The organism is Shewanella sp. MF05956, assembly GCF_059758055.1.
The window spans coordinates 1-115,343 of the sequence record NZ_JCAYNV010000014.1; the positions used below are offsets into that span (position 1 = coordinate 1).

Genomic DNA, 115,343 nt, shown 5'->3' on the forward strand with positions numbered 1-115,343 from the left:
ACATTTTTTGCCAAATCAATCGCAATAGTGGTAACTTTCATGGTGGACGCTCCTTAAGTAACTGTATGGTTCAACATCAGTTTGGCGCATTGACGCCGTATTAGGGAGCGTCCATCTCATCACCCACAACCGCAGTGATGTCTTCAAAGTCTAAATGGAATTGTGCGTAGATAGCACTGGTTTTCTCATTAATGAACTTATAAGCACCTGTGTCTTCAACCATGTTGTCTGCTAAAGAACCGTTCATTGCATAAGTGGTACCGGCTAGCATTTGCTGTACTAATGCGTAAGTTGCTTCAGCATCTTGCAATTGGTTTGCATCATACACATTGTAAGTGAGTAAATCGTTTTGACCGGCAATGCCTGTTTGGTCGAACGAGTTGCTCATGTTAATGGTTTTAAAGCTGTCGGCGATAATTGGATTATCAATCCAGGTAGGGCTGTATAAGCCATCTGCATTTTTAGCTTTTTTATAAGCATCTTTTAACGTGTCGCCGTTTGGTTTTAAATCAAAACGGTTTGAGCTGTAGTCGCGGTCGGTAAAACGCACACCGGCTTTAACTGCAGTGACGAAATCAACACCAATATCATTGATTTTAAAGTCGAAGCGTAGTGCTTGTTCTTCGTTGTCAGTGTCCAGCGTTTTATGGAAAAACTCACGGAATACAAGGTTGTCTGGGTTAGTTAACATGCCAGTGTCTTCAAACATATACGATGGAATACCATCGCCGCTGGTTGAACTACCTGTGCTGGTGTGTGTAACAAGATTTAGGGTTGGATCGGTGCGTTCAATTGGACGTAAGTTAAATTCTGATGCTGTTTGACGTTCTTCAGATTTTGAAATGGCATATTCAGCAAACAATTCGATATTGTCTGTGACGTTCCACTCTGCACCAATGGCATGTGAAGTTGTTTCGTTGGTGGTAAAATCACTCCAGGTTTTTGGAATGGTGAGTACCCCGGTTAAGTCATAGTTGTGAAGCTGGCCATTGCTGTCGTAGTAAGAGTCGCTTCTTGGTGAAACTGAACCGCCTACATCTAGAATAGAATACGCAGCCTGACCGCCATCTAATTCAGTTGCGTTCATGTCAACGTAGATATTTAAATCTTCGTTTGTTGGTGCCCACTGAAGTGATAAACCATAAGCGGTACGTTCGCGCTCTTCAATTTTTTGTTCAACTGTGCTTTCTGTTCTGCGCAGATACTTACCATTTGGTCCGCCTGACACATCAACAATACCGTCACCGTTGATATCGATATCGTCTTGTAAATCAACTTTGTTGAAGTATTCGTCGCGACGCAATTCACGGTCTTGGTAAGAAATGTTGGCAGAAGCACCGAAGATACCGTTTTCGCCTAAATCCCAGTTATCACCAATGGCCGCGGTAAAGTTGGGCGCTACGTTTTCTGTTTTGTCAGCATATTCACCGTCAAGGGTGATGGCGACAAGTGGCTCAGAAAGTTCAAGTGGACGTACAGTTTGCATGTTAACTGTACCGCCAAGTGCACCTTCGATCATTTCTGGTGTTGGCGACTTAATGACTTCAACCGTTTTCAAGAAGCTTGAAGGGAAGTCATCTAGGCTAATCCCGCCACGGCCAGGGCCAGCAGTAGAACGGCCATTTAATAGAATAAGGTTTTCTGATACGCCGCGAATAGTGACCGACTCACCCACACCAAAATCAGATTCGATTGATACACCGGTGATACGTTGCAGGGCTTCTGCAATGTTGTTGTCGGGTAATTTACCAATATCTTCTGCAACGATAGCATCAACGATACGGGCATCAGTACGTTTAAGTAAGTTGGCTGCTTTTAAGCTACCGAAAATACCGCGTACTGCAATGACTTCAATTTCACTTGTGTCTACTTCTGCTGCGACTTGTTCTGCATCAGCGGCAAATGCTGCTGGCATAGTTAAGATTGCTGTTAGTGTTGCGCCGAATATTGTTATGTTATTGGCTTTATTTTTTGAGCTACTAAACATCGCGCTTATTTTATTAAGCTTCATAATTCCCCCCAAAGAACTAATTATATGGTATTACCAGTTGGCTTACCAATTGTCGTTGTTTTAATCAACAGCAACATTTATATAACACGTTACCAATAATTGCAATCTACTTTACCAAAATAATAACTTTGTCATACCAAGGTTTGTGTTCCGCTTTAAACTGCATGATAGTGAGCCACAATAGGCTTTGTGCGACTATATCATTAGATTTAACTGCGTATTTATTTGTAAAGGAAATACAGAATCTTGTATCTGTACTAATGATATTAAGGTAATTAAATCTGGTCACATGGATTTAACTCAATGTTACATTTGGTAATGTGTGTTTTAATTATTGGTAATACCAATTTGGTTTTTGACTGAATATGGGCGTTGTGAGGGCTAAGATGCTCTTACTATTTGTGACGGTTTGTTTTAATTATTTTGAGTTTGGCTTAAGCAGTGTTGCACCGTGATTAAAATAGAGTTGTAGGTTAAATAAAATGCGCTAAATTTCTATAATGTCATCAATATTGTCTCTTTGAGGCGTTATCGCACGTTAACACACACAAACAGCAGCATTAATGGGTCAATAATCGATGAGTCGTATTACGGGGTAAAAACGCTTTTACGAAAAAGGTAAGGGTTATTGCGGCTTGCCAAAGACGTGGTCTTGTTTCGATTCTAACCACAATGGGTATTGCGCCATGACTTTAGTGAACATTTTGCTTTGTAAATAATGGTCCAGCCATCGGCGTAACTGTGGGTAGGGTGCTTGCAGATACCATTGGCGCTCTACTCGGGCAAACTGACGAATAAACGGCATTAATGCTAGGTCGAGCAGACTTGGGTTGTCTGACAGTAAATATTGATGTTGAGTTAAACGTGACTCGAGATTGCCAAGATATTGCTCGCATGCTTGTCTGTCTTGAGTGAGCGTGGGTTCGTGATATCGCTTTGAGCAACGGTATTGTTCAAGCAGTCCTTTAAACTCAGTGTCAAACTGAGTAATGATCGCTAACATTTCTGGTAATGCTGTAGTCGATTGGCTGTGCAGATAATGATCAGGATCGGTTTGCGAAAAAGCCCATAGCATGATGGCGAGGCTCTCATCAATAACATGGCATTGATCCATTAACGCGTTATCTGTGATCACTAACACGGGTACCGTTGCTTTAGGCGATGCGGCCATTAACTCTGCTGGTTTGTCGCTTAACACCAGGTCTCGTATATGCACTTGTTGACCCGATGCGTAAATCGCCAACCTTGCCCGCATTGCGTAGGGGCAGTTTCGTAATGAGTAGAGCACAGGTAATGTCATCGGCAGTGTCATGGTGTGTTCTCTTATGGTTGGCATAAACTTAACATCGACGCACGCGTTTTTAGTGTATTAACTCTTGGTAAACCAAATCTTATAAATCCATTTTGTAACCCACATCTTGTATGTAATGGTCACTTATTAATGCAGAATGGTATAAATGAATGCTACACCAATACCTGACGAGTGTTGGCTATGTAATGATGGATTTGCTGTTCTGTTTTAGTGTCGATCATTTTTTCTGGTCCGCGATCTTCAGGGCATGGCATCCGTGGGGTGGTGCCAAACAGTCTGCAAATCAGCGGCCGCTGTTCATACACTTCGCAGCCATTAGGGCCTAAATGAACACAGTTCCATTCTGCTAACGCGGCATCATGCTCGGCATCGGTTTTAACCGGTAACCTTGCCATTTCAGCTGATGATGTGGTGACAGGCCCACAGCAATCGTGACAACCGGGTTTGCATGCAAAAGACGGAATGCGTTCACGGAGTAGATCGACTATTTCTATGTCATTTCTCATAGGGTGACTTCTTTTCAATACGTTGTTGTTTATCGTTTGTGCCTTGTGCTCTTAGATTGGGTATAAAAGCACTCGCGCCATTGTTATTGACTCAGTGCATTGATGCTATCGTTACGACGGTTATCGATACGACTTTTATCATTACAACTGAGCCAATGAGTATGGTCAGTTTTATAAACCTTGTTGGTATTGCGCGTTCGTCGACACTGTGACCAATTGATTAAGTTCTATTTTGGCTTCGGAAACACCTTTCAATACATTTTCAAAATGGTTAACCAATTGCACTTTGTCAATTTCAGCTTTCGAGCCAGAACCAATATTGGTTAAGTCGATAAAGAACTCGTCAAACAAGTGAGATAAGTCTTCAACCGCTTCAATGTTTAAGAACTGCTCGTGGTTATAAATACTCGGATAACCCCCTTTTTGCTTATCTACTGCAAACGAGATCCCTTTGACGTTAGTAATCGTGGTGGCTTTTTCACACTTAAGCATGCAGCCATCTTCGATACTGGGCTTATTACAACCCACCGTTTGTTGGAAAAAGCATTGGCGGCTGGTCATCATCAAAATGGGATGATAGATGCTGTAAAGCAGTTTAAAGTTTGCTGGTCTGGCGATGTTTCTAATTTGATTGCGATTAATCTCATTAGAAATAAACGCGCCAGCGCAATTTAACTGCTCTTGCAGTGTGAGTAAGGCATAAGAGTTTGTAGTATTTAAAAACGGCCCAGCAATCCATTCAATCCCCATTTCATAAGCTTTAAATGCCACACCGGTATTATTACTGACAATACGTGCAGGTTTTACCGCTTCTAACAGTCGTACCGATTCTGCATAGTCTTTACCAATCAATACGGCTGGAAACCACGGGATGAGTCTTGGATTACGCAAAAATATGTCGATGTATTTATTGTCGTTTTTCTTAAAGCTTTCTGGCAGCTTAAAGTAAATATCGGCATCGGTGACATCGCATAAGTTAATGTCTTTCTCGTCACTGATCAGCAATGATAGCGTCGGTGTTTCGGTCACTTTTGGGTGTTTAACTAACTTTGGTAGCGTGACTGCGCCAATGTATTCACGTTGAGTGAGTTGCAATAATAATTGGTTTTTAAGCTGCGTAAGCTGGCTAAAGGGCAATGTTAAATCGGTATCGAGGTTATCAAAATTAAACGGCTGTAGCAGATAACCCGTGCCTTTTAAGCTCTTAAAGCGTTTTTCAATTGCAGCTTGATCGATTTGTGATTCTGTTGCCGTGGTTAACGTGGTGTCCGATTCGAGCACAAAATGCTGTTCTGGGGTGGTAACCGTGATCGATAACGTTTGGCCCGCTTTACCCGCAAACGCAAGGGTTAACGGTGGTTTAGCGATGCTTAAGTGGTTAATCTTTTCAGCAACTAATTCAACAATGGCATCTTTAGCGGTTGATAATGTGTGTTGTGCTTCCTGGATTTGCACCACAGAAATGGCATTGCTGACGTCGTTGGCATGTTTAAAGCTGTTATCGCGTGGGTTGTCGATAAACATGTCTTTGGTGAGATTACCTTTTAAAAATGAGTTGGTAAAATCGCGGTTAAACACTTTATATAGGTTTGAGTCGTCGGCTAATAACTTGCCTGTGTCGACAAATTGATCAATCTGCTTACGCCAGCTGTCTACCACGGTGTGGACGTATTGCGCGCCTTTAATTCGGCCTTCAATTTTTAACGAATCTACGCCAGCATCGACCAATTCTGGTAAATCGAAATAGGCTGAGTTGTCTTTTAAATTTAGCGGAAACTTATTGCCCGCAGCGGTGATTTCGTATTCGTCACGACATGCCTGGCTGCAACGCCCGCGGTTACCTGAGTTACCGACACTCACTGAGCTTGAATAACACTGACCTGAGAAGGCAATACACAAGGCGCCATGGACAAACACTTCGGTAAGTACATCGTGATCATGGGCGAGGGTGGTTAAGCTTTTAATTTCACCGAGGTTTAACTCGCGCGATAAATTGACTCGAGTAGCGCCAATTTTAGCCAAGAAACCAATTTGACCTTCATTGTGGGTGGTCAGCTGGGTAGAGGCGTGAATGGCTAACGATGGGAAATGCTTACTGACTAAGTTAAACAAGCCTAAGTCTTGCACGATGATGCCATCGATACCGGTATTAACCAGTTGATTAAGCAATTTTACCAAGGTAGGCACTTCGTTTTCCAGAATAACGATATTCATGGTTAAGAAGACTTCACATTGGTATTGATGAGCCAGTGCTATCACACCAATCAAGTCATCGAACGACAAATTAGCCGCTCGGTTACGGGCGTTGAAGGTATCTAAGCCACAATATACGGCATTAGCGCCGGCTATGATTGCTGCTTTGATTGCATCGACGTCTCCACCGGGTGCCAGTAATTCGATTTTTCTCTTCATGATAGGTTCGCTACTTTTAGTTAATTATTGTTTTACGTTGTTATTTGGCGTGCTATCCACTTAATTACGACTTACACACTTAATTACGACTTACATACTGATGTTAAGTGTTCAAGCGGGTCTATTAGCATTTACGATTGTAACAGCCATAGCGTGATAGCACAGTGTCTTAAATAGACTGGCTGTTAAATAGTTCGATAAACACAAAACACCACAAATATAAAATGGTTTATACCATTCCGCACTAATAAGTGACCACTCAGAATGCGTCCAGCGGTTTTTGATTAAGGCGTCGCTATGTAGTAATGGTTGTTCCCTTTCAAATAGCGAGAACGCAGAGCAAGAGCCGCTGGGGCATTCCTTTCAGGCGAGTGTTAAAAGGGCTTACACTGCGTTGCATGACTTCGAAAGAGAACCACTATTCATTCAGTCATTCGCCTTGTTTAAGCCCTTTTAAATTCTCGCTGAGAGATCACTTACTAACGCGGAATGGTATTAGATAGAAAAGGCCTCCGTTTATGGTGTGTCACCACATAAACGAAAGCCTTTGAGGTGTGCGAGTGAGTGTTTCACTTGCACACATAACAACTACTTTTTAGCTATTGATTCAGCCTGGCTTGCAAGATATTCATCGAAAGTACCTTGGAAGTTAATTAACTTTTTATCTTTTACATCAATGATCCGCGTTGCAAGTGATGACACAAACTCACGGTCATGACTAACAAATATCAAAGTGCCTTCAAATAATTTCAACGCTTGATTTAATGCTTCAATCGCTTCCATGTCCATGTGGTTAGTGGGTTCGTCCATGACCAACACGTTAATGTCCATCATCATTAACTTACCGAATAACAAGCGGTTTTTCTCACCACCTGAACAGTTACGCACTTTTTTGTTGGCGTCATCTTCGGTAAATAATAAACGACCTAGCATGCCACGGACCATTAAGTCGTTATGCTTAGGAGTACGCCACAACGACATCCAATCAAATAAAGTCATGTCATTGTCAAAGTCGGCACTGCTGTCTTGCGGGCAATAACCAATGGCCGCATTTTCTGACCATTTGATTCGACCATGATTATGTTGAAGTTCGTTCACCAAACAACGTAATAGGGTTGTTTTACCCACGCCGTTTTCACCGATAATCGCCAGTTTAGAACCGGCTTCTAGAATGAGGTCGCCGTGTTCAAATAACACTTCTTCAAATCCATGGCCTAACTCCTCAAGCACGAGGGCCTGGCGATGTAATTTTTTCGATTCAGTAAAGCGAATTGATGGGGTAATACGGCTAGACGATTTAACATCATCAAGCTTAATTTTATCCATTTTCTTTGCGCGTGAACTGGCTTGTTTCGCTTTAGAGGCGTTAGCACCAAAGCGGTTAACGAAGTCTTGTAGTTCGTCAATTTCAGCACTTTTCTTAGCGTTACCTGCTAATAGCTGCTCACGAATAAGGCTTGACTGCTCTAGGAAGTATTCGTAGTTACCTGGGTAAATACGTAATTCGCCGTAGTCGATGTCGGCCATATGAGTACACACAGAGTTCAGGAAGTGTCTGTCGTGCGAAATGATGATCATGGTGCACTTACGTTTGTTTAGCTCTTCGGCTAACCAACTAATTGTATGAATGTCCAGGTTGTTGGTTGGTTCGTCGAGTAACAAGATATCTGGGTTGGCGAATAAGGCTTGTGCTAATAACACACGCAATTTCCAACCGGGCGCCACTTGCTGCATTAACCCGTAGTGAAATGATTCATCGATACCGGCTTCAAGTAAGATTTCACCGGCACGACTTTCTGCGGTGTAACCGTCCATTTCAGCAAATTCGCTTTCAAGATCGCCAACACGCATGCCGTCTTCATCAGTCATTTCTGCTTTAGCATAAATACTGTCGCGTTCTTGTTTCACTTTCCAAAGTCTTACGTCACCCATGATCACAGCATCAACGACGCTGAATTTTTCAAAGGCGAACTGGTCTTGGCTCAATGTACCGACTTTTAAACCTGGAGTGATGGATACGTTACCTGAGGTGGGGGCTAACGCGCCACTGAGGATCTTCATGAATGTGGATTTGCCACAGCCATTTGCGCCAATTAAGCCGTAACGATTGCCATGGCCAAATTGCGCCGAAATGTTTTCAAACAACGGCTCTGGGCCAAACTGCATAGTAATATTAGCGGTAGAAATCAAAACAAGTTTCCATAGAGTGGTACAGCATTGTTATCGACAAGCGGCTAGGGCGTAGCATTGTGAGAATAAGACTGATAGGACGTAATATATAAGGTCGCGGATTATACAGGGAAGTGGTCAATTGTCGATTTATTATCGTGTTATTGTTTCGTGCTAATACAACGCGAATACTCAGTTGTTACGTTGCTAGAATACCTTGTGCTTACTTTGCTAGAATTCTTTGTGCTTACTTTGTAAATAATGCGGTAAAGACTTAGACAGCGTGGTCAGTCAAATAAGATTGGCCAAATCAGGCCGATTGACGTCATCCATAGCGGTTGCAAATAGGGTTTTATCCAGCATCTGGCCAGAATACTCGAATAAACAAGACCACGGAATCACCCGTTATTTGCAGCTCTGTAACGGTATTATCGCTACAAGTGAACGACCTATATCTCATGTAAGTCAGTTTTCGCTGATTTTGGGACGACTTTTAGATCACTTGGGGATGACGTTGGGCTGAGTTAAACAACCCGTTTCCGCGAGTTATTGTGGTTTTAAAGAGGATGCTCACCTGAATGTAAATACACATAAAGTGCATAAACAACAGCTTCAGCGCGTTTTGATGATAATTAAATACGAAACCTGTCGCAGAATACTATATTGGATATGGTTGTTAACAATCAGTGATAAAGGTGTTAGTTTAATGTAACTTGATTAGGTGAATTGCTATGCAATTAGGCCTAAGTTGTTTTATGGCCGTTTTGACAATTGCGATTCAGTTGCTGTGATGGTTTTATCGGCTTGGATTGATCATTTGTGTGTACTTGATCACAAGAAACAACTTTAAATAAGCCTCAGCTAAATTAATCATCATTTTTTTAGGTAATTGATTATAATCATCTAAAATAAAAACCTTAAACATTGTAATGTTAACTGAGTGCCGTAAAAAATCGATTCAGATTTGCTTAGGTTTGTAGTTTTGTTGCGACTTACCGTGACTGTTCTACCCTTAAAGGCCGCCACAAAAAGATGTCATACGACTTACTATTTGGGTTTTTCGTGATCCTAGGCTTTGCAGTGTCAATCTCATAGTAACAATCTCATATAAATTTAAAGCGCGACTGTTTGTCTCTTTATGGTTATGGAATGATTTAATGATAATAAAAACATGGAATATTACTATTACAGCCGTATTTTTTGCGCTGTGCCTACTGTTTTTTTATCCTATCGCATTTGCCGTTGAAAGCGTTTCTGCTAGAACCGATTTTGCTAAAAATGATTCTGCTCAAAATGATTTTGCTAAAAATGACTCTGATAATAATGATCCTGCAAATAGTGTTTCAACGAATAGCATTCTTGCTGAAAGCGCTCCAGCTTCTAGTGCTGCAAAGCTCAACGTTCCAGTCATCCCTGCGACTCATTTATTAACCCCGCAAGAATTACAGTGGTTAGCTCAACATCAGCCCATTACCGTGGGAGTCGATGGCTACTTTCCTCCCTATAGTTTTATCAATGAACACGGCCAATCGGTCGGTATGGCCGTAGATACCTTAACCCTAATAGGCAAAAAACTCGGAATTACGTTTGTTGTAGATGGTGAACATCGGTGGGAAAACATCGTTAATAATCTGTATAAAAGCCAAATTGATATGGTATTAACCATGGTTAATACACCCGATCGCTCAGCAGAGTTTAGTTTTACGACACCTATCATCTTTAAATCGTTGGTGATTATTACTAAAAAAAGCAAAATTTCGATACTGAATCGCGGAGATATAGCCGGTAAAACGCTGGCATTAGTTAACGGGTATCATTATTCCGATAAAGTCAGAGCTGAGTTTCCTTCTGTGACGCCGTATTATGTTGATACCATGCGTGAAGCGTTAGAGGCGGTACAAGCAGGCCATGCGGATGCTGCGATTAGCTTTTTAGCTGCGGCCAATTATTTTCAGCTTAAATACAATTTTGCAGATTTAAAAGTAGCTGCATTTTACGAAAAAAATCAAGCTAATGAATCAATTGCTGTTAGAAATGATTTACCGTTACTCACCAGCATTATGCAAAAAGGCATTGACTCGTTAACGGCTCCCGAAATAAAAGCCATCAATGAAGCATGGGGCGCCAATATTAGTTTACCAAAAGATTATCAAGAGTTTATCGAATTAGCCGTGGTGGCGGGTGCGCTTATTTTGCTGCTCATGATTTGGGTTATGCAAACAAGGCTCAATAACCGTGCGCTATTGTTAGCCAATAATAAAGTAGAAGCAGCCAATAGCGAATTAAAGCAGATTAAAGATAATCTACAAAGCTTAGTGTCAGAGCGAACTTTACAACTGACCCACAGCGAGAACCGCTATCGAGGTTTGGTTGAGTCATTAGAAGATGAGTATATTTTTTATCAGCATGATACCAATGGTTTTGTTCATTATGTTAGCCCGTCGGTGACTCATATTCTGGGCCATACGATTAGCGGTTTTGGTGATTATTATTTTAAATTTTTAACCGACAACCCAAAAAACAAAGCAATTTCGGGTTATATAAAGCGGATTTTAAGCGGTGAACACTTACCGCCATTTGATATGGAATTGTTTGATGTCGACGGCAATCCCCACAGCTTTGAAGTGTTAGAACGCCCAATGTATGATGAAGACGGGCAGTGCATTGGTTGTGAAGGCATTGCCCATGATGTGACTGCACGCAAACAGCAACAAGATGACCTGTATCAGCTGTCGCACTTTGATGACTTAACGGGTTTGGCGAATCGTTACTATTTTAAATTGCTCCTAGAAGATGAAATTCAGCTGTGCCATAAAACGAGCCAACCTTTAGCATTATTATTTTTAGATTTAACCCGCTTTAAAGTGATTAACGATAACTTTGGTCATAGTGCAGGCGACCATATTCTCAAGCAAGCCGCAGATAGAATTATAAAGAGCCTTAAAGGCAAGTACGTTGTGTCACGTTTTGGTGGCGACAAATTTTGTATCTCTTTGCCCAATACTAGCGCTGCAACGGCTAATATCATTTCCCTGGATTTAATCGATACCTTTAAGCTTCATTTTGAATTTTTAGAGCAAACCATTATTTTAGGTTGCCGAGTGGGGATCAGTGTTTTTCCTAACGATGGCAACGATGCGGAAGCCATATTGAGTCAGGCGGATTCAGCATTATATGAGGCTAAAAAGACCCCATTTTGTGTCGCATTTTGTAATAAAGAACAGGCTATGTTTAATAAAAAACGCCTTTTAATAGAACAAAGCTTACGTCAAGCGTTATTGGTTTCGACGCTGCAACATTCGCAATTATTTATGGTGTATCAGCCTTTAATTGAATTGTCTGGATATCAATTATCGGGCTTTGAAGCGTTAATTCGCTGGGAACACCCTGAATTAGGCGTTATTTCACCTGCTGAATTTATTCCCGTTGCCGAAGATACTGGGTTAATTTTCGAACTCAGCCGCTGGGTGCTGAGCACCGTATGTGAGCAGTTAGTGATATGGAATAAGCAAGGGTTTGATTTTAAGCGTGTATCAGTAAATTTGTCCGCGCTAGACTTAATGAATACCTTGTTGGCTGAGGAGTTATTAGCGCTTATTGAAAAGCATGGCGCGCAGCCGAGTTGGTTTAAGTTTGAAATTACTGAAACAGCCTTAATGGCAATACCTGAACAATCAATTGATATTTTACAACAATTACGAGCGGCAAACGTACATGTGGCAATTGATGATTTTGGTACGGGATATTCGTCTTTAGCGTACCTTAAATCTTTGCCGGCGACGACGTTAAAAATCGATCAATCATTTATACGCAACCTCATGGATTCAGCTGAAGATCAAGCTGTGGTGAAGGCGGTGATTAGCATGGCACATTCTTTAGACAAAATTGTCACGGCAGAGGGCGTAGAATTGCAAGAGCAAGTTGATTATTTGGTCAAGCATGGTTGCGATATTGCTCAAGGGTATTTTTTCTACCGGCCATTAAGTGTTACTGAAGTCAGCATACGTTTTATTGATTCTGATGAGCAGACGTTGAGTTAGTTTAATTACAATTGGGTTGATAGCTTACCCGTATTTCACAACATAACTCAAAATCATCAGATTTAGTCGCAGTATTAGCGACTTTGTTGATACTATATGCATAAATGCCGAATTGGCAGGCAAGACAGAATTGGAAATACCCATGGTAGAAGAACAACAAAACAATCCATTACATGGACTTAAGCTTGAGACATTAATTACCGAGCTGGTTGAATGTTACGATTGGAAAATTTTATACGCAGCGTTAAAACTTGAATGCTTCCACTTGAATCCGTCTATTGAAGGTTGCCTTAAGTTTTTAAAGAAAACCGAATGGGCGAGAGAAAAAGTTGAGCACTTTTATCTGTACCGTTACAAGCGTATGCCTAAAGCCGTGGGTGCACAGTTTGACCTTAAACCGCGTGAACGTGGTTTTGCTCCAGGCATTATGCCGCGTAAACCAATGGAATTGACCTTTGAGTCTATCGCAAGAATGCATGAGCTAGCCGCAGAAAACTTTGAAACTAACCGCAATGCTAATGGACCACGAGGTTCAGGTAGGCCGCAAGGTAATAGAAAGAATTCTGGTTATGATAACCGCGCCGGCGCAGGTCAATCATCGAATTCATACCGTCGTGATGGTGATAGTTCATCTAAACCAAGCCGAGCAGTATCGTCCGATCCCAGTAATCCTTGGGGTAAGTAATCGTCAAGCCTCGAGAAGATAACGTTTCAGTTATAGCCTCAGTTACAAAAAAGCCCTGAATTATCAGGGCTTTTTTGTTTTTAGATATATGTAATCCCCATCTGCTTACACTGCGATGCATGACTTCGAAAGATAACCACTATTCATTCAGTCATTCGCCTTGTTTAGGCCCTTTTACACTCTTGCTGAGTCGCGGAATGCTATCATTTACTTCAACGTTTTCATCTATCATATTGAGTGTTCGTTTCTTGGTTAATTAACCCACCGAAACAACCTTTTATTGCTCTTATCCTCTTAAAACGGATGGGTTTTTCGTGTTGAACCTAAACTATCTTTTTAGCGTATGATAAATTTGAAATAGTGATATTACGGTGTAAGCTAATATTGCATTGGTGAAACTAACTATTAGAGGGATCTCATTTTGAAAGACACGTCTAAATCAATACCCCAAGAAGCGTTTGATTGGTATGACTCCTATGCGCATTGCGGCATGGGTAGACGTACGTTTATCGCTAAGCTTGGTTCGTTAGTGGCGCTTGGTTATTCAATGAGTGTATTAACGTCCGCTTTACTGCCCAATTATGCGTTAGCAGAACAGGTATCGTTTAATGATGACGATATAAAAGCGACTTATGTGCAATTTGATTCACCGTTAGGTCACGGCAAAGGGCGAGGTTACCTGGTCGAGCCTACCAATGTTCAACTTACCAACAAAGAAGGCTTGTTGCCTGTTGTCTTGGTGGTGCATGAAAATCGTGGTTTAAACCCCTACATTGAAGACGTCGCCAGGCGCTTAGCCAAAGCTGGGTATATCGCGTTGGCCCCCGATGCTTTATTCCCATTAGGTGGCTATCCTGGTAATGACGATGAGGGCCGGCAAATGCAGAGCACACTCGACAGAACTAAAATTGAACAAGATTTTGTTGCGGCAGCAGAGTTTTTAAAAGCCAATCCTCGCAGTAATGGCAAATTAGGCGCGGTTGGTTTTTGTTTTGGTGGGTATATCGTTAATTATCTTGCTGCAGTTAAACCTGATTTATTGCAAGCCGGCGTGCCTTTTTACGGTACACCCGCAGCCAAAGCATTAAGAGCCGAAATCAAAGCACCGTTATTGATTCAGTTAGCAGAACTTGATGAGCGTGTAAATGCCACCTGGGCAGAATACGAGCAAGACTTAGTGGCAGCTAAAGTGCCTTACACCATGCACATGTACGACAAAGCCAATCATGGTTTTCATAATGACTCAACAGCACGCTTTGATGAAGCGAATGCTGAGCTTGCGTGGAAAAGAACATTAGCTTTCTTTGAAAAACATATCCAATAAGATTCGCGAATTAAAGGGCAATTTTGCTCTTTAACGTGAGTTTATTAAGTTAAATATATCCTGACACAGGGGTTACGATGACTTTATATTTATCTAATGGACACTTATGCTAACGACTATAATCATATAGTATGGTTAAAGGTAAAGCATAATAAGAAAACAAAGGAAGTGACACATTGACCTTTTTTACCATTAGCTTGATACATAATGTCTGAGCAAAATCGAATTGAAATAGAGTTAAGTCAAGTCATCGCTCGTTATGGTGTCCCTTCGATTTTACTAGCAGATGATAGTTTAACTCAGCAATTTGTGATTAAAGCGGTATTACAAAACGTTGGGCTCGGTGTAGATTGCGTTGATGACGGTAAAAAAGCACTTTCCCAAATTAAACACAAACACTATGACATTGTCTTAATGGACATTCAAATGCCTATACTTGATGGCATTTCTGCAACCCAACAAATTAGACAATTCAGCTCATTTGACGTGTTACCCATTATTGCCCTAACGGGCGATACAGAGCTTAATGCTCTCTCATCTGATAAAACGGCGTTGTTTAATGCGTTTTTACAAAAACCGGTAGATAGTCATCTGCTTATCGACACCATTATCTCGTTTTGGGTACCGCAACAAGACGCTTCATCAATACATCATCAGCAAACCGCACTAGCAAGTGATAATAAACACCTTGTCAATTCAATCGCACAACTTGCACTACATCCGTCATTTGACCTGAGTGGCGGTGTGTATGAATGGGTGGGCGATGCAGCGTACTTACGCGTGTTAAGTGCATTTTTACGAGTATACAAGCCTTATGTTTCTTCACTCGACTTAGCAGGCTATCAAGGGTTGTCACAAGTTGAACTACATCGGTTTTTTCATAAACTTAACAGTGCCGCTGCAAACATAGGTGCTATCGATTTAATGAACGCTATTGAGCAATTTCAGCAAAATAGCGATGCTAGTATTCATCAGGTTAACAACGAATTAAGGCGAGTCATTGACATGCTTATGCCATTAGATTCGATTAACAAAAAATAAACATTCTTTTCATGGTACATCGATTTTATTTCATTGTATTATACTAAAAAATTGTCATATATAACAAAAATGCACGTTATTATAAATGGAGTTTATTGAATGCCAGAAGAGCAGTTACCGGATTTGAAAACAAGCACCAACAACCAACCACCAAAATTAATTGTGGTGGGCGTCGGCGCGAGTGCCGGTGGACTTGAGGCTTTACAATCGCTTCTGTCAAATATGCCAACCGATAGTGGAATGGCCTTGGTTGTAGCGCAACATTTGTCTCCCTCTTATAAGAGTATGATGACAGAGCTGCTCGAAAAAGAATCGACGATTTCAGTGGTAACGGCAATCGATAATGCACCAATAGAATCCAATAAAGTGTACATTTGCCCACCTAATTCAAACATTGAAATTACTGCAAACGACCGAATTAAGTTATTAAGTTATCCCGATGTGAGGCATACGCCACGCCCATCTGTTGATATGTTATTTGAGTCGATTGCCGAGCATAAAAAAGATTTTGCCATTGGTGTTGTGTTATCGGGAACCGGAACCGACGGCAGTCGAGGTATACGCGCCATTAAAGGTGAAAATGGCTTTGGTATTGTGCAAGACCCTCATGATGCTAAGTATGATGGTATGCCCAACTCTGCGATTAATTCTGGTCATGTAGACCTTATTTTGCAAGCGACTGAAATTGGTCATGAACTGAAAAATATTATTCATTTCCCGAGAAATACAGGCATTGATAATGACGGCACCATGCCGCGAGAAACCTATCAGGGCATTATTAAGCAATTAAAAGCTCGGCGTAATGTCGATTTTTCGCTTTATAAAGAAAATACTATTTTACGTAGAATTGAACGTCGTATGACGTCATTAAAAATTCATCATTCAGCTGACTATTTGGCGCACCTGCAAGATAATAAAGAAGAAATCAATTACTTGTTTAACGACATGTTAATTGGCGTCACGTCTTTTTTCAGAGACCCACGTGCGTTTGATAATTTACAACGTGAATTAGCTAATTACATTCAAAACAAATCCAATAAGTCGTTACGGTTTTGGTGTGTTGCTTGCTCAACGGGTGAAGAACCTTATACGCTGGCCATTATTTTAAGTGAGATCCTCGGTGACAAGATTGATGATTATAAGATTCAAATTTTTGCCACTGATATTGATCAAAATTCGATTAATTTTGCTCGCTTAGGGGTTTATCCTGAAACTGCGTTAAATTTCATACCTCGCACAATTAAAAACAAATATTTTCTGCTCAATAGCGAACAATATGAATTGATTAAGCCTATTAAATCGAAAGTCATATTTTCGGTTCATGACGTTAACAACGATCCACCATTTTTGCGTCTTGATTTGATTACTTGTCGAAACTTGATGATTTACTTTACCGTTGAGCTCCAACGTCAAATATTGCCAATGTTCCATTATGCACTCAACCCGAAAGGGTTATTGATGCTTGGGCAGTCTGAATCTATTGGTGTGTTTCAAGAACAATATCGACCGCTATCTAAAACTGGTAAGATTTATGAAACTCTGTTTGTTGGTAAGCAACTACCGCCAGAGCGTAAAACGTCTCGAGGTATTAGTTTAACAACCAATAATATGAAAGAGCTAAAGCCGGTACTAAGCTCGCAACATAATCGCAATAAAGTTGATGCAGAACTGACAAACATTATTGCTGATACGTTGCGTGAATTCGTGTTACCTAACGCTATTTTATTAAATGAGAACCAAGATATCATCTTCACCCAAGGTGATAATGCGTTGTTGGTTCGTCCAACAGGTTTACCGTCAAATAATATTTTTAAAAATCTTCATCCGCAACTATCAATCGACTTGCGCAGTGCGTTTCATAATATCCAAAACGGTCAAAAAGTTGCAGATACGGGTTACCAATCATTTAAGTTAAATGACGAGAATGTTTGGGTTAAGTTGATTTTGATGACAATTGAGAGAGAAGGGCCACTCGGTCGTTTAACTCTTATTTTTTCGCAAATTGAACTGCCCGAAAATATTCCGTTGCTTACCACGGATAAGCAAGAAACCTCCAATCAAGCTATTGCCCTTGAGCAGCAACGTTTGTTAGCAAAAACCAAAGAGCAATTACAAAATGTGATTGAAGAGCTAGAAACCTCAAATGAGGAAATGCAGTCCATGAACGAAGAACTGCAAAGCTCAAATGAAGAATTACAAAGCTCCAATGAAGAATTAGAAACGACTAACGAAGAGTTACAGTCTACCAACGAAGAATTACAAACGGCCTACGCTGAATTGCGCATGGCCTATGAAGAACGCGAACATCAACGGATTGAATTAGACAGACTCAAAGTTGATTTAGAGCATTCTAATACCTTACAACATGAAGCGGAAAGATCAGCACAGATGGGATCGTGGTTTTGGGATCTGACTACTCGCAAACTTGAGTGGAGTAATGGTTGTTATGAACTCTTTGGTCTGGATAAAGAAGTGTTCCATCCTTCGTATGAAGCATTTATCGGCTTAGCGTCAGGTGAATACCGTAGTCGTTTAGAAGAGCAATTAACCAATTTATTGCATAACAAAGCGACTCAACCTTTTATTTTTGAAGCTTTGGATGTTGATCGAAATATTAGTATTATGTCGTTAGAGGCGGTTGTGTCATTTAATGATTTAAAGCAAGCCACCCGAGTCATGGGCACTATCCGAGACATTACTAACTCGGTTATGAAAGAAAAAGAACAAGTTGTATATAAAGACACCATCACTTATCTCTTAAACAATACCTTAACGGCATCGTTTGTATTAGATATCGATAAGTTACAAATTGAATACATTAATGCTGCTTTCCAAAAACTACTGGGTTATTCAGAAGTGGTTATCAATGCTTTAGCAGATGAAAAACTATTTACGTTATTTAACACTAAAGATGCGATTATGTTTAAAGGCATTGTCGATAAAGTCTCGCGCTCTACAGTCGGTGAATGCGTTCCTGGAAAATATGCCATTAAACCAAAAGACAGTAATGATTTTATTAATGTGTATGCAAACCATACGGTGTATGAACTTAACGATACCACTGGTTTGCCACAGAAAATGTTAGTGACACTCTTTGCCGCAGATTAATGCAGCATAAAACGTGCAAGTATTAACGTTTGCGGTTATTTAGAAAACAGATTAAATGTCATTTCATTTAAGTATTTGATGACAAGTGTGAAGATTAAGGAGAAGTTTTGGAGCGATATAACGGAATTGGTATCCCATGTATTTCGACAACACATAAGCTTGAAATCGTCGGCTTTAATGATGTTGCCAAAAACATGTTTGGCCGTGCTTTGACGATGTCGCCTATGGGTGACAAAAAAATTGTCTTAACGGCTTTAGTCAATTCTAATGTGTCTAACTTTCTTGCCTGGGTCACTAATAAAGATCAGGATTACATTGAGTTAAAGGTGGTTTGTCATGGTGCGGTTAAGCACTTGGTGGCGAATTTAAAAAATGTTAACGACATCGATTCGCTGGGAAACGAGACCCAATTGTACAACTTTTGTTTCTTCCCGCTGGACAGTTATCACTCATTAAATAAAGATTTTAACCTTTATCGCAGTGTTTATATGCATTCGACTCAGGCGATTTACATTACCGATCATCAACACAATATTGTGTCGGTTAATCCGAGTTTTATTAATTTGTTGAGTCGTTCTTTTAAAGAGGTTATGGGTAAGAATGACGGTATGATATATACCATGGACTCATACGCGAAATTAAAACAATTACTATCAACATTAGACACTGAGCGAGACGATACCAGTGAGCGCTTAGAATGCATCAGGATGTACAAAAATGGTGAGCCTGAAATCATCTGCTGTAAAGTACATATCAATGTCATTTTTGATGAAGAAACTCAAGAAAAGCAATATTTACATATATTAGATGATGTGACGCAGCAGGTTTTAATTGAGAACTCTTTATCTAAAGCGGCCTATACCGACAGTCTAACTGGTTTGTCTAACCGCATGAGCTTTAATGAAAAATTCAAAAATATGCACGATTCAGCTCAACGACTCGGTGAAAAATTATGTGTGTTTTATATCGATTTAGACCGCTTTAAATATTTAAATGACGAGTATGGCCATGATTACGGTGATTTATTACTTAAACATGTAAGCGAACGTTTAGTGGGTTGTTTTAAAAAACAAGACTTAGTGGCAAGAGTGGGTGGTGATGAGTTTGTTGCGGTTATTCAGTCTGATGAAGATATTGATTGCTTTGAGCGCATTGCATTACGGGCTATAAGCGAATTATCTAAGCCTTATACACTCAATGAATTACATTATACTTGTACTTGTAGTATTGGTGTGTCGGTTTATCCCGATGATGCTCTTGACCAAGAATATCTTTTAAAAGCGGCCGACAGTGCCATGTATATTGCTAAACAAAATGGCCGCAATAATTTTGCTTTCTTTGATTTAAACCACAAAAAAACTGAAGATAAACATCAAAAAATCATTAAAGTTGTTGAAAAAGCATTAGCAGATAAAAAGATTATTCCTTTTTTTCAGCCAATTCACGATGTCGATACTGGTGAATTAGTGTCGTTTGAAGCTTTAGCGCGTTATTGTAATGACCAAAATGAAATTTTACCGCCTAGCTATTTTATGCCTTCTATCGAACAAGATGTGTTACTGATAGGTTTGGGTGTAACCATCATTAATCAGGTAGTTACTCAACTTAGAATGCTCGAATCACATGGCATAATGATCCCGATTTCAATTAATTTATCTTCGTATCAATTACTTTCTGAAGTCATTATTAAACAACTCGAAATGGTTGCGCTGCGATTTCCGCAATTTATTCCGTTATTGAAAATTGAGATTACTGAAACATTAATTTTCGAAAACAATCAGTTTGTTGTGGTCAACATTGCTCGCCTAGTCGAATGTGGTTTTAGGCTAATGCTTGATGATTTTGGTACGGGTTATTCATCCATTTATTCATTAAAAAAGTTTAAGTTTGAAACCGTCAAAATTGATAAAACGTTTATTGATGACATCAATTCTAGTAATGTTGAAGATCAAACCTTACTCAATACGATTATCGCTTTAGTCAAAAACCTTAAGTTAAAGATTATTTGCGAAGGTGTTGAAACCGCATCGCAAGTGGCATTTTTGAAGGATCAACACTGTGGTTTTGCACAAGGTTATTATTACTCGCAAGCTATATCTAAAGCTAAAATGCATGACTATATAAAAAAACACAGTAAAACAGCCATTTTTTCGCCCATAAAAACAACAGTTCAATAGAGATTAATGAATGAGTACAGAAAAGCTTACTAAAGTATTAATTATTGATGATGAGAGTTCATCAATTGAAGTGATGAAAACCATGCTTGAATCAACCATGGCTGTTTTTGTTGCTGAAACAGCTGATGATGGTTATAACTTACTCCAATTACACGATTTCGACATCATTTTATTGGATGTAGACCTACCTGATATGTCAGGGTTTGATTTGTGTAAACGAATCAAGTCTGAACTACGATTTACTCATATTCCTGTGATTTTTATCTCAGGCTACAAAGAGCTTATTTTTGAAATTCAAGCATTTGAATCGGGTGGTATTGATTACCTGACTAAACCCATTAGTCCAGTAAAAATGCTGATTAGAATGAGTGTAGCCTTGAATGTAAAATTGCCCATCCCAAGTTCGCAAAATATTAAACTAGGATAGGTTAAAGGTAAAAAACACTGGAATTAGTGGAATTAGCATTTGTTAGCATTATTTTATGCTGCTTGGAATGTGATTTGTACATCAGTGCCTTTGCCTACTTCAGACTGAACATCGACACTGGCATTTTGTTGTTGCAGTATTTGCAATACGATAGACATACCAATGCCGGTTCCAGTGCCTATAGGTTTTGTTGTGTAAAAGGCATCAAACATCCTTTGTTTTACCTCAGGTGTCATACCGCAGCCATTATCAATAATATTGAGTTTAATAATGTCGTCACATTGCGTCAGCTTTATGGAGACGATTCCAGCGTTATTGTTTGATTGTTCACAGGCTTGTATCGCATTGACTAAAATATTCACGAGTACTTGATTGAGTTCACCAGAATTAAATCGAATGTTAGCGACTCTAATGAGTTCTTGTTTAACAAGCACATCTTTCAGTTTTGGTCCTAATAATTTAACTGCCATTTCAATGGCATCGTATAAATTAATATCAGTAATTTGTTCAGTGTCTGTTCTGGCAAAAAATAATAAATTTTTAACAATATCTTTAATACGGTAAAAACCTTGGTCAGTATCGGTGATGAGCTCGGGCAAGTCTTCAGTGATAAAATCGATATTATGTTTTTGTGCATCATTTACAGGCGCGTTAGGCACTATCTCGAGTAAATCTGCCACATAACTGTTTAGTGTAGTGACATTACTTATCACAAATGCCAGCGGATTATTAATTTCATGCGCTACGCCCGCAGCGAGGGAACCGAGCAATGCCAGTTTTTCTTGTTGTATCAATGACTGTTGTTGATTTTTAATTTGTTCTATTTGTTGCTCTAACAACACATTTTTCTCATAGACTTGTCGTGTGTAATCTTCAAGCATTTGCTCGATTTCAGCTCGCGCTTTTTTTTCACGAATGTATGCGATGTAATATGGGTTAGATTTATCAGTCATTGTTTAACTCTATGTTTAAAATGCATTGCTCAGCGCCATGGTGCATACAGGTATCGTGTTTAATACTAATTCTCTGATGATAATAATCTGCAGCACCAAAAATTAAGCCTTCAGCGCAAAAACACAGCTTACGAGGCGAGTGGTATTTAAGCTCTATGTTATTGTTATCAATCATTGTTGAAATAATGGTTGGTAGTGCAGGCTCATGATAAAGCTTATTCACTTCAACGTGGATGATATTATGGATGCCCATGACTAACGAGGTAAAGTCAGTAAAACGCTCAACGACTTTTGTGTGGTTTGCCGCTAAACCTGAAAATAAGAATTGACCAAACGCCTTTATGACATCTTGTATTGGGAGGTTTAACATCTCTGCCACTTCAGTAACAATGGCAAATAATTCATTTTCTGGGTAATTTTTAGCAGATATATAGACTCTGTCTGCAGGGGCATGTTTTTCTAATAAGTCATTCCAGACACCCATACCACATTGTTGAACTATCATGTCTTCAAGTACGTTAAAAATAATTCCTTTCATAAAACCTCTCAATGTTTTCGTTACAACAATAGCGATAAATTATTGCTTTGTCATGATTTAAAAAAATATCCAGCATGTTGCATATCATTTAAATAATATTGTGTATTTTTTGGATTTCTTTAAGTGTGACAACAAATGTTGCTGATACATGCGCAAGTGATTGCCCTGTATTTATTGACTCTTCAGCTTGTATTGCGGCACTGCTGAGTAAAGTAAGACCTAAGCATGCACTCGTGCCTTTAATTTTATGTAACAGTGATAAAAGTGATTCTTTTTCAGATCTGCTAACAATCTGCTGTAACTCGTCCGGTATGCTAAGCAAACTGGATAAATAATCGTAACGCATTTGTTTTTCTTCAATGTCATCAATATCTGATTCATTCGTCGGTTCAGCAGTGACAACTGCTGATTGAGTCAATGTTTGCGATGACAGCAATGACGACAACAATGATAACAACGTCATTTTGTCGATTGGTTTGGTTAATTTGGCATTAAATGGGCATGTTTGTTTTTCATCATTGTTTTCGAACACGTCGGCGCTGAGAGATATTATGGGTGAAGAAATGCCTAGATGTCTAAGCTGGGTTGCAGTTGTTAAGCCATCCATTACAGGCATTTGTTGATCCATTAATATTAGATCAGGATTATTCGCCATGGCCATTTCTAATCCTTGTTGTCCATTTTCGGCAAACAATAACTGTAATTGGGTTGTTTTAAGGTATGAGGCAAGCAAAGATCGAATGTCTGGTACATCATCGACGATTAACAATGTTCCTGATAACGAATTGATTGCTGCTTGAGATGGCTGCTCACATGTTGAACTGACATCTACTGATTGTGGTGCTGTTTCATTTGCGTCAAGGAGTAATGTAAATACGCTACCTTGACCCAGAACACTTGTGAATGACAAGTCAATTGCCATGGCGTCTGCTAGTTTTTTGGTAATATGCAAACCAAGTCCGGTACCACCAAAATCCCTGCTGATACTAGAATCGCCCTGACTAAATGGACTAAACAATTGTGTTTGCTGCATCTGGCTCATGCCAATACCTTCATCACAAATACGTATTTGTAGCTGCTTATTGTGCAGTAATGATGCCTCAATGCTAACCGTGCCCTGGTTGGTAAACTTAATCGCATTACTGAGTAAATTGAGTAAAATTTGTTGAAGCCGAAATGTGTCAACATGGACACTGGCTGTGTCTGGTACTGTAATGGTGTAATCAAGCTTGAGGTTTTTTTGCTTGGCTAAAATAGCGGTATTATTGACGATATCGGTTAAAAAAGGCTTTATCATTACATGTTCAAATGCAATTTCCATTTTACCTTCATCAATTTTTGCAGTATCCAATATGTCATTAATGACATTCTGTAAATGAAGTGTATTGTTGTTTATACGTGTTAGGGTCGTGTGAGTATCGTCGGTTGTTGTGGCTAATAACTCTTCTGTAAACCCTTTAATAATGGTTATTGGGGTACGAATTTCATGGCTCATATTGGCTAAAAACCGAGTTTTAATGGCAGCGAGTTGATTTGCCTTATCGCGCTCATGTTCTAACTCTTTGGTTCTATCTGCCACTTTTTCTTCTAGTTCATCATTCATCACAATGATTTCTTTCATCGAGCTCATCAGTGCTTTACGTGACAGCAACACTTTATTTTGCATCTCATTAATACTGTCTGAAAGCATTTCAAATTCAATAGAGCTATGTTCAAATTGCAACGACTTATAGGCTGGTGTGTCTAGGTCCCATTGGTGTGCCTGTTGGGCTATTCGTTCAAGGGTATTGGTGTAGTTTCGGATAAAGCGGGTTGATAAAATGGTGATGTATTCCATTAATAACATCACTAACATCATAGCGATACTGAGATAAATAAAGTACCTAACCGCATAAGGTTTTACATCTAAATAATATTGCGCTGTCCAGCGTAAATCGGCTAATTGCTTTTGAATGACAATATATTGCGCATCGGCTGTAAAAATAATGCTTTCTGGTTGGTTTAAGAAAATTTGTCGATAAAAAGGAGGAATATAGGGGGCTAGCAATGTACGTTCTGTCCATTCTTTCCCTAGTTCACCTAATTGCTCACTTCCCCATATTTTCTTCGATTCGTTGTCGAGTAAAATGCGGTTTATAGCCACATCATCAGCGATCAATGCGTTGTCGTTATGTATTAAGTTTTCTGTTAACGACACAATATTGATTGATTGTTCTAATACGCCATCAAATTGACCGTTTTTATACAGCGGTGTACTTACCGCAAACAACAAGTCTTGCCCGAGCGTACGACCTTGAAATATCTTACTGATGTAAGTGGTATTTAACTCTCTGGGTTTAAAAAAATAGCTGCGGTCACTTACCGATGCCTGGTTAAGATCGTCATCGTTAAATCCAGCTTTATAAAAGTGAGTAATATCCCCATGCTTATCTGTCATTAATGCTGAAATACTTTCAGGATGCAGTTCAGTCATGACCTTCAAGGTATCTTTGTTAATGTGGTTTTGACCTAAGCGGGCCAACATTTCAATTTCATTGATGTAACTGTCAATGTGCCTGTGAATATTGTCCACAAATGCATTTTGAGCTTTGTCGTAATAATTGAGTTGTGATGATAAATGAAGACCAATGATCCCCTGTAAAATCATGGCAATTAAAATGGTTCCGGGTACTGCACTGTATAGGGCTATGCGATGGGTAAGTTGAAGTTTTAAGCTCTGCTTTTTGTGTATCTCCGGTGAGCTCGTGATGTCTTCTAATACTAAGGCTGTTCGTGTACAGAGCAAAAAAATGCAAGTATCAACAATGACAGTCCAGGCAAAAAGATCCAGTGACTCATAAAATATACCGTAGCCAAATAAACGATATATCACACTAATTGAGAGGGCGTAGGCGAGCGTTATTTTCCACAGCGGTTGAGTTAATTTTAATGTCAAAGGCAGGAGCAATAGTAGCTGTAAACTGTTACCTAACCAGACAATCTCGCTGTTAAGCGGCAGCGTTACTAGGATCATACTGAGCAATGCCCACACTAATCCTAATCGAAATAAAATAATAAAAAATGCCACATTGCCAATTAAAAATGGCACAACAAAAGGCAGGTCTACAGCAATGGTATTAATTAATACGCCAATTAAAGACATGCTGAAAAAAAACCGAAAACGTCTCATCGTAATGGGTTTTGCAATCAGTAACTTAGCTTTTTCTGTCGATGTCATGTCAAATTAACTCAATATAATAAATGTCATACAGCATTGTTGTAACTGTTTTATCCGTTTACGATGTAGTGAAACAAAATCGACTATCAAAAATTTTGTCATAGGTTTTATACCACAGTCATTACGTCTCAAAAGTCTTATATGTCCTATTTGTCTCCTTGATTAATCTATGCTATAAATGATTAATAATCAAGCGTTGCAAATTAAGACCAAACATGAAAACGTTAAAACCGAGCGAAATAGCCTTATATTGTGATGTACACCAAAGGACAGTGAGTCGTTGGATAGCTCAAGGGCAACTTAAGGGACATAAACTCCCTGGGCGTGGTAATTATCGTGTGTTGTTAAGTGATTTTATTTTATTTTTGCAAACGCAAAACATGCCAATGCCAACAGAGTTACTAAGCAACACCAATCAAGATGAAGAAGCCGTTGATACAACATCGAATAAGCGAATTTTGATTATTGATGATGAAACTGAGATCCGCAATGCGATACGCAGAGTGCTAGCAAAAGGTGGCTATGTTATCGATACTGCGACTGATGGTTTTCAGGCAGGGGTAAAAGTCTTACGTGACAAACCAAACTTGATCACCTTAGATTTATCAATGCCAGGACTTGATGGGTTCGACGTACTGACGTTTATTCGTGCGCAACCAGAGATTGCAGATATTAAGATTGTGGTTATTTCAGGATTATCTGATACCGAGTTACAAAAAGCGTTGGTGTTAGGTGCTAATGCAGTACTGCCAAAGCCATTTGAAAACACACAATTAATATCGACTATTAATAACTTATTAAAGTAAGTGGGAATAACATGATTAACAAGCTGCTAATTGTAGATGATGAAGTTGCTATTTTACGTGCATTGAGTCGAGTGCTGACGCGCGCAGGATATCAAGTTTTTAAAGCAAATAGTGGCGAAGAAGCCCTTAGCATCATGCAGCAATATGCGTGTCACGTGGTTATTTCAGATTTTAGAATGCCGATAATGAATGGGGCGGAATTATTAGGGGCAATTAAGGATCTGTATCCAGACACTATTAGTATGATCCTCAGTGGCTATACAGATTTTAATTCTGTAGTCGCTTTAATTAACTCCGGGACTGCATTTCGTTTTTTACAAAAACCCTGGGACGAGCAGGCGCTATTTACTGAAGTTAAAGAAGCATTTAGTACTTATCACAATCGTTCACATCAACATCAAGTAAACTTGCTCATGTCCAATACTGCAGAGGCACTCGTCGAGTTACACCCCAATGGCCAATTTGGGCAAGTTAATGGCGTTGCGAAACAATTATTTGATTTTTCTCAACACACTATTTTATTGTCAGATGCCTTTCCTTATTGCACTGATAATTGTGTTAACAAATTGTTTGAAGATGACTTACAAACAGTCACTCTGCAAAATCGTCAAGGTAAAGATGTTGAATTATTACTAAAGATTGCCACGGATAACTCGCGTTTTTTCGAGCTACATTTTGTAAATAAAAATGACGGGGCGGTGTCTAATCGAAAACAGTTAGCAGCATTTTTAGACCAAAATGAATTAATAACAACTGCTGATGGGCTGATTAAATCCAATACCCATTTTGCCATGATTGCTATTCATCTAAAAAACTATAACTATTGGACTGATATGATGGGCTTGCAAGCGAGCGAAGCCCTATTTGCTGAAATTACATCAACAATGTTAAGCCAATCTAAACAATTTCAAGCTTCGTTGTCATTTTTAAGCGACGAGCATTTTGTATTACTATTAGATAATTACAAATCAGAACTAGATTTACATAAACAACTTACAGATTTTATTGAACCGTTTAATACGAGTCGGTTTTCCGATAAATCTGTGCATGTTGAATTTGTGATTACCTACTGTATAGCCCACGAAGATGGTGAAAGTGCACAACAGTTACTTAATAATGTATTAATGTCTAACCGGTTATATCGATCTTCACAATCTAATTTTTTTATGCGTTATGATGCCTCAATGATTGAGCAAAAACGTAATCAGTTACTTATCAGTAAAGCCTTATTTCATGCTGTAGAAAATGATGAATTATTTTTACATTTTCAGCCTAAATTTGATTTAAATAAAGGAAAGATTTGTAGCTGTGAGGTGCTATTGCGCTGGAACCATCCTGAACTGGGTAACGTATCTCCAGGGGTATTTATTCCGATAGCTGAACAAGAAGGTCAAATTATTGAGTTAGGTTATTGGGTGATAGAAAGTGCATGCATAGCGATTTCAAATTGGACTAAAAAAGGTATCAATCTTGATAAAGTTGCGATTAATGTGTCTGGCAAGCAATTGTCACAAATTGATTTTATTCCGCGAGTTGAAGCATTATTAGCGAGGTTTGATATTGATATGTCACGACTTGAATTTGAACTGACAGAATCCTGGCTCGTGGATAATATAGAAGAAAGTGCAGAGAAACTAAGACGCCTTAAAAATGCAGGGATCAGTATTGCAATGGATGACTTTGGTACAGGTTATTCATCTTTATCTTACTTGTCTAAGCTGCCCATTGACGTGCTTAAAATAGATAGGTCTCTTATTATGGATATTGTGCACAATTTAAATACACAAAGCATGGTGGGGAGTATCACTCGTATGGCCCATGAATTAGGTATGCAAGTTGTGGTAGAGGGTGTCGAACAGATTGAACAAATCAAGGTGTTAGAAAAACTTAAGTGCGATGTTATTCAAGGGTTTATCATTGCCAGACCTCAGGCAGAAGATCATTTTACTGCGTTGATTTCTAATGCAGATGTGTCTATTGCTTCTGTAATGGGGAAAATATGAAAAAATTGACGGCACTGTTTATCGACGACGATGTGTTTATGCTTAAAGCATTACAACGCACAGCACGCAGAGCCAAACCCGATTGGGATTTTTACCTTTGCGAACATTGCAACGATTGGCAATCAGCACTGCCAGAGGGGGTGATTCCAGACGTGGTTTTTTGTGACTACTTAATGCCAAAAAAAAATGGTGATGAAGTACTGCTAGAGATTGCCAATATCATTCCTTCTGCGGTTAGAGTATTACTAACAGGTGATACGGGTGAAGATGTGGTCACCAAAGTCAGTGCCATTACCCATTTTGTGTTAAAAAAACCTTTTTCTGCTGACGATTTAAACCATGTTTTTTCATGTATAGAACGTTTAGATGCACTCAATTTTAACCTAGAAACTCGCAATAAATTTGGTCGAATAGGTTACTATTTTGCCTTACCTACAATTGTTACTGAGTTGCATCAATTGTTTACCTCTGACGATGTAGATATTGAACAAGCTGCAGCACTTATCATTCAAGAATCATTTATTGCCGCTAAAATTATCCAAATCGCCAATTCCGCATTTTTAGGATACAGCCGGCAAACTGTGTCTTTGGAAGAAGCAATTAAACGATTGGGATTAAAGATGACTGAAACCATTGTGATATCAATGGCGGTCGGTGATTGTCTTGTTGCCAAAGTACCTTCCAATTTACATAGATTAATCAATGAGTGGGCATTTAATTTTTCTAATCAATCTAGGCAATTGAGTAAATCACTTGGCTTTAATTCTGCCATGCTCGATATTGTTTCAATGGCGGCATTATTAACCGGTATTGGTCAACTAGCACTTATTGCTGAATCTGATGAATATATCAATTCATCAGACAATGATAAGCAGTTTTTTGTGCTAAGAGATGCCAGTATTCTTACCGTTTATATCTTGACGTTATGGGGATTTTCAGTTGATCTTTGCAAAGTGATTTTAATGCAAGATAACCCAGATTTTCATGCTCAAGAAGATAACGAAGATAAACTGGGATTAATTTTGTATTTAGTCAAATTGAAGCTCTTATGTAAATTGGAACACACTGAAAAAGAGAGCCTCAAAAACCTGGTTGTGGACACAAAAATCGTCGATTGGATCGGCGAAAACTTATAATCTTGTTTAGTATTTAAATGATTCAACGCTGCAAATTGCAACTCATCGCAATTGATTTAAACACAAGTTCAGCGCTATCAGTACTATGACTGCCTTTGAGCATTAGACGCTGCAATAATCATTTTATTTCTCAGCCATTTATTGGCAGGTTCTTTATCAACATTTACATGCCAATATAAATGTACGCCTATATCGGGTAATTCTACCGGCATAGGGTATACCGCAATATCTAACATTTCGCTGTACATCATTGCAGCAGTCTTTGGTAGAGTTAATAGCATGTCATTGTTTAATATTACCTTACATGCTGATAAGGCTTGCTGACATCGTAGTGATATGCGGCGATGGTAACCCATTCTCGATAACTCAAAATCTTCCATACCAGGCCCAGTCGAACGCGAAGAAACCAAAACATGATCTAATGCTAAGTAGGTCTCTAAATCTAAATTATGTGTCAACGCGGGATGTCCTTTACGTGCAACAACCACGAGTTCATCTAGTTGCAGTTGCGTGTGACGAATATTATTACTCACAGGGATCAAAGCATCGATGGCTAAATCGATATCACCGCTGGCTAATTTGTTTTCTAACTCACTACGGTTAACCCGCTTATTACTGTTGAGATGAATTGCAGGAGATTCTACCGATAAGCTTTCTTGCAAAATGGGTAAATAGTAAGGCTCTAATGATCCGTGTAAAGACAAAGAAAAGCTTTTGCGAGAGGTAAGAGGTTCAAATTGTCTTGATTGTACCAGGCACACTTGTAATTGGTGCAGTGCTTCTCGGACATCATCAATGACATTTTTTGCAACGGGAGTCGGGCGCATCTCGTTACCCTGACGGATAAACAAAGGGTCATCGAAATGATTGCGTAATTTACCTAATGAGTGACTCACAGCCGGTTGTGACAAATTTAGTACCGATGCCGCTTTGGTGATATTTCCTTCGCAATATATGGCATCAAAAACTACAAACAAATTCAAATCAATTTTCATATTCACTCCATTGAATTAAGTCGTAATACCGCACCTATCCAATATGCTTTTTATTCATCCCGTACTATTTAAATGGTTAATAGTAGGATATTAGAACTATTCATTTGTTCAATTTAGAACTTGGGATTAGCATAGTCAAGTAGATTCGGATCCGGTTAATTATTCAGCTTAACCTTGTTGTAAGCAATCGCAGTAGTGAATGTGCAGGATCTAAACGGCAACTCACGTGTAACTGGTTTTAGTTATTGGCATTACCTAACACGATGTTGTTCAAGTCATGATTTTTATAACGTTAGAGACACTCAATGGCTGCGATATATTTGATTAGACACGGACAAGCTTCTTTTGGCAGTACCGATTATGACCAATTATCAGACAAAGGTTGTGAGCAAGCTTCCTTGCTGGGTCAATATTGGCGCACAAGAGTTAAGCCAAGCAAATTTTATTGTGGTGACTTATTACGCCATGGCCAAACGTTAAGTCATTTTGCTAAAGGGTTAGACATTAACACCACTCCGATGGTTATCCATTCGGGGTTTAATGAATTTGACCACGTTGATATTTTGCAAAAATTTAATGGTGAATGGCTTCATTTTGCTGAAAAAAATGAAACACTTCAGCAGTTTGACGAACCCAATAAAGTGCTTCACAAAGAATTTTATCAGGCATTAAATCGTTGGATGAGTGGCCAGCATGATTTGGAATACAAAGAAAGTTGGCCGCAGTTTAAAAGCCGTTGTATTCGTGCATTGCAGAATATTATTGAACAAGAACTGGCAAAAAAACGCGTACTCACACACACCACCAATGATGCAAAGCAACCTAAAGATATTTTGGTGTTTACCTCTGGCGGCACCATTTCGACAATAATGCAGCACATATTGCAATTAAGCGACCAGCAAACATTGGCGATTAATCAACAAACCAGAAATACCAGTGTGACGAAACTGTTGTTTTCGGAAAATATGTTAAGTGTAGATTACTTCAACAACTACAGTCATTTAGAAGTAATGGGCGATGAATGGATTACCTTTAGATAAGCATAAACTCACACTTTCAACGCCTCGTTAATGCTGCTGTTGAATTAGAACCTCAATACAACAAGGATAAAAAATGAATACTGCTAATTTATTTGATTTAACAGGGAAAGTCGCGTTAGTCACAGGTGCTAGCCGTGGTATTGGTGAGAGTGTCGCTAAAACGTTAGCCCAATATGGGGCGCATGTCATTGTATCGAGCCGAAAAATTGACGCATGTCAGGCCGTGGTTGATGAGATAATCAAAGCCGGTGGAAGCGCACAAGCTATTGCATGTCATATTGGTGAGTTAGCGCAAATTGACGCCATTTTTGCAGCGATTACAAAGCAACATGGCAAGCTAGATATTTTGGTTAACAATGCTGCAGCCAACCCTTATTTTGGTCATATTATTGATACTGATTTGGCCGCATTTCAAAAAACTGTTGATGTAAACATTCGCGGTTACTTCTTTATGTCGACCAACGGTGCCAGATTAATGAAGGCCAGTGGCGGCGGTTCAATCGTTAACGTCGCTTCGGTTAATGGCGTGATCCCGGGTGATTATCAAGGCATTTATTCCGTCACCAAAGCAGCGGTTATTTCAATGACTCAAGCTTTCGCCAAAGAATGTGCCCAATTTAATATTCGTGTTAATGCCTTACTCCCTGGCGGTACCGACACCAAATTTGCTTCAGCACTCGTTGATAACCCAGCTATTTTAAAACAAATGATGCATCACGTGCCGATGAAGCGCGTCGCGCAGCCTGACGAAATGGCAGGTACCGTGTTGTATCTTGCCTCAAACGCATCAAGTTACACCACAGGTACTGCCATCAATGTTGATGGTGGCTATTTGATTGGTTAATGCTTTAAAAATACAAAAAATAAAACGAATATCTCGATAGGAATTTATAATGTCTAGCACTCAAAACACCAGCATCAACAAGCTATTTGAATCGTTTTCAAATAAATCTTTATCGCTTAAAAACAAAACCGTAATGGCACCGATGACCCGTGCCTTTTCACCAAACTATATCCCCAATGCTGAGGTTGCCGCATATTACCGCCGCCGTGCTGAAGGCGACGTAGGGTTAATTATTACTGAAGGCACTTTTATTTCGCATAAAGCCGCCAACGGTTATGAAAATGTGCCGGCCATTTTTGGTGAGCAAGCCTTAGCAGGTTGGAAGCATGTCGTCGATGAAGTACACGCTGCAGGTGGCAAAATTGCACCACAACTTTGGCACGTTGGCGCGGTAAGAAAACCTGGAGTGGGTCCTGATAAAGAAATGCCGGCATACAGCCCATCGGGTTTGTACAAACCTGGTGCATCAAATGGCGTTGCCATGACACAGGATGACATTGATGAAGTGGTCGCCTCATTTGCACAAGCTGCGCTCGATGCAAAGAACATTGGCTTTGATGCCATCGAAGTGCATGGCGCACATGGTTACTTAGTGGATCAGTTCTTCTGGGAAGGCACTAACCAACGCGACGACCAATATGGTGGCTCGCTAGAAAATCGCACCCGTTTTGGTGTTGAAATCGTTAAAGCAATCCGTGCAGCCGTAGGTGAGGATTTTACCATTATCTTCCGTTTCTCTCAGTGGAAACAACAAGATTACAGCGCAAAACTGTGCCAAAACCCTGAAGAGTTAGCCATATTTTTAGGTTTATTAAGTGATGCCGGTGTTGATATCTTCCATGCCAGTACACGTCGTTTTTGGATACCTGAATTTGACGGTTCTGATTTAAACCTTGCTGGTTGGACCAAAAAACTGACTAACAAACCTGTGATCACTGTCGGTAATGTTGGCCTGGACAATGACTTTATTGGCGAAGGTAATGCCGATTTGTCTGGTACTTCAAACCCAACCGGTATTGATGAATTATTAGTGCGTTTAAATAATGACGAATTTGATTTAGTCGGTATCGGCCGAGCGTTATTGGTTGATCCGCAGTGGGTTAATAAAATTAAAACCAATGCGATTGATGAGATTAAGCCATTCAATAAAAAATCATTAATGTCGTTGAGTTAACACGACTTTTCTCCCGATTAAAACGCACTCCATTTATCAAAAGGTCACAATATGAATTTTGAATACAGTGAAAAAGTTCAAGGCTTAATTAATCAAGTTAGCCAGTTTATGGATGAGCATGTTTATCCGCATGAAGACGAAATGCATCAACAAGTTGCACAAGACCCATGGTCAACACCGCCGTTAATGGATGAGCTTAAAGCTAAAGCGAAAGCGCAAGGCTTATGGAATCTATTTCTACCGGTGGCTTATGGCAAATACAGTGGCGGGTTAACCAATTTAGAATATGCACCTTTAGCCGAAATTATGGGCAAAGTGATGTGGGCGCCAGAAGTGTTTAACTGCGCCGCGCCGGATACCGGCAACATGGAAGTATTAGCAAAATATGGTAGCGAAGCACAAAAAAAGCAGTGGTTAGAGCCGCTGCTTGAGGGCAAAATTCGCTCAGCCTTTGCCATGACAGAACCTGAAGTGGCCTCAAGTGATGCAACTAATATCGAATTAAGCATCGTGCGTGATGGTGACGAGTATGTCATTAACGGCCGTAAGTTTTACATTAGTGGAGCGTGTCGTAAGCAATGCGAAATCATGATCGTGATGGGCAAAACTGACCCTGACAATACCAATCGTTATATTCAGCAATCCCAAGTGCTCGTGCCAATGAATACTCCGGGGGTGAAAATGGTTAGGCCGATGCAAGTATTTGGCTATAACGATTCGCCAGAAGGCCATGCTGAAGTGACCTTTACCGATGTACGTGTGCCAGTTGACAACATTATTGTTGCCGAGGGCAAAGGTTTTGAAATTGCGCAAGGTCGTTTAGGCCCTGGGCGTATCCATCACTGTATGCGTTCAGTGGGTATTGCACAGCGTGCATTAGATTTAATGTGTCAGCGTGTGAGCGAACGAATTGTATTTGGTCAACCGATGATCAAACAACAATCTGTGCGTGAAGACATTGCCAAGTCGGCTTGCCAGATTGAACAAGCGCGTTTAATGACCTTAAAAGCAGCGCAAAAGATGGATACCGATGGTAATAAAGCGGCTAAAGACTTAATTGCGATGATTAAAATTGTTGCTCCGAGCATGTCACTTGATGTGATTGACCGTGCCATTCAATGCCATGGCGCGGTGGGTGTCAGCCAGGATACCTTTTTAGCGCATGCATGGGCCGGTCAGCGTACGCTTCGTTTAGCGGATGGTCCAGATCAAGTACACATGATGCAACTTGGGCGTGATTTAGTAAAAAAAATCAGTCAATAAACCATCATTAGGCCGACATACGCTGGGGCGTGTCGGCCTATTTAATTGAGCAAACAAAATGTTGTTTATATAGCGTCATTAGCGCATCAGCGACATTAATCTAACAATAAGAGTATTGCTAAATGCCACATACATTTTCTATTGATAATGAGCAGCTTAGTGCTTATTTACAGCAACATGTTGACGGCTTCATTGGGCCAATCACACTTGAAAAATTCTCTGGTGGTCAATCTAATCCTACTTATAAAGTCACGGCACAATCGGGCGTGTATGTACTGCGCCGTCAACCGCCAGGTAAGTTATTAAAATCTGCCCACGCTGTAGATCGTGAATACCGAGTCCTTGCTGCGCTTAAAGGCAGCGACGTACCGGTAGCTAAGGTGTATCACCTTTGTGAAGACATCAATATTATCGGCTCCATGTTTTATGTGATGGAGTTTTGTGATGGCGCCGTGTATTGGAGTGCATCACTAGCCGAAATTCATTCAAATGAGCGCCGCGGTGCCATGTACAGCGAAATGAATAGGGTACTTGCAGCATTACACAGTGTTGATGTCGATGCCGTTGGTTTAAGCGATTATGGCAAAGCCGGTAGCTATTTTGAACGTCAATTGGGCCGTTGGGTATCGCAATATCACGTCACCGAACTTCAGCCTATTCCAGCTATGCACAAACTGATTGAGTGGCTTGAATCTCATATACCCAATGATGATGGCAGAGTCTGTTTAGTGCATGGTGATTTTCGTTTAGACAACATGATGTTTGCTAAAGACAGCCCGCAGGTTATCGCGCTGCTTGACTGGGAACTCTCTACATTGGGTCATCCATTTGCTGATTTAGCGTACCAATGTATGCAACTGCGTATGCCTGCAGGCATGGGCACTATCGATGGTTTAAAAGATATTGATCGAGGCAGCTTAGGGATCCCTACAGAAGAAGAATATGTTGCACAATATTGTCAACGAATGGGTATAGATCGCATCGATAACTGGGCATTTTATCTTGCGTTTAGCTTTTTCCGCTTAGCAGCTATTGCTCAAGGTGTCGCTAAACGCGCAGCACAGGGAAATGCATCAAACGAACATGCAAACAAAGTGGGATCATTTGTGGAACCGCTAGCACAAATGGCATTACAGGTAATACATAGCGCAAAATAATCATAAAAAATACAACAAGACCATCAATTACAGGAGTTACTCGCATGGATCCATTATTAGACTTTACTGGCAAAGTTGCCGTTATTACTGGCGCAGCGCAAGGTTTTGGCAAATTACTTTCTCAGGAACTGGCCAAACGTGGTGCCAAACTCGTGATTAGTGACATTAATGAAGCTGGCGTACATAAGGTGGCTGACGATATTGCGGCCACTGGCGCCGAAGTGGTCGCGATGAAGTGCGATGTTTCTAAAGATGAGTCTTGTAAAGCGATGGTCGATACCGCGCTTGAATATTTTGGCCGTGTGGATATCGGTGTCAATAATGCCGGTATTGCCCATGAGTTTATGCCACTGCACATGATTGATGAATCGATTATGGACAGCCAATTTGCCATTAACGTCAAGGGTGTTCAATTCGGTATGCGCCATCAAATTGCACAAATGCTGAAACAAGGTGAGGGTGCTATTCTCAACGTAAGTTCGATGGCCGGCTTAGGCGGGGCAGCCAGAGGCAGTGCTTATTCAATGGCTAAGCATGCAGTGATTGGTTTAACCAAAACCGGTGCAGTTGAATACGGCCGCGACAACATTCGTATCAATGCCATTTGCCCCTTCTTTACGTTAACGCCTATGGTCACCAATTTTGCTGATGAAGAAAAACAAAAGAAAATGGCGCGCGGCACGCCTATGAATCGTTTAGGTGAACCTAAAGAAATCGTCGCAGTCATGTTAATGATGTTGTCGCCTGGCAACACCTACATGACGGGCCAATGCATCGCGGTTGACGGTGGTGTGTCTGCATTTTAAATCCCCGTTGCTTTGCTATTGTCAGTAGTTATTAGTCAGATTGACTGTGGTCATTGGATTGAGTTTTTATAAGATAAGAAGAGAATAATATGCCAGCTACATTAATGAATGAACGCGATCTCGAGTTTATGCTGTACGAACTGTTTGACAGTGAAGGGTTAACAAGCCGTGAGCGTTACCAGGATCATGATCGTCAAACGTTTAATGAAGTGATTAACACAGCGAAAACCATTGCTGAAAAACATTTTCTTCCTATTCGACAAAAGCTTGATACTGACCAACCGACTTTTGACGGCAAAAAAGTTCATATTCTGCCTGAGCTTAAAACTGCCATCACTGCGGTGATTGAATCGGGCATTGGTTCGGCCACTGCAGATTACGACTTAGGCGGCATGCAACTACCGCCTATTATTGCCAGTGCTGCAGGGGCGTTTTTAAGTGTCGCTGGCGGCGTGGGCATGGGTTACAACATGCTCACCACTGCCAATGCCAATTTGCTGCAAGCACATGGCAGCGATGAGCTTATCAATACCTGGGTAAAACCGATGCGAGAAGGCCGCTTTATGGGCACGATGGCCATGACCGAACCTGGTAGTGGCTCTGGACTGGGTGATTTGATCACCAAAGCGGTAAAAGCTGAAGATGGCACTTATCGTATTAGTGGCAGTAAAATTTATATCTCGGGCGGCGATCACGACTTAAGTGAAAACATTGTTCATTTAGTATTGGCGCGTATTCAAGGCGCTCCAAAAGGAGTGAAAGGGATTTCGTTATTTGTGGTGCCAAAGTTTTTACTTAATGACGATGGTTCTATTGGCAAAGACAATGAAGTCGCCTTAGCGGGGTTATTCCATAAAATGGGTGGCCGTGCGCAAACCTCTACCGCGCTGAGTTTTGGTGAACAAAATGGCTCAGTGGGTTACCTTGTTGGTGAAGAGCATTGCGGCCTCAAGTACATGTTCCATATGATGAATGAAGCCCGCATTATGGTGGGTACTGGTGCGGCAGTAATAGCCGTTGCGGGATATCAATACTCTGTTGATTACGCCAAAAACCGACCTCAAGGCAGATTACCATCATGCAAAGATCCATTATCACCGATGGTCAATATCATTGAACATGCTGATGTTAAACGTATGCTATTGGCACAAAAAGCCTATGCAGAAGGTGCTATGGCATTGGTGTTATACGGCACGCAATTAAGTGACGATTCACACACGGCAGATACTGAAGCGCAGCGACAATACGCCTATACACTATTAGATTTTTTAACTCCGATCATTAAAACCTGGCCATCAGAATACGGCCCTAAAGCAAACTCACTTGCCATACAGGTGATGGGCGGCCACGGTTACATAAACGAGCATCCCGTTGAAATGTTTTATCGCGATAATCGCCTTAATCCCATTCATGAAGGTACTACCGGGATCCAATCATTGGATTTAATGACCCGCAAAGTACCCATGAATAAGATGCAAGGGTTTAAGGCGACAATAAGCGAAATGATGAAAACCATCGATGAAGCTAAGCAACATCCTGGTTTACTTGAGTATTCGACTCAATTAAGTCAAGCGGTTGAAACCTTGACCACCACCACAGAAGCGGTATTAAGTGCAATGGCGACTAAGAATATCGATTTGGCATTAGCTAACTCGGTTAAATACCTTGAGTTATTTGGTCATGTTATCGTCGCCTGGTTGTGGTTAAAGCAAAGCATTGTGGCAACAAAAGCGCTCGCAGAAAAACCGCATCAAACGGATGTGCATTTTTATCTAGGTAAATTGCAAGCCGCTCAATACTTCTATCGATTCGAATTACCCGAAATTTACTTATGGTCAAACATTTTGATTAACACCGACAGCACCAGTTTTGACATGCAGAGTGAGTGGTTTTAATCGTACCGTGATGACAAGTGAGTATTGTTGATAGGTTAACTCATCATTAGTTAACGTATTAATGGTATATTTTAATGTTAAAAATGAAAGCATTACCTCAATTTAAGGTAATGCTTTTTTTATGCCTGCAATCCCTATCACCCACATACAAACTATTAGCTATGAGAATATCTAAGTATCAAAACTATTCATTTGTTTAATTGATAAACCCCAATTAGCATGAGTTATCGTATAAATTTCATTCATGGATCGTATTGCGAAAGCAAAAGGGGAAGGGAACATGCCAACAGTGATTAATCGTAACGAGATTGCTAACTACATCGGTCATCAAGCCGCGCCAACTGATTGGCATCAAATCAATCAACAGCAAATTAATCTTTTTGCTGACTGCACCCTAGATCATCAATTTATTCACGTCGATGAAGAAAAAGCCAAAGCCACACCTTTTGGCTCAACCATCGCGCACGGTTTTTTATCTTTATCTATGTTGTCGCATTTTGCAGAAGAATTTAGCGTGATTATTGATGGCTTCTATATGGGCCTTAATGCCGGTTTTGACAAAGTGCGATTCTTACAGCCAGTAACCGTAAACAGCCGTATCCGCGCACATGCTAAAACCCTGTCGATTGAAGAGAAAAAACCAGGACAATTTCGCATTTCAACAGAAGTGACCATTGAAATCGAAGGGGTTGATACCCCGGCGTTAGTGGCTGAGTGGATTTCAGTGCAAATGGTTAAGTAAATCGCCATATCAAGACATTATAACAACATTATTATCAGTATATTGGGGACATCAAGATGACAATCAGTTTTGCAGGAAAAGTCGCGATAGTAACAGGTGCGGGTAACGGATTAGGCCGCTCACATGCATTAGAGCTAGCTAGACGCGGCGCTAAGGTGGTTGTTAATGATTTAGGCGGTGCACGTGATGGTAGCGGTGCATCTTCAGCGGCATCACAAGAAGTGGTCGCCCTTATTGAAGCGATGGGCGGTGAAGCCATTAGCCATGGTGCGAACGTGGCTAACTTTGATGAAGTGCAAGACATGGTGCAACAAACCATGGACAAATGGGGCCGAGTCGATGTGTTAATCAACAACGCTGGTATTTTACGCGATAAATCGTTTTCAAAAATGACCTTAGACGATTTTAAAGTCGTTATGGATGTACATGTTATGGGCTCGGTTAACTGCACCAAAGCGGTATGGGAAATCATGAAACAGCAAAATTACGGCCGTATTGTGATGACAACCTCTTCAAGTGGCATGTATGGAAACTTTGGTCAGTCAAATTACGGCGCGGCAAAAATGGCCCTGATTGGTTTAATGAATACTTTAGTGCTTGAAGGTGCTAAAAATAATATTCACATCAATGCATTAGCGCCAACAGCAGGCACCCGCATGACCGAAGATTTAATGCCAGAAGAAATCGTTAAAGCCTTCGCACCCGAAGCGGTCACCGCGGGCATGCTGACCTTGTGTGATGATGACGCGCCTAATCGCTTTATTTTATGTGCTGGCGCCGGTGGTTATTCTAGTGCCAGTATTTTTGAAACCGATGGATGTTTTATTCCTACGGCAAAACAAAGCCCAGAAGCGGTACGCGACAATTGGGATAAATTAACCGCACAAGATAATCAAAAAGCTTTGGTTTCTGGCGCGCAACAAGGTGAAAAATTTATTATGAAAGCCATGGCATTCATGAAAGCGCAACAGCAATAATAAATTGATTAGATTATTCCGAGGTCACTGGGGTGATTTCGGTTGAGTGGTGTCATTGGATTGCAACAACACCACTCACAATGTGCATTAAACAAGATGCACTCTATATATAAAAGGAATTGTCATGAGAGAAGCTGTCATTGTATCCGCTGCACGTACGCCAATTGGTAAAGCCTACCGTGGTGCCTTTAATGATTTATCTGCACCGACATTATCTGCTGTAGCGGTAAATGCTGCTGTTGAGCGCGCGGGTATTGACCCAAATGAGATTGATGATTGTATTTTTGGTGCTGCGCTCACTCAGGGTAACCAGGGAATGAACTTTGGCCGTCAAGTGGCAATGGCTGCACAATTACCGGTATCGGTAGCGGGCATGACGGTTGACCGTCAATGTTCATCTGGATTAATGTCAATTGCGATAGCAGCAAACCATATTGTGGTTGACGGTGCCAAAGTGGTTGTCGCTGGCGGTTGTGATTCAATTAGCTTGGTACAAAACGATAAAATGAACATGAGTCGCGCCGTAGACCCTAGCGTAAAAGCTTATCGCCCCGCGATTTACATGCCAATGCTTGATACCGCTGAAGTGGTGGCTAATCGCTACGACATTTCACGCGAGCGTCAAGATGCTTATGCATTATCGTCACAACAACGTACCGCGGCCGCTCAAGTTGCTGGTAAGTTTGACGATGAGATTGTGCCTGTAACTTGTACTAAATTGGTGATGGATAAAAACACGGGTGACATTACCAAAGAAACGGTTACGTTAACTCAAGATGAAGGTAATCGTCCGTCGACCAATATTGAAGGATTAGCAGGCTTAAAAGCGGTTAAAGACAATGGCTCCATTACCGGTGGTAATGCATCGCAATTATCAGATGGTGCCGCGGCAGTAGTGGTGATGGATCGAGAACTTGCCGAGCAGCGAGGTCTTAAACCATTAGGCGCATATCGCGGTATGGTTGTGGCGGGATGCGAGCCTGACGAAATGGGCATTGGACCGATTTATGCCATTCCTAAATTACTCGAGCGCAACGGGTTAACAATGGACGACATTGGTTTGTGGGAAATCAATGAAGCCTTTGCCGTGCAAGTGATTTACTGCGCAGATAAATTGGGTATTCCTGCGGATAAGTTAAATGTCAATGGTGGCGCAATTTCAATTGGTCATCCATATGGAATGAGTGGCACACGCATGGTCATGCACGCGCTAATTGAAGGTAAGCGCCGTGGTGTTAAATACGTCGTCATCAGTATGTGTATTGGCGGCGGGCAAGGCGCTGCAGGGTTATTTGAAGTGTTGTAAATTGTGTGGAAGTTGAGTGTCATCATAATAATAAATCATTGCCGTAAATAACCTGATTTTTTAGGTTTTATTAGCATTATCATAATAATAGGGGACCGTATTATGGAAAAAGTTTGGCTTGAGAAGAGTTATCCACCTGGAGTTGAGTTTGAAATTGACCCTGATAAGTACAGCTCTTTAGCAGAATTATTTTTAAAGTATACCAAGTTATACGCGAGTAATACGGCGTTCATTAATATGGATGTAAGTATTACCTATCAACAGCTTGAGCAACAAGCGACTGACTTTGCGGCCTATTTACAGCATGATTTAGGGTTAGTGAAAGGCGATAAATTTGCCATTATGATCCCAAATCTATTGCAATACCCAATAGCCTTATTTGGTGCATTGATTGCCGGGCTAACCGTAGTCAATGTTAACCCGTTATACACACCCCGTGAGTTAGAACATCAACTAAAAGACTCAGGTACAAAGGGCATTTTGATTTTAGAAAATTTCGCTCACGTGCTGCAGGCTGTCATCAATAAGACCGATGTTAAGTATGTTGTCACGACCAGTGTTGGCGATCGCCTCGGCATGATTAAAGGTGCACTGATTAATGGTGCAATTAAACATGTTAAAAAACAGGTGCCCGCGTTTGATTTACCAAATGCGGTTAAATTTAATGATGCCATGTCTAAAGGCAGCAAACTTAAGTTTACTCCGGTTGCGGTTACTGGCGAAGACTTAGCCTTTTTGCAATATACCGGTGGTACAACAGGCCCATCAAAAGGCGCAATGTTAACGCACCGTAATATGGTTGCTAACCTTGAACAATCTAATGCCGTAACCAAAAACGTGTATGAAATCGGCAAAGAGTTTATGATCACTGCATTGCCGCTTTACCATATCTACGCGTTAACCTCTAACTGCTTAGCATTTTTACCCTTTGGTGGCACCAACTTGTTGATCACCAACCCACGCGATATGCCGGGCTTTGTTAAAGAGTTAGCTAAATACAAATTTACCGTCATTACTGGGGTAAATACTTTATTTAATGGTTTGTTACACACCCCAGGTTTTGATCAGCTCGACTTTAGTGCCTTAAAAATGGGCTTTGGCGGCGGTATGTCAGTACAGCGCCCAGTAGCTGAACATTGGGAGCGAGTCACTAAAAGTCGTCTTCTAGAAGGTTATGGCTTAACTGAGTGTGCGCCGTTAGTGACCATGAGTCCGTACAACCAGGAAAAATACAATGGTTCTATTGGACTTCCTGCTTCATCAACCGATATTCGCCTTGTCGGCGCCGATGGTGAAGATGTTGCCTTAGGCGAGCCTGGTGAAATGTGGGTAAAAGGGCCGCAGGTGATGAAAGGCTATTACAATCGTCAAAAAGCCACTGATGAAGTGTTAAAAGACGGTTGGTTAGCCACGGGCGATATCGCGACCATGGACGAAAATGGCTTCTTCAGAATTGTTGATCGTAAAAAAGACATGATTATTGTGTCTGGCTTTAACGTATTCCCCAATGAAATTGAAGAAGTTATTGTTGCGCATGAAGGCGTACTTGAAGCCGCTGCGGTGGGGATATCTTGTGATGCCACCGGTGAACGCGTAAAAGTGTTTATTGTGCGTAAAGACCCAATGCTGACTGAACAGGATATCTTTGATCACTGCGCAGAAATGCTAACCAACTATAAACGTCCTAAAATCATTGAATTTATGGACGAGCTACCAAAAAGTAATGTCGGTAAAGTGTTGCGTAAAGACTTACGCAGTAAGGCATAATTGATCAAATAGGGTCTGTTTTTGTGTCGGTTATTGCCAATACAATCACAGACCCATATTGAGCCAGTATGTGCTGGCTCAATGCCCTTTACGCTAATCAACATGCGTTTTCTTGAACGAGCAGATTAATTAACGCAATGAGTATTCAAGTGTCAATTCTCAATCTTATAAGAGTCAGAAATAATTCAATATGTTAGAAATTTATGCCGGTGATACGGCGTTAAAAACAATACAACAAGATGGTTTTTCTCCTGAGCTATTTAGCTCTTTTTTAGGTGCCAGCGGTGGGCCAAAATGGTTTACCTTATTTGGCTTAGACAAATATTTATTTGGCGAATTCTTTAAAGGCAGACAACAACCATTAAACCTTATTGGCTCAAGTGCAGGGGCATTTCGAGCGGCGTGTTTTGCGCAAAACGATCCCGTTGCAGCCATAGAACGTTTGGCTAAAAACTACAGCGAAACCGTGTATTCTGATGATAAAAAGCCGCAACCATTAGAAATCACTACAAAAGCATTCGAATTACTTGAAGTGTTATTTGGCGCAACAGGCGCAGATGAAATTATCAATAATCCCATCTTTAAAGCACATTTTATCGTGGCGAAATGCAATGGTCTTGTGGCATCAGAAAGTAAATTAAAACAGGGTGTGGGTTTAGCCAGCAGCTTTGTGCGTAACGCCATGAGTCGCCCTTTACTCAAAAGCCAATATCAACGGTTTATTTTTCAGCATAGTCAAAGTGATTTAGTGATAAATGACCCTGATAATATTCCGACCACCGCGGTGAGCTTATCGGAGCAAAATATCAAGCGCGCCTTGTTAGCGTCAGGATCTATTCCGATGGTGATGCAAGGCATTAAAGACATTCCTGATTGTCCTTCGGGGATGTATCGTGATGGCGGGATTATTGATTATCACTTTGATTTTGATATTCAAAATAAAGGCTTAACCCTATACCCGCATTTTAGTTCAACCTTAAAAGCGGGGTGGTTTGATAAAAACCTGTCACGAAAGGTGAGGCTGCAACACTACGATAAAACCGTTTTATTGTGTCCATCGGCAGAGTTTGTGGCGTCGTTACCGTATCAAAAAATTCCAGATCGCAGTGACTTTGTTGAAATGAACCCAGCGCAGAGGCTTAAATATTGGCAACAAGTGTTTGTCGAAAGTGAAAAGCTAGCACTGCATTTTAACCATTTTTATCGTAATCAAACAATCAACAGCATTAAACCGATTAATCAACTGCACGAATAATAACGTGTTTAGATGACTGGGTTTAGATGACTGGGTTTAGAGACTGGGTTAGTTAGCAGCTTAGTGACTATTTTAGTTCAAAGGCTTAACCATATTTACATCCTTAATCAGTTAGACATGAAGCAACAAATAAAGATAACAATAGCGCCATAGACGGCCACACAATCATCGACAAAGAGAGAAACACATGAGCACATTTACCGCAATCAATCTCATCGCCCGTCCTCAAGGTGGCCCAATTGGCCCAGAATTATTTGAAATAGTGCAAAAGCCAATGCCAAGCGTGGGTGAAGGCCAGTTTTTAGTGAAGCAAAACCACATGTCATTAGACCCTGCGATGTTTGGTTGGATGAGTGCTGACACCGAGAGTTACATTCCTCCGGTTGCACTGGGTGAGGTGATGCGCAGTTCTGGTATTGGTGAAATAGTGGAAAGTCAGCATCCTGATTTTGCCGTTGGCGATCGAGTGATGGGCATGATGGGCTGGCAAGAATACGTGTTAAGTAACGGTGCCGGTTTAAATAAAGTGACCGCCCCTTTACCGGATGAAGCCGTGTTATCGGTGTTTGCATTGCCTGGTTTAACGGCCACTCAAGGTTTATATGGCGTTGGTAAGCCGCAAAAAGGCGAGACCATTGTTGTTTCTGGTGCAGCAGGCTCGGTGGGCTCTATTGTGGGTCAGCTGGCCAAAGCTGATGGCTTAACGGTTATCGGTGTGGTCGGTAGCGATGAAAAAGCAGATTGGATTGTCAATGAATTAGGTTTTGACGGTGCTATCAATTATAAAACAGATGATATTGCAGCAAAATTAGCTGAATTAGCGCCAAAGGGTGTTGATGTGTATTTTGAAAATACCGGGGGGCCTATTCAGCATCATGTCTTTGCCAAAATGAATGCGCATGGTCGTATTGTGGTGTGCGGCATGATAGCCGATTACCCTAAAGCGGTACCTGATTTAGGCCCAAATTGGATCCAGGTAATTAAAAAGCGTTTGATTATTCAAGGTTTCACTATGCCTGATCACTTTGGTGACGTACCGGCATTATTACAAAAATTGACACCGTATGTGATGAAAGGGCAAATCAAGCATCGCGCCCATGTGTTAGACGGTCTTGAGTCTGCCATTAGCGGCTTGAACTTGTTCTTTACCGGCGACAATAAAGGCAAGCTTATCGTTAAGCTTTAGTCATCATCAATACGCAGCGCTGAGCACGTCATTCAATGTTCGGTGCTGCCACATCACTTTATTCCAAGTCAGGCGATATATATGAGCGACATCAAAACCCATTATAGAAATTGCAATATTTGCGAAGCCATGTGTGGCTTGGAAATTAACTATCAAGACCAGCAGATTATTTCAATTAAAGGCGATCAACTCGACCCATTTAGTCAGGGCTATAATTGCCCTAAAGCGCTCGCGTTAGAAGACTTTTACACTGATAAAGACCGATTGAAAACTCCGATTAAACGCACTGAGACTGGCTGGCAAGCCATCAGTTGGGATGATGCATTTACTGAAATCGTCGACAAATTCAAACATATTCAGCAGCAACACGGCAAAAATGCATTAGCGGTGTATTTAGGTAATCCTAATGCCCACAGTTTAGGCAATGCATTATTCCTTAAGCCGTTCATGAAATCTCTTGGCACCATAAACCGCTTTAGTTCTGCCTCGGCAGATCAATTACCACATCATGTTGCCGCTAACTTTATGTTGGGTGCAGGTATGTTAATCCCGGTGTCTGATATCGATAGAACCGATTTTATGTTAATCATTGGCGGCAATCCTGTTGTCTCTAATGGCAGTATGATGACTGCGCCTAATGTGATTGGACGATTAAAAGCCATTCAAAAGCGTGGCGGTAAAGTGGTGGTGGTTGACCCGCGCAAAACCCGTACCGCAAAAATTGCCGACCAACATGTATTTATTCGCCCTGAAAAAGATGCATTTCTGCTGCTTGCTCTCATTCATTGCGTGTTTGCTGCTAATAAAGTCAATTTGCGTCATTTAAGCGATAAGGTTGATGGGTTGGGTGATATCGAAAATCTAGTTAGCGCCTATTCACCAGAAATTGTCAGTCCATTTGTCGGCATCGATGCTGAAGTTATCCGTACGTTATCAGCAGATATGCTGGCTGCCGATTCGGCCGTTTGTTATAGCCGCATGGGCGCATCAACTCAAACTTTTGGTGGCATTTGTTTGTGGCTCACCAATGTACTCAACATTATTACCGGTAATTTTGATCGCGAAGGTGGTGCAATGTTTCCACAGCCTGCCTTCGATTTACTGCGTAATCATCAACCTGGGCACAAAACCTCGTTTGGTCAATACCATTCTCGCGTGCGCAAATTACCGTTTTTTAATGGTGAGTTTCCGGTGGCGACTTTAGCAGAAGAGATCCAAACACCTGGAGAAGGGCAAATTAAAAGTGTGATTACTGTTGCAGGTAATCCAGTGTTATCCGCACCCAGCGGCCATAAATTGGCTACGGCATTTAGTGAGTTAGATTACATGGTATCGATTGATATCTACCTTAATGAAACCACAAAATACGCTGACATTATTTTACCCGGCACGACAGGTGTCGAGAACTCACACTTTGATATTTTCTTTAATTCATTCTCAGTGAGAAACACGGTTAAATATTCAGCGCCGCTATTTGAAAAACACAGCGATCAACGCAGCGACTGGCAAATACTCAAAGAGATTTCAGCGCGGATGCTTAATGTGCCTGCAGACGATCCAATACAGCAGGTTACGCCTGAAATGATATTGGATATGGAGCTTAAAAAAGGCCCATATGGTCAGCAAGGCATGAGTTTACAAAAGTTAATTGATAATCCACATGGCATTGATCTTGGTCCGCTTATGCCGTGTTTATCTGAACGGATTAAAACCGCGAACGGCAACATCGATTTATTCCCCGCGGTTTATCAAGACGATTTACCGAGATTACACGCTGTCATGACGCAAACCGCTCGTGATAATCAATTTCCATTTGATTTAATCAGCCGTCGTTTAGTGAAAAGCCACAATACCTGGACCCAAAATTCTGAGCGATTAATTAAAGGTAAAAATCCTTGTACTTTAGAAGTGCATCCTCTTGATGCAAAACACTTAGGCGTTGCACAAGGGCAAGTGGTTACAGTAACTTCCGCTGTTGGTACAATAAACATCGAAGTGGTGATTACCGATGATATTCAACCAGGCGTCGTTACCATGCCGCAAGGTTGGGGTCATAATCAGCAAGGTACTAATATGTCTGTTGCCGCGACACAACCGGGTGTGAGCATTAATGATTTAACGGATGCTGCCAGAGTTGATATGCTCACAGGTAATGCGGCATTTAATGGCACACCAGTGGCAATTAGTGTTGCTTAACGCTAACAAAAAAGCGTTGAGTCAATGTTAATGAGTACTAGGAATGGGCACCTAGGAATGAGTTGAGACACGTTTATTGAGCCACCATCGTCTACAAGCATTTTTTACAAATAAGTTGCCAAGAACAACGATTAAATAAAAAGGTTAACCATGTTTAAAAGTACACAAAACTACATCGCATCAAACGAACTTACGTTAGCGGTCAATGCAGCTATTGCACTTGAAAAACCGTTACTGATTAAAGGTGAGCCAGGTACCGGTAAAACTCAGTTAGCAGAAGAGTTAGCGCGTTCGCTCAATTGTAAATTATATCAATGGCACATTAAATCGACCACCAAAGCGCAGCAAGGCCTTTACGAGTATGACGCGGTATCGCGATTACGCGACAGTCAATTGGGCGATGCCAAAGTGCATGACATTGGCAACTATATCGTTAAAGGCAAGTTATGGCAGGCGTTTGAAGAAGAACAGAGACCGATTTTGTTAATTGATGAAATCGATAAAGCCGACATCGAATTTCCAAACGACTTATTGCAAGAGCTTGATAAGATGGAGTTTTATGTTTATGAAACTCAGCAAGTGATTAAAGCTAAACAACGACCGATTATTATCATTACCTCAAATAATGAAAAAGAGCTGCCAGATGCTTTTTTACGTCGTTGTTTTTTCCATTACATTAAGTTCCCTACCAAAGCGGAAATGGAAAAGATTATCGACGTGCATCATCCTGACGTTAAACAAGCCCTGTTAAGCCAGGCATTAGACGTATTTTTTGATTTACGCGACGTCAATGGCATTAAGAAAAAACCGTCAACATCAGAGCTCATTGACTGGTTAAAGCTATTAATCTCCGATGATATTTCGCAGCAGACCTTACTTGATAAGCAATCGGACATTATCCCCTTGTTTGGTGCATTGCTAAAGAACGAACAAGATGTGTCATTGATTGAAAAGCTGGCTTTTATGAGCCGTAGAAACAGGTAGTAAGCCGTGTTTATTGATTTTTTCTTGACCCTAAAAAAGCACAAAGTCCCGTGCAGTTTGCGCGAACTACTTGACCTTATCGCCTTGCTTAAAAAAGGCGTGGTGTTTGCTGATGTTGAAGCGTTTTATAACCTAGCCAAAATCGTCATGGTTAAAGACGAAATCCATTACGACAAGTATGACAATGCCTTTGCAGAATACTTTAAAGGCATAGAAAGCATTGATATTTTTGATCATATTCTGCCAGAGGATTGGCTTCGTAAAGAATTTGAAAAAAACTTAAGCCAAGAAGAAAAAGATCAACTCAAAGCGCTTGGTGGCCTTGAAGCGTTAATGAAGACACTTAAAGAGCGTTTAGAAGAACAAAAAAAACGCCACGCTGGCGGTAATAAATGGGTAGGTACAGGCGGCACATCGCCTTTTGGTGCTTATGGCTATAACCCAGAAGGTATTCGAGTTGGTCAGGATAAAAACCGCAATAACAGCGCGGTGAAAGTGTGGGACAAACGTGAGTTTAAAAACTTTGACCAGGACCGTGAGCTCGGTACCCGCAATATCAAATTGGCCTTAAAAAAGTTACGCAAATTTGCTCGCACAGGCGCCAGTGAAAAGCTTGATATCAATACTACGATCCGCTCAACCGCGCAAAATGGCGGCTTACTCGATGTGCACATGGAGCCAGAACGTCATAACGCAGTCAAAGTGCTGATGTTTTTTGATATTGGCGGCTCGATGGACGATTACATTCATACTTGCGAAGAGTTATTTTCGGCCGCGCACAGTGAATTTAAGCATTTACGTTTTTTCTATTTCCATAACTGTTTATATGAAAAAGTATGGCAAGACAATAACCGCCGGTTTGACAAAACCATTGAACTCGATGAAGTGTTACGCACATTCTCATCTGACTACAAAGTGATTTTTGTCGGTGATGCCACCATGGGACCTTACGAGATAATCGCGAAAGGCGGCAGTGTCGAACATTGGAATGAAAAACCCGGTATAGAGTATTTGAATCGTTTAATCGGGCATTTTAATAAAGTCGCCTGGCTTAATCCTCAGCCAGAAAACTATTGGCATGTTCATCAATCTATTTCGATTATTCAAAAACTGGTTAGCGACAAAATGTATCCGTTAACTGTAGATGGCATAGGCCGCGCCATTAAAGATCTCAGTTAAAAGAAAGATTGTTGTTCACTTAATGAGTTTGGCGAACGGCTCGACTATTGAACGAAGCGAACGACACTACACGACAACATCACTTTACGCTCAACTTAGTGATAATTGATAAAAACACTTAAACAGGAAGGTCAATCATATGGATTTTTTACGCACCGACGACAGTTGTTTTACCAATTTGCCTGATTATCATTTTAACGCCAATTACTTAACGGTTGACGACGCTGAAGGTGGCCAGCTAAGAGTCCATTATGTTGATGAAGGCCCTAAAGAAGCTGCACCTATACTATTACTTCATGGTGAACCTACCTGGAGTTTTTTGTACCGTAAAATGATCCCCATTTTAGTGCAGGCGGGTCATCGGGTTATTGTGCCTGATTTGATTGGCTTTGGCCGTTCAGACAAACCGACAAAACGCTCAGATTATACCTATCAGCGCCATGTCGACTGGATCACTTCATTGATGTTACAGCTAAACCTCAGTGATATGACTTTAGTGTGTCAAGACTGGGGCGGCTTAATTGGTTTACGATTAGCGGCAGAGCACAGTGAACGTTTTGCGCGAATAGTTGCAGCAAACACCATGTTGCCTACGGGCGATCATCAACCTGGAGAGGCTTTTCTCAAATGGCGTCAATATTCACAAGATGTTGATATATTCCCAACGGGCAGCTTAATTGACCGAGCTTGCGTATCGACACTGACCGACGAGATTATCGCCGCGTATGATGCGCCATTTCCTGATGAACGTTACAAAGAGGGCGCGCGTCAGTTTCCTTTACTTGTGCCAATCACCCCAGATGACCCCGCAGCAGATAAAAATCGTGCAGCCTGGAAAGTGTTATCACAATGGCAAAAACCATTTTTAACCGCTTTTAGTGACTCAGATCCTATTACCAAAGGCGGTGACGCCTTAATGCAAAAGCTCATTCCCGGCACTCAAGGACAAAAGCACACCACCATAGTCAGCGGCGGACATTTCTTACAAGAAGATAAAGGCGAAGTGTTAGCCGAAGTCGTTGTGCAATTTATTGCTGATAATCAATAATGCCTGAGTGACAAGTGACAAGTGACAAGTGACAAGTGACAAGTATGACATAAGATAATGTCAGTAATTCACTTTAAGGAGCCAATATGTTGTATCACGGAATATCGATTATGTTGGCCCCTGTACTTGTTTTACAAGGCCTCAAAGTGCGCCGCACCACGCCAAGACTTGCCGAACCAGAAGGTGAACGTGTCGGTCAAACCGGATCAAATCCTCAGTTAAGCTTATTGATTTTAGGTGACTCTGCCGCAGCGGGGGTTGGGGTGACAAACCAAAGTCAGGCGTTACTTGGTCAGGTGCTTGAGCAATTAAGCCCAACATTAGATGTTAACTACGCCTTGTTTGCTAAAACAGGTGCAACCACATCAACTACGTTGCAAGCGCTCAATGAGCCGATTGATCCCACTCATCCCATACTCGCTCAAGAGCATTATGATGTCATCGTCACCTCATTAGGGGTCAACGATATCACTTCATCGGTGAGTTGTGATAAGTGGCTTTTACAGCAACAGGCATTGTTTACATTGCTTAAAAAGCGCTTCACACCTAAACAAATTTTAGTCACAGCATTGCCACCTTTAGGGCTGTTTCCCGTTTTGCCAAATCCATTACGGTGGAGTTTAGGCAAACGTGCTAATCAATTTAACCATGGTTTACAGCAATTATTACTCACGCTAAATCAACAACAGAACAATCAAAGTAGTCAATTTACTATGATAAAACTGCCGTTAGACAACCCACAACCCGAGTTAAGCATGCTCGACTTTATGCGCCAGGTCATGGCCAGCGATGGATTTCACCCAGGCGCACCGATTTACAATGCATGGGCAAGCTTAGTGGTAGAGCAGATAGTGGATGGTGTTGTTGCCCCAAGATGTGTTTAAACATATGTTTAGGTTATGGCCTGCGGCCACTAACGTCGTGGCGCTTCGCCCACACCAGAGCAAAGGGGTAAAGCGCATTCTTGTTCATAAATCAGCCTTTGCAAACCCTCAGCGCCTCAGACGAAAAATATTAGAAAACGTATCATTTTCGATGGTGATCGCCCAGCATTAAACTTTATCTGTATCTGGCTTATAAATGTCGGATACATATCCAGTGTCAGTCATGCTTTCCACCTTTATGTAGTGTGTACTGTAAATAAAAACAGTTGTAATGGTTTTTGACGTGTTTTTAAGTTGAATCGGCTAATATGTAAACTAAAGTAGTATGAATAATAAATCACGAATTTTGTAATCTATTGAAATTAAATTGTTTTTATTTTTTGTCGAATCTTGAATCCACTTTTAACGTGCAAGCCCGCTTTTATTTGTCAGTGGAGTTAAATAAAACGGCTTTACATCAATAAGATACTAAATGTAGGATGATATTAATCAATAAGTTAAAGGGCCGACATTATAGGGCGAGCCCTTCAATAAGCGTTAGCAATATATGGAGCATTACTTGAAATCGGATTACATGTTGCAAGTCGCAAATGAAATTGGAGTTGTCAAAGATAACCCTCGTTTACTGATAATTGTCTCACATTCATTTATTGAAATGATGATAAAAACATTGCTAGAGCATCATGTTCCAGATTTATTGTTAAAAAACCATAATCAGCGTTTAGAAAAACTTAAAAAAGAAGCTGTTATAGATGAGTTTCAATTTGAATTATATGACTGGTTTAGAGAGTTAAGAAATGATGCTGTTCATACGCCAATTTTTAATCTAAAGGACTCAGATTTTGAAAGGTTGAGTGGTTTAGTAAAAAAAGAACAACTTGGTGTTGATTGCTTCCATAGTTTTTCTTTGAAATTAATAGCAGAATTATGGAATAAAAATTTAGCCGTACTCGGACCAGAGCACTTAAAAAAATATTGCTAATAAGGCGTTTAAACGGAACTAAAACAGTGGGTTACGTTTCGCTTCGCTACACATTATAACCCGCAATTTTAGTCCGCTTAACGCGGTGTTATGTTGCTATCAACAATGGAGTATTTAATGATACCTGAACACGGACAAGAGAAATTCCAATGTCCACACTGTCAAACAGTTGCGACTCAACGTTGGTTTAGCTTGAATAACGCAAGTACTATTGCAAACGATATACTCCATCACATTTATATGGACTATAGAACTGGAATTAAAGATTTCTACCAAACAAATTTGAAATCGTTCTTAGAAAACGTGGAACATGACTTCAGAAGGAATTTCTCTTCATTTGTTCCTACTGGATTTTCAGTATCAACGTGTTCATCGTGCGAAAAGTTCAGTGTGTGGGTAAATAAGGAAATGAAATACCCAAAGGTAATATCACTTTCTCCACCTAATTGCGATTTAGATGAAGATATAAAAGTGTTATATTTTGAAGCCTCTAGCATCCTTAATGATTCTCCTAAAGGCGCTACAGCTTTACTGAGATTGGCACTTCAGAAGTTATTAAAGCAGGTTGGAAAAAGCGGAAAGAATATCAATGCGGATATTAAGGAACTTGTTGCTGAAGGTCTTAGTCCTAAAATACAGCAAGCATTAGATTTGTTAAGAGTCGTTGGAAATAATGCTGTTCACCCTGGTCAAATTAATCTTGATGATAATGCTGATATAGCTCATAAACTATTTGGGATCTTAAATTTTATAGCTGAAGAATTAATTACAAAGCCGAAAGAATTGGAAAGTCTATACGCTGACTTAATTCCAACTGATACTCAAGAGCATATTAAGCAGAGAGATAAAGCTTAACCGCAACATAATCGGGTAGCCGGAGGGATCTAGCCTCCAGCCCCCACACTACCCTGCATGCGGCTCCGCACAGGGCGGTTCATTTAGAACTCCTAACTGACTTTCTGGTTAGGATAATGAACTGCGATCCATCCATCTCTTAGTGAATATAATCCTGCTTTCTTCAGATATTCATTACTCAGCGCTTGCTGTATCCCTGGTGTTTTCGAACTTCGCCATGGACCTTTGCTTGTGATCCCACAAGCAACAGCGGCTTGGATCCTGACGCCACGCTTAAGTAAATTCTGTACCTTGGTCCGTGGTTTTCGCCACTGACGCCAGTAGCACATACGAACACGACGACGAATCCAATGGTCTAAATCCATACACCCTTGATAAGCGTTGGCTATGCCAAAGTAGTTGATCCAGCCTTGCATGTATTGCCGCGCTTTAAACAGCTGATAACTCATACTCACGCCCCAGTTTCGGTTCGTTAATCGTCTCATCTTTTGTTTGAAAATGTGTAATGTTTTAGCATGCCACTGGATCTTGCCTCGGTTAAATGTAAACCCAAGAAACTTGCTTTGACCTACCTTAACCACTTGGCTTTTCGGTTCATTAACGGCCAGTTTTAGCTTAGTGGCCAGATATTGAGTAATGCTCTTGAGTACCCGCTCTCCTGCTCGAATAGACTTTACCAAAATCATGAAGTCGTCCGCGTAGCGGGCGAATTTATGCCCTCGGCTTTCCAGCTCTTTATCCAGACTCTCTAACATAATGTTAGAGAGTAATGGCGAGAGTGGGCCGCCTTGAGGCACACCTTCAAAGCTTGCTTCAAATTGGTCATTGACCATCACCCCTGCTCGTAGGTACTTACCGATAAGCGCTAATAGGCGCTTATCCTGTACTTTATTCCTTAGTTGAGTCATCAACAAATTTAGTGGGGTCAGTGTAAACTTTATGTCATTGCACTAAATCCGAAGCTCTAACACACTTTTGTCCAAAAACGAGTTGTTCTTAGCTTTCAAATGCCAAAATTCAACTCTGAACTTGAGGCCGTTGAAGAAAATGACGTGAGCCCAGACATGGATGTCTGGCTAGCTTTAGAGGGAAAGGGACGCCCCATCTGAAGCGTTAGCATTTTCGAATAAGGCCGAGGCCGATTCCAAATAGAGTTAAAAGCTTGATAGATTTCCGTCGCAATTTTTTCGCTGCTGTTGTTTGGTGAAAAAGCGAAAATGTTGCCGGAACGGCAGGGGTGATCCAAGAGGGGATTGCTGTTGATCCCCTTTTGGCCTGTGCAGGGTGGAACCTTGCGATCTTACTTCAAACGAAGTTTGAAAATTCAATTTAGTCAGTTCAGGGTAAACTTTTATAAAATAAAACCTTCCAACCCGCTTTTCTCCTAATGTAATATTCGGTATGTCAATTAAGTCTAGGACGCGAATTATTGGTTTGATTTTGTAAAGTCTGCAGTTCACGCATATCTTAGCCAAAACTAAAAGCAAAAAAACACCTGGGTCCCGGCTCAACAGCACTGCCGGGACGACGAGAAAGAGGTTAGTAATTTTCTATCATCTACGAGATATGGCTTAACGTGCTGTTACTGTTTAGTATAACTAATCCGATACACTGCATTGGCAAAGTCATCTGATACTAAAATAGAGCCGTCTGTTAAGGTCATTACATCAACAGGGCGGCCCCAGCTTTGTTCGCCGTCAAGCCAGCCGGTAGCGAAGGGTTGATAGTCGATCACCTTATTTCCTTCAAGGACCACTTGCATGATGCTATAACCGACTTTGTTCGTGCGATTCCACGAGCCGTGTTGGGCAATGAATATTGAATGGTGATATGTGGTTGGGAATAGTGTCCCTTGATAAAACTCCATGCCTAATGCCGCAACATGAGCGCCTAAGGTTAATGCCGGAGGTGTGTTCAGTTTGGCGGTTTTGGTGTTGGAAAAATCAGGATCGCTAATGTCAGTGTTGTGTAAATAGGGAAAACCAAAGTGTTGCCCAGTTTGAGTGACATGATTAAGTTCATCATCGGGTAAATCGTCGCCCATCATGTCACGGCCGTTATCGGTAAACCATAAATCGCCGGTAACGGGGTGAAAATCAAACCCAACGCTATTACGCACACCTTTAGCGACAATAGTAGTTTGTTTGGTGTCGATATTGAGTTTTAAGATGGACGCGAAAGGCAGCTCACTTTCACACACATTACAGGGTGCGCCCACGGGAATATACAAGTGTCCATCTGGCCCAAAGGCAATGAACTTCCAACCATGATGGGCTTTATTGGGCAGCTTATCGTAAACCAACTCAGGCGTTGGAATATTCGGTAAGCTGTTTTCAATATTAGGGTAACGCCAAATTTTATCGACTTCAGCCACATACAAACTGCCATTATGAAATGCTAAACCTGATGGCATAAACAAATCTTTAGCGATAACGATTTGTTTATCGGCTTTATCATCATTATCACTGTCAATAAGTGCATAAACATTGCCAGCCTTGCGGCTGCCCACAAATACCGTGCCTTTGTCGCCCAGCGACATTTGGCGTGCGTTTTCGATATTTTCAGCGTAAATATCAATACTAAATCCCTGTGGGAGTTGTATTTTCTCTAACGGTAACGCGAACACAGAAAAACTTAATCCCAAGCCACAGGTTAGGGCGGTTAACAATGTCGTAGGCTTTATCATAGCTATTCCTTACTCCTTACTCCTTATTCCTTACTGCTATTTAATCAACACTGTCTCTCGCGTGTTACCAATCTTTAATCATCTCTTTGACCATGGCCGCGGTGTTTTCAGGTTGCTCTAATGGGAACATATGGCCGCCATTAGGCAATGCGATTAATTCAATATCATTGAGTTTGGCGAAACGCACAAAATGTTTAATCGGGAAGATATTGGTTTTTTCGCCATAAATCAGCTTTGCAGGTACGGTTAACTTGTTTTTGTATTTAACCAGGTTGGTCGGTAAATGCCTGAATATGTCTGCTTCTACTGCAGGAGAGAAAGTCAGCTCAAGGCGTTTATTGCGCAGCACAACACTGGATGTTGCATAGTCTTGTAAGCAACGTGGGTCGAAGTTTTTAAACAATGTTTTCTGTGAAAAATAATCAACTAAATTGGTGTTTTCTGGCCACTGGTTCTGTCTTGTTTTCGCTTTACCCGCTGGAGATAATTTATCAATATAGGGTGTACGTTTAATCACGTTGAGTAAGTGAGAAAATGCCCCCGTGACCACTGGCGGGTCTAACATCACTAACCCTCGAAACAGTTCGGGGTGTTGGCAGGCCGCAATAAATGAAATAACGCCGCCAAATGAATGACCCACACAAATCACGGGTTCCTGCTGCTTCTTTATAAAATCAACAAGTTCAGTGACAAGGTGTTGCCAGTTGCTATGAATAGGATATAGCGCATTGTGGCCAAATTGGTTATGAGCGACAGTACGATAATCTGCCTCAAATTCAGCCAGAAAAGTTTTATAGCTCCCAGCTGGAAAGCCATTAGCATGCACTAGGTTGATCAGTGGTTTAGTCATAATGTCTCTAATGGATAACGCACTTTTGCTATCAAATAAAATCACCCTAGAGTGTTTTGTTTGTATTTTTTGATAACAAACAGTGTGTTTAATCCATAATATTTAGAATATTGTTGTTGGGTTTATTTGAGCCAGTTCTTCGAATTCTGGCGTTCGATTTTGCGCTTTAGCTTTGAAAATTTCCATCATATCGTTTTGCGGTTGGAACATGCCACTTTGCCAGACAGACATATAATTAAGGCTGTCTGCAACGCTGTGATCGCGTGCATAGTTAATCATCTCTTTACAACCGGCTACCGCGAGGGGCGAACGAGAGGCAATGTCTTCTGCGATGGCAAGCACTGCACTGAGCATTGATGCGTGATCGTCAAATACTTGATTGACTAAACCAGCTTGTTTGGCTTCTGCCGCTGGCATTCTGCGACCTGTGTAGGCAAGCTCTTTGACTAAACCGATAGAGATAAGCTTAGGTAAACGTTGTAATGTCCCGACATCGGCGGTCATGCCGAGTTTGGTTTCTTCGATACTGAAAAAGGCATCACTGGTGCAGTATCGGCAATCGGCCGCGGTGACCATATCTACCGCGCCGCCAATACAACCACCTTGAATGGCCATTAACACTGGCATACGTACAGATTCTAATACCGTGAAGCAGTCTTGCAATTTAAGCACTAAACGGCGTAATTGCTCGTGTTTACGGCCTAACTCCATTTTATCTGCGCCAGTGTTGGCACTAAATACCGCTAAATCCATCCCCGCAGAAAAGTGCTTGCCGGTAGATGAAATCACAATAGCTCTTGCTGCCGACTGATTATTGATGTCGTGGATTACACTCGGGAATTCATGCCAAAAATCGACATTCATTGAATTTAACGCATCGGGTCTGGTTAAGATGATGTGCGCCACTTTGTTATTAATATCAACGCTTAAGGTTTTGTAGGTTTTTGGTGTGGTCATGTCTATGTCCTTATAGTTGTTTTTATCGTTCTAATGTTGGTTTAACTAGATTGCTAACAATTGTTAGCGCTTATTTACAGCGCGCTAGTTACAAAGTCAGGGTGATATTACGGTCTTCAATGATTGCAGCATCAAGCGCGGCCAATATTGTTTGCCTCATTTTGAGCTTAGTTCCGTGATGAGCGGTCATATTGAGGGTTTGCATGTGTTTTGCGACCATCATGGCAGTACTCATTAATTGATCTGGTTCAACTACGTTATCTAAGAAGCCCGCTTCAACGGCTGTTTCTGGGCTAAATAATTCTGCATTAATGACCGCGCGAGTAAGGTAGTGTGTTGGAATGCGATTACGGGCGATTTCAATGCCGGCCTGGTGCATTGTCATGCCTATAGCGACTTCGTTTAAACCAATTTTAAATTCACCAGCACAGCCTATTCGATAATCACAACTGAGCATTAGAAATGCACCTTTAGCGATTGCATGACCGCTGCATACACCAATAATAGGCGTTGGAAAGGCTAACATTCTGCGTGACAAGCTAGAACCGGCGGTGACCAGTGCTATAGCAGCCTCTGAGCTTTGCTTCATGGTCTTTAAATCAAAGCCGCCAGAGAATATACCTGCTTGACCGGTGAGAATTACCACGGCTGCTTGCTGCTCTGCAGCATCTAAAGCACTATTAAGTTGTTCAATCACTTCAGGTGATATGGCATTCACTTTGCCATTATTTAAGCTGATGATATGAACGTTATTTTCAATCGTTACGTTAACTAATTGCATACTTCACCTAATGTTTTTCACGTTATTGTTGTTTTTAAGCGATTGTTATTATGTGTTTTAAGTTGTTTTCACTCTGTTTCAAAGCATCTTAACCCTAGCTTTGGGCGATAGACGCCCTTAGCTGTCTAGCTTTGATGTATTTAGTGTTTAACATACCGACTAAAACGCTTGCCGTAAATAGCATGGTAAGCGTGTAAATGGCTGGTGTGAATGACATTTTATAATTAGCGAGCAGTGTAAGTGCCATAAACATTGATAACGTACTGTTTTGCAAGCCCACCTCAATGGTAATTGAAGTACGTTGAGCAAAGTTAAGGCCAAACCATTTACTCGAGTAATAACCCAACAGCATGGTTGAAATATTGAGGATAATAGACACGGGACCAGCTGCAATCAGTGCTGGGATAACAATATCCTGTTGAATATAAGTCAAAAAGATAATCAGTAAGGTTAAAAATAAAATACCGAAACGTGACACGTGCACTTGTGTGCTTTCTGCTAGCTTTGGCGCATATCGCCTGATTAACATGCCCACCGCTATCGGTACAATGGTGAGTTTCATTAGACTGATCATGGTAGCCATAATGGGTAACTGAAACTCGCTGCCTTCACCCATAAAGTGAATAAGCGAGAAATTGAGCACAACAGGAATAGTAAACACTGTGATTAAACTGGCGACCGCAGTCATGGTGACAGACAAGGCGACATCCGCTTTGGCCAAATGTGAAAACATGTTCGATGTCGTGCCACCAGGACATAACACTAATAGCATGACACCCACCGCATATTCAGGCTCTAATGGCATGATACTGGCCAGCGCAAACCCTATGATTGGAAGCAGTAAGAGTTGATTCGTTAACCCAATGGCTACCGCTTTGGGGTATTTTATGACGCGTTTAAAATCATTGACCACCAGCGACAAACCCATTCCCATCATAATCAAGAAGATACACACTGGAATAATTTGTGTGTTGACCAACGTTATCAGTTCCATATTGTCCATAATAACCTCTAGTAAAAACGATAAACCTTAGCTAATAAAGGTAAAAGCTAGGCAATAGTTAGGGAAAACATCCGTTTTAAATTTGTTTGTTTATTCATTAACAGGTCGCATTGCCAGCGCTATAACCTGGCTATTTGCACACACCATTTGGGTTAACGACGATACCCACCGAAGCATCGGCAGTACCTGCTAACACCGTTTGATAAACATCGTTAACTTGCTTGAGGTCGTGTATATGATGAGTCGAGATATTGCCCTTACAAAAGTCGATATAACCGAGCAATGCGAGGCTCATTTGTTTCATCGTTTCTGTTGTGCCCCAATCTTTACTGCGTTTTTTAAGCTGTGTCGGGGCAAAAAAGAATGTCGGCGTCGCGCCAGGAAGATTGGTTTCTGCACCTGCTTGGCTGATATCGATGTCGTTGTGATGTGTAGCCCCAATGCGACAAGAGTAGGTGAGCTGTGAACTAAAATGATGGTGAATAGCCGCTAAAGTGGTTTTACCGCCAGCCATGTCGACGAGTATTGATGCTACTGTTGGGTCTAGCTCGGTTATTTGTTGATAACTGATGACCTTATCGTAACAACCAAGTGACTCCACAAAGGCTTTATTCGCCTGTGAGGTGATGCCGATGGCGGGACGTTCACCCCGCTGTTTGATGCAGTAAGCAAGGGCAATACTGGTTTTACTTGATGCACTGGTAATCAGGTATTGTTTGGCAGCAAAATACTGGTTGTCGAACATAAAGTCGTCAACCAACCAGGATGTGGTCAATAATCCGCGCAATAAAATATCGTAGTCTTCGTTTTGCTCGCGATAAAAGGGATTAGCACCCACGCGATCGAAATGATTGTAAACCGGAGATAAGCCTTCTCTGCAAGGATTAACATCACTAAAACCATACTGCGAAACATGTCCTGCCAGAATAATCAGGTGGGTCGCCATAGGCATAAATCCCCACACTCGTTCGCCCACTAATATCTGATCGTTTTTTGATTTAATTACTTCGGCATAGCCCATCACGGGCAAGCGTCCCCAATGTTGAGGTTCATTTGACGGGAAAAAACGCCAATATCCTAAGGCATCACCGGCAATACCGTAGCTGATATTATTGGCTGTTAGCGCAAATTTATCGACCCGCAATAACACTTCGTTGTGCGCCATTGGCGTAGTGATATCGACATCGATCACCCGAGTGGTTTGGAGATCATTTTTGCTGACTTCAAATACCGCAGCACGGTTTGGTGTAAATTGAGTAGCCGTCATAAATTACCTTTTTGTTATTATTGTATTGAAGTTAAAAAATCACTTATTGCCTTATTTACTTCGTTGGGTCTTTCATGTTGGATCCAGTGACTGGTTTGAGAAAAGCGTTTAATGGTGCAGTTCGGCACATATTCAATTAAGCCATCGAGGTTTTCATTCACGAATGCCAAATCTTGCTCGCCCCACAGCACAAGAGTGGGCAGATTAATGCGAATATTAGGTATTTTTAGCTCTGAAGTGTGTTTAACCTGATCGCATGAAGAGACGTTGGTGTCATGCTTAACATCAGTCTGGGTGTCGTTACGCGCAAGTTGTGGCATGGCACGATAATATTGCAACATGCCATTTATCGCCCCCGGTTGTCGCCAGACTTGCCGATAGGCATCTAACACGTCAGGGGTAAAAATAGCCGGTTGTTGGCTCTGCATAATCTTATCGACTAAGTAACGGTAATCATCTTGTGTTAGTAGGTTTTCCGCTTCTGCTCCAATAAGCTCATGAATATAAGCACTTTTACTGCGCTGATTTGAGTTGTTGATCATCTCACGGGTAAAGGTACTCGGATGCGCTGCATTTAATATCACTAAACGAGTTAACAACGAGGCGTTAAACGCGGCTAACGGCCAGGCAATTGCGCCGCCCCAATCATGGGCAATTAAGGTTACGGGATGATTTGGACTTATCGCGCCAATAAATTTACCCATAAAGCCAATCAGGTTTGGCACGGCATAAAACGCGGCATCAGTGGGTTTGTCGCTAAGGTGATATCCGGGTAAGTCGGGTGCGATTACCCGATATTGTTGGCCGAAAAATGCCAGTTGTTTACGCCATGTTCCCCAATATTCTGGAAATCCATGTAAAAAAACTAATGTTTCAATCGGCTGAGATGCTTGAGGACTTGACTCAACATAATGAATGTTAACACCATCGACGTCGATATAATGATGCGCTAGTGACATATGCCATCTCCATACTGAATATAAACTGAGTCAAGTCGAGCCAAATAAAGTGGGTTATTCGAAAAAGGTAACCGCAGTGCCAAGTGCTTCACGTTCGGTACGGGTATTATTGACAAGTGCCGTGTCATCGGCGTAACCAAATGACATGCCAAATAGAATGCCGCGTTCGTCAGGTAGGCCTAAGATTTCACGAACGGGATCAGGGAATTGCCCCAGCGCGCCTTGCATACAATTAGACACGCCGTGTTCTGCCATAATTAACGATAACGTTTGCGCGTAAATGCCTAAATCGACGGCACCCATAATGTCTAAATACTTGTCCATGGTAAAAAACACCGCATGAGGGGCATCAAAAAATTGCCAGTTGCGTACCATCGCCATTTGACGGGCTTTTTTATCTTCGCGAGCGATACCGACTGAGCTATACAGCGCATTCGCTGAACCAAATTGACGATCGCGATGTACTCCTTGATATTGCGGTAACCAGTTGAAATCTGGGTTAGGTGAGGCGCCGCTCATCAAGGTTTCAATAAACTTGGTTTTTAGCTTATCTTTTGTCGCACCAGACACCACACACGGTTGCCAAGGTTGGACATTACAATTTGAGGGTGAAAGTTGCGCACTAGAAAAGATTTGTTTTAAGACATTGTCAGGCACTGGCTTGTCTTGAAATGCACGAACTGAATAACGGTTTTTTAAAATAGATTCTATAGACATAGTGACAACTCTTATTGTTATTTATCATTAAGGCTATACCTGTTTTTCAGGCATAAATGAGTTTCTTACGGTCAAAAATCTGTAACGTCGGCAATATGCTTACTGACGTTACAGACGGTTGGGTTAATTAAAACTGGTACGAAATGTTCGCGCCAAAAGTACGTGGTTGATTTGGGTACCCATTAAAGCTGCCCGCCTGAATTGGAGGTGGGAAGGCCGATAATAAATACTCATCATTGGTTAAGTTACGCACCCACAGTTGCAAACTTAGGCCATTATCGAAGGCCAAGCCTGTACTGGCATTAAACGTATTGACTTCACGCGAAAGAGATTCAGGGGTATTTTCGGCAACTTTAACATCGCTTTCGTAGAGATAATCTGTACGAACATAACCATCTGCACCATTAAACACTTCAAAGTTATAGACAATCCCGGCAGTGATACTCACTTCATGAATACCCGCAGGTTTTTCACCAGACAAATCAACTGGGCCGTCTAAACCAGATGCTCCTTCAAACGAGTCATAAATTGGATCAAGGAAAGTACCTGCCAATGTAAATGACCAATCGTCGGTTAAGTTATAATTTGAATCAAACTCGATACCTTTGGTGCTTTGTTTGCCCGCATTCGCTAGCACATATCCCGTACCGATAAAGATTGATGATTGGAAACCTTCGATAGTTTGGTCAAATATTGTTGCGTTAAACGAGCCATTTTCAAATTGGGTTTTAATGCCAATCTCATACACCATGGCTTCTTCAGGTGAAGCATAGCGGCCACCATAAACTTGATTCGGCAGTGCGATACCTGCGGTTTCTATTGCAGCCTGATCTGAAGCAAAAGGACTTGAATAACGCGATAAATTCCACGATGTGGCTTTAAAGCCCGTTGCTGCTGTTGCAAAAACGTTAATATTGTCATTGATTTCATAAGCCAAACGCATAGACCAAGTGGCTTTACTGTCATCGGACTCATTGTTTTCTGCCGCATTAGGCAAACCTAACATCGGCGGTAAAAATTGCAGACTTTCTAATACAGGTACTGCAGGAGCAAGTTGTGGAATGTTACCAATAGGCACACCATATAATGTCGGTACGGTGGCTAAATCAAGCGCAGAAAGCACATCGTTATGGTTTTGAGAAATGGTGATTTCTTTTTGGTCATTGGTATAACTCACACCAAAAATTGCCGTGAATTGGTCATTAATGTGGTAATCAAAACTGGCAAATAAAGAATACGCATCGTTGTCTTGTTTAAACTCTGAACTGACTGCCGTGTTACCTGAAAAAAATGTGCCAGCATCAAGACCATAAGCGCCTTCTACACCCGAGAGCAAACCTGGTGCGCCACCTGCTGACATGAGGACATCAAAGTAATTTCTCATGTCATTGCCGTAATACAACGTGTCGCCTGTAGTGACTTCTTCATGGAATATGAATGCACCAAACATCCACTCTAATTGACGTTCGTCCGTTGATGCGAGGCGAAATTCCTGAGTCATGGTATCAATGTCGGTATAGCCACCTTCGTTGAGAATATCCAAAGAGGTGTAATCAACATCATTCATAAAATCAGATTCGTTATTACGTACCGCACTGATTGAGGTAAATGAGTAACCGTCAAAATCAACATCCAGTTGCAGTGATACGCCGCCGTCTTTAACGTTGTTGATGGGGTCTGAGTTCAATGCTGATTTATATGCAAAAGAGCTGGTTTCGTCTAAATCCACTCCACCTAATGCCCGTACAGCACCGGTAGTTGGTCCATTGATTGAGTTTTCAACCGTACAACATGCCTCGTTTATTTTGCTGTAATCTGCGATTAAGCGCAGTTTTACATCTTCAGTCGGTTCATACAGAGCTTGTCCACGCACATTCCAACGATCTTTGTCGTTAATATCACCTAAACCCGAAACCGATTCTGTATAACCATCACGAGTATTAAAACCGCCCGAGACACTAAAGGCCAAATTATCGGTTATGCCATTGGTGTAATAACCTTTCATTACTCTTTGGTTAAAATTGCCAATACCCGCTTCAATTTTACCTTCCTGGTAATAGGCCGGCTCGCGTGTGCTGACACTAATGACACCTGCTGAAGCATTTTTACCAAACAAGGTACTTTGCGGGCCGCTTAATACTTCAATTTGTTGCAGTCTTGGTAAGTCACCAATTTGAGCTGCTGCGCGTGAGCGATAAACACCATCGATAAATACCCCAACAGAGGGCTCAATACCGGTGTTATTGGTACCATTACCAAAACCACGAATGGCAAAGTTAGTATTGGTTGAACGCTGTAATGGGGTAACACGTAAGGTGGGCACTAAAGTTTGTAAGTCATCAATGTCCATGACTTTGGCCTGTTCAATGGCTTTACTGCTGACCACAGTGATTGCAACAGGTGATTCTTGTAATCCTTTTGCTCTTTTTGAGGCGGTGACAACAATACGTTCCATATCGTCATCTTTTTTTATTGGCTTCTCATCATCGGCATAAGCGGTTGAACTGAGTACACCCAACACCGCTAACGAAAGAACAGAGTACTTAAAAATCTGTGATTTATTATTCATTTATTTCCCCAGATAAAGACTAATTGCTATTAAACAAGCTTAACTAATACGTTGAATTACCAAAGATATATACGACGCTTAAGCGTTCTTGTTTGTAATGTGTAATTATCGATCTTTGTAAAACAGCTATATTCAATAACAACAAGGGGAATCAACAGCACAACATTTTCTTCTCAAATTTCTGATCGAAAACTTATCCTGAAAATACGAAATTACCACTTATAGTGAACAATTAACCGCCAAATCATGCTAGGGCGTGTTACAACATTAAACAAATCAATTATTTTAATAAGCAACTATTCATATAATGAATAATAGGGCAGTAAACTAGTGTTTTTACTCAAATTTAGTCGTTGAGTGTTGATTAGTAGGTTATACGAAGCGTGGATGGTTAGGCTTTTTATGGATGAAACCCACTGCTAACTATAATTATGACGAATGTGTACATATAATTATTATGCATTTGGATAATACTTAAAGTTAATTTAGCATCAGAGATACGCTATTTTGAGTGGATGCTATAAAGGTATCGACTTATTTCTAACCCATTAATGTTTAAAGACTCATTTGGAGAGCAACAATGCCTAAATACAAAGCCCCCATCCGTGATGTTAAATTTGTTATGCAAGAATTGCTCGAGTGCGAAGCGCACTATCAACATTTAGGGTATCAAGATGCCAGCCTTGATATGGTTGATGCCATTATTGCTGAAGCGGCTAAATTAACTGAAGAAGTTGTAGCGCCATTAAATCAAATTGGCGATCAGCAAGGATGTACATGGAAGGATGGGGTTGTCACCACACCAGATGGATTTAAACAAGCCTATGCACAATATGTTGAAGGTGGATGGCCAACATTATCGCAATCTGAAGAGTTTGGCGGCCAAGGTTTACCACATTCTCTCAACATCAGTATCGCTGAGATGTTTTCCAGTGCTAACCACAGTTTCGCGATGTATCCAGGCTTAAGTCATGGCGCGCTCGCGACTATTGAAGCGCATGGTACAGATGCCCAAAAACAACAATTTATGCCTAAGCTTGTTGAAGGTAAGTGGACCGGCACCATGTGTTTAACAGAACCACATTGTGGTACCGATTTAGGCATGTTGCGCACCAAGGCTGAATTACAAGCCGACGGCACTTATTCATTAAGCGGCACTAAAATCTTTATTTCCGCCGGTGAGCATGATTTATCAGATAACATTGTCCACATCGTTATTGCACGTATTCCAGGTGCGCCAGAAGGTAATAAAGGTATTTCGCTGTTTATCGTACCGAAATTTAACGTTAATGAAGACGGCACTATTTCTGATCGCAATGGCGTAAATTGTGGCTCTATTGAACACAAAATGGGTATTAATGGTAACGCTACGTGTGTGATCAACTTTGATGGCGCAACAGGTCACCTTATTGGCGAACCTAATCGCGGCCTAAAATGCATGTTCACCTTTATGAATGCTGCACGTATTGGCGTAGCAAGTGAAGGGGTTGCAGCCGCTGAAGCGTCATTCCAGGGCGCGTTAGCGTATGCTAAAGACCGTCTACAAATGCGTTCAATTAGTGGTGTTAAAAATCCTAACGGCCCAGCCGATCCAATCATTGTTCATCCAGATGTGCGAAGAATGCTATTGACCCAAAAGTCGATTGCAGAAGGTGGCCGTGCGTTAATTTCTTATCTAGCGCAATTGGTGGATATTGGGCATGCTGAAAAAGACGAGGCCGTTAAAGCCGATGCTGAAACCAAGCTTGCTTTGCTAACGCCTATTGCCAAAGCCTTTTTATCAGAACTTGGTTTTGAATGTACCAGCCACGGTGTGCAAATTTTTGGTGGTCATGGCTTTATTAAAGAGTGGGGCATGGAACAGCTGATGCGTGACACAAAAATCAGTTGTCTATACGAAGGCACCACCGGTATTCAAGCACTTGATTTGTTAGCCCGTAAAATTATTGGTACTCAAGGCGAAGTGTTAAAACCTTTCTCTAAAGATGTGACTGTATTTTGCCAGCAAAACATGGATAACCCAGCCATGGCTGAGTTTATTAAACCTATCATGGCGTATGCAAAAGAGTGGCATGAGCTGACCGTATTCATTGGTGGCAAAGCAATGAAGAACCCTGACGAAATCGGCGGTGCTTCTGTTGATTACTTGATGTTTGCAGGTTATGTCACGCTTGCATTCTTCTGGGCTAAAATGGCTAAAGTTGCGCAAGATAAACTGGCTGCGGGCACCACAGAGACAGCTTTCTATGAAGCTAAAATCAAAACTGCACAATTTTATATCCAACGTATGTTACCTAGAGCAAAAGGTCATGCAGCGTGTATAGCTAACGGTGTTGATTCGATGATGGCACTAGACAGTGAAGACTTTGCTTTTTAAGCTGAATAAAGTTAATGATGTTTCAATAGACCATTAAATTCACATAAAAAAACCGCAACGTTATCGTTGCGGTTTTTGTTTATTTTACTATATATTTCAGCTTATTAGACTAAATCTATCAATCATCAATCATTAGTATTTAATAGAAAGTCGTTAGCTACTTGTTTAATCGCGACTCGGCTTAGGATCTCGTCGATGGATCCACTGATACAACACCGGCAACACCAGTAAGGTGAGTAGGGTTGATGAAATTATCCCACCAATTACCACTGTTGCTAAAGGTCGTTGAACCTCTGCACCTGTGCCGATATTCAGCGCCATAGGCACAAAACCTAAACTGGCAACTAATGCAGTCATTAATACTGGGCGTAATCTAATATTAGCCCCATCGATAATAGCACTGCGTAAATCACCGGTTTCACTCCAGAGTTGACGAATGAACGTTACCAGCACTAAGCCGTTCAACACCGCAACCCCAGAAAGCGCAATAAAACCGACCCCAGCGGATAAAGACAGTGGCATGTCTCGTAACCAAAGTGACAACACACCGCCAGTAAGCGCCAGTGGCACGCCGGTAAAGATGATGAGCGAATCTTTAAACGAATTTAACGCCATCATCAGTAAGCCAAATATAACCAACAAGGTCACCGGGATCACTATGGTCAATGTGTTACTGGCAGATTCTAGTTGTTCAAAGGTGCCACCAAAATCAAGCCAATATCCACTCGGTACATTAACATCAGAGCTTATACGTTGTTTAACTTCAGCGACAAAACTGCCAAGGTCGCGATCTCGCACATTCACGGTCACCACAATACTTCGCTTACCATTTTCTCGACTAATTTGAGCCGGAGAGGGTTTGGTTACTATTGTTGCCACTTCATTTAACGGCACATAACCGCCATTGGGTAATGGTACTGGCAGATATTGCAGGTTGTCGATATCCACACGAATGGCTTCGGGTAACCGAACGACCAGCTCAAAATGTCGGTCGCCCTGGTAGATTTGTCCTACCGTTTCACCGCCAATACTGGTCGCGACTAAATCTTGCAATTCCTTGATGTTAAGGCCGTAGCGCGATAATGCCATCCGTTTTGGCACAATCGATAACATCGGTAAACCCGTTACCTGTTCAATACTGATGTCGGTAGCGCCATCAACACTCGACACCACTTGATTAATGTCATTGGCAGTTTGCAATAACTGGTCAAGGTCATCACCAAAGACTTTGATACCTAAATCAGCTCTAACGCCTGAAATTAATTCGTTAAATCGCATTTGAATCGGTTGGGCAAACTCGTAGTTATTACCTGGTAATTCACGTAATGCCGCTTCTAACTCTTCAATTAAGTCGTTTTTAGGCTTGCTGGGATCGGGCCATTGTTCACGCGGCGCTAAAATAACAAAACTGTCGGCTATATTGGGCGGCATAGGATCGGTTGCAACATCTGGAGTGCCAATTTTGGCAAAGGTTTTAGCCACTTCCGGAAATTGCTGTAAGCGTTGTTCAATTTGCGCTTGCATGATTATCGCTTGTTCAAGCCCTGTGCCTGGAATGCGCATAGCATGCAAAGTAATGTCACCTTCATCAAGCTCTGGTACAAACTCCGATCCCATTTGAGTGAGCAGCCAAAATGAAATGGCAAATAACACGGTGGTGCATGACACAACAAGCCAGCGCCAATTAAGCACCCACTCCAATAATGGCCGATAAATCGCTTTGGCGCCGTTAATCAGCGGACTTTCTTTTTCACTGATTTCACCGCGTAAAAACAACGCAACCGCGGCAGGTACGATAGTAATTGAAATTACCATTGCAGCTAATAATGCCATTATGACCGTGATGGCCATTGGATGGAACATTTTACCCTCAACACCCGACAGACTGAAAATAGGGATGTACACCACAGTGATGATAGCCACGCCAAACAAACTTGGACGAATGACTTCAAGCGTGGCATCGACTACTAATTTCAATCGCTCTTTAAGGACTAAAAGTGCGCCATTTTGTTGTTGAGCCAGTGATAAACGTCGAACACAGTTGTCGACAATAATCACCGCGCCATCGACAATGAGGCCAAAGTCCAGTGCGCCTAGGCTCATTAAATTAGCCGAAACACCGGTTTGTACCATTCCAGCTATAGTAGCAAGCATCGATAACGGGATAACAGCCGCGGTAATCAACGCGGCGCGAATATTACCGACTAATAGAAACAGCACAATAATGACTAGCAGTGCACCTTCTAACAGGTTGGTTTTTACCGTATCAATGGTTTTGTCGACGAGTGTGGTTCGGTTATAAACCACATCGACCGTTACACCCTCGGGTAGTGATGGCTTAATCGCTTCTAGTTTTGCCGCAGCAGCTTGCGACACTGTCCGCGAGTTTTCACCAATGAGCATCATCGCCATGCCAAGCACGGTTTCTTGACCGTTTCGAGTCGCAGCACCGGTACGCAGCTCTTTACCTATCGCCACTTCGGCAACATCACTAATTAATACCGGCTCTGTACCTTGCAAGCCCACGACAATTTGTTCTATTTCTTCAATTGAACTCAGTTGCCCAGGCGAGCGAACTAACAGTTGTTGTCCATTTTTTTCGATGTATCCAGCACCGCGATTACTATTGTTAGCGCGTAATGCTTCAGCCACACCTTCCATAGACACGCCATGTTGCAATAACAGTCTTGGGTCGGGTAATACATGATATTGCTTGTTGAAACCGCCAAAGGTATTCACTTCCACAATGCCCTGAACTTGAGCTAATTGTGGTTTAATAATCCATTCTTGTACTTCACGAAGGGCAATGGCATCCCAAGCAGAACCATCTGGTTGAGTGGCTCCCGGTAAAGCATCAATCGTGTACATAAATATTTCGCTTAACCCTGTCGCGATAGGTCCCATAATGGGTTCTATCCCCACAGGCAGCTGACCTTTCACAGAGCTCAAGCGTTCATTAATCAAATTACGTGCGAAATAAATGTCAGTACCATCTTCAAACACCACGGTGACTTGAGATAATCCGTAACGAGAAATCGAACGGCTATAACTTAAGTGCGGTACGCCATAGAGCGCAGACTCAACCGGGAAGGTGATCCGCTGCTCAATTTCTAATGGCGAAAAGCCGGGCGCTTCAGTATTGATTTGTACTTGAACATTGGTGATGTCGGGCACAGCATCAATCGGTAAGCGCTGATAACTCCACAAACCCACACCGATTAACACTAAGATCATCGACAGCATTAACAAACGTCGTTCTACAGAGAAACGAACAATTTTTTCAAACATGGTGTTTCTCCTTAATGGTGGTGCGCAGCCGCTGACTTTTCGATATCTGCTTTGATAAGATAGCTATTTTCAGCGACATATTGCTCACCTAATGCCAATCCAGAGATCACTTGAGTGTATCTGTCGTCACTGTAACCCAATGTAATAGGCCTTAACTCGTAGCGTTCACCTTGTTTGATAAACACCACTTGTTGATTGTCGACTTCCTGAATTGCCCCGTTTACCACCAAAAGCGGCACTGGCATTTCATCTACTGCGATGTTGACCGACAGCATGTCACCCGGCATAAACTGACCCTGTTGATTGTCAATTTTTACTCTTGCGTGAGTGACTGCGTGTGCATCCGTTGAGGGTAATAAATGACTGATTTTGCCTTTAAAGGTTTGATGATTGCCATGCAAAGTAGCCGATTGACCGACGTGTACTTTGCTGCGATCCATTGGGAAGATGTTTACATCAGCCCAAAGCACATCGTGATTGACGATTAACATTAACGATTTATCGTCCGTGGTTTGACCGATATTGACGTATTGCGCTTGTATCACTCCAGCGATTGGCGCTTTGATAGTATAAGGTTGAAGGCTGTCATTCGACTCCACTTTGGCAACATTTGCGCCTTTCGCGACAGTATCGCCAAGGGTGGCATACAGCTCTGTGACGACGCCAGGGAATCGTGCACTGATGTTGGCAGTGTTATTTGGTGCAACGCTGACCTTAGCAAACGCGCGAATGGTTTTTTCAATCGTCCCAGATGTCACCTCTGCGGTGTTAATACCAATACGTTGGGCAATATCCGCATCAATTTCGGCGTGTCTAACACCTTCCTCATCATGTTCATCATGTTCGTCATGTTCATCATGGCCATGCTCATCTTTGTTTTGCTGTTTTTCATGAACATCATGTTCATCATGCCCATGTTCGTCTGAGCCCCAAGCTGCGTAAGGAAATGCCAATATTAGGCAGAGTAGTAATGTGATATTTTTCATAATCTAATTTGTTCCATTATCTTAAAAACGTAAGCATCAAACGGATTAATGCGTTGCTAATGATTGCGCTGTTAATTGCTCAATCATGGCCTGGTTTAAGAGCACTGAGGTTGCCGCATCAATTAGTGATAAGCGCGCATCAAGTAGTTCTTGTTGTGCCAATACCAAGTCCGCATAGCGATAACGGCCTTTTTGATAGCTTTGCTGGGTGTAGGTTAATGATTCAGTGAGCAGCGGAATAATGTTTTGTTGAAGGCTTTTTACGGTGTTGACTTGCTGCTCACGACTGCGATAAGCCTGAAATAATCGAGTGCGCAACGCGACAAGCAATGCGGCTTTTTCGACACTCACTTCATTTATCGCCGCGTTTGCCGATTGCAGGTTGCCACGGTTTCGTTCACCAGCAAATAATGGCATTGAAAACCCCACCATTAAGGCATTATCACCGTTAGGTTGCGTATGCTTTATCCCGACTTGCCAACGAATATCGGCAGTGGACTGACTTTTAGCTAATTGCCATTCAACTTCACGAATACGCTCTTGGGTGGCATACATCTCAATGGCCGGTGATGCTTCAACTCGTTGATACAATGAGTCAAAAGATTCAACGGAGTTAAATGCAAACAAATTTCCACTGACTTGTTCAAAAGTTGGCTGTTGCTGGCCCATATAGCTTGCTAACAACATTTTTTGGCTATCAAGTCGTGCAGATAACTCGGCAGTAACAAGTTGGGCATTCAACATACTCGCTTTAGCCCGTAATGCATCAACCTTTGCCGTAGCGCCTTTATTCACCCGGCTTTGGATTTGCTGATAAGTCGTGTTGGCTAAATCTGCTGCATCTTGTGCCAGTTGATGTTTTTGTTGCAACGCCAACGTGGTAATGAAAACTTGAGTCATTTCACCTAATAAATCCAATGACACCGCTTTTCTTTGTGCTTCTACATAGGCGTAACTGGTATCAACAACATTGGTGCGCGCCGCTCGTTTATCACCAAGCTCAATTAAAGACGAGAGTGCTAATGTCATTTCAATGGCACTTAATCCTGAGTAATCACCGGTGCCCAGGATGTTTTCTGCCTCAACGGCTAATTCATAAGCTGCGGCTTGATCGGCGCTTAAACGTTGGCCCTCTAATGCTTGTTGGCGCCATTTAAACACGTGCAATTGTGGATGACGTTGCAAGGTCATTTTCGCGGCGGTGTCTAAGGACAATAATTGCGTGTCTGTTTGTGCGTTTGCGTTAGTTATCAGCAAAAATGATAACGACACTGCGCAACTGCGTAAAAATATTTTACGTAGCAAGGAGTAATGAATAAACATGAGTAGTTAAACCCTTTAATCAACTAAATAGGTGTGGCCGTTTTGACGGTCGAGAGTGAGTTAAAGGTTAAGCAATTGGCGGGCGGTAGATATTTTTGGCAACAATAATGATTTTAGAATCAATGAGGTTAATACCATGACCTACAATCAAACTGAGCTGTGCAGCGTGGGATTGAACATCAAGCCAAGGTGGAAAATATTGGCAACAACTGCAATGTTCACACTGCTCAATACACGTGTCATGTTCAGATTCGATAAGATTGAGGCTGTAACATCCATCAATTTTGGTATCAGAGTCAGTGAGTTGATAAGGTTCGCTCGCTGTTGTGTAAGACTCATGATAATTATCACTGTCACGATCGTCACATACAGAAAAGGGCACAGAAACGATTTGAATAAAGAAAAACAGGCCTAAAATTGCACAGAGCAATTGAGACTTGTTGATTGCTTTATATATCGTTTTGAGTGTATTCAACTTGACTCTATTATTGTTCTTTAACGTGTGTGAATGATGTGATTATTTTACGCTAATGCGTTTGGCAAATTGTAGCATCAATAAGCTCAATTCTGTAATCAGATTTACAATCGAATCTTTCAATAAAGATTTTATTATCAAGCAGATGTGTTGATAATTATTCGTTACAGATTAGTTAATGGGCTGTTTCTCTATTCAGGTTGAATTTCAGTTATAGTATTAGGCTAAATGAATAAACCAGATAATGTGCTAAATAAAGGCCAAATCAAAAGGACTTCTTCTATGTCGGGTAAAAAAATCTCCGCAATCCTCCCACTGTTGATGTTAATGCCAATCACGGCTTCGGCCGGTTCATGGGTTGATATTAGTAATCAATACACCAATAAACAAATTCAGATAACAAGTCAGTTTCAGCCAGAAATGGCCAGTTCTATTGGCATAACAGAAGCTGATAATCTGTGTAGCAGTATTACAAAAGCACAACAAGATAAGTATATTCAAACGCTTAACAGCAGTAAAAAAACATTATTAAAAGCGCTTGAAACAGAAACCCTTTTACCCGTGCGCCAGGATCTTAATATTATTATTGATAATATAGATCAAACCATTTTGTCAGGGCAGTTAGACGACAAATACATGCTGCCTTGGGTTGATGTACCGTTAATCATTTTTAGTGGGGTGTCAGCATTACTCGATGAGCAAATGGCAGACAGTCGTAAACAGGCTGCGATGACGCGTTTGGCTTGTTATGTCGGTAAAAATGGCCAGGTAGCATTAACTGAGCAAGCTAAAACGTTGTTTGAAAAGGCGTTAAGCAATAAATCATTGCTCGGCCCAACTAAAGAAGAAGTTGAGCAAGCATTAGCCAGAACAGACACCTTACTCCAGGGTTTACAACAGCTTTTTGATAAAAATAAATTCAGCCAGGCAGATGATAACCTCGCGCTATTGCAGCAACAAATTACCGATTACCGTCAATGGGCCGAAAAAACAGTTATTCCTAATGCTCGTACTGACTACAAACTGCCGTCTGATATTTATGCATTAAAGCTTAAAAGTGCTGGGATTGATATTGACCCTAACTTGTTGATTGAGAGCGCTAAAGCAAGCTACATGATCACCAAAGCCAACATGCAAGCATTAGCGCCGTTAGTGGCCGCAAAGTTTGATATGCCTTCAAGTGACTATCGTGATGTGATAAGAGCGCTTAAAAAGCAATCGTTATCGAATGATAAAATTGAAAATCACTACCGTGAAATTAATACAAAATTAGAAGCTATTATTAGCGATAAAGCCGTTGTCAACTTACCTAAGCGTAACATGATAATGCGCCTTGCCAGCGATGCAGAAGCAGCGGGCAGTCCGGCGCCTCATATGTTACCACCTCCGTTTATTGGTAACACGGGTGAACAAGGTCAATTTGTATTGACCACGGGTAACCCCGCGTTAAGCGGCGATGCAGCTTATGATGATTTTAACTTTGATGCTGTCGCTTACACATTAAGTGCTCACGAAGGCAGGCCAGGCCATGAGTTACAATTTGCGGTAATGCTAGAGCAGGGCGTGTCATTAGCCCGAGTGTATTATGCGTTTAATAGCGTTAACGTTGAAGGTTGGGCACTGTATGCAGAAGCAGAAATGCTGCCATATTTACCGATTGAAGGCCAATTGATTGCACTGCAACATCGCCTATTACGTAATGCTCGTGCCATGTTAGACCCCATGCTCAACTTAGGCTTAACCACTAAAGAGCAAGCTTATAATCTACTCAGTAATGATGTGGTTTTTTCAAAAGCGGCAGTAAAACAAGAAGTCGACCGTTATACCATGCGTATGCCGGGGCAGGCGGGCAGTTACTTCTACGGTTTATCGCGATTACTTGAAATTAGAGCCGATGTAGAATTAGCCCTAGGTGATAAGTTCGACCGTTTAGCCTTTAATAACTTTGTATTAGAGCAAGGATTAATTCCACCAAAGCTTATGGCAGAAGCGGTAAAACAACACTTTTTAACGCCAGTACCAGCTGCAACTTCGAAATAAAAAGTGGCAAGTAACAAGTAACAAGTAACACAATCTCATAACTGCTTTTTTATTATCATAAAAAGAGATAAACAATCCGATTCAAATGTCATTTGAATCGGATTTTTCTTTGTTAAACTTCAGCATTATTTTTTAGCGTAAGGTAAACGAGCCAGCTTAGTCGTTGTGTGATAACTATCAAGCCCAGTGATTGCAACGGTTTCGAGGGCGTGTAAATCAATAAATCCGTCGGCTTCAACCGCGTTATCATCTACATACACATCCATGATTTCACCTATAACGAACTCAGTTCCATTAATGGCTAAATGTTGATGCTCTACCAATTTGACTGAATATTTAAGACGACTTTGTTTTACAAATGGCGCTTGAAAATCCATGAGGTATTCTGCCGTTAATCCAGTGGCATCAAACTCTGATTCTTCTCTGTCGTAACGAGCCGAAGTTTGATGGGCTTGAGAGTAAATAGACTGATTAACCTGGTTGATGGTGTAAACACCGGTTTGTAGAATATTTTCAAACGTATGTCGAGCCACGCTATGGGGCCGTATTATCATGCCCACAAGTGGCGGATTAGCGCCTAAATGAATAACCGAACTCACTATCGATAAATTAGTCTGGCCTTGAGCATCTTGGGTGCCGATGAGATTTGCGCTCTTAAAACCCGACAATGAATTAATAAAGTGTGCACGGGTGCGTGTATCGAGTGCGTCAATACGGTTTTTGGTAAAATGCATGATGGATCCTTCGGATAATGGCGTATTCAAACTGAAGTTGTCGCAACATTAAAAAAATTAAACAGCGTTTAAATTTTGATATGCAGTCATTACGCCACAGGATATTGAATGGATCGATAAAATTACTAATCAATCAGTACATCATATTCATCTAGCGTGGTGTGGCCTCTAGAGGCTAAAAAAGATAACAATGCCGCTGGGCTGCGATTCAATAACCGCTCTACTGGAAAATCGACCGTTTCAATCACTTCAATGGACTTATCAAAGTCGCCTAGACTAAACGCAACGTGAGAGTCAGAGCCCATCACCAATAAACCGCCAGCATTTTTTACCGCATTCGCGATAGCAGTGCAGTTCGGTAAGCTACCGTTGCGCGAGGTTAAAAATGATGAGTTATTGATTTCAAGTGCGACATTATGTTGAGCCGCAGCTTTGGCCACCCGCATAATGTCGATAGGATATTTGGGATTGCCTGGATGGGTGATAATGTCAACGTGACCGCTTTCAATACAGTTAATCAGTGCTTGAGTATGTATTTCTTTCGTTGAAGGCGGAAATACCGGTTCATGAAAGCCGGCCAGGACAATATCGAGTTCTTGTAAATAGCTGCCGAAAAAATCAATTTCACCAAGCTCATTTTTTATATTCGCTTCAATACCACGCAGCATACCGACACCATCAATCATTCTAGGTAGCACTCGCATATTCACAAAATGCCAAAAGTGCGGCGCGTCGGCCATATCGGGCCCATGATCGGTTATCGCAAATAATTTTATTCCTTTGCTTTTAGCCACTGAAAAATAATCATGTACCGTGCTGTATGTATGAGTAGAAGCGATAGTATGGGCGTGTGTATCAACAGAGAATTTAATCACAAGTCTGGCTCTCTTTGTTCAAAACTGAAGTAACAGTTTACGCTGTTAGGTCTGTTTTCTCTATGATATATGAGCTATTTTTTGATGTTCAATCTGCATATGGATGTCACTAAACGACCATTTATGGGAAAGGCGGGTGTATAAAATTAGGGAGGATTGACTCGTCAGAATCTACAAGCGATTGGCGAATATAACACTGAGTGTGTCATCTGTTACTTGTAAAAAAGTCCGTTGTTTATCAGCATTTAACGCGTAAAACATACGGACTGATTAACATAAAGCGCATAGATAACATAAACCAGTTAAATAGCGCTAACGTTCTTTATCTAACCATTAATCAACAGCAAGCATAACGCTCGATGCTTTAACAATTGCATATGCAGTAGAACCCACTTTCAAATCAAGTGATTTTACCGCTTCGTTAGTGATAATCGATGCAATATGTTCCCCGCCAGCTAATTCGATAGTCACTTCAGAGTTAACAGCACCCGTTTGGATTGCTTTAACCGTGCCTTTTAATTGATTTCTTGCACTTATTTTCATGTACTTCTCCGTGTTGAGGTTATGAATGATAAAGATTATCTTTAGCAATACTATGATTAATTATAGTCTTATTTATCCATAAGATAGCGAGTCTCGTTTCAAATAACTAGGGTAGGTCACATTTTAATTGTAGAGCATGTCAATTGCCGCCTGAGTGATATTGCATAAAGGAACAATACAATATACCTGTCGGTGTACTGAAAACTTATTGCTTGTTTCATATGAGATTAAATATTTTTGTTATGAGAAGAATAGAGCAGAATAGAGCAGAATAGAGCAGAATAGAGCAAGATAAGCACAAGGCAAAAGCTTCACCAGAAGAAACAAAACGTTATAATGACCAAATACCAAAGCTTAACAATGAATTAGCAAAAATCGGAGAAAAGGCCGCAGATGCGGCGATTAAGATACAGTACCCTGGTTATACTCGCATTCACCCAACGAGCTTAGCTAGTTCTACATCGGTAAAGGGTAACTTTGATATGGTGTATAAAAATGCTAATGGCGATGTCATTATTGTTGAAGCCAAGGGTGGCAGTAGCCCATTAGGTAAAATGAAAATTGGTGATGAATACTATCAACAAGGCACAACGGAATATGCTGAAGCCATTACTAAAAAAATGGCAGGTAGTAATAAAGAGTCCGATTATTTAGCTGCTGAAGCTATTAATAACGCCGTGTTTGAGAGAAATAAAGTTCAGTATTTACATGTTAAAACACCAATAACCCGTACTTCTGGTAAGTCTGTTGTTGAAGCTGTCGAAATTAGCGAATTCGATATAGATCCCAATGTGTTTAATGCAATTGATACCCGTGAATGAAAAGGAGGTAAATAATGCTAAATCGAAATTACACCCCTAATTTCAAAAATGTAAGTCTAGAACGAAGGCTTCTGACGTCAAGGTCTAGAATAGATAGATGTTCGATTAATATAATAAAGAATAGAGATAACCTTCTTAGATATGCACAAGAATATATAAACTTCTCTCGCTGGCTTACTTGGGAAGTTCAAACCCCAGAGATAGAAAATGAATCTGCTAGTGGGCTACGTTATGCGTCAAAAATGTACGCCGCGTTCTTAAAGCTTGCACAGTACCCAGAGCAAGACCTTACCTTTAAAATATATGATTTACCTGAAGTGACATGGAATGGTAAAGGGATGTTAGAATCTGGACGTGCAGCTCCATCACAATGGATTGATGCCTATTTTTTGGCGGTGATCACTCGCGATACTGAAAGTATGGATAGCTTGGCAAATTTCCCTATAGAAACAATGAAACAAAGTGCTACGCAAGCAGGTCCTGTTTCTTATAAGCTCGTTGAAGTATTTCAAGCTTATCACCATAGCAAAGCAGATTACCCAAAATTGCTTGACGAGTGTATGGGAATGGCTGTTAAGCAAAATGATGACTGGGCGATATATATTGCTTTTGGATACTTAGAAACTCTAGCTGCTTTATCGCCAGCAACTTTTGATGTCGGTTGTGATTTTAATGAAGCACTTGCTAAAAACGTGCAAGCGCAAGAACGCTACCACATTAGTGAAGCGGGTCCAGATCATGCCCCTGTCGATTCATTTATCCCCCTACAACTACTCGGCATGGCGTGCATGTGGCATGACATGGGTAATGAAGTAACGGTTGAAAGTGATTCACTTCCGCGTTTTTTGATTGAAGGTAAATACTTTTAACGGGTTAAGATGGAGTATTTTCGATAGTGAAGAGCAAATTAACTGTAACGATACCCTTGTATACATTTACAGACTTTTCCCGTTATACCAAAAAGAAATCGAGTTTGAAAAGCAATATGGGATAGCAGCATTATTCAAAAAGTTTGACCTTGAAGGCGTAAGCCTAGCAATCCTAAAAACGCGTAAGCCGATAATTAGATAATGTTGGACTAGAAATAAATAGTTTTTACCAAGCTCCTAATCCATATTGCAGATCAATGTCATTAAAATGGGCGGCATGTTTTATCGTTGTAAGCTTCACCCTCTTCCATAGGAAACAAAATGCTAAAACTTAATAATTATGATTTTGAATTTGAAAAGCTATTTAAAAAAGCACCTATAACTATTGAAATTAGATTAGCTGATATGAACAACTATCACGCTCCCCATGAAGAAAGGCAGGATGCAGCAAGGATCCTTTCTTATAAATATCAAGATTTAGCCTATGCGCATTATGTTTTAGAAAATTACACCGAGGCAAAGCTTTACTTAAAAAAAGCTGCGCCATTTGCTTACTTAACAGGCTTTGACTCGGAACTAAAAGGACACAACAATGAGTGGACAATCCAAAATAAGCTTAATGTCGCTTTGCTATTTGGTGATGAATCAATAATAAGCCAATTACGTGAGCATGCAGATGACTTTACAACCAGCAGCGTGACGAAGAAAGCTATTTTTTTATATGATCATTTACTCATCAAAATAGGCACTGGCAAAGCACTGTCGACAAACGAAATCGAAAATGCGCTCACTGAGGCGAAATCAACCAAAGATAAAGATGTTCAGCAGTATATTGTCCCACTAATTGAAGCCATTAAAGGCCTTAGTATAGGAGATAATGAGTTATGGCAATCAAGCATAGACAAAGTTATTGCGTGGCACGCTGATGAGTGTAAATACGGTGACTATAAAGAAGATGGTAGAGCAGTGATGTCATTAAATGCACTTAGCATGGCTAAATTGGGTAAAGATATGCATGGCTGGCAGTGTAAAACTGATTCACTTTATTTACCTTTATATTTAATTAACGATTAAATTTTTGAACACTAAACACCTAATAATAGAGAGACATTTATGAGTAATCTAATCCATTTATTTATTGTTGATGAAGATGTTTATCCCACAACACTGGATGCTAGTGATGAGCAAAAGTATCAAGAATTACTCGATACGACTCAAGAGGAAGCTATGAGGTGGCAGTCTATAGAGCTCAATATGCGCGGCTTTATTCCAGCGCTTGAATTGCTCGATGCTATTGTTGGTGGCCAAGGTTTATTGCCTGTATGCACATTTAATTATTATCCTCATCAGTTAATAGGCCCTGAAGCTGATATAAGTGGAGCATTTGGCTTTTTTTCAAGTCAAATGGTCCAAGATCTATTTCCTTTAATGCAGGAAAATTACGAAGCAGATATAGACAGTCGTGAAAATCTAAAGTTAATTGATGAGATTGAGGCTAAGGCTGGTGAGCTTGACCCGCAAGCTTATGAAATAGTGCGCGATCGCTACTTTGTTACGTTTAGGGATGCCGCAGAGCAAAATAAATCAATCGTAGTATTGATCGAAGAGTAAAACATACGATTTCATTTCTCAGAGTTGCATTCATTTATTATATAGATGAACACGGAGTAATAATGCCTACAAAAGAAGAGATAAATAAATTTATTACAGCACAAAAGGTATGTAGTCATTTAGCGAAAAGCATTAAAAGTAATAGCAAGATAAAGCCAATCCCATATGCAATCGATTTTCTCGATGATAGTTATGATTTAACTTGGTACTGCGATGAATGCGTTAAAAAGTATCACCTCCCAGAAAAAGGTGTTTTCTTATACCATTTTCCAGAAGAAGATGAAGAGATAACTGCTTATGTTAAAAAGCTAGGTGATTTAGAAAGCCTTGAATTCCAAGTGAGTAAATTAAATGGCTTTAAGGTGTCAGATAATTATGATAATTCACCTTTTGCGGATTTTAGTAAAGATGAGGCTAAAAAACCGTCGCTGTTTAGCAAGACTCTATTTGATACATTGTCCGGGCTAAATGACGAGAAAGTAGAACATATGGTGGAGAAAGCATTGATGGTTCCATTTGGCACCGAGGTCAAATCTGACGAATAAAAATATGGAAATTTAGCATAATAAGCCATTAAAAGGACTTTGATATGTCAACAATAAGAATAATCCAATCAGTTGGATTGGGCGGCACAAACAATCTAAACGATGTAAAAGCTGTACAAACGGCTTTAAATAAATTACTCAAATTCATTCCTCCTACAAAATCATTAATTGTTGATGGCCGTTTAGGCTCTAGGCCAGGGCAACCGCATGAGTGTGCATTTTTTGCTCATAATGAATGTTTTCAGTATAGAATCACTTCCAATCATTCTTGAGGTGATAACATTCCGAACAAATGTAGTTTGATAAATACACTCAATTTGTTCATAAAACGTTCGCGCTCTCTCCCTGGGTGGCATGCAGGGCGATTATTTAGTCGGCACATTATTTCAAGGGCCAGCTGAAAAGTTAAAATTAGTGTCTCAACTAAAAGATCAAAATCGCTATGGTGAATGGCGACAAATGGAAAAATTGGGCTAAAGAATTAGATAAAGGTAATGAAGTTTAAGTAGAGATATTGGTAGAATATGATGGTGATAGATAGTACAACACCTAAAAGGCTAATTGCTAAATCAAAAGTTAATGGCATTCAGCAAAAGCCTAAGAAATTTAAAAGTTGAGGTTAAGATGTTTAAAGAGATTGATGATATATATAATTATATTGGTCAAGAAATGTATGAAAGACTTCCTGAATACTGGGATATTGCATTGTTAGAAGTCAATATGGATAAGATTGATAAAGCAATTTCAATAGGAGCAAGCTATATACTTAATAATACATCTAATACATTTGATTTAGATGAAAAAAATGGTGTTGTAAGTTTTTCAGATGTAGATGAGGCTTTCTATGCTCTTTATAAAATCATGCAAAAAAATGAAAGTGAAAATGATGTACCTTGGAATAAGGCGCGTTTTGAAATCACCTCAGAAGGTGATTTTTCAATTGACTTTAAATACGACGAAGATTTTGTGTGGTATAAATCGCTTGATATTGACAGCCAAGAATATGACGACCTTGATATCGATATAATTAATCAAATTGAGACCTGGGAAGGTTTACCTGAAACTGCACCGCGTTATTGGAAAAATAAATAATGCAAAATATCAAGGAGTCAGCTAACTTGATTTTGTTGGTAAAATTAACAAGGGCAGTCGCTCAAATTTGAATTATATGTCGCTCTAAACTAGGGTTAAATATCAGGGCGAGATCGTGTGTGTTTTTTGAACAATTTAATGCATATTTGACGTTAACATCTCGCTATGATCTTATACTCCCTTTTTTCGGGAGCACACCATACATATTGACCACTTCAAAGAGAATTTCCAAACTGATAATAACATTGCCATATATGGCTAGGTTTATTGAAGGGGTTTAAAGAGATTGCTAGTCAGTTACCTGGTGAGGGTAAGCAAGGGCAATTTGACCTAATCTATTATAACGAAAAGACGGGACAAATTATTACCGTTGAAGCAAAAGGTGGTGGCTCAACACTGGGCAGTCGTAAAGGATTAGATGGAAGGCAAGTGCAGCAAGGCACACCAGAATATCGCGATAGTATCATTAAAAATATGCGTAAGAAAACACAAGATGCTTTGGACGACGACCGCTATGGCAATGATAAAGCGTTCACCAAGCAAGTTGATGATTTAGCGGAGACAGTTGATAAGCTTGAAGATGCTAAAAAAGATGAGCTTATTTCATCGAAAAAAGTTAGCCAAAAATTACATAAAGATGGCTCGTTAGCCAAAACAAAAACCAGTGATTTTAGCAATACCTACACTGAAGCAGAGACGGAATACAATACATGATATCAAGACATTTTGAAGCAAAAAAAATAGAGCGTATAATTGATAAAATTAATAGATACGAAGAGTTACTGCTTAGAGGCATCAACACTATTAAAACTAAAAACTCTCAAGGTGTTTTAGGTGGCTCTATTCAAGATGCCATTGATGCCTTTGGTGATGCGGTGTTAGCTGATGTGCCCCATCAAAAAATTGTGCGCTATTTACAACATATTAAAGAGTTTGGTTGTGCCAATTATGCATTTGCTTGCCGGCAAGGTGAAACCTTTGATGTAACTATTAATAATGATACTTTTGCGTTAACAGGTGGCCCTGCGGGTGCTTATTTACATACAGATGTGTGGGAAAAAGTATTTTATGCAGCGGTAACACTGCGTGACAAAAAAGCGATAGAGCAACTTATTCAAGTACCTAAAAGTGTGTTTGATAAGGCAAACATTAAAGCTGATGCATTTGATACTGCGCTTATTAATTTAATGAAGGGTTTATTTGAGCCTGAAGCCAATATGGGGGACTTACTTGAGGCGGCATTAATTGCGGCTGACCCTAATGCAATAGCGTCTGGTCGTCGCAGTTATGTACAACATATTTTGTTGCCTTTGATGCCAGTATACCGCTGTATTTACACAGCCAACGCACAAGATGAATTTAATGAAGCTATGGTAGAGGCGTTAGAGGCTCATAAAAAATATTGGAAAAAAGATAAAAGGGAGCAGCAAGGGTGGATATCACTCCCATTGATTGCTGCTGCTAGCCATGCTTATGATATTAAAGGTTACCAGCTAACTGTTGAAACTGATTACATTCCTGATTTTTTAGTGAAAAATGACTTTGACGTGACAGCGCCGTAAACCTCAATGATTATAAAGGACCGTCTAAATGTCTACCATATTAATGAGTCAGACCCTGGTGGTATCCCTGTCGATTCATTTATACCCCTACAACTACTCGGCATGGCGTGCATGTGGCATGACATGGGTAATGAAGTAACGGTTGAAAGTGATTCACTTCCGCGTTTTTTGATTGAAGGTAAATACTTTTAACGGGTTAAGATGGAGTATTTTCGATAGTGAAGAGCAAATTAACTGTAACGATACCCTTGTATACATCTACAGACTTTTCCCGTTATACCAAAAAGAAATCGAGTTTGAAAAGCAATATGGGATAGCAGCATTATTCAAAAAGTTTGACCTTGAAGGCGTAAGCCGATAATTAGATAATGTTGGACTAGAAATAAATAGTTTTTCCCAAACTCCTAATCCATATTGCAGATCAATGTCATTAAAATGGGCGGCATGTTTTATCGTTGTAAGCTTCAACCTCTTCCATAGGAAACAAAATGCTAAAACTAAATAATTATGATTTCGAATTTGAAGAACTTTTTGAAGATGCACCTCTGGTAATTGAGGTCAGGCTTGCTGATATTAACGATCCGTTAGCTTCTCAAGAAGATAAAGAAGAAGCAGCACAAATACTTTCAAGCGAGTATCAAGAGCTTGCATATGCATACTACGTTTTAGAAAATTATGAGGAAGCTAAGTGTTATTTAAAAAAAGCAGCGCCATTTGCTTATTTAACAGGCTTTGACTCGGAACTAAAAGGACACAACAATGAGTGGACAATCCAAGAGGAATTAAATGTTGCCTTGTTGTTTGGTGATAAATCAATAATAAGCCAATTACGTGAGCATGCAGATGACTTTACAACCAGCAGCGTGACGAAGAAAGCTATTTTTTTATATGATCATTTACTCATCAAAATAGGTACAGGCAAAGCACTGTCGACAAACGAAATCGAAAATGCGCTCACTGAGGCGAAATCAACCAAAGATAAAGATGTTCAGCAGTATATTGTCCCACTAATTGAAGCCATTAAAGGCCTTAGTATAGGAGATAGTGAGTTATGGCAATCAAGCATAGACAAAGTTATTGCGTGGCACGCTGATGAGTGTAAATACGGTGACTATAAAGAAGATGGTAGAGCAGTGATGTCATTGAATGCACTTAGTATGGCTAAATTGGGTAAAGATATGCATGGCTGGCAGTGTACAACTGATTCACTTTATTTACCTTTATATTTAATTAACGATTAAATTTCTGAACACTAAACACCTAATAATAGAGAGACATTTATGAGTAATCTAATCCATTTATTTTTGGCGCAGTCTGCAAGATGTGTTCGGTCAAAGGGTAATACCCCCTAAATATAGCCACTAATGTGGCAGTGAAACCTGAAGAAGAGGTCTTATTGAAATCCGGTACGAAATTCTGAGTACTAGCTCGTGAGAAAAATATTAACGGCATAAATGAAATTATTTTAGAAGAAATTTGAGAATTATTATGTATAAAATACACTCTTTGATACTTGAAATGAGGGAAAGAGAGAAGAAAATCCCCAACGATCTTCGGTTTCCTTTTATGACAAATAAGTTGAGTGGTTCTAGAGAGCCGCATAAAACTCAATGGATGTCATCGTACTTTGTTTTCCGGATTGCAAAACCGACTCCTACAGACCAAGAGTGTAAAGGATACTATCAACGTATTAATGTTGATAGTGAAGATGATATTAATCGTTTTAGAGGCGCTTTAATCGGTTGTGCGATTGGTGATGCGTTAGGCACTACCGTTGAATTTAAAGCACCTGGTTCTTTTCCGCCCTTAACCGATATTGTTGGTGGTGGTCCATTTAATCTAAAAGCAGGTGAATGGACTGATGACACAAGTATGATGTATTGCTTGGCACATAGTCTTATTAGAACTAAGCAGTGTGATTTAAAAGATCAAATGGACTTATATTGTAGATGGTGGCAAGACGGGGTATTTAGTGCAACAGGAAAATGCTTTGATATTGGTAATACAGTTGTATCTGCTTTAAAACGTTACCAGCAAACAGGCGACCCTTTATCTGGTGATACAACTCCAATGTCTGCGGGGAATGGCTCCCTCATGCGGATTGCCCCCATTCCTATTCGTTACTTTAATAGTTTTGACAATACGATTAAGTACGCAGCGTTAAGTTCAATGACAACTCATGGTGCAATTGAAGCTGTTGATGCATGTAGATATTTTAGCGGCCTCATTTGGGGCGCGTTACATGGGATATCAAAAGATGAATTACTTGATGGGTTATATACACCTATTGATGAGTATTGGGAACAAAATCCACTTTGTGATTCGGTACTCAAGTTAATAAAAGAAGAAGAATACAAGAACAAAAAAGCAAAAGATATTCGAGCGAGTGGATATGTAATGCATACCTTGGAAGCTGTATTATGGGCATTTTTCCATAGTGATTCATTTGAAAAAGGTGCACTGTTAGCGGTTAATTTAGGTGAGGATGCAGATACAACTGGAGCAGTATATGGTCAACTAGCAGGGGCCTATTATGGTGAAAGGGTTATTGATTTTAGATGGGTTCGTAAAATAAAAGAAAATCATTGCTTCTATTTAAAAGCTGAAGAGCTGAAGGACATAATCATCTCAGAAAGAGCAATTTAAAATAGTTATAATTTAATTTATTAATAATATGGCCATTCACTCTAATTGGCCTTTTTCCAGATTTCACCTTTTATTAAAAACGACAATGACAATGACAAGGGTAATACGATGTCATCAATAAAAATACATATTATTGCAAGGGGTTGAAGACAGGGCAACCGCATGAGTGTGCATTTTTTGCTCACAATGAATGTTTTCAGTATAGAATCACTTCCAATCATTCTTGAGGTGATAAAATTCCGAACAAATGTAGTTTGATAAATACACTCAATTTGTTCATAAAACGTTCGCGATCTCGCCCTGGGGTTGAAGATGATAAGAGAGCATTTAAGAACAAAAGATTACTATAACGATAGAATTGAATTCAGGTTAAAATCTATTGAAAAAAAGGTAAGTAAAATTGAATCGGATGGAAAATTTACCAATGACGTAAAGATGAGAAATTCTTTTCGACTAGTCAGTGACTCTATGTATTTATTACATCAAAAATATTCACGCGGTGATGAACTTTCATCTCTAAAGCCAGATCTACTCAAAGCGTTAGAGTATCGTCAATGGCAAAAAAATTATGCTGATGCATTACCTGATAACGAACAAGCTGAGCGTACAGGTTGGGAAGAAATTCGAGAAGATTACTTAGAAGAATTCCTGAAATGGCTAAGTTTTGCTTACTGTTTGGATATGGGTAAGGAGTATTACCTACATATGTTAGCTTTAATTGCTAATCAAGGTCTTGACTCATTATTGGATAAAATTGCCGTTGAGATGGGAGATTTTGAACGTGAAGTATCCAAAGAATTACTTTTTAAAAAGCGGTTTAGCAAGCTTTATAAAGTTATTGAAAGCGAGCCAGAAGCACGCCCTACCTTAGTAAAGGCATATTTAGATGCTTGGTATAAGCTAGAAGGAAGCCCTGATTACCATTTAATGGACACCGATGCCTATATAGGCTACTGGTGTTGGGAGGCTGCCTTAGTCGTTAAGCTTTATGACATTGACGATAGCAGTTTTATCGATCATGAATACTATCCAAAAGATTTAGTACATTGGCAAGGTAGCTCAAATAAGTAGAGAAGTGACGATACGAGATATTTGAAAGAATAAAAAACTACTAATTCGCAATAAAAAAATGGAAGCCTGTCAGTAAAAGCATTAAATATAAATGCAAGCATAATAGTTAAAGCACTTGAGTTATAAGAGAACAAATCATGTTACGAGATACCTTAAAAAATAAAGCATATTATGATGAACGTGTAGCGTTTAAAAAAGAATGTATTGCAGAGGATGTTGAAGAAATTAAATATGATGATACTGATTCAATAGAAGTAAAAATGAAAGGCTCGTTTAGGCTAGTCAGTGACTCTATGTATTTATTACATCAAAAATATTCACGTGGTGATGAACTCTCAACACTAAAGCCAGATCTACTCAAAGCGTTAGAGTATCGCCAATGGCAAAAAAATTATGCTGATGCATTACCTGACAATGAACAGGCTGAGCGTATAGGTTGGGAAGAAATTCGAGAAGATTACTTAGAAGAATTCCTGAAATGGCTAAGTTTTGCTTATTGTTTGGATATGGGTAAGGAGTATTACCTACATATGTTAGCTTTAATTGCTAATCAAGGTCTTGACTCATTATTGGATAAAATTGCAGTTGAAATGGGTGATGTTGAGCGTACAGTATCTAAAGAATTACTTTTTCAAAAGCGTTTTAGTAAACTTTATAATGTTATTGAAAGTGAACCTGAGCAGCAACCTGAATTATTAAAAGATTATCTAGACGTTTGGTATAAGTTAGAGGGAAGTCCTGATTATCACTTGATGAGTACAGATGCTTATATAGGTTATTGGTGCTGGGAGTCTGCATTGGTAACAAAACTGTACAATATTGATGACACCATTTATCTTAATCATCCTTATTACCCAAAAGACTTAGTGCACTGGAATGGAGAGTAAGTTAATGGCTGTTAGGGATAAACGTCGAAATATTCAATATTTCGAAGAGTTAGTCACTGAATTTGAGATTAAAATGCAGCTTACACAGAATCTGTTACACCCTCTACCTGTAGTAATTCAATAGTTCCTTAGCATGGTTTATTTAACACTGTGTTTAAAAGTCAAATCTTAACATAAAACAGGCAGATACATGGATTTACAACTAACCATACAAACGACTCACCTGGGTTTTGACTATGATATAGAGCTGCATAGTTGGCATCAAAAACTATGTGCTTATAGAGTATTTAATAACACTGAGCGCAAAGAGTTATTAGAAGGTGGGCTAGGGTTAGGACTTAACTTCATCACTCAGTTTGCATTAGGTGATGAATGGTTGGCGCAAATTCCCGAGCAGTATATTTCAATCACGAATGCTTTTCCTGAGCATCAGTATCAGCTTTTGTGGCTTGCCGCTAATAGTGAACAAGCCGCGCAATTGCTATTAATGCGCCCATTATTATTAGTGCTTATTTGTGAGCAGTACTCAATTGATAATGAAAAGGCATTAGCATTGAGTCAGCTAGGACAACGCGACATTCTGAGTGAACTCGGATACGACAATTCGAAAGCCACACTCAAATTTATCGACAAGCTAACACTCAAGTTTGATAGAGATATAGAGTTAAAGTTTTTGAAAAAACTGTTAGACAAGAGAATGTGTCGTTACAAAGTTTTTAAACATCATCAGGTAATAAACTATTTGACCATAAGCCTGGATAACCGATACCCATTTCTAACCTGCACAAAATTGGGCCATGCTATAGCAAATGATAAAAGTATCAAAAGAGGGCCGTTACGTGCTTGTTTGGCTGACACCATAGCACTTGGTTTAGCGCTCGGAATAAATGAGCCTGCTAATAGAATTGGCCAGCTTTCGTCATTTGATGAGCTTGAAAGATTGCATCAACAATGGATTGATCAACGTAATGATATTGAAAGATTGGAACACAGGCCAGTTGATGCTGATGCACCATATCCACAATTGATCGCGAGTGAGCCTAACTTTCCCGCAATAGATAATTATGATGCGCTTATTAATGAAGGTATGACTCAAAAGCATTGTATTGCTGTTTATCACAATCGAATTGTATCAGGACATTATTTCGCGTTTAAAATGGATCTCCCACAAAGAGTAACCATTGGAGTGAAAGTCAATAAACGCATTGGCATACTTGAATTGGACCAAATCAAGGGAATACGCAATGCAATCGCAACTAATGAAACCCAAGAGTTAGTCTATGCATGGTTTGAGAGAGTGAAGAAAATCTATAAGCAAGGTTATGATCATCAGGTGGAGTTAAAAACTTAGTTGTCTAATTCACAAACTCTGGCTTTGGTGATTGCAAAGATGCGTTTCAACAATTTCAACATCACATCACCAGGCAAACTCGATTGTCTAACAAAGATACCGTCGTAAAACATGCACAAACACATCAAAAAAACATACCACGTGTTTTATTAAAGTCAGGTGGTGAAAACTGGCATAAAAAGCGCTCTGATGTATAGATTTGAACCTAAAAGGTAATAATTCAAAGTTGAATCGAGTTTAAGTTATTGATTAATAATGGCTTAAAGTCCCAGTCAAAAGTTGACACAAAAGTCATTTGGTTTGACAAGCCACAAACAGGTTATCAACTCATAAACACAAATATCCTATTTAACATAATATACATTGTGCGCATAGTTATGTGCAGGTCATATATGCGTATATTTGCTGTTATGTTAAATATCGAGATTGTTAGTTATTTTATGGTTCCTGTACGTATAGCGTAATTTATCGCATCAGCACGATGTTTAAAATCGTGCTGAGATTGTCTGCTTTAACTTTTTACTACTCATACGTGGCAATTATTTAATTTCAGCAAGATGATTTAAGGGTTTGTTTGCTGCACTTTGATGGCGTTCAGTCTGTGTTGTGTGTAAATACTGTGATGTGGTATCGATACTTTCGTGGCCGGCATCTGCTTGTACATGTGACAATGGACGCTGATTAATATTGATGTCGTGCGTAATACCTGTGTGGCGAATGTTGTGTGCAGTAAGCTTACGCATTAATTGGCTGTCGTGATCGAATCCATCTTTTGCTGCGTTGTCGGCTGCTAGATTGATTAACTTATCGATTTCATCTCGTATGTGTCTTATCCCTAGATTGGCATTGACGCTTCCAGATTCTCGTCCGTGGGCAGCGGCTTTGTGTCTGATAAAGATAGGATGTTGATCGTTAATGTTGGGTAAATCTGTTAAGCCTAAATATTGCCGGTATTGAACAAGGCTTTTAAGTAATACTTTGGAAATGGCGATGTTGCGTGCTTTGCCGCTTTTAGAGAATGGCACGTGAAAATACCAAATGCTTGAATGTGGGTCTTGCCTGAATTGACTCATTATGGGTGCATAACCTGCACGTGCACTGATTTCAGATATACGTAAATAGCAGCTATATAATAGTGTGATTAAAAATAAACTACGTTGATGTTGCTCTGGCTGCTTGTGGGCTAATTGCTCAGCGGTGCTGACAACATAGGACCATTGTAATTCAGTAAAAGCATGGTGATTGTTGTCTTCGTCCAGGGTGAATTTACGTTTAATGGCAAAACGGCTGTGCTTGAGCCATAGCTGTGCTGGGTTGCGCTCGGTATATTCTTCACTAATTAAGTAGCCATAAAATGATGATAATATTGCTACTTTTGTCTTTAAAGCATTGTCACTTAATTGATATGGCAGGCATTTACCAAGTTGTTTTTTGCCTATAAATGGCCGCCATTGCACATTGGGAATTCGTTCGCCGCTGGCTTTATCTAGTTTAAATTGTGCCACATTAAAGTAGCCAATTAAGTTGTTTGGTGGTGATTGACAATAATCAATGTATTTGGCGATGTCTTTGCGTGTGACTGCGATTGGTGACAATGAAACGACATCAAAACACCAATGCAAATAAGTTGTCATCTCGCTACGGTACGCTTTATAGTTGTTTTCTGACTGTTTTTGTTCAAATAACCAGTCGGCACAATGTTCAATAATGAGGCCTGCATCTGCCACTTTATCGATTGAAATGCGGGTTATGTAATGGTTAACGAATGCATTACCTTGCAATACATGATCTGCAGCGTCAAAAAGTGGTAATACTGGCGGTAGCGGCTCTGTTGTCATTACGATAGCTTTTAATTTTAGGTTATTGATTATATGTATATTATAGCCAATTATGCTTGATGCCGATAACGTTATTTATCGGCATCAATTGATGTGACTCGCTGATGCACTTAGCTAATAATGGAGGTTTGAAGGTTAATGTCTTTGTCGTATATGGTTTGTTCTGTTGACCTGGGCTTCTCGGATAATGGGCAATTTTGTTGGCACTGTGTTTTTTGACAACTCCACAGGCATAATTGCCATAGAGTTTGCTTACTGTCACGGTCTAAACATTGTAAATCGGCTGCGCATAAATGCCCTGCTTTAATCAGTTGTGCTACTTTACTGCTTTCTATCGCTACATTGATTTTGGCCATATCGCCTTCCTCATCGTCACATCATATATTTTATAATACATTGTTGAGAATGATTATCAATTAGATTGTTGCGTGTCATTATCGTTTTGTGAACTTTATCGAGCAATACGCCCTGCTTTGTCAGCCATTATTTATAAAGAGATACCTATTAGGGTTTCAATTGCAGAAAACATGGGCTGCAAACCAACCTGGTTGATATCAACGAGATTGTGAGGATTTTTTATGAGATAGCTGACAGCTGATGATTGCTTCACTCACCGTCTAGTATCAAATGCAGCCCTCACTCTTTATCGTTGCTTCATATATTATCGGCAATTTTTTAAGCTTACCTGCCCTGGTGTTATAAGGGTAAGCACTGAACATTTACGTTACCTGTTTTATCCAGTTTGTGCTTGCACTGTTACTTACACTCTATAGATGCACTATCATATGCACTATCATATGCACTATCATATGCACTATCATATGCACTATTACATGCACTATTACCTACATTCTTGCTGATACTATTAATTTGGATTATCGGCTAGAAAATCATAAATGAGGGTTCGCTGTTGATTTTGATAATCAAACATAACGAATGCCCGCCAAACCATATAATTACTGCTGCATGAGCCAAAAATAAGTGTGCCGTGTGCTTCATTGTCTGTTACAGAAGATAATGAAACAGGTATAACACCCATAAACATATCTCTCCCTTCTATTCTCATTGAAATATTAGTGATCGCTTGTGTTGATTTTAGCGTAATATTTATTGGTTTTTCGCTCGGAGTATGCACCGGATCGATCATTAAGCCGACGCTGATATCTGCAACGTTCTTGCTACATTCTCCTGTGGAAAATTGACATAATGTAAGATCTTCTGCAAAAGATGTTTGGTCTGTATTTTTTTTATTGTCACATGCCACTAAAAACATTGAAGAAATGACTAGTGTCGAGATTTTGATTATTTTATACACGAGGATTAACCTTTACTCATTAATTGATAACATTCTCTTATAGACCTTGATCTAGATCAACTTTGATGCATGTTGTGAAGTATCTTTTTTGACTCAGCTCAAGTATCATTACACCGCCTCGTGATAGAGACAATAAACTCGAGGTAACACATTGACAAATAGCTGTAAAAATAGTCAACACTGGCTAGTTTTGTAACCATTTGTCAACTTAACAGGTAAAGCTCGCTTTGCTAAATATTAAAGTATAAGTAATAAGCCGTGGAAGCATTATGATGAACCATTCCCAGTCTACAGGCGCTGATTACAATTACACTATTGTTCGCCAATTCGCATTAACCACAGTTTTGTGGGGAATCTTTGGTATGGCAGTAGGTGTATTTATTGCGGCTCAGTTAATCTGGCCACAACTGAACTTCGACACACCTTGGTTAACGTTTAGTCGTTTACGACCTTTACATACCAATGCGGTGATTTTCGCGTTCGGAACATCAGCCCTTTTCGCTACATCCTACTATGTTGTGCAACGTACTTGTCAAGTCCGTCTATTTGCGCCTAAATTAGCCGCATTTACATTTTGGGGTTGGCAAGCCGTTATTATTGCAGCTGCAATTACACTACCTTTGGGTATTACCCAAAGTAAAGAGTATGCAGAATTAGAGTGGCCTATTGATATCGCGATTGCGATTATTTGGGTGAGCTATGCAATTGTCTTCTTTGGCACAATCGCTAAACGAACTACGTCACATATTTATGTGGCTAACTGGTTCTTTGGTGCCTTTATTATCACTGTTGCTGTATTACACATTGTTAACTCAATGGTTGTACCCGTTAGTTTGACTAAGTCATACCCTATATATTCTGGTGCGGTCGATGCAATGGTTCAGTGGTGGTATGGTCATAATGCGGTAGGCTTCTTACTTACTGCCGGTTTCTTGGGGATGATGTATTACTTCGTACCTAAGCAAGCTGGTCGCCCTGTGTATTCTTACCGTTTGTCTATTGTTCACTTTTGGGCATTGATTGCGTTATACATTTGGGCCGGTCCTCACCATTTACATTACACTGCCCTTCCTGACTGGACTCAGTCTTTAGGTATGGTGATGTCATTAATTCTATTCGCACCTTCTTGGGGCGGTATGATTAACGGTATTATGACCCTGTCTGGTGCTTGGCATAAGCTACGTACAGACCCAGTATTACGTTTCTTAGTTGTTTCATTGTCTTTCTATGGTATGTCTACCTTCGAAGGCCCAATGATGGCAATCAAAACAGTAAACGCATTATCTCATTACACTGACTGGACTATTGGTCACGTTCACTCTGGCGCGCTAGGCTGGGTTGCAATGGTGTCAATTGGTTCGTTATATCACTTAGTTCCTGTGTTGTTTAATCAAGGCCGCATGTATAGCACTTCGCTTGTTAATGTGCATTTCTGGTTAGCGACTATCGGTACGGTGTTGTATATCGTAAGTATGTGGATTTCTGGTGTTATGCAAGGCCTTATGTGGCGTGCAGTAAACTCTGACGGTACGTTAACGTACAGTTTTGTTGAGAGTTTAGAAGCATCTTATCCATTCTACTTCGTCCGCTTTATCGGTGGTTGTTTCTTCTTAACTGGTATGTTGATTATGGCTTATAACGTTATTCGTACCGTTAAAGCGCCTAAAGATTCACTACCTGCTATTGCAGAAGCTTAAGGAGCAGATTCGATGAAATTTAATCATGAATTAATTGAAAAGAACGTCGGCCTGCTAGCCATTTTCACTGTTATCGCCATTAGTTTTGGTGGTTTGGTGCAAATTACGCCGCTAATTTTTCAAAAAGACACGACTGAAGCGGTTGAAGGTTTGATCCCTTACACTGCGTTACAGATTGAAGGTCGTGACGTTTATGTCCGTGAAGGTTGTTATAACTGTCACAGCCAGATGATCCGTCCTTTACGTGCTGAAACTGAACGTTATGGGCATTACTCTGTCGCTGGCGAATCTGTTTGGGACCACCCTTTCCAATGGGGTTCTAAGCGTACAGGTCCTGATCTTGCTCGTGTTGGTGGTCGTTACAGCGATAAATGGCATGAAGTGCATTTAATGAACCCACGTGATGTGGTGCCACAGTCGAACATGCCTGGTTTCCCTTGGTTAGCTGAAAATACGCTAGACGGTGAACTCACTGGTGACAAGATGACTATCTTACGTAACCTGCACAAAGGCGGTTATAAAGGTAATGATCTTTACACTGATGAAGAGATTGCTGGCGCTCAAAAAGCGGTTGAAGGCAAAACTGAACTACAAGCACTAATCGCGTATTTGCAATCTTTGGGTCACGCACTCAAGTAGGAGGCAATAATGGATTACGGTACTTTTCAAGGCATTTTAACCATTATTGTCATGGTGACGTTTGTCGGGATCTTTTACTGGGCATACAGTAAGCACAGCAAGTCGAAATTTGACGAAGCGGCTAACTTAGTATTTTCAGACGACGAACTGGCTAAAATGTCTAAAGACTCAGGAGAGCAGAAGTAATGATTATGAGTAACTTCTGGAGCATTTGGATTTCTGTACTGACGATTGTGGTCATTGTTGGTTGTTTTATTCTGCTTAAGCTAGTGAATAATAATTACACTGGTGTAGAAGAAGGCAAATCAATGGGCCACAAGTTTGATGGCATTGAAGAACTCAATAACCCGCTACCAAAGTGGTGGGCTTATATGTTCTATCTGACTATCGTGTTCGGTGTGATCTATTTAGCTCTATACCCAGGCCTAGGTAACTACAAAGGTCTGTTTGGTTGGACAAGTTCTAACCAAAGTATTGGTACTGAAAATGGTATTAAAGCCGATTCAGCAGCAGCACTTGAAGCCGCAAAAGCAGAAAACCGTTTATCACAGTATGACCGCGAAGTGGCCCATGCTGATGAAAAATATGGTCCTATTTTTGCTGCGTACTTAGCAACTCCGTTAGAAGAGTTAGTTAACAATGAAGAAGCATTGAAAGTGGGTGGCCGTTTGTTTTTACAAAACTGCGCTCAATGTCATGGTTCGGATGCGCGTGGCGGTAAAGGCTTCCCTAACCTTACTGATTCAGATTGGTTATACGGTGGCGATTTAGCCACTATTAAAACCACGTTAATGAATGGTCGTAACGGTATGATGCCGCCTAAAGGTGGTTTACCTATCGAAGACAGCGAGATTAAAGGTCTTGCTGAATACGTCATTAAACTGTCTGGTGGTGAACACGACGAAGCATTAGCTGCTCAAGGCCAAGGATCGTTCATGAAAGGTTGTTTTGCGTGTCATGGTATGGACGCAAAAGGCAACAAGTTCATGGGTGCCCCTAACCTAACGGACAATGTTTGGTTATATGGCGGAAGCCGTGGCGTTATTTCTGAGTCAATCATTAACGGTCGTGCCGGTGTTATGCCTGCATGGAAAGACATTCTCGGTGAAGAGAAAGTTCACGTTATTGCTGCTTATGTTTATAGCTTATCAAACAAATAGTTATCAATAGCTAAATATAAGGCCTCGAGATAATCGAGGCCTTTTTTTTAAGTGATTATTAAGCTGTTACGCGTTAAAATACTGCGGTAAATTTTTACACTATATTTAGGATGTATCATGTCGAATCAACCCCCTTGGTATAAACAATTTTGGCCTTGGTTTTTAATCGTTTTACCAATGTGTGCCGTTATTGCCAGCTTAACCACATTAAAAATTGCGTTAGATAATTCTGACTCTTTGGTTGCTGAAGAATATTACAAAGAAGGCAAAGCCATTAACATGGACTTGCGCAAGATAAAATATGCGCAGCAAATAGGCATGAAGTTTTTAGTTAAAGTCACTGACCAAGAGTTACAAATCACTCAACAAGGTGGTCCTGAATATCGTGCAGCGTTAAATGTCCGTTTTTATCACCCAACGATTGAAGCGAACGATTTCAGTTTAAATGCGACTGCTGATGCTAACTATGTTTATCGCATTCCTTTAGATGCTGCAATCAAAGGCCCCTGGGAAGTACGTATTGAAGGTTTTGATGCAAAATGGCGAATTCAACAACGTATCGAAATTAAAGATGACGTTGAATATTGGCTTAATTAATTTATGACCTCTTGTTTCCATTGTAATGAACCCGTTCTCACTGGCGAGCAATTTACAACCATAATCAACGGGCAAGCACAACCTATGTGTTGCCCTGGCTGTCAGGCTGTGTCTCAAGCTATTATTGATGCAGGATTAACGAGCTATTATCAGTTCCGAAGTGAGCCAGGTAACCGCCAAACCGCATTAGTACCAGAGCAGTTAACCCAATACAGCGCGTACGATCTGCCTGAAGTTCAGCAAGACTTTGTTCATAAGCAAGGTGAAATCGACTCTACCTCATTATCAATTGATGGCATAACCTGCGCTGCTTGTGCCTGGTTAATTGAACACAAACTCAAGCCAATTAACGGGGTAACCAATGTCCTGGTTAATTCAACCACACAACGGGCTATGGTGAGTTGGGATAATAGCACCATAAAATTAAGTGAAATCTTACAACTTATTAGCCAAATTGGTTATCAAGCTGCGCCTTATCAAGTTGACGAGCAAGAAAAACAATCCAAAGCTGACAGCCGAAAATTCTTATTACGACTTGGTTTGGCGGGCTTTGCTACCATGCAAGTCATGATGTTTGCCCTCGCCTTGTACACGGGTTACTTTACTGATTTAGAAGTCGAATTTAGAGATTACTTTCGCTGGGTCAGTTTAATTTTTGCCGCACCAGTCGTGTTGTATTCTGCTCAACCCTTTTATTTTAGTGCCCTGCGCAGTCTGTTAAGTGGCAAACTTAACATGGACGTTTCTGTCTCTATTGCTATTGGTGGCGCGTTTATCGCCAGTTGTGTTGCGACAATACAAGGTAATGGTGAAGTTTATTTTGAATCAGTTTCAATGTTTACCTTCTTTTTATTACTCGGGCGCTATTTTGAGCAAACAGCCAGACAAAGGGCTTCGGTCAGCTCGAGTAATTTACATAAATTAGTACCGTTAACCGCTCATTTAATTAAAGATGGCCAAACCACCGAAATAGCGGCAAAGCAGTTACGCATTAACGATATTATTTTAGTTAAACCTGGTGAAGTTATTGCTGCCGATGCTGTTGTTGTGTCGGGTAAATCTAGTGTCAATGAAGCCATGCTCACGGGTGAACAAATGCCCATCACTAAACAGTTAAACGATAATGTTTATGCGGGCACCATTAATGTTGAGCAACCCATTCAAGTAAGAGTCAATGCATTAGGTCAAGATCAATTAGTGGCCGAAATTATTCGTCTTCAAGAGATGGCATCAAATAACAAACCCGCTATTGCATTGGTGGCAGACCGATTAGCCCGGTATTTTTCCGCAACCATTTTGTCAATCGCGCTCATAACTTATATTGTGTGGTCGTTTATTTCACCAGACGATGCATTCTGGGTCACCTTATCAGTACTTGTGGCTACTTGTCCTTGCGCCCTCGCCTTGGCAACTCCTACCGCTGTTACCTGCGCTACCGCTATTTTTACTCAATTAGGCATCATCACTCGCAAACCTGGTGTGTTTGAAAAATTGACTCAAATAAATCATGTGGTGTTTGATAAAACCGGCACATTAACCTGTGGCCAACTGTCGATTGGTGAAGTTACAGTCGAAAAAAATTATTCACAGGCTCAAGTTTTGGCTATTGCTGCTGCCATTGAACAAGGTTCGTTACATCCCATTGCACATGCTTTTAAACCTTATTTTGATAATCGCTATAATTTTACTGAGCTTGAACACCATGTTGGATTGGGCATTACAGCGACTCTAGACAATCAATCAATAAAGATCGGTAAACATGCGTTTGTATTGCCTCATCAACATCAAAATGTATCGAATTCCAATAACCACACTCAACATTCGCAACTGATTTATTTGTCGATAGACAATCAACTGGTTGCGCAGATTGAAATGCTTGATCAACTGCGAATAGACAGTCAGCAAACGGTTAACCAACTCGCTCAATCTAAAATTGAGTTAAGTATTGCCAGTGGCGACAGCTCCGGGCATGTTGAATATTTAGCGCAAAAGTTGGGGATCACAGATGTACACGCGGGGTTATCACCTCAAGGTAAGCTGCAATTCATTAATCAATTACAACAAACTAAAAAAGTAGCCATGTTTGGTGATGGAATAAATGATGCCCCTGTTTTAGCGGGTGCAAATTTGTCGGTGGCCATGGGGAGTGGCAGTGCGATTGCGAAAAACAGTGCGGATCTCATTTTACTAGGAGATCACTTGTCACGGTTTAACGATGCGATTAATGTAGCTAAACAAGCCCAGCGTATCATCCATCAAAATTTATTATGGGCATTTGCTTATAACGTTATTATTTTACCATTGGCTGTGACTGGACATGTCGCGCCTTATGTTGCGGCAATTGGTATGTCTGTTAGTTCACTGATTGTGGTGAGTAACAGTTTAAGGCTTCTTAGGATAAAACTATGAGTATCATCTACGTACTAATCCCCATTGCAATGTTGTTTGTAATGATTGCCGTAGCCATTTTCTTTTGGGCGGTGAAGTCAGAACAGTTTGATGATTTAGACAGGCAAAGTGTGTCTATATTATTTGACGATGAAGCCAAAAAACCACAACAAGCTGATGATTTAGCCAATAAACCAGAGTAAACAGCGTGATTGAATATAATGTAGGTGGCGCGTTTATTGTTGGCTTAATGGGCGCAGCTCACTGTTTTGGTATGTGCGGTGGTTTAATTGGCGCATTTTCTGCCAATATACCCAACAACGGCCAAAGCAGATTAGCTAACCAGTTAAGCTTTTTATTAAGCTATAACTTGGGACGCATCAGCAGTTATACCCTCGCAGGGGCTTTAGTAGGTGGTAGCGCATCGGCATTAGGACAATTATTTGATGCCGATATCTATTTGTTGTGCTTACGAATTTTTGCCGGCGTTATGATGATATTCACGGGTTTATACATCGCGCAGATTTGGTTTGGTATTGTTCATATTGAGAAAGTAGGCAAGGTTTTATGGCGCTATTTACAGCCATTAACCCGGAAACTATTACCCATTAAACATCCACATCAGGCATTACTTGCTGGAATGGTTTGGGGTTGGCTACCGTGTGGATTAGTTTATAGCACACTCACTTGGTCAGTTGCTTCGGGCAGTGCGCTGCAAGGTGCATTGATTATGTTAGCGTTTGGTCTAGGGACATTACCGGCTTTATTTGCAGCAGGAATGGCAGCAAAAACCTTAGCGCAATGGGTACAAAAGCGTGCAGTGAGATTACTGAGCGGTTTGTTATTGGTGTTGTTTGGTTTACAAACACTCTACATTGCTTTTAATCAGCTAAACTAGTTAGTAACATTAATTTGGTTTAATATAGTAAAGTTTATACAAACTGAGAATGGGTATGACTTCAGAACTAATCAAAGCTCGTCGACCGTCAACTAGCGGATGCGCAATTCATTGCCATGACTGCAGTATGGAAGCCTTATGCATCCCTTTTACTCTTAATAATGATGAATTAGACAAACTCGATAGCATTATTGAACGTAAAAAGCCTATTCAAAAAGGCGACCTTATTTTTAAGTCTGGCGACGGACTCAAATCTCTTTATGCTATTCGCTCAGGTACCATTAAAAGTTACACCATAACCGAACAAGGCGATGAACAAATTACCGGTTTTCATCTTGCGGGTGATGTGATTGGTTTTGATGGTATACATGCGCTGCAACATCAAAGTTTTGCGCAAGCATTAGAAACCTCAATGGTGTGTGAAATCCCTTACGATACCCTCGATACCCTCGCCGGCACCATGCCAAAACTCAGACAACAAATAATGCGTTTAATGAGCAGTGAAATTATGACTGACCAAGAAATGATTTTATTACTGTCGAAGAAAAATGCCGAAGAACGCTTAGCCGCGTTTATTAATAATTTATCTAAGCGTTTTGGTAACCGTGGGTTTTCATCAAAAGAATTTAGATTAACCATGACTCGCGGTGATATCGGCAATTATTTAGGGCTCACGGTTGAAACCATTAGTCGTTTATTAGGTCGATTCCAAAAGGCTGGGTTAATTGAAGTCAATGGTAAATACATCAGTATTGTAGACCATGATGAACTGGCCAAATTAGCTGGCAACTCACGCATCGCAACTTAAAGCTAATTAGTATGATCTACCTCAAAGTTTATTTATTAGTAAACGGTAATACTATAAGCAGTTAATATAAAAACAAAATTCAACAGCTTTGGAGGTTTTATGAAGGATTATAAAAAGATTTTAGTGGTGATTAACCCTACAACTGATCATCAACCAGCATTAGCTCGAGCAGTAGAGCTTGCGAGTAAAAGTAATGCTGTCATCACTGCATTTTTATCTATCTTTGATTTCTCATACGAAATGACCTCTATTTTGTCTAGCCAAGAACGTGAAGCAATGCGCCAAGGCGTTATTGACCAACGCGTTGCATGGTTAGAAAATGCAATTAGTGGGTATAGCAGTAAAAAATTGACCATTAATACTGAAGTGGTTTGGCATAACCGCCCTTTTGAAAGTGTGATTAATTATGCGATGAAAGGGGCTTATGACCTTATTGTAAAAAGTACTCATCAACACGATAAGCTCAAAGCGGTGATTTTTACTCCAACCGATTGGCATTTAATGCGTAAGTCACCTGTTCCTGTGTTGATGGTTAAAGAACACGATTGGCCAGTGCAAGGTAAAATTGTTTGTGCTGTTAATGTTGTGTCGGAAGATGATGATCATCAAACTCTTAATGGTAAAATCATTAATCACGCCCTCGATTTAGCGAAAAAGTTCTCTGCCAGTGTTCACCTTGTGAACGGCTACCCAGGTACACCCGTTAATTTAGCCATTGAATTACCAGACTTTGATGCCAACATTTATAACAATACGGTGAGAATGCAACACGAACAACGTGTGCAATATCTTGCGCAAGCTTATAACATTCCGCTTGAGAATTGTCATGTTGAGGAAGGATTGCCAGAAGATGTTATTCCTGAACTTGCCGCTAAATTAGATGCTGAATTAGTGGTGTTAGGGACTGTCGGTCGCACAGGGTTTTCAGCTGCATTAATTGGTAATACCGCTGAACATGTTATTGATAGCATTAATTGTGACTTATTAGCGATTAAACCTGACGGATATAAATCACCTTTAGAAGATTAGTCGATTAAGAGTAAGCGAAAACCTTTACCCTGCCCTCGATTACTGGAATAATACGCGCCCTGAAACACTTGGTTACTGGGCGCATTTTTATGTCTGAAGTTGAAGTCGATACAATCGCAAAAAAAAATATTACTCGTATGAATAAACTGCAAAAACGTTTGCGCCGCGAAGTCGGTTCTGCGATTGCAGATTACAATATGATCGAAGAAGGTGATCGTGTGATGTGTTGTTTGTCTGGCGGTAAAGACAGCTACACCATGCTAGATATTTTATTAAATCTTCAGCAGCGTGCCCCAATCAAGTTTGAAATTGTTGCGGTAAACCTAGACCAAAAACAACCAGGTTTTCCTGAGCATATCCTTCCAGCATACCTAGACAACATTGGCGTGCCATACCACATTCTTGAAAAAGACACTTACTCTATCGTTAAAGAGAAAGTACCTGAAGGTAAAACCACTTGTGCGTTGTGCTCTCGTTTACGTCGTGGCACCTTATATGGATTTGCCCAACATATTGGCGCAACCAAGATTGCTTTAGGCCATCACCGTGATGACATTATCGAAACGATGTTTTTGAATATGTTTTATGGCGGTAAACAAAAAGCGATGCCACCTAAGTTATTGTCTGATGACGGCGCTAACATGGTGATCCGTCCATTGGCATATTGCCGTGAAAAAGACATCGAAGCTTATTCTGATCTTAAAGAATTCCCGATTATTCCGTGTAACTTGTGTGGCTCACAAGAAAACCTAAAGCGTGGCGAAATTAAAAACATGCTAAAACTTTGGGATAAACAATCACCGGGTCGTATTGAAACCATCTTTACTGCGATGCAAAATACTGCGCCGTCTCAAGGTGTTGACCGTCAGCAATTTGATTTTGTATCGCTCAAGCGCAATCCCGATGCAGAAAAGAAAGGTGATGTTGCAGATGCCGATTTACCGGCTTTTGATTTTGTCGACATCAGTAACAATGGCCATATTAATTTAGATATCAGTAATCGAATTGATATTGTCGCGACGTTCAAGCCGTAATGATTTACGAAGATACATTACTTATTTAATAAAAAAAGCGTTGATTAATATCAACGCTTTTTTTATTGAAATTGATTACACTTTTACATTTAAGGACGAGAGATTGCGATTCATTATACTAAAATTGATTAGTGATTAGTGATTAGTGATTAGTGATTAACGAGGGGACTGACCACATTCGGTTTTTCACTAAATGTAATGTGTGTTAACTGATTTATTTGCTCAAGGCTAAGTGTTAACTTGCCGCTCGAGGGTTGTTGCACATCATCGATAATGATAGTGGTGTCGGCAGTTAAAAATTCAAACGTAATACCGTCAATGGGTTTACGGAAATACTTCATCGGAAAACCTTGTAGGCCATCAAGTAAACGATCCATATCGATATTGAGTGCAAGTAACTCTGCTTGGGTATATTGTTGTTGAGTTGAGCGAGCCCGTACTTGCATTGCAATAGCACATTGATCCGCATTGCCTGCAACAACAATATTAACTAAGCCCCTATCCGATTTTAATTGTGCATCATATGGAATATATAAACGTTGTTGATCTGTATACGTTAAAGGATATGTTTGATTTTCTGTGGTAATACTGCCAGAGGTAATAGTGCAGTCTGTTGTCACAGGAACACTAAACGCTAACTCAACAAGTGGGTAGTTTTGTTTGTTCACTTGCTTTAGGCGATCATAAAAGCCAACGTACTCTAGTGAAACGGTTTCAGCGACGCTGCTACTGGCAACAAATGCGGCCGATAATATAAATAATCCATGACGTAGCGGGCGGTTAAACATTGGCTTGGTTTCCTGTTAAAAAAGATTTGTTATGTTTTAGCATTTCAAGCAGCTCATCAATGTATTCATCCTTTCGTTCAGAATAATTAATCAACCCGAATACTAACTTCTCTGCAGTCGGTTTTATTTTTTGTGCTCGTAAATCAGCACGTATCGAGCGAAATAGTCGATAGGCTTGATTGGTGTTTAAATTAATCATATAGGCAATAATTGAATCTTTGGGCGAATCAAATACCGCCACTTCATGGTTTTTGCCATTGTCTCGTGCTAACGGTACTAAGCCACAGCCTTGAGAAAAGCACCATTGGCCGAAAAAATTATTTCCTTCAACCGCAAAGCGCGAACTTCCCCAGCCACTCTCATTTGCGGCTTGCACCAATACCATGTTAACCGGAATAGTATCAATTCGTTTGAGTAACGGCGTTAACGTGGTGCGAGTTAATGATTTTATATCATACTGATATTTGTTAATAATCGATTGTAAACGTTCAGTATCTGTTTGGTTTAAACCAATGCCGTTATCAATTTGTTCAATCATTGCGAGTAAGAATTGGCGTTCGTGAATAATAATTTGGTTTTGTGCTTCTATAGCGGGTCGTAAGTAGTCAAAAAAGCTTTGTTTTTTTGTGTCTATGTCTTCAATATTGGTAAAATCCGGCATTTTGCCTAAATCAATATTGTGTAACTGCCCTAAAGCAGAATGCGGTGAAGAAGGCGTCGATTTGGGAATGACAAACACTCTTATAGCCAACAATGCAATAACGGCTAAACCCAATGCAAATGTCATTTGACCAATATTGCCTAACTTCAATCGTACCTACCTTATTTTGTATGGTATTAAACGGGATAATTATAACCTTAAAACCCTCATGATTCATCAAAGGCACTTTGCGATTACTCTTATTGAGTCATCATAACGCGATGATCACGAAAGCTTAAAATTAATTACACGTTAATGTCACTAAACGGTTAGAATCGAAGCTATATTTGCGGCGCGCATTCATCACTTATTATTCGCCGCGTAACATTCAGCACTCAAGGATTTGAGAACAACGCTATGTTAAATCAAAAATTAATGAATATTGATCATGTCGTAGCCATCGGTGGCGGTCATGGGTTAGGCAGAATACTTGCTGCACTCGCTTTTTTAGGTCCTAAATTAAGCGGCATTGTTGCCACCACAGATAATGGCGGTTCAACAGGACGATTAAGACAAGACCAACAAACTATTGCTTGGGGTGATTTACGTAATTGTTTATCACACTTAGCTCACCGCCCTTCTTTAGGTTCTATGCTATTTGACCACCGTTTTACTGGCGACAATGAGCTTGCTGGGCATAATTTGGGCAATGTGGTGTTACACGCGCTTGACCAATTGTGCGTACGCCCACTCGATGCAGTCAATTTAATTCGCGGGATTTTAAAAATCGAAACGCAAATCATCCCCATGTCTGAAGCATCAACTCATTTAGTTGCACTAAGTCATTGTGGCGCAAAAGTGTTTGGTGAATTAAATGTTGATGGTATGACCGAGGCACCAATCGCTTTATCTTTAGAACCACAAGTACAAGCAACATTGGAAGCGTGTTTGGCCATTGAAAAATCACAATTGATTATTTTGGGGCCAGGTAGTTTTTTAACCAGTATTTTGCCGCCACTGCTCATTCCTGAAATTGCCGAAAGTATTAGAAACTCAAATGCGCATGTGATGCTTATCGACAACTTAACTGCTGAGTATTCTCCAGCTAGTACGTTTAGCATTGAAGATAAAATTGTTTGGTTAAATCAAATTATCGGTAAAAAGGTGATTGTCGATGTTATCCAACATGGGCAGGGACAAAAAATAGCCAGTCATTACAGCAATGAAGTGCGTTTTAATCAATTTAACTTAGTCAGTCAGCACCATCCCGGCCTACATGATAAACAGTCTTTAGCTGAAGCAATTGAACAAGTATGTCAATTTCATTTAGCCCAACAACAGATCCCTGAACTTAATTAATACCGCGGAGTTCAAGGATGAGTTTCTAAACAAGAAAATTAAATCAATAAAAAAGGCTGCAAAAGCAGCCTTAATTATTATTCGATTTTTTTACAGCACTTGTGCGATAGCTTTACATACTGCTGGCATGTTGTTTTTAGTTAGGCCAGCGACGCTAATGCGACCTGAACCAACGATATAAATGGCAAACTCATCTTTTAAACGAGCCACTTGTTGCTTGTTTAAACCAGAGAAACTGAACATACCGTTTTGACGTGAAATAAAACTAAAGTCTTGCTCTACGCCTTCTGCTTTTAGACTGTCTACAAATAACGTACGCATTTCTGCAATGCGTTGGCGCATTTCAGTTAATTCTGCTTCCCACTGTTGACGCAACTCGGTGTTTGCCAAAATAGTACTCACAATTAATCCGCCATGAGCAGGAGGGTTAGAGTAATTTGCACGAATTGTTTTTTTGATTTGGCTAAAGCTGTTAATCGCTGCGCTATCATCTTGTGCTACAACCGTTACCGCACCAATACGTTCATTGTATAAACCAAAGTTTTTTGAAAATGAGTTCGCGATAAGTAACTCAGGTACCAAAGCCGATACAGTACGAAGACCTTGTGCATCTTCTTCAATACCAGCACCAAAACCTTGGTATGCAAAATCAAATAATGGTAAAAGCTGCTTGTCTAAACAAACTTGCGCAACCTGACTCCATTGCGCTAAAGATAGATCAATGCCAGTTGGATTATGACAACAGCCATGCAATAGCACCACATCACCAGCTTGAGCTTGATTAAGATCGACCAGCATCGCATCGAAATCCATGTCGTGAGTTTCGGCTTTATAATAACGATACTCTTTGACCGTTAAGCCGGCAGTTTCAAAAATATTTTGGTGATTAGCCCATGTCGGATTACTCACCCAAATCGTTGTTGATTGAGTATTTCGAACTAAAAACTCGGCAGCAACACGTAAGGCACCGGTTCCACCTGGTGCTTGTGCTGTTACTGCACGCTTGTCTTTAATAATCTGGTTATCCGCACCAAACAGTAACTCTTGTACTACCTGGTTATAAGCTTGAACACCTTCAATGCCTAAATAGTTTTTGGTCATTTCTGTTTCAAGTAAAATAGCTTCTGCTTTTTTTACTGATTTCAGCACTGGCGTTTGCCCTGCCTCATCCTTATAAATACCAACACCTAAATTAACTTTATGTGCGCGAGTATCGGCTTTAAAAGCATCAGTTAAGCCTAAAATTGGGTCCGCTGGAGCAAGCGTTACTTCAGAAAAGATCATTACAACTATCCTAATTGAGGGAAGAGACAAATTTTATTTAGTTATACCATTGTATCGACAAGCTGAGTAGTGAGATTTTTAATTGTTGGGATAAAATGACACAATCATTAAGATTAAATCAAAAATTTTAAGATAACTTCTATTTAATCGGTGATTTCGATAAAATTTTAATATAAGAAGCGCAATGTTAACTCGGTTTATGTTCTATTCGTCAATTTCTGATAGGCATTTTTTGTTAGCAGTATTTTATGTGCACTGCTTTGTGTGAATGGCGTTGAAGATATTGTGCTGAGTGTTTATAAAATGGCTCAGGGGAAATGTATTCACTGAATACAGATTTTATCGCTGACAAAATTTACACACACTGCAAAATTTAAAACCATTTTTTACATTTTGATGATTACGTTTTTTTGATAAACCACATGTATTTAGACGATTGATTACCGATGCATAAGACTATTTATCGTAAATGCATTTAAAATTAAAAGAGTTTTAACTTATTTTTAGGCATAAAAAAAGGAACCCGAAGGTTCCTTTTCTAAAGCATTTCACTAATTAATTAGTTAATGCTTCTTTTGCTTTTTCAACTAAAATTGCAAATACAACTTTGTCGAAAACAGCGATGTCAGCCAAAATCTTACGATCGATTTCAATAGACGCCTTTTTCAAGCCGTTAATGAAACGGCTGTAAGACAGACCATTTTGACGTGAAGCCGCATTAATACGAGCAATCCATAATTGACGGAATTGACGTTTTTTCTGACGACGGTCACGGTAAGCATATTGACCAGCTTTAGTTACTGCTTGAACAGCAACACGGTAAGTACGGCTACGAGCGCCATAATAACCTTTAGCTAGTTTAAGTACTTTTTTGTGACGAGCACGAGCGGTTACACCACGCTTAACTCTAGGCATTGTTTATCTCTCCTTTAATTAAGCGTATGGTAGTTGACGTGCAATTGCTGGCACATCAGACTTAGCAACTAAACATTTAGCACGTAAGTGACGCTTACGCTTAGTGCTCTTCTTGGTCAAAATGTGACGTAAGTGTGCTTGCTTGCGCTTGAAACCATTAGCGGTTTTCTTAAAACGCTTCGCTACACCCTTGTCTGTTTTCATTTTAGGCATTTCTAAAACTCCGCATTGGGACGTTAATAAACGTAAGGCGAGCAAAAGCCTCAAGAGACTTTTGCTACTTTAGGTTGCCCTACTATTTCTTTTTAGGTGCTAGCACCATAATTGCTTGACGACCTTCCATTTTCGGGAAAGATTCGACAACCGCATACTCTTCCAAATCAGCCTTGATACGGTTCAAAAGATCCATACCTAGGTTTTGGTGTGCCATTTCGCGACCACGGAAACGCAGCGTAATTTTCGCTTTGTCACCATCTTCTAGAAAACGAATCAGGTTGCGTAGTTTTACCTGATAGTCGTTTTCATCAGTGCCGGGACGGAATTTAATTTCCTTCACCTGGACCTGTTTCTGCTTCTTTTTTTGTTCTTTTTGAGCTTTCGCTTTATCAAAAAGGAACTTACCGTAGTCCATTATGCGACAGACCGGAGGCTCAGCATTAGGGCTGATCTCTACAAGATCAACACCGGCTTCATCTGCAATACTCTGAGCTTCTTTAATACTAACGATACCAATTGGTTCTCCTTCTAAATCCGACAAACGGACTTCAGGAACACCAGTGATTTCATCATTGATTCTATTAGGGGCTGGCTGTCGCCCTGCTGTTCTTTTGATCTTTATGACCTATTCCTCCAACAATTTGAGACTACGGAGCGAAATTTGTTGACGTATTATAGAGGCGAAATCTTCTAATTTTAACTTGCCTAAATCAATACCGTCACGTGTACGCACCGCGACTTCCTTATTTTCCATTTCTTGATCACCAACGACCAACAAATAAGGCACACGTCTAAGTGTGTGTTCGCGTATTTTAAAGCCTATTTTCTCATTCCTCAAGTCAAAAGATGCTCGAATACCCTGTTCTTTGAAGAATTTAACGATTTCTTCAACATAATCAGCTTGTTTATCGGTAATATTCATTACAACGACTTGCATTGGAGCAAGCCAAGTTGGGAATTTACCCGCGTATTCTTCTATCAAGATACCTAAGAAACGTTCTAACGAACCTAAAATAGCACGATGGATCATTACCGGCGTCTGGCGACTGTTGTCTTCAGCTACATAAGTAGCACCTAAACGAGTCGGTAATGCATAATCTAGCTGTACTGTACCACATTGCCATGCACGATCTAAACAATCATGTAAGGTAAATTCGATTTTTGGGCCATAAAACGCGCCTTCGCCCGGTAATATATCATATTCTATATTATTTGCGGCTAATGCTTGCTTCAAAGCTTCTTCTGCACGGTCCCACATCGCATCATCGCCAATACGCTTTTCAGGGCGTGTTGACAGTTTTACGACAATGTTTTCAAAGCCGAAGGTTGCGTATGTGTCATATACCATTTGGATACATGCACTCACTTCCTGCTGAACTTGATCATCAGTACAAAATACGTGAGCGTCATCTTGAGTAAATCCGCGTACGCGCATTAATCCATGTAATGAACCCGATGGCTCGTTACGATGACAACAACCGAACTCAGCCATACGTAATGGCAGGTCGCGATACGATTTTAAACCTTGATTGAAAATCTGTACGTGACCAGGACAGTTCATTGGTTTAATCGCGTATTCACGGCTTTCGCTGCTGGTTGTGAACATGGCTTCTGAGTATTTATCCCAGTGACCTGAACGTTCCCATAGAGAACGATCCATCATTAATGGACCTTTAACTTCTTGATAAGTGTACTGGCCTAATTTTTGACGAATAAACTTTTCAAGCTCTAGGAATATGCTCCAACCATCATTATGCCAAAACACCATTCCTGGCGCTTCTTCTTGCATATGGTATAAATCTAGCTGTTTGCCAATTTTACGATGATCACGCTTGGCTGCTTCTTCTAAACGCACTAAATGAGTTTTAAGGGCTTTTTTATCTGCCCACGCTGTTCCGTATACACGTTGCAGCATTTTGTTATCAGAGTTGCCACGCCAATACGCACCCGCAACACTCATTAACTTAAAGTTTTGACAAAAGCGCATATTCGGCACGTGCGGTCCGCGACACATATCAACATATTCTTCGTGATGATATAGCGCTGGAGTTGCATCTTTACTGATGTTTTCATCTAAAATAGCAATTTTGTATTCTTCGCCACGTTCGCTAAAAGCGTCACGCGCTTCTTGCCAAGAAACGACTTTTTTAACCACGTCGTAATTGGTTTTTGCTAGCGCAAGCATTCGCTTTTCAAGTGCTTCGATATCATCTTGCGTTAACTTGTGGTCCAAATCGATGTCGTAGTAAAAACCGTTATCGATAACAGGGCCAATAGCCATTTTTGTTTCAGGCCACATTTGTTTGATCGCGTGACCTAATAAATGCGCACAAGAATGGCGAAGGATTACAACACCCTCGTCGTCTTTAGCCGTAATGATAGCGAGTTCTGAATCTGCTGTGATTAAGTCTGTTGCGTCTTTAAGCTCACCGTTAACTCGGCCAGCGATACACGCTTTAGCTAAACCAGGGCCGATGTCTAATGCAACATCAAGAGTCGATACAGGATTGGCAAACTCACGTTTGCTGCCATCAGGCAATGTAATAATAGGCATGAAATGTCCTTGTCCAGTGGTGACCCACACGTAGGGCCACATGGTAATTAAGTATGTTCTTTTGGAACGAGAGACACGTTAATGAAATCAAGACAGTACAGGAGTCTTAGTTACCCATAAACGTAGCCTTTATTCTAAGTGATAAGCCGTTTATGGCGCAACTATATAAGGCTGAATAACGACTATATTTGATGATTTTAGAAAATATAGTTGTCCGAAGGATAAATTATGACATTCACTCCTTTTTAATGTTCTACGTTATTTATTTTTAGATACAACGAATTAGCATTGATATTGCCAGCCTTTTTTTAAACACCTCGCGGGATTCTTTGTTTGAGCTGATTTTAATCACTCGCTACACTACTGATATTATTATTTATTATTAAGAAATTCATTAAAAACCTACATTTAGAATCAAATAATTTCAACAGACATAAATCAAACAAATGGATGATCCACAATAACAGGAGGCCACTATACTGTTTATAACAACATCAGTGGGAGGTTTAAAATGAGATTATTATCGCGCCCAATTTGTTGCCCGCATTGCGGTCATCATCAACATGTCACAATCGATGCGAGTGCTGGCGATCAAGAATATTATGATGATTGTCGCATCTGTTGTAACCCCATTCATATCCGTATGCACTTAGATGAAAACCGCCGAATGATTCAGCTGCATGTCGATTCAGATGATGAACAAATTTATTAGGCTTAAAAGACAACCATTTTTAAGAGGGTAACGCCATAATGGCAACAATAATGGCGTTACATGCTTATCACTATGAGTATTAGGCATACATTAATTATTGAGTAACTGCTTTTTTGCCAATATCCGCTCAACAGTGTCGACTATCACCTGTGTTTGACTATCGATTTCGATATTAATCTTATCACCCATTTTATATTGACTTAAATTAGTCAATTTCAATGTTTCGGGAATTAAGTGCAACATAAAGCCGCTATCACTTACCTTACCTACTGTTAGACTGCACCCGTTAATGCCGACGAAACCTTTATAAAAAATGTAGTTCATCCACTGCGGGTCAACGTTAAGTTCAATATTATAATGTTCCGCAGTATTACTGACTTCACCAACGGTAGCTTGAGTATGCACATGTCCCGATAAAATATGTCCGCCAATTTCGGTTCCAAATGTCAACGAACGTTCAATATTGACATTATCCCCAACACGGGTGTTACCTAGGTTAGTCAGCGCTAATGTTTCTTCCATTACATCAAAGAAAACCTTATCATTTAGTATCTTGGTTACTGTTAGGCAAACGCCGTTATTGGCAACACTTGCACCTGTCACTAATCCCTTTGTTAACTCTGATGTCATAAGGATTTCAAAGGTGTTAAGTCCTGCAGTTTTTTGTATTGATACCACTTCACAAGTGGCTTGAACTATACCAGTAAACATATTTCTCTCGTTCCGTAATAGGCTTTTTAATGAATAATACAGGTTTTCAAATTCAGCGCTTAATAAAATTAGCGCTTCCGGTACTTATTGCCCAAGTAACACAAACCATGATGGGATTCATCGACACGGTAATGGCTGGAAGAGTCAGTGCGGTCGATATGGCTGCAGTGGCTGTAGGTACCAGTTTATGGTTGCCTGCTATTTTATTTGTTCAAGGTTTATTAATGACTTTTACGCCAGTGTTTTCTCAACATCATGGTGCAAATAATCAACAAGTGATCCCGTCTCTCATATTTCAAGCAGGTTATATTGCCATAATTGGTGGGATTGGCGTGATGATCTTTCTCGCATCTTCTACCTATTTACTTGATTTAATGCATTTAGAACCGCAATTACATGCATTAACTGTGGGGTATATTGATGCGATTTTATGGGGCGCCCCCGCTTTTGTCTTATATCAAGTATTACGTGGCTGCAGTGAAGGAATATCTTACACCATGCCTACCATGGTGATTGGCTTTGTTGGTTTAGCTGTGAACATCCCAGCTAACTATATCTTTATCTATGGAGGCTTCGGCATTCCCGCTATGGGCGGTGCAGGATGCGGCGTAGCAACGGCATTAGTGTTTTGGGCAATGTTAGCCGCGATGATTATTTATATGTTAGTCGATAAGACCTTTAAAGAACTTGGGCCTTTTAAGCAGTTTTATCGTCCGCATTTAGCCAGCATGTGGTCAATGACTAAACTGGGCATGCCAATTGCCATGGCTTTGTTTTTTGAAGTGAGCTTATTTGCGGTGATTGCACTCTTTCTTGCGCCGTTAGGGGCAAATGTTGTTGCTAGCCATCAAATAGCACTTAACTTTTCATCGATTGTATTTATGTTGCCATTATCTATCGGCATCGCTGTTTCAATCCGTATTGGTTATTACCTTGGCCGTAACCAACCTGAAATAGCAGCCTTAGTTGCCAGAGTAGGATTAGGACTATCCTTTGTGTTAGCGGTTTGCACGGCATTATTAACAGTTACATTTAGACATGAAATCGCTTTGCTCTATAACGACAACCCTGAAGTGGTTGCATTAGCAGGCAGCTTAATGATGCTGGCAGCCTTTTACCAAATATCAGATTCAGTCCAGGTCGTCGCAGCTGGCGCTTTACGCGGTTATAAAGACACCCGAAGTGCATTTTACATCACGCTGTTTTCATATTGGTTTGTGGGTATGTCGACGGGCTATATTTTAGGTTATACCAACATCATTGTTGAACCAATCGGGGCGCATGGATTTTGGATTGGTTTAATAGCCGGTTTAACAGTAGCCGCAATATTGTTTGCAATACGCTTAAAGTACATACAGAAGAAAGGATTTGAGTTTCAACAGATTGGGTAATTAGGGCAACATTTTCAAGGTTTAATCATTCATATTGTTTAACCTTGAATCAAGTTGCACAGCAAATCACCATTTAATCATAAAA

General features: G+C 40.5%; 99 protein-coding genes. 62 read left to right on the forward strand and 37 right to left on the reverse strand.

Annotated elements, in window-relative coordinates; all coding sequences use genetic code 11:
• Window positions 1–100: 100 nt before the first annotated feature.
• The 5 genes from AC19MX_RS15455 to AC19MX_RS15475 form a co-directional block, all read right to left on the reverse strand.
• Window positions 101–2,011, reverse strand: a complete 1,911-nt coding sequence (locus tag AC19MX_RS15455; protein ID WP_498299166.1) for a TonB-dependent receptor plug domain-containing protein — start codon at window positions 2,009–2,011, stop codon at window positions 101–103.
• A gap of 625 nt (window positions 2,012–2,636) precedes the next feature.
• Window positions 2,637–3,347 carry a glutathione S-transferase gene (locus AC19MX_RS15460; RefSeq protein WP_432400262.1) on the reverse strand — a complete coding sequence of 237 codons (711 nt, stop codon included), beginning with the start codon at window positions 3,345–3,347 and terminating at the stop codon, window positions 2,637–2,639.
• Window positions 3,348–3,475: 128 nt separating this feature from the next.
• On the reverse strand, window positions 3,476–3,829 hold the full coding sequence (locus AC19MX_RS15465; RefSeq protein ID WP_432400263.1) for a YkgJ family cysteine cluster protein: 354 nt from the start codon (window positions 3,827–3,829) through the stop codon (window positions 3,476–3,478).
• Between the two features lie 171 nt (window positions 3,830–4,000).
• Window positions 4,001–6,241, reverse strand: coding sequence for a peptidase U32 family protein (locus AC19MX_RS15470; RefSeq protein ID WP_432400264.1), 2,241 nt, complete (start codon window positions 6,239–6,241; stop codon window positions 4,001–4,003).
• Between the two features lie 588 nt (window positions 6,242–6,829).
• Complete coding sequence (locus AC19MX_RS15475; protein WP_432400265.1) at window positions 6,830–8,431, reverse strand: ABC-F family ATPase; 1,602 nt, start codon at window positions 8,429–8,431, stop codon at window positions 6,830–6,832.
• 1,136 nt (window positions 8,432–9,567) lie between these two features.
• On the opposite strand from AC19MX_RS15475, the gene AC19MX_RS15480 reads away from it, so the two are divergent.
• The 7 genes from AC19MX_RS15480 to AC19MX_RS15510 all read left to right on the forward strand — a co-directional run bounded on the left by AC19MX_RS15480 (window position 9,568) and on the right by AC19MX_RS15510 (window position 21,212).
• Window positions 9,568–12,450, forward strand: coding sequence for an EAL domain-containing protein (locus AC19MX_RS15480; protein WP_432400266.1), 2,883 nt, complete (start codon window positions 9,568–9,570; stop codon window positions 12,448–12,450).
• Window positions 12,451–12,592: 142 nt separating this feature from the next.
• Window positions 12,593–13,135, forward strand: a complete 543-nt coding sequence (locus AC19MX_RS15485) for a VF530 family protein (protein WP_432400267.1) — start codon at window positions 12,593–12,595, stop codon at window positions 13,133–13,135.
• A 421-nt stretch (window positions 13,136–13,556) separates the two neighbouring features.
• Window positions 13,557–14,459, forward strand: coding sequence for a dienelactone hydrolase family protein (locus AC19MX_RS15490; RefSeq protein ID WP_432400268.1), 903 nt, complete (start codon window positions 13,557–13,559; stop codon window positions 14,457–14,459).
• 207 nt (window positions 14,460–14,666) lie between these two features.
• Window positions 14,667–15,500, forward strand: a complete 834-nt coding sequence (locus AC19MX_RS15495) for a response regulator (protein WP_432400269.1) — start codon at window positions 14,667–14,669, stop codon at window positions 15,498–15,500.
• A gap of 99 nt (window positions 15,501–15,599) precedes the next feature.
• Window positions 15,600–18,608 (forward strand): chemotaxis protein CheB, encoded by a 3,009-nt coding sequence (locus AC19MX_RS15500; RefSeq protein ID WP_432400270.1) that lies wholly within the window; start codon window positions 15,600–15,602, stop codon window positions 18,606–18,608.
• Window positions 18,609–18,715: 107 nt separating this feature from the next.
• The gene (locus AC19MX_RS15505) at window positions 18,716–20,785 is read left to right on the forward strand and encodes a sensor domain-containing protein (protein WP_432400271.1); all 2,070 of its coding nucleotides are present in this window, start codon (window positions 18,716–18,718) and stop codon (window positions 20,783–20,785) included.
• A 10-nt stretch (window positions 20,786–20,795) separates the two neighbouring features.
• Window positions 20,796–21,212: a response regulator gene (locus tag AC19MX_RS15510; protein WP_432400272.1), complete on the forward strand. Its 417-nt coding sequence runs from the start codon at window positions 20,796–20,798 to the stop codon at window positions 21,210–21,212.
• Between the two features lie 53 nt (window positions 21,213–21,265).
• On the opposite strand, the gene AC19MX_RS15515 is transcribed toward AC19MX_RS15510, so the two are convergent.
• From AC19MX_RS15515 to AC19MX_RS15525, 3 genes are all read right to left on the reverse strand, one after another.
• A complete protein-coding gene (locus tag AC19MX_RS15515) occupies window positions 21,266–22,165 on the reverse strand; it encodes a sensor histidine kinase (RefSeq protein ID WP_432400273.1) in 900 nt (299 codons plus the stop codon).
• A complete protein-coding gene (locus AC19MX_RS15520) occupies window positions 22,158–22,703 on the reverse strand; it encodes a heme NO-binding domain-containing protein (RefSeq protein ID WP_432400274.1) in 546 nt (181 codons plus the stop codon). The genes AC19MX_RS15515 and AC19MX_RS15520 overlap by 8 nt, the downstream gene beginning before the upstream one ends.
• An 88-nt stretch (window positions 22,704–22,791) precedes the next feature.
• Window positions 22,792–25,920 (reverse strand): ATP-binding protein, encoded by a 3,129-nt coding sequence (locus tag AC19MX_RS15525; protein ID WP_432400275.1) that lies wholly within the window; start codon window positions 25,918–25,920, stop codon window positions 22,792–22,794.
• A gap of 215 nt (window positions 25,921–26,135) precedes the next feature.
• Between AC19MX_RS15525 and AC19MX_RS15530 the strand changes: the two genes are divergently transcribed.
• Genes AC19MX_RS15530 through AC19MX_RS15540 form a run of 3 tightly spaced genes read left to right on the forward strand, consistent with a single transcriptional unit; the run spans window position 26,136 to window position 29,865 of the window.
• Window positions 26,136–26,726, forward strand: a complete 591-nt coding sequence (locus tag AC19MX_RS15530; protein ID WP_432400276.1) for a response regulator — start codon at window positions 26,136–26,138, stop codon at window positions 26,724–26,726.
• 11 nt (window positions 26,727–26,737) lie between these two features.
• On the forward strand, window positions 26,738–28,729 hold the full coding sequence (locus AC19MX_RS15535; protein ID WP_432400277.1) for an EAL domain-containing response regulator: 1,992 nt from the start codon (window positions 26,738–26,740) through the stop codon (window positions 28,727–28,729).
• Window positions 28,726–29,865 (forward strand): HDOD domain-containing protein, encoded by a 1,140-nt coding sequence (locus AC19MX_RS15540; RefSeq protein WP_432400278.1) that lies wholly within the window; start codon window positions 28,726–28,728, stop codon window positions 29,863–29,865. The genes AC19MX_RS15535 and AC19MX_RS15540 overlap by 4 nt, the downstream gene beginning before the upstream one ends.
• Before the next feature lie 83 nt (window positions 29,866–29,948).
• Here the strand turns inward: AC19MX_RS15540 and AC19MX_RS15545 are convergent, their stop codons facing one another.
• Window positions 29,949–30,860: a LysR family transcriptional regulator gene (locus AC19MX_RS15545; RefSeq protein ID WP_432400279.1), complete on the reverse strand. Its 912-nt coding sequence runs from the start codon at window positions 30,858–30,860 to the stop codon at window positions 29,949–29,951.
• A 305-nt stretch (window positions 30,861–31,165) separates the two neighbouring features.
• Here AC19MX_RS15545 and AC19MX_RS15550 point away from each other — a divergent pair, with 305 nt between their 5' ends.
• The 20 genes from AC19MX_RS15550 (at window position 31,166) to AC19MX_RS15645 (ending at window position 54,400) form a co-directional block, all read left to right on the forward strand.
• Window positions 31,166–31,900: a histidine phosphatase family protein gene (locus AC19MX_RS15550; protein ID WP_432400280.1), complete on the forward strand. Its 735-nt coding sequence runs from the start codon at window positions 31,166–31,168 to the stop codon at window positions 31,898–31,900.
• A gap of 73 nt (window positions 31,901–31,973) precedes the next feature.
• A complete protein-coding gene (locus AC19MX_RS15555; RefSeq protein WP_432400281.1) occupies window positions 31,974–32,744 on the forward strand; it encodes an SDR family oxidoreductase in 771 nt (256 codons plus the stop codon).
• A gap of 49 nt (window positions 32,745–32,793) precedes the next feature.
• On the forward strand, window positions 32,794–33,918 hold the full coding sequence (locus AC19MX_RS15560) for an NADH:flavin oxidoreductase (protein ID WP_432400282.1): 1,125 nt from the start codon (window positions 32,794–32,796) through the stop codon (window positions 33,916–33,918).
• Window positions 33,919–33,969: 51 nt separating this feature from the next.
• Window positions 33,970–35,181: an acyl-CoA dehydrogenase family protein gene (locus tag AC19MX_RS15565; RefSeq protein ID WP_432400283.1), complete on the forward strand. Its 1,212-nt coding sequence runs from the start codon at window positions 33,970–33,972 to the stop codon at window positions 35,179–35,181.
• Window positions 35,182–35,303: 122 nt separating this feature from the next.
• On the forward strand, window positions 35,304–36,338 hold the full coding sequence (locus AC19MX_RS15570) for a phosphotransferase family protein (RefSeq protein ID WP_432400284.1): 1,035 nt from the start codon (window positions 35,304–35,306) through the stop codon (window positions 36,336–36,338).
• A 44-nt stretch (window positions 36,339–36,382) separates the two neighbouring features.
• Window positions 36,383–37,144, forward strand: a complete 762-nt coding sequence (locus AC19MX_RS15575) for an SDR family NAD(P)-dependent oxidoreductase (protein WP_432400285.1) — start codon at window positions 36,383–36,385, stop codon at window positions 37,142–37,144.
• 89 nt (window positions 37,145–37,233) lie between these two features.
• Complete coding sequence (locus AC19MX_RS15580) at window positions 37,234–39,039, forward strand: acyl-CoA dehydrogenase (protein ID WP_432400286.1); 1,806 nt, start codon at window positions 37,234–37,236, stop codon at window positions 39,037–39,039.
• Between the two features lie 280 nt (window positions 39,040–39,319).
• Window positions 39,320–39,781 carry a MaoC family dehydratase gene (locus tag AC19MX_RS15585; RefSeq protein ID WP_432400287.1) on the forward strand — a complete coding sequence of 154 codons (462 nt, stop codon included), beginning with the start codon at window positions 39,320–39,322 and terminating at the stop codon, window positions 39,779–39,781.
• A 56-nt stretch (window positions 39,782–39,837) separates the two neighbouring features.
• Window positions 39,838–40,758, forward strand: a complete 921-nt coding sequence (locus AC19MX_RS15590; RefSeq protein ID WP_160056575.1) for an SDR family NAD(P)-dependent oxidoreductase — start codon at window positions 39,838–39,840, stop codon at window positions 40,756–40,758.
• A gap of 124 nt (window positions 40,759–40,882) precedes the next feature.
• Window positions 40,883–42,064: an acetyl-CoA C-acyltransferase gene (locus tag AC19MX_RS15595; RefSeq protein WP_432400288.1), complete on the forward strand. Its 1,182-nt coding sequence runs from the start codon at window positions 40,883–40,885 to the stop codon at window positions 42,062–42,064.
• 102 nt (window positions 42,065–42,166) lie between these two features.
• Entirely contained in the window at window positions 42,167–43,831 is a 1,665-nt protein-coding gene (locus tag AC19MX_RS15600; protein WP_432400289.1) for an AMP-binding protein, read from the forward strand.
• A 190-nt stretch (window positions 43,832–44,021) separates the two neighbouring features.
• Window positions 44,022–45,086 (forward strand): patatin-like phospholipase family protein, encoded by a 1,065-nt coding sequence (locus AC19MX_RS15605; RefSeq protein ID WP_432400290.1) that lies wholly within the window; start codon window positions 44,022–44,024, stop codon window positions 45,084–45,086.
• A gap of 187 nt (window positions 45,087–45,273) precedes the next feature.
• Window positions 45,274–46,272, forward strand: coding sequence for an NADP-dependent oxidoreductase (locus AC19MX_RS15610; RefSeq protein WP_432400291.1), 999 nt, complete (start codon window positions 45,274–45,276; stop codon window positions 46,270–46,272).
• Window positions 46,273–46,353: 81 nt separating this feature from the next.
• The gene (locus tag AC19MX_RS15615) at window positions 46,354–48,468 is read left to right on the forward strand and encodes a molybdopterin-dependent oxidoreductase (RefSeq protein ID WP_432400292.1); all 2,115 of its coding nucleotides are present in this window, start codon (window positions 46,354–46,356) and stop codon (window positions 48,466–48,468) included.
• Between the two features lie 150 nt (window positions 48,469–48,618).
• The gene (locus AC19MX_RS15620; protein ID WP_432400293.1) at window positions 48,619–49,452 is read left to right on the forward strand and encodes an AAA family ATPase; all 834 of its coding nucleotides are present in this window, start codon (window positions 48,619–48,621) and stop codon (window positions 49,450–49,452) included.
• A 6-nt stretch (window positions 49,453–49,458) separates the two neighbouring features.
• On the forward strand, window positions 49,459–50,631 hold the full coding sequence (locus AC19MX_RS15625; protein ID WP_432400294.1) for a vWA domain-containing protein: 1,173 nt from the start codon (window positions 49,459–49,461) through the stop codon (window positions 50,629–50,631).
• 139 nt (window positions 50,632–50,770) lie between these two features.
• The gene (locus AC19MX_RS15630; RefSeq protein WP_432400295.1) at window positions 50,771–51,679 is read left to right on the forward strand and encodes a haloalkane dehalogenase; all 909 of its coding nucleotides are present in this window, start codon (window positions 50,771–50,773) and stop codon (window positions 51,677–51,679) included.
• A gap of 86 nt (window positions 51,680–51,765) precedes the next feature.
• Window positions 51,766–52,563, forward strand: a complete 798-nt coding sequence (locus tag AC19MX_RS15635) for an SGNH/GDSL hydrolase family protein (RefSeq protein WP_432400296.1) — start codon at window positions 51,766–51,768, stop codon at window positions 52,561–52,563.
• A gap of 559 nt (window positions 52,564–53,122) precedes the next feature.
• Window positions 53,123–53,545 carry a DUF4145 domain-containing protein gene (locus AC19MX_RS15640; protein WP_432400297.1) on the forward strand — a complete coding sequence of 141 codons (423 nt, stop codon included), beginning with the start codon at window positions 53,123–53,125 and terminating at the stop codon, window positions 53,543–53,545.
• A gap of 117 nt (window positions 53,546–53,662) precedes the next feature.
• Window positions 53,663–54,400, forward strand: a complete 738-nt coding sequence (locus tag AC19MX_RS15645; RefSeq protein WP_432400298.1) for a DUF4145 domain-containing protein — start codon at window positions 53,663–53,665, stop codon at window positions 54,398–54,400.
• A 92-nt stretch (window positions 54,401–54,492) separates the two neighbouring features.
• Here AC19MX_RS15645 and AC19MX_RS15650 read toward each other — a convergent pair whose 3' ends face one another.
• The 10 genes from AC19MX_RS15650 to AC19MX_RS15695 form a co-directional block, all read right to left on the reverse strand.
• Window positions 54,493–55,308 carry a reverse transcriptase domain-containing protein gene (locus AC19MX_RS15650; protein WP_432400299.1) on the reverse strand — a complete coding sequence of 272 codons (816 nt, stop codon included), beginning with the start codon at window positions 55,306–55,308 and terminating at the stop codon, window positions 54,493–54,495.
• Window positions 55,309–55,982: 674 nt separating this feature from the next.
• Window positions 55,983–57,086 carry a PQQ-dependent sugar dehydrogenase gene (locus tag AC19MX_RS15655; RefSeq protein ID WP_432400300.1) on the reverse strand — a complete coding sequence of 368 codons (1,104 nt, stop codon included), beginning with the start codon at window positions 57,084–57,086 and terminating at the stop codon, window positions 55,983–55,985.
• A 64-nt stretch (window positions 57,087–57,150) separates the two neighbouring features.
• A complete protein-coding gene (locus AC19MX_RS15660; RefSeq protein ID WP_432400301.1) occupies window positions 57,151–57,936 on the reverse strand; it encodes an alpha/beta fold hydrolase in 786 nt (261 codons plus the stop codon).
• A gap of 102 nt (window positions 57,937–58,038) precedes the next feature.
• Window positions 58,039–58,893, reverse strand: a complete 855-nt coding sequence (locus tag AC19MX_RS15665) for a crotonase/enoyl-CoA hydratase family protein (protein WP_432400302.1) — start codon at window positions 58,891–58,893, stop codon at window positions 58,039–58,041.
• A gap of 88 nt (window positions 58,894–58,981) precedes the next feature.
• Window positions 58,982–59,674, reverse strand: coding sequence for a crotonase/enoyl-CoA hydratase family protein (locus tag AC19MX_RS15670; protein WP_432400303.1), 693 nt, complete (start codon window positions 59,672–59,674; stop codon window positions 58,982–58,984).
• A gap of 94 nt (window positions 59,675–59,768) precedes the next feature.
• A complete protein-coding gene (locus tag AC19MX_RS15675; RefSeq protein ID WP_432400304.1) occupies window positions 59,769–60,668 on the reverse strand; it encodes a bile acid:sodium symporter family protein in 900 nt (299 codons plus the stop codon).
• A gap of 139 nt (window positions 60,669–60,807) precedes the next feature.
• The gene (locus AC19MX_RS15680; RefSeq protein ID WP_432400305.1) at window positions 60,808–61,944 is read right to left on the reverse strand and encodes a DUF2855 family protein; all 1,137 of its coding nucleotides are present in this window, start codon (window positions 61,942–61,944) and stop codon (window positions 60,808–60,810) included.
• A 17-nt stretch (window positions 61,945–61,961) separates the two neighbouring features.
• Window positions 61,962–62,903, reverse strand: coding sequence for an alpha/beta fold hydrolase (locus AC19MX_RS15685; protein WP_432400306.1), 942 nt, complete (start codon window positions 62,901–62,903; stop codon window positions 61,962–61,964).
• A gap of 54 nt (window positions 62,904–62,957) precedes the next feature.
• Entirely contained in the window at window positions 62,958–63,620 is a 663-nt protein-coding gene (locus tag AC19MX_RS15690; protein WP_432400307.1) for a nitroreductase, read from the reverse strand.
• A 127-nt stretch (window positions 63,621–63,747) separates the two neighbouring features.
• Window positions 63,748–66,189: a TonB-dependent receptor gene (locus tag AC19MX_RS15695; RefSeq protein WP_432400308.1), complete on the reverse strand. Its 2,442-nt coding sequence runs from the start codon at window positions 66,187–66,189 to the stop codon at window positions 63,748–63,750.
• Between the two features lie 580 nt (window positions 66,190–66,769).
• On the opposite strand from AC19MX_RS15695, the gene AC19MX_RS15700 reads away from it, so the two are divergent.
• On the forward strand, window positions 66,770–68,566 hold the full coding sequence (locus AC19MX_RS15700) for an acyl-CoA dehydrogenase C-terminal domain-containing protein (protein ID WP_432400309.1): 1,797 nt from the start codon (window positions 66,770–66,772) through the stop codon (window positions 68,564–68,566).
• A 165-nt stretch (window positions 68,567–68,731) separates the two neighbouring features.
• On the opposite strand, the gene AC19MX_RS15705 is transcribed toward AC19MX_RS15700, so the two are convergent.
• The 4 genes from AC19MX_RS15705 to AC19MX_RS15720 form a co-directional block, all read right to left on the reverse strand.
• Window positions 68,732–71,854 (reverse strand): efflux RND transporter permease subunit, encoded by a 3,123-nt coding sequence (locus AC19MX_RS15705; RefSeq protein WP_432400310.1) that lies wholly within the window; start codon window positions 71,852–71,854, stop codon window positions 68,732–68,734.
• 11 nt (window positions 71,855–71,865) lie between these two features.
• Window positions 71,866–72,840 carry an efflux RND transporter periplasmic adaptor subunit gene (locus AC19MX_RS15710; protein ID WP_432400311.1) on the reverse strand — a complete coding sequence of 325 codons (975 nt, stop codon included), beginning with the start codon at window positions 72,838–72,840 and terminating at the stop codon, window positions 71,866–71,868.
• Between the two features lie 45 nt (window positions 72,841–72,885).
• Window positions 72,886–74,163, reverse strand: a complete 1,278-nt coding sequence (locus tag AC19MX_RS15715; protein WP_432400312.1) for a TolC family protein — start codon at window positions 74,161–74,163, stop codon at window positions 72,886–72,888.
• A 67-nt stretch (window positions 74,164–74,230) separates the two neighbouring features.
• Window positions 74,231–74,638 (reverse strand): hypothetical protein, encoded by a 408-nt coding sequence (locus AC19MX_RS15720; protein ID WP_432400313.1) that lies wholly within the window; start codon window positions 74,636–74,638, stop codon window positions 74,231–74,233.
• Between the two features lie 282 nt (window positions 74,639–74,920).
• Here AC19MX_RS15720 and AC19MX_RS15725 point away from each other — a divergent pair, with 282 nt between their 5' ends.
• The gene (locus AC19MX_RS15725) at window positions 74,921–76,678 is read left to right on the forward strand and encodes a DUF885 domain-containing protein (protein ID WP_432400314.1); all 1,758 of its coding nucleotides are present in this window, start codon (window positions 74,921–74,923) and stop codon (window positions 76,676–76,678) included.
• Between the two features lie 125 nt (window positions 76,679–76,803).
• Here the strand turns inward: AC19MX_RS15725 and AC19MX_RS15730 are convergent, their stop codons facing one another.
• The 3 genes from AC19MX_RS15730 to AC19MX_RS15740 all read right to left on the reverse strand — a co-directional run bounded on the left by AC19MX_RS15730 (window position 76,804) and on the right by AC19MX_RS15740 (window position 78,830).
• Window positions 76,804–77,412, reverse strand: coding sequence for a flavin reductase family protein (locus AC19MX_RS15730; RefSeq protein WP_432400315.1), 609 nt, complete (start codon window positions 77,410–77,412; stop codon window positions 76,804–76,806).
• 125 nt (window positions 77,413–77,537) lie between these two features.
• Window positions 77,538–78,284 carry a phosphatase gene (locus AC19MX_RS15735; RefSeq protein ID WP_432400357.1) on the reverse strand — a complete coding sequence of 249 codons (747 nt, stop codon included), beginning with the start codon at window positions 78,282–78,284 and terminating at the stop codon, window positions 77,538–77,540.
• 336 nt (window positions 78,285–78,620) lie between these two features.
• Complete coding sequence (locus AC19MX_RS15740; protein ID WP_432400316.1) at window positions 78,621–78,830, reverse strand: TOBE domain-containing protein; 210 nt, start codon at window positions 78,828–78,830, stop codon at window positions 78,621–78,623.
• Window positions 78,831–79,312: 482 nt separating this feature from the next.
• Between AC19MX_RS15740 and AC19MX_RS15745 the strand changes: the two genes are divergently transcribed.
• The 16 genes from AC19MX_RS15745 (at window position 79,313) to AC19MX_RS15820 (ending at window position 91,285) form a co-directional block, all read left to right on the forward strand.
• The gene (locus AC19MX_RS15745; RefSeq protein ID WP_432400317.1) at window positions 79,313–79,651 is read left to right on the forward strand and encodes a hypothetical protein; all 339 of its coding nucleotides are present in this window, start codon (window positions 79,313–79,315) and stop codon (window positions 79,649–79,651) included.
• A gap of 14 nt (window positions 79,652–79,665) precedes the next feature.
• Complete coding sequence (locus tag AC19MX_RS15750; RefSeq protein WP_432400318.1) at window positions 79,666–80,520, forward strand: immunity 49 family protein; 855 nt, start codon at window positions 79,666–79,668, stop codon at window positions 80,518–80,520.
• A gap of 321 nt (window positions 80,521–80,841) precedes the next feature.
• A complete protein-coding gene (locus AC19MX_RS15755) occupies window positions 80,842–81,594 on the forward strand; it encodes an Imm49 family immunity protein (RefSeq protein ID WP_432400319.1) in 753 nt (250 codons plus the stop codon).
• Between the two features lie 39 nt (window positions 81,595–81,633).
• A complete protein-coding gene (locus AC19MX_RS15760; RefSeq protein ID WP_432400320.1) occupies window positions 81,634–82,131 on the forward strand; it encodes a hypothetical protein in 498 nt (165 codons plus the stop codon).
• A gap of 62 nt (window positions 82,132–82,193) precedes the next feature.
• Window positions 82,194–82,676: a hypothetical protein gene (locus AC19MX_RS15765; protein ID WP_432400321.1), complete on the forward strand. Its 483-nt coding sequence runs from the start codon at window positions 82,194–82,196 to the stop codon at window positions 82,674–82,676.
• 44 nt (window positions 82,677–82,720) lie between these two features.
• Window positions 82,721–82,948 carry a hypothetical protein gene (locus AC19MX_RS15770; RefSeq protein ID WP_432400322.1) on the forward strand — a complete coding sequence of 76 codons (228 nt, stop codon included), beginning with the start codon at window positions 82,721–82,723 and terminating at the stop codon, window positions 82,946–82,948.
• Between the two features lie 82 nt (window positions 82,949–83,030).
• A complete protein-coding gene (locus AC19MX_RS15775) occupies window positions 83,031–83,153 on the forward strand; it encodes a DNA/RNA non-specific endonuclease (protein ID WP_432400323.1) in 123 nt (40 codons plus the stop codon).
• A 147-nt stretch (window positions 83,154–83,300) separates the two neighbouring features.
• Window positions 83,301–83,768 (forward strand): hypothetical protein, encoded by a 468-nt coding sequence (locus AC19MX_RS15780; protein ID WP_432400324.1) that lies wholly within the window; start codon window positions 83,301–83,303, stop codon window positions 83,766–83,768.
• Between the two features lie 267 nt (window positions 83,769–84,035).
• The gene (locus AC19MX_RS15785) at window positions 84,036–84,482 is read left to right on the forward strand and encodes a hypothetical protein (RefSeq protein ID WP_432400325.1); all 447 of its coding nucleotides are present in this window, start codon (window positions 84,036–84,038) and stop codon (window positions 84,480–84,482) included.
• Window positions 84,479–85,330 (forward strand): immunity 49 family protein, encoded by an 852-nt coding sequence (locus AC19MX_RS15790; RefSeq protein ID WP_432400326.1) that lies wholly within the window; start codon window positions 84,479–84,481, stop codon window positions 85,328–85,330. The genes AC19MX_RS15785 and AC19MX_RS15790 overlap by 4 nt, the downstream gene beginning before the upstream one ends.
• Before the next feature lie 6 nt (window positions 85,331–85,336).
• The gene (locus AC19MX_RS15795) at window positions 85,337–85,522 is read left to right on the forward strand and encodes an Imm49 family immunity protein (protein ID WP_432400327.1); all 186 of its coding nucleotides are present in this window, start codon (window positions 85,337–85,339) and stop codon (window positions 85,520–85,522) included.
• A gap of 296 nt (window positions 85,523–85,818) precedes the next feature.
• The gene (locus AC19MX_RS15800) at window positions 85,819–86,571 is read left to right on the forward strand and encodes an Imm49 family immunity protein (RefSeq protein WP_432400328.1); all 753 of its coding nucleotides are present in this window, start codon (window positions 85,819–85,821) and stop codon (window positions 86,569–86,571) included.
• Window positions 86,572–86,818: 247 nt separating this feature from the next.
• On the forward strand, window positions 86,819–87,976 hold the full coding sequence (locus tag AC19MX_RS15805; protein ID WP_432400329.1) for an ADP-ribosylglycohydrolase family protein: 1,158 nt from the start codon (window positions 86,819–86,821) through the stop codon (window positions 87,974–87,976).
• A 312-nt stretch (window positions 87,977–88,288) separates the two neighbouring features.
• Complete coding sequence (locus AC19MX_RS15810; RefSeq protein WP_432400330.1) at window positions 88,289–89,047, forward strand: PoNe immunity protein domain-containing protein; 759 nt, start codon at window positions 88,289–88,291, stop codon at window positions 89,045–89,047.
• Window positions 89,048–89,184: 137 nt separating this feature from the next.
• The gene (locus AC19MX_RS15815; RefSeq protein ID WP_432400331.1) at window positions 89,185–89,934 is read left to right on the forward strand and encodes a PoNe immunity protein domain-containing protein; all 750 of its coding nucleotides are present in this window, start codon (window positions 89,185–89,187) and stop codon (window positions 89,932–89,934) included.
• A 190-nt stretch (window positions 89,935–90,124) separates the two neighbouring features.
• A complete protein-coding gene (locus AC19MX_RS15820; protein WP_432400332.1) occupies window positions 90,125–91,285 on the forward strand; it encodes a PcfJ domain-containing protein in 1,161 nt (386 codons plus the stop codon).
• 539 nt (window positions 91,286–91,824) lie between these two features.
• Here the strand turns inward: AC19MX_RS15820 and AC19MX_RS15825 are convergent.
• From AC19MX_RS15825 to AC19MX_RS15835, 3 genes are all read right to left on the reverse strand, one after another.
• A complete protein-coding gene (locus tag AC19MX_RS15825; protein ID WP_432400333.1) occupies window positions 91,825–93,123 on the reverse strand; it encodes a tyrosine-type recombinase/integrase in 1,299 nt (432 codons plus the stop codon).
• A 110-nt stretch (window positions 93,124–93,233) separates the two neighbouring features.
• Entirely contained in the window at window positions 93,234–93,479 is a 246-nt protein-coding gene (locus AC19MX_RS15830) for a hypothetical protein (RefSeq protein ID WP_432400334.1), read from the reverse strand.
• A 509-nt stretch (window positions 93,480–93,988) separates the two neighbouring features.
• Window positions 93,989–94,438, reverse strand: a complete 450-nt coding sequence (locus tag AC19MX_RS15835) for a hypothetical protein (protein WP_432400335.1) — start codon at window positions 94,436–94,438, stop codon at window positions 93,989–93,991.
• Window positions 94,439–94,707: 269 nt separating this feature from the next.
• Between AC19MX_RS15835 and ccoN the strand changes: the two genes are divergently transcribed.
• The 11 genes from ccoN to ttcA all read left to right on the forward strand — a co-directional run bounded on the left by ccoN (window position 94,708) and on the right by ttcA (window position 104,688).
• Window positions 94,708–96,135: a cytochrome-c oxidase, cbb3-type subunit I gene (gene ccoN / locus AC19MX_RS15840; protein WP_432400336.1), complete on the forward strand. Its 1,428-nt coding sequence runs from the start codon at window positions 94,708–94,710 to the stop codon at window positions 96,133–96,135.
• A 12-nt stretch (window positions 96,136–96,147) separates the two neighbouring features.
• Window positions 96,148–96,774 (forward strand): cytochrome-c oxidase, cbb3-type subunit II, encoded by a 627-nt coding sequence (ccoO, locus tag AC19MX_RS15845; protein WP_432400337.1) that lies wholly within the window; start codon window positions 96,148–96,150, stop codon window positions 96,772–96,774.
• A 9-nt stretch (window positions 96,775–96,783) separates the two neighbouring features.
• The gene (locus AC19MX_RS15850; protein WP_188921498.1) at window positions 96,784–96,960 is read left to right on the forward strand and encodes a cbb3-type cytochrome oxidase subunit 3; all 177 of its coding nucleotides are present in this window, start codon (window positions 96,784–96,786) and stop codon (window positions 96,958–96,960) included.
• Window positions 96,961–96,965: 5 nt separating this feature from the next.
• A complete protein-coding gene (gene ccoP, locus AC19MX_RS15855) occupies window positions 96,966–97,934 on the forward strand; it encodes a cytochrome-c oxidase, cbb3-type subunit III (protein WP_432400358.1) in 969 nt (322 codons plus the stop codon).
• A gap of 117 nt (window positions 97,935–98,051) precedes the next feature.
• Window positions 98,052–98,531, forward strand: coding sequence for a FixH family protein (locus AC19MX_RS15860; protein WP_432400338.1), 480 nt, complete (start codon window positions 98,052–98,054; stop codon window positions 98,529–98,531).
• Window positions 98,532–98,534: 3 nt separating this feature from the next.
• Window positions 98,535–100,940: a heavy metal translocating P-type ATPase gene (locus AC19MX_RS15865; RefSeq protein WP_432400339.1), complete on the forward strand. Its 2,406-nt coding sequence runs from the start codon at window positions 98,535–98,537 to the stop codon at window positions 100,938–100,940.
• Window positions 100,937–101,122, forward strand: coding sequence for a cbb3-type cytochrome oxidase assembly protein CcoS (gene ccoS / locus AC19MX_RS15870; protein ID WP_432400340.1), 186 nt, complete (start codon window positions 100,937–100,939; stop codon window positions 101,120–101,122). Before AC19MX_RS15865 ends, ccoS begins: the two co-directional genes overlap by 4 nt.
• A 5-nt stretch (window positions 101,123–101,127) precedes the next feature.
• Window positions 101,128–101,817: a sulfite exporter TauE/SafE family protein gene (locus AC19MX_RS15875; protein WP_432400341.1), complete on the forward strand. Its 690-nt coding sequence runs from the start codon at window positions 101,128–101,130 to the stop codon at window positions 101,815–101,817.
• A gap of 55 nt (window positions 101,818–101,872) precedes the next feature.
• Window positions 101,873–102,625 carry an electron transport transcriptional regulator EtrA gene (gene etrA / locus AC19MX_RS15880; RefSeq protein ID WP_432400342.1) on the forward strand — a complete coding sequence of 251 codons (753 nt, stop codon included), beginning with the start codon at window positions 101,873–101,875 and terminating at the stop codon, window positions 102,623–102,625.
• A gap of 99 nt (window positions 102,626–102,724) precedes the next feature.
• Window positions 102,725–103,654, forward strand: coding sequence for a universal stress protein UspE (uspE, locus tag AC19MX_RS15885; protein WP_432400343.1), 930 nt, complete (start codon window positions 102,725–102,727; stop codon window positions 103,652–103,654).
• Between the two features lie 89 nt (window positions 103,655–103,743).
• Window positions 103,744–104,688, forward strand: coding sequence for a tRNA 2-thiocytidine(32) synthetase TtcA (gene ttcA / locus AC19MX_RS15890; protein WP_432400344.1), 945 nt, complete (start codon window positions 103,744–103,746; stop codon window positions 104,686–104,688).
• Between the two features lie 149 nt (window positions 104,689–104,837).
• On the opposite strand, the gene AC19MX_RS15895 is transcribed toward ttcA, so the two are convergent.
• Together AC19MX_RS15895 and AC19MX_RS15900 are read right to left on the reverse strand one after the other, a co-directional pair.
• Window positions 104,838–105,476 (reverse strand): DUF2987 domain-containing protein, encoded by a 639-nt coding sequence (locus AC19MX_RS15895; RefSeq protein WP_432400345.1) that lies wholly within the window; start codon window positions 105,474–105,476, stop codon window positions 104,838–104,840.
• Window positions 105,469–106,287 (reverse strand): glucosaminidase domain-containing protein, encoded by an 819-nt coding sequence (locus tag AC19MX_RS15900; protein WP_432400346.1) that lies wholly within the window; start codon window positions 106,285–106,287, stop codon window positions 105,469–105,471. Before AC19MX_RS15900 ends, AC19MX_RS15895 begins: the two co-directional genes overlap by 8 nt.
• Window positions 106,288–106,533: 246 nt before the next feature.
• Here AC19MX_RS15900 and yvcK point away from each other — a divergent pair, with 246 nt between their 5' ends.
• On the forward strand, window positions 106,534–107,475 hold the full coding sequence (gene yvcK, locus AC19MX_RS15905; RefSeq protein WP_432405042.1) for a uridine diphosphate-N-acetylglucosamine-binding protein YvcK: 942 nt from the start codon (window positions 106,534–106,536) through the stop codon (window positions 107,473–107,475).
• A 90-nt stretch (window positions 107,476–107,565) separates the two neighbouring features.
• Here the strand turns inward: yvcK and AC19MX_RS15910 are convergent, their stop codons facing one another.
• The 5 genes from AC19MX_RS15910 to thrS form a co-directional block, all read right to left on the reverse strand.
• Window positions 107,566–108,759 carry an amino acid aminotransferase gene (locus AC19MX_RS15910; protein WP_432405038.1) on the reverse strand — a complete coding sequence of 398 codons (1,194 nt, stop codon included), beginning with the start codon at window positions 108,757–108,759 and terminating at the stop codon, window positions 107,566–107,568.
• Between the two features lie 555 nt (window positions 108,760–109,314).
• A complete protein-coding gene (rplT, locus tag AC19MX_RS15915; protein WP_182773354.1) occupies window positions 109,315–109,674 on the reverse strand; it encodes a 50S ribosomal protein L20 in 360 nt (119 codons plus the stop codon).
• Window positions 109,675–109,692: 18 nt separating this feature from the next.
• Complete coding sequence (rpmI, locus tag AC19MX_RS15920; RefSeq protein WP_011496149.1) at window positions 109,693–109,887, reverse strand: 50S ribosomal protein L35; 195 nt, start codon at window positions 109,885–109,887, stop codon at window positions 109,693–109,695.
• Between the two features lie 82 nt (window positions 109,888–109,969).
• Complete coding sequence (gene infC, locus AC19MX_RS15925; RefSeq protein ID WP_432405045.1) at window positions 109,970–110,512, reverse strand: translation initiation factor IF-3; 543 nt, start codon at window positions 110,510–110,512, stop codon at window positions 109,970–109,972.
• A gap of 3 nt (window positions 110,513–110,515) precedes the next feature.
• Window positions 110,516–112,444, reverse strand: a complete 1,929-nt coding sequence (gene thrS, locus AC19MX_RS15930; protein ID WP_432405031.1) for a threonine--tRNA ligase — start codon at window positions 112,442–112,444, stop codon at window positions 110,516–110,518.
• 511 nt (window positions 112,445–112,955) lie between these two features.
• On the opposite strand from thrS, the gene AC19MX_RS15935 reads away from it, so the two are divergent.
• The gene (locus AC19MX_RS15935) at window positions 112,956–113,156 is read left to right on the forward strand and encodes a CPXCG motif-containing cysteine-rich protein (RefSeq protein ID WP_432405028.1); all 201 of its coding nucleotides are present in this window, start codon (window positions 112,956–112,958) and stop codon (window positions 113,154–113,156) included.
• A gap of 90 nt (window positions 113,157–113,246) precedes the next feature.
• Here the strand turns inward: AC19MX_RS15935 and AC19MX_RS15940 are convergent, their stop codons facing one another.
• Complete coding sequence (locus tag AC19MX_RS15940) at window positions 113,247–113,867, reverse strand: riboflavin synthase subunit alpha (RefSeq protein WP_432405025.1); 621 nt, start codon at window positions 113,865–113,867, stop codon at window positions 113,247–113,249.
• A gap of 29 nt (window positions 113,868–113,896) precedes the next feature.
• Between AC19MX_RS15940 and AC19MX_RS15945 the strand changes: the two genes are divergently transcribed.
• The gene (locus AC19MX_RS15945) at window positions 113,897–115,258 is read left to right on the forward strand and encodes an MATE family efflux transporter (RefSeq protein ID WP_432405022.1); all 1,362 of its coding nucleotides are present in this window, start codon (window positions 113,897–113,899) and stop codon (window positions 115,256–115,258) included.
• Window positions 115,259–115,343 lie beyond the last annotated feature (85 nt).

What these genes read in the sequence shown, in the direction of transcription:
- AC19MX_RS15455 (WP_498299166.1), bottom strand. Translation starts at nt 2,011, where the DNA reads ATGAAGCTTAATAAAATAAGCGCGATGTTTAGTAGCTCAAAAAATAAA.
- AC19MX_RS15460 (WP_432400262.1), bottom strand. Translation starts at nt 3,347, where the DNA reads ATGCCAACCATAAGAGAACACACCATGACACTGCCGATGACATTACCT.
- AC19MX_RS15465 (WP_432400263.1), bottom strand. Translation starts at nt 3,829, where the DNA reads ATGAGAAATGACATAGAAATAGTCGATCTACTCCGTGAACGCATTCCG.
- AC19MX_RS15470 (WP_432400264.1), bottom strand. Translation starts at nt 6,241, where the DNA reads ATGAAGAGAAAAATCGAATTACTGGCACCCGGTGGAGACGTCGATGCA.
- AC19MX_RS15480 (WP_432400266.1), top strand. Translation starts at nt 9,568, where the DNA reads ATGATAATAAAAACATGGAATATTACTATTACAGCCGTATTTTTTGCG.
- AC19MX_RS15485 (WP_432400267.1), top strand. Translation starts at nt 12,593, where the DNA reads ATGGTAGAAGAACAACAAAACAATCCATTACATGGACTTAAGCTTGAG.
- AC19MX_RS15495 (WP_432400269.1), top strand. Translation starts at nt 14,667, where the DNA reads ATGTCTGAGCAAAATCGAATTGAAATAGAGTTAAGTCAAGTCATCGCT.
- AC19MX_RS15500 (WP_432400270.1), top strand. Translation starts at nt 15,600, where the DNA reads ATGCCAGAAGAGCAGTTACCGGATTTGAAAACAAGCACCAACAACCAA.
- AC19MX_RS15510 (WP_432400272.1), top strand. Translation starts at nt 20,796, where the DNA reads ATGAGTACAGAAAAGCTTACTAAAGTATTAATTATTGATGATGAGAGT.
- AC19MX_RS15515 (WP_432400273.1), bottom strand. Translation starts at nt 22,165, where the DNA reads ATGACTGATAAATCTAACCCATATTACATCGCATACATTCGTGAAAAA.
- AC19MX_RS15520 (WP_432400274.1), bottom strand. Translation starts at nt 22,703, where the DNA reads ATGAAAGGAATTATTTTTAACGTACTTGAAGACATGATAGTTCAACAA.
- AC19MX_RS15525 (WP_432400275.1), bottom strand. Translation starts at nt 25,920, where the DNA reads ATGACATCGACAGAAAAAGCTAAGTTACTGATTGCAAAACCCATTACG.
- AC19MX_RS15530 (WP_432400276.1), top strand. Translation starts at nt 26,136, where the DNA reads ATGAAAACGTTAAAACCGAGCGAAATAGCCTTATATTGTGATGTACAC.
- AC19MX_RS15535 (WP_432400277.1), top strand. Translation starts at nt 26,738, where the DNA reads ATGATTAACAAGCTGCTAATTGTAGATGATGAAGTTGCTATTTTACGT.
- AC19MX_RS15540 (WP_432400278.1), top strand. Translation starts at nt 28,726, where the DNA reads ATGAAAAAATTGACGGCACTGTTTATCGACGACGATGTGTTTATGCTT.
- AC19MX_RS15545 (WP_432400279.1), bottom strand. Translation starts at nt 30,860, where the DNA reads ATGAAAATTGATTTGAATTTGTTTGTAGTTTTTGATGCCATATATTGC.
- AC19MX_RS15550 (WP_432400280.1), top strand. Translation starts at nt 31,166, where the DNA reads ATGGCTGCGATATATTTGATTAGACACGGACAAGCTTCTTTTGGCAGT.
- AC19MX_RS15555 (WP_432400281.1), top strand. Translation starts at nt 31,974, where the DNA reads ATGAATACTGCTAATTTATTTGATTTAACAGGGAAAGTCGCGTTAGTC.
- AC19MX_RS15560 (WP_432400282.1), top strand. Translation starts at nt 32,794, where the DNA reads ATGTCTAGCACTCAAAACACCAGCATCAACAAGCTATTTGAATCGTTT.
- AC19MX_RS15565 (WP_432400283.1), top strand. Translation starts at nt 33,970, where the DNA reads ATGAATTTTGAATACAGTGAAAAAGTTCAAGGCTTAATTAATCAAGTT.
- AC19MX_RS15570 (WP_432400284.1), top strand. Translation starts at nt 35,304, where the DNA reads ATGCCACATACATTTTCTATTGATAATGAGCAGCTTAGTGCTTATTTA.
- AC19MX_RS15575 (WP_432400285.1), top strand. Translation starts at nt 36,383, where the DNA reads ATGGATCCATTATTAGACTTTACTGGCAAAGTTGCCGTTATTACTGGC.
- AC19MX_RS15580 (WP_432400286.1), top strand. Translation starts at nt 37,234, where the DNA reads ATGCCAGCTACATTAATGAATGAACGCGATCTCGAGTTTATGCTGTAC.
- AC19MX_RS15585 (WP_432400287.1), top strand. Translation starts at nt 39,320, where the DNA reads ATGCCAACAGTGATTAATCGTAACGAGATTGCTAACTACATCGGTCAT.
- AC19MX_RS15590 (WP_160056575.1), top strand. Translation starts at nt 39,838, where the DNA reads ATGACAATCAGTTTTGCAGGAAAAGTCGCGATAGTAACAGGTGCGGGT.
- AC19MX_RS15595 (WP_432400288.1), top strand. Translation starts at nt 40,883, where the DNA reads ATGAGAGAAGCTGTCATTGTATCCGCTGCACGTACGCCAATTGGTAAA.
- AC19MX_RS15600 (WP_432400289.1), top strand. Translation starts at nt 42,167, where the DNA reads ATGGAAAAAGTTTGGCTTGAGAAGAGTTATCCACCTGGAGTTGAGTTT.
- AC19MX_RS15605 (WP_432400290.1), top strand. Translation starts at nt 44,022, where the DNA reads ATGTTAGAAATTTATGCCGGTGATACGGCGTTAAAAACAATACAACAA.
- AC19MX_RS15610 (WP_432400291.1), top strand. Translation starts at nt 45,274, where the DNA reads ATGAGCACATTTACCGCAATCAATCTCATCGCCCGTCCTCAAGGTGGC.
- AC19MX_RS15615 (WP_432400292.1), top strand. Translation starts at nt 46,354, where the DNA reads ATGAGCGACATCAAAACCCATTATAGAAATTGCAATATTTGCGAAGCC.
- AC19MX_RS15620 (WP_432400293.1), top strand. Translation starts at nt 48,619, where the DNA reads ATGTTTAAAAGTACACAAAACTACATCGCATCAAACGAACTTACGTTA.
- AC19MX_RS15630 (WP_432400295.1), top strand. Translation starts at nt 50,771, where the DNA reads ATGGATTTTTTACGCACCGACGACAGTTGTTTTACCAATTTGCCTGAT.
- AC19MX_RS15635 (WP_432400296.1), top strand. Translation starts at nt 51,766, where the DNA reads ATGTTGTATCACGGAATATCGATTATGTTGGCCCCTGTACTTGTTTTA.
- AC19MX_RS15645 (WP_432400298.1), top strand. Translation starts at nt 53,663, where the DNA reads ATGATACCTGAACACGGACAAGAGAAATTCCAATGTCCACACTGTCAA.
- AC19MX_RS15650 (WP_432400299.1), bottom strand. Translation starts at nt 55,308, where the DNA reads ATGACTCAACTAAGGAATAAAGTACAGGATAAGCGCCTATTAGCGCTT.
- AC19MX_RS15655 (WP_432400300.1), bottom strand. Translation starts at nt 57,086, where the DNA reads ATGATAAAGCCTACGACATTGTTAACCGCCCTAACCTGTGGCTTGGGA.
- AC19MX_RS15660 (WP_432400301.1), bottom strand. Translation starts at nt 57,936, where the DNA reads ATGACTAAACCACTGATCAACCTAGTGCATGCTAATGGCTTTCCAGCT.
- AC19MX_RS15665 (WP_432400302.1), bottom strand. Translation starts at nt 58,893, where the DNA reads ATGACCACACCAAAAACCTACAAAACCTTAAGCGTTGATATTAATAAC.
- AC19MX_RS15670 (WP_432400303.1), bottom strand. Translation starts at nt 59,674, where the DNA reads ATGCAATTAGTTAACGTAACGATTGAAAATAACGTTCATATCATCAGC.
- AC19MX_RS15675 (WP_432400304.1), bottom strand. Translation starts at nt 60,668, where the DNA reads ATGGAACTGATAACGTTGGTCAACACACAAATTATTCCAGTGTGTATC.
- AC19MX_RS15680 (WP_432400305.1), bottom strand. Translation starts at nt 61,944, where the DNA reads ATGACGGCTACTCAATTTACACCAAACCGTGCTGCGGTATTTGAAGTC.
- AC19MX_RS15685 (WP_432400306.1), bottom strand. Translation starts at nt 62,903, where the DNA reads ATGTCACTAGCGCATCATTATATCGACGTCGATGGTGTTAACATTCAT.
- AC19MX_RS15690 (WP_432400307.1), bottom strand. Translation starts at nt 63,620, where the DNA reads ATGTCTATAGAATCTATTTTAAAAAACCGTTATTCAGTTCGTGCATTT.
- AC19MX_RS15695 (WP_432400308.1), bottom strand. Translation starts at nt 66,189, where the DNA reads ATGAATAATAAATCACAGATTTTTAAGTACTCTGTTCTTTCGTTAGCG.
- AC19MX_RS15700 (WP_432400309.1), top strand. Translation starts at nt 66,770, where the DNA reads ATGCCTAAATACAAAGCCCCCATCCGTGATGTTAAATTTGTTATGCAA.
- AC19MX_RS15705 (WP_432400310.1), bottom strand. Translation starts at nt 71,854, where the DNA reads ATGTTTGAAAAAATTGTTCGTTTCTCTGTAGAACGACGTTTGTTAATG.
- AC19MX_RS15710 (WP_432400311.1), bottom strand. Translation starts at nt 72,840, where the DNA reads ATGAAAAATATCACATTACTACTCTGCCTAATATTGGCATTTCCTTAC.
- AC19MX_RS15715 (WP_432400312.1), bottom strand. Translation starts at nt 74,163, where the DNA reads ATGTTTATTCATTACTCCTTGCTACGTAAAATATTTTTACGCAGTTGC.
- AC19MX_RS15725 (WP_432400314.1), top strand. Translation starts at nt 74,921, where the DNA reads ATGTCGGGTAAAAAAATCTCCGCAATCCTCCCACTGTTGATGTTAATG.
- AC19MX_RS15730 (WP_432400315.1), bottom strand. Translation starts at nt 77,412, where the DNA reads ATGCATTTTACCAAAAACCGTATTGACGCACTCGATACACGCACCCGT.
- AC19MX_RS15740 (WP_432400316.1), bottom strand. Translation starts at nt 78,830, where the DNA reads ATGAAAATAAGTGCAAGAAATCAATTAAAAGGCACGGTTAAAGCAATC.
- AC19MX_RS15745 (WP_432400317.1), top strand. Translation starts at nt 79,313, where the DNA reads ATGGTGTATAAAAATGCTAATGGCGATGTCATTATTGTTGAAGCCAAG.
- AC19MX_RS15750 (WP_432400318.1), top strand. Translation starts at nt 79,666, where the DNA reads ATGCTAAATCGAAATTACACCCCTAATTTCAAAAATGTAAGTCTAGAA.
- AC19MX_RS15755 (WP_432400319.1), top strand. Translation starts at nt 80,842, where the DNA reads ATGCTAAAACTTAATAATTATGATTTTGAATTTGAAAAGCTATTTAAA.
- AC19MX_RS15760 (WP_432400320.1), top strand. Translation starts at nt 81,634, where the DNA reads ATGAGTAATCTAATCCATTTATTTATTGTTGATGAAGATGTTTATCCC.
- AC19MX_RS15765 (WP_432400321.1), top strand. Translation starts at nt 82,194, where the DNA reads ATGCCTACAAAAGAAGAGATAAATAAATTTATTACAGCACAAAAGGTA.
- AC19MX_RS15770 (WP_432400322.1), top strand. Translation starts at nt 82,721, where the DNA reads ATGTCAACAATAAGAATAATCCAATCAGTTGGATTGGGCGGCACAAAC.
- AC19MX_RS15775 (WP_432400323.1), top strand. Translation starts at nt 83,031, where the DNA reads ATGCAGGGCGATTATTTAGTCGGCACATTATTTCAAGGGCCAGCTGAA.
- AC19MX_RS15780 (WP_432400324.1), top strand. Translation starts at nt 83,301, where the DNA reads ATGTTTAAAGAGATTGATGATATATATAATTATATTGGTCAAGAAATG.
- AC19MX_RS15790 (WP_432400326.1), top strand. Translation starts at nt 84,479, where the DNA reads ATGATATCAAGACATTTTGAAGCAAAAAAAATAGAGCGTATAATTGAT.
- AC19MX_RS15795 (WP_432400327.1), top strand. Translation starts at nt 85,337, where the DNA reads ATGATTATAAAGGACCGTCTAAATGTCTACCATATTAATGAGTCAGAC.
- AC19MX_RS15800 (WP_432400328.1), top strand. Translation starts at nt 85,819, where the DNA reads ATGCTAAAACTAAATAATTATGATTTCGAATTTGAAGAACTTTTTGAA.
- AC19MX_RS15805 (WP_432400329.1), top strand. Translation starts at nt 86,819, where the DNA reads ATGTATAAAATACACTCTTTGATACTTGAAATGAGGGAAAGAGAGAAG.
- AC19MX_RS15810 (WP_432400330.1), top strand. Translation starts at nt 88,289, where the DNA reads ATGATAAGAGAGCATTTAAGAACAAAAGATTACTATAACGATAGAATT.
- AC19MX_RS15815 (WP_432400331.1), top strand. Translation starts at nt 89,185, where the DNA reads ATGTTACGAGATACCTTAAAAAATAAAGCATATTATGATGAACGTGTA.
- AC19MX_RS15820 (WP_432400332.1), top strand. Translation starts at nt 90,125, where the DNA reads ATGGATTTACAACTAACCATACAAACGACTCACCTGGGTTTTGACTAT.
- AC19MX_RS15825 (WP_432400333.1), bottom strand. Translation starts at nt 93,123, where the DNA reads ATGACAACAGAGCCGCTACCGCCAGTATTACCACTTTTTGACGCTGCA.
- AC19MX_RS15830 (WP_432400334.1), bottom strand. Translation starts at nt 93,479, where the DNA reads ATGGCCAAAATCAATGTAGCGATAGAAAGCAGTAAAGTAGCACAACTG.
- ccoN (WP_432400336.1), top strand. Translation starts at nt 94,708, where the DNA reads ATGATGAACCATTCCCAGTCTACAGGCGCTGATTACAATTACACTATT.
- ccoO (WP_432400337.1), top strand. Translation starts at nt 96,148, where the DNA reads ATGAAATTTAATCATGAATTAATTGAAAAGAACGTCGGCCTGCTAGCC.
- AC19MX_RS15850 (WP_188921498.1), top strand. Translation starts at nt 96,784, where the DNA reads ATGGATTACGGTACTTTTCAAGGCATTTTAACCATTATTGTCATGGTG.
- ccoP (WP_432400358.1), top strand. Translation starts at nt 96,966, where the DNA reads ATGAGTAACTTCTGGAGCATTTGGATTTCTGTACTGACGATTGTGGTC.
- AC19MX_RS15860 (WP_432400338.1), top strand. Translation starts at nt 98,052, where the DNA reads ATGTCGAATCAACCCCCTTGGTATAAACAATTTTGGCCTTGGTTTTTA.
- AC19MX_RS15865 (WP_432400339.1), top strand. Translation starts at nt 98,535, where the DNA reads ATGACCTCTTGTTTCCATTGTAATGAACCCGTTCTCACTGGCGAGCAA.
- ccoS (WP_432400340.1), top strand. Translation starts at nt 100,937, where the DNA reads ATGAGTATCATCTACGTACTAATCCCCATTGCAATGTTGTTTGTAATG.
- etrA (WP_432400342.1), top strand. Translation starts at nt 101,873, where the DNA reads ATGACTTCAGAACTAATCAAAGCTCGTCGACCGTCAACTAGCGGATGC.
- uspE (WP_432400343.1), top strand. Translation starts at nt 102,725, where the DNA reads ATGAAGGATTATAAAAAGATTTTAGTGGTGATTAACCCTACAACTGAT.
- ttcA (WP_432400344.1), top strand. Translation starts at nt 103,744, where the DNA reads ATGTCTGAAGTTGAAGTCGATACAATCGCAAAAAAAAATATTACTCGT.
- AC19MX_RS15895 (WP_432400345.1), bottom strand. Translation starts at nt 105,476, where the DNA reads ATGTTTAACCGCCCGCTACGTCATGGATTATTTATATTATCGGCCGCA.
- yvcK (WP_432405042.1), top strand. Translation starts at nt 106,534, where the DNA reads ATGTTAAATCAAAAATTAATGAATATTGATCATGTCGTAGCCATCGGT.
- AC19MX_RS15910 (WP_432405038.1), bottom strand. Translation starts at nt 108,759, where the DNA reads ATGATCTTTTCTGAAGTAACGCTTGCTCCAGCGGACCCAATTTTAGGC.
- rplT (WP_182773354.1), bottom strand. Translation starts at nt 109,674, where the DNA reads ATGCCTAGAGTTAAGCGTGGTGTAACCGCTCGTGCTCGTCACAAAAAA.
- rpmI (WP_011496149.1), bottom strand. Translation starts at nt 109,887, where the DNA reads ATGCCTAAAATGAAAACAGACAAGGGTGTAGCGAAGCGTTTTAAGAAA.
- thrS (WP_432405031.1), bottom strand. Translation starts at nt 112,444, where the DNA reads ATGCCTATTATTACATTGCCTGATGGCAGCAAACGTGAGTTTGCCAAT.
- AC19MX_RS15935 (WP_432405028.1), top strand. Translation starts at nt 112,956, where the DNA reads ATGAGATTATTATCGCGCCCAATTTGTTGCCCGCATTGCGGTCATCAT.
- AC19MX_RS15940 (WP_432405025.1), bottom strand. Translation starts at nt 113,867, where the DNA reads ATGTTTACTGGTATAGTTCAAGCCACTTGTGAAGTGGTATCAATACAA.
- AC19MX_RS15945 (WP_432405022.1), top strand. Translation starts at nt 113,897, where the DNA reads ATGAATAATACAGGTTTTCAAATTCAGCGCTTAATAAAATTAGCGCTT.